General features: G+C 65.5%; 76 protein-coding genes, 5 pseudogenes and 1 riboswitch (1 of these 82 running past the window's edge). Of the genes and pseudogenes, 41 read left to right on the top strand and 40 right to left on the bottom strand.

The window, feature by feature from the left end; translation table 11 throughout:
• Positions 1-2,133 carry the 3' portion of a bifunctional (p)ppGpp synthetase/guanosine-3',5'-bis(diphosphate) 3'-pyrophosphohydrolase gene (locus tag J7360_RS04785; protein ID WP_042676038.1) on the top strand. Its footprint begins 54 nt before the window's first position, so 2,133 of the gene's 2,187 nt are visible here — the last part of the coding sequence; the start codon falls outside the window, past its left edge; the stop codon is at positions 2,131-2,133.
• Between the two features lie 293 nt (positions 2,134-2,426).
• On the top strand, positions 2,427-3,869 hold the full coding sequence (locus J7360_RS04780) for a hypothetical protein (protein WP_057664371.1): 1,443 nt from the start codon (positions 2,427-2,429) through the stop codon (positions 3,867-3,869).
• 356 nt (positions 3,870-4,225) lie between these two features.
• Here J7360_RS04780 and J7360_RS04775 read toward each other — a convergent pair whose 3' ends face one another.
• Positions 4,226-6,310 (bottom strand): glycosyltransferase, encoded by a 2,085-nt coding sequence (locus tag J7360_RS04775; RefSeq protein WP_057660109.1) that lies wholly within the window; start codon positions 6,308-6,310, stop codon positions 4,226-4,228.
• Positions 6,311-6,550: 240 nt separating this feature from the next.
• On the opposite strand from J7360_RS04775, the gene mrcB reads away from it, so the two are divergent.
• From mrcB to J7360_RS04750, 5 genes are all read left to right on the top strand, one after another.
• Positions 6,551-8,995, top strand: a complete 2,445-nt coding sequence (gene mrcB / locus J7360_RS04770) for a penicillin-binding protein 1B (RefSeq protein WP_057660111.1) — start codon at positions 6,551-6,553, stop codon at positions 8,993-8,995.
• A gap of 13 nt (positions 8,996-9,008) precedes the next feature.
• Positions 9,009-9,533, top strand: coding sequence for a hypothetical protein (locus J7360_RS04765; RefSeq protein WP_007973971.1), 525 nt, complete (start codon positions 9,009-9,011; stop codon positions 9,531-9,533).
• A 278-nt stretch (positions 9,534-9,811) separates the two neighbouring features.
• The gene (locus tag J7360_RS04760) at positions 9,812-11,836 is read left to right on the top strand and encodes an ATP-dependent DNA helicase (RefSeq protein WP_057660113.1); all 2,025 of its coding nucleotides are present in this window, start codon (positions 9,812-9,814) and stop codon (positions 11,834-11,836) included.
• Between the two features lie 13 nt (positions 11,837-11,849).
• Positions 11,850-12,575 carry a tRNA (adenosine(37)-N6)-threonylcarbamoyltransferase complex dimerization subunit type 1 TsaB gene (gene tsaB / locus J7360_RS04755; protein WP_057660115.1) on the top strand — a complete coding sequence of 242 codons (726 nt, stop codon included), beginning with the start codon at positions 11,850-11,852 and terminating at the stop codon, positions 12,573-12,575.
• Entirely contained in the window at positions 12,572-13,486 is a 915-nt protein-coding gene (locus tag J7360_RS04750) for an ADP-ribosylglycohydrolase family protein (protein WP_007973966.1), read from the top strand. Before tsaB ends, J7360_RS04750 begins: the two co-directional genes overlap by 4 nt.
• Positions 13,487-13,772: 286 nt before the next feature.
• Here the strand turns inward: J7360_RS04750 and J7360_RS04745 are convergent, their stop codons facing one another.
• Together J7360_RS04745 and gshB are read right to left on the bottom strand one after the other, a co-directional pair.
• A complete protein-coding gene (locus tag J7360_RS04745; protein ID WP_209033365.1) occupies positions 13,773-14,648 on the bottom strand; it encodes an energy transducer TonB in 876 nt (291 codons plus the stop codon).
• Positions 14,645-15,595, bottom strand: a complete 951-nt coding sequence (gene gshB, locus J7360_RS04740) for a glutathione synthase (RefSeq protein ID WP_057660119.1) — start codon at positions 15,593-15,595, stop codon at positions 14,645-14,647. The genes J7360_RS04745 and gshB overlap by 4 nt, the downstream gene beginning before the upstream one ends.
• Positions 15,596-15,831: 236 nt before the next feature.
• Here gshB and pilG point away from each other — a divergent pair, with 236 nt between their 5' ends.
• The 10 genes from pilG (at position 15,832) to J7360_RS04690 (ending at position 31,320) form a co-directional block, all read left to right on the top strand.
• Positions 15,832-16,233: a twitching motility response regulator PilG gene (gene pilG / locus J7360_RS04735; protein WP_057660123.1), complete on the top strand. Its 402-nt coding sequence runs from the start codon at positions 15,832-15,834 to the stop codon at positions 16,231-16,233.
• A gap of 17 nt (positions 16,234-16,250) precedes the next feature.
• Positions 16,251-16,613: a response regulator gene (locus J7360_RS04730; protein WP_005913708.1), complete on the top strand. Its 363-nt coding sequence runs from the start codon at positions 16,251-16,253 to the stop codon at positions 16,611-16,613.
• Positions 16,613-17,143, top strand: coding sequence for a chemotaxis protein CheW (locus J7360_RS04725; protein WP_003482487.1), 531 nt, complete (start codon positions 16,613-16,615; stop codon positions 17,141-17,143). Before J7360_RS04730 ends, J7360_RS04725 begins: the two co-directional genes overlap by 1 nt.
• Positions 17,144-17,182: 39 nt before the next feature.
• Positions 17,183-19,219 carry a methyl-accepting chemotaxis protein gene (locus J7360_RS04720; protein ID WP_007967140.1) on the top strand — a complete coding sequence of 679 codons (2,037 nt, stop codon included), beginning with the start codon at positions 17,183-17,185 and terminating at the stop codon, positions 19,217-19,219.
• Positions 19,220-19,332: 113 nt separating this feature from the next.
• A complete protein-coding gene (locus J7360_RS04715; protein ID WP_209033363.1) occupies positions 19,333-26,559 on the top strand; it encodes an Hpt domain-containing protein in 7,227 nt (2,408 codons plus the stop codon).
• 7 nt (positions 26,560-26,566) lie between these two features.
• Positions 26,567-27,754, top strand: a complete 1,188-nt coding sequence (locus J7360_RS04710) for a chemotaxis protein CheB (protein WP_007967134.1) — start codon at positions 26,567-26,569, stop codon at positions 27,752-27,754.
• A gap of 33 nt (positions 27,755-27,787) precedes the next feature.
• Positions 27,788-28,264, top strand: a complete 477-nt coding sequence (locus J7360_RS04705) for a chemotaxis protein CheW (protein ID WP_003482475.1) — start codon at positions 27,788-27,790, stop codon at positions 28,262-28,264.
• Positions 28,265-28,495: 231 nt separating this feature from the next.
• Entirely contained in the window at positions 28,496-29,119 is a 624-nt protein-coding gene (locus J7360_RS04700) for a GNAT family N-acetyltransferase (RefSeq protein WP_022558751.1), read from the top strand.
• A 408-nt stretch (positions 29,120-29,527) separates the two neighbouring features.
• Positions 29,528-30,592 (top strand): N(4)-(beta-N-acetylglucosaminyl)-L-asparaginase, encoded by a 1,065-nt coding sequence (locus tag J7360_RS04695; RefSeq protein ID WP_209033361.1) that lies wholly within the window; start codon positions 29,528-29,530, stop codon positions 30,590-30,592.
• Complete coding sequence (locus J7360_RS04690) at positions 30,589-31,320, top strand: copper homeostasis protein CutC (RefSeq protein WP_007969838.1); 732 nt, start codon at positions 30,589-30,591, stop codon at positions 31,318-31,320. The genes J7360_RS04695 and J7360_RS04690 overlap by 4 nt, the downstream gene beginning before the upstream one ends.
• 102 nt (positions 31,321-31,422) lie before the next feature.
• On the opposite strand, the pseudogene xopL reads toward J7360_RS04690, so the two are convergent.
• Together xopL and J7360_RS04680 are read right to left on the bottom strand one after the other, a co-directional pair.
• A pseudogene (gene xopL, locus J7360_RS04685) lies at positions 31,423-33,162 on the bottom strand (type III secretion system leucine-rich repeat domain-containing effector XopL).
• A gap of 355 nt (positions 33,163-33,517) precedes the next feature.
• The gene (locus J7360_RS04680) at positions 33,518-34,681 is read right to left on the bottom strand and encodes a sialidase family protein (protein WP_209033359.1); all 1,164 of its coding nucleotides are present in this window, start codon (positions 34,679-34,681) and stop codon (positions 33,518-33,520) included.
• Positions 34,682-35,142: 461 nt separating this feature from the next.
• Between J7360_RS04680 and J7360_RS04675 the strand changes: the two genes are divergently transcribed.
• The gene (locus J7360_RS04675) at positions 35,143-35,472 is read left to right on the top strand and encodes a RebB family R body protein (protein ID WP_007968024.1); all 330 of its coding nucleotides are present in this window, start codon (positions 35,143-35,145) and stop codon (positions 35,470-35,472) included.
• 57 nt (positions 35,473-35,529) lie between these two features.
• Here the strand turns inward: J7360_RS04675 and J7360_RS04670 are convergent, their stop codons facing one another.
• Positions 35,530-35,730, bottom strand: a complete 201-nt coding sequence (locus J7360_RS04670) for a hypothetical protein (RefSeq protein ID WP_003482459.1) — start codon at positions 35,728-35,730, stop codon at positions 35,530-35,532.
• A 495-nt stretch (positions 35,731-36,225) separates the two neighbouring features.
• Here J7360_RS04670 and xopK point away from each other — a divergent pair, with 495 nt between their 5' ends.
• Positions 36,226-38,889 carry a type III secretion system effector XopK gene (xopK, locus tag J7360_RS04665; protein ID WP_280515164.1) on the top strand — a complete coding sequence of 888 codons (2,664 nt, stop codon included), beginning with the start codon at positions 36,226-36,228 and terminating at the stop codon, positions 38,887-38,889.
• Positions 38,890-38,938: 49 nt separating this feature from the next.
• Here xopK and J7360_RS04660 read toward each other — a convergent pair whose 3' ends face one another.
• The 14 genes from J7360_RS04660 to J7360_RS04595 form a co-directional block, all read right to left on the bottom strand.
• On the bottom strand, positions 38,939-40,780 hold the full coding sequence (locus tag J7360_RS04660) for a beta-galactosidase family protein (RefSeq protein WP_057660141.1): 1,842 nt from the start codon (positions 40,778-40,780) through the stop codon (positions 38,939-38,941).
• Between the two features lie 230 nt (positions 40,781-41,010).
• A complete protein-coding gene (locus J7360_RS04655) occupies positions 41,011-43,353 on the bottom strand; it encodes a GH92 family glycosyl hydrolase (protein ID WP_057660142.1) in 2,343 nt (780 codons plus the stop codon).
• Between the two features lie 85 nt (positions 43,354-43,438).
• On the bottom strand, positions 43,439-44,902 hold the full coding sequence (locus tag J7360_RS04650; protein ID WP_209033355.1) for a glycoside hydrolase family 125 protein: 1,464 nt from the start codon (positions 44,900-44,902) through the stop codon (positions 43,439-43,441).
• A 277-nt stretch (positions 44,903-45,179) separates the two neighbouring features.
• Entirely contained in the window at positions 45,180-46,604 is a 1,425-nt protein-coding gene (locus J7360_RS04645) for a 6-phospho-beta-glucosidase (RefSeq protein ID WP_209033353.1), read from the bottom strand.
• Positions 46,601-47,536: a sugar kinase gene (locus tag J7360_RS04640; RefSeq protein ID WP_244667762.1), complete on the bottom strand. Its 936-nt coding sequence runs from the start codon at positions 47,534-47,536 to the stop codon at positions 46,601-46,603. The genes J7360_RS04645 and J7360_RS04640 overlap by 4 nt, the downstream gene beginning before the upstream one ends.
• Positions 47,515-48,882 (bottom strand): APC family permease, encoded by a 1,368-nt coding sequence (locus J7360_RS04635; RefSeq protein WP_209033351.1) that lies wholly within the window; start codon positions 48,880-48,882, stop codon positions 47,515-47,517. The genes J7360_RS04640 and J7360_RS04635 overlap by 22 nt, the downstream gene beginning before the upstream one ends.
• Positions 48,876-50,789, bottom strand: a complete 1,914-nt coding sequence (locus J7360_RS04630; RefSeq protein ID WP_057660156.1) for a beta-galactosidase — start codon at positions 50,787-50,789, stop codon at positions 48,876-48,878. Before J7360_RS04630 ends, J7360_RS04635 begins: the two co-directional genes overlap by 7 nt.
• A gap of 97 nt (positions 50,790-50,886) precedes the next feature.
• Positions 50,887-53,778, bottom strand: a complete 2,892-nt coding sequence (locus J7360_RS04625) for a TonB-dependent receptor (RefSeq protein ID WP_244667764.1) — start codon at positions 53,776-53,778, stop codon at positions 50,887-50,889.
• A 746-nt stretch (positions 53,779-54,524) separates the two neighbouring features.
• Positions 54,525-57,185: a glycoside hydrolase family 3 C-terminal domain-containing protein gene (locus J7360_RS04620; RefSeq protein ID WP_209033347.1), complete on the bottom strand. Its 2,661-nt coding sequence runs from the start codon at positions 57,183-57,185 to the stop codon at positions 54,525-54,527.
• A 438-nt stretch (positions 57,186-57,623) separates the two neighbouring features.
• Entirely contained in the window at positions 57,624-60,314 is a 2,691-nt protein-coding gene (locus J7360_RS04615) for a glycoside hydrolase family 2 protein (RefSeq protein ID WP_209033345.1), read from the bottom strand.
• 21 nt (positions 60,315-60,335) lie between these two features.
• Positions 60,336-62,786 (bottom strand): family 20 glycosylhydrolase, encoded by a 2,451-nt coding sequence (locus J7360_RS04610; RefSeq protein ID WP_057660163.1) that lies wholly within the window; start codon positions 62,784-62,786, stop codon positions 60,336-60,338.
• A 257-nt stretch (positions 62,787-63,043) separates the two neighbouring features.
• Positions 63,044-64,111, bottom strand: coding sequence for a glycosyl hydrolase family 18 protein (locus tag J7360_RS04605; protein WP_209033343.1), 1,068 nt, complete (start codon positions 64,109-64,111; stop codon positions 63,044-63,046).
• 3 nt (positions 64,112-64,114) lie between these two features.
• A complete protein-coding gene (locus tag J7360_RS04600) occupies positions 64,115-65,800 on the bottom strand; it encodes an alpha-L-fucosidase (RefSeq protein ID WP_057660166.1) in 1,686 nt (561 codons plus the stop codon).
• Positions 65,801-66,006: 206 nt separating this feature from the next.
• Positions 66,007-68,679 carry a TonB-dependent receptor gene (locus J7360_RS04595; RefSeq protein ID WP_007967998.1) on the bottom strand — a complete coding sequence of 891 codons (2,673 nt, stop codon included), beginning with the start codon at positions 68,677-68,679 and terminating at the stop codon, positions 66,007-66,009.
• 702 nt (positions 68,680-69,381) lie between these two features.
• Here J7360_RS04595 and J7360_RS04590 point away from each other — a divergent pair.
• Entirely contained in the window at positions 69,382-70,398 is a 1,017-nt protein-coding gene (locus J7360_RS04590; RefSeq protein WP_057660167.1) for a glucokinase family protein, read from the top strand.
• A gap of 296 nt (positions 70,399-70,694) precedes the next feature.
• Here J7360_RS04590 and J7360_RS04585 read toward each other — a convergent pair whose 3' ends face one another.
• Together J7360_RS04585 and bioA are read right to left on the bottom strand one after the other, a co-directional pair.
• Positions 70,695-71,429, bottom strand: a complete 735-nt coding sequence (locus J7360_RS04585; protein WP_003482429.1) for a 16S rRNA (uracil(1498)-N(3))-methyltransferase — start codon at positions 71,427-71,429, stop codon at positions 70,695-70,697.
• A complete protein-coding gene (gene bioA / locus J7360_RS04580; protein ID WP_057660168.1) occupies positions 71,420-72,838 on the bottom strand; it encodes an adenosylmethionine--8-amino-7-oxononanoate transaminase in 1,419 nt (472 codons plus the stop codon). The genes J7360_RS04585 and bioA overlap by 10 nt, the downstream gene beginning before the upstream one ends.
• A 41-nt stretch (positions 72,839-72,879) precedes the next feature.
• Here bioA and nudE point away from each other — a divergent pair, with 41 nt between their 5' ends.
• From nudE to gcvH, 9 genes and pseudogenes are all read left to right on the top strand, one after another.
• Positions 72,880-73,428: an ADP compounds hydrolase NudE gene (gene nudE / locus J7360_RS04575; protein ID WP_003482427.1), complete on the top strand. Its 549-nt coding sequence runs from the start codon at positions 72,880-72,882 to the stop codon at positions 73,426-73,428.
• On the top strand, positions 73,425-74,225 hold the full coding sequence (cysQ, locus tag J7360_RS04570; protein ID WP_209033341.1) for a 3'(2'),5'-bisphosphate nucleotidase CysQ: 801 nt from the start codon (positions 73,425-73,427) through the stop codon (positions 74,223-74,225). The genes nudE and cysQ overlap by 4 nt, the downstream gene beginning before the upstream one ends.
• A 191-nt stretch (positions 74,226-74,416) precedes the next feature.
• Complete coding sequence (gene mazG, locus J7360_RS04565; protein WP_057660171.1) at positions 74,417-75,436, top strand: nucleoside triphosphate pyrophosphohydrolase; 1,020 nt, start codon at positions 74,417-74,419, stop codon at positions 75,434-75,436.
• Entirely contained in the window at positions 75,433-75,768 is a 336-nt protein-coding gene (locus J7360_RS04560; RefSeq protein ID WP_007967986.1) for a YnfA family protein, read from the top strand. The genes mazG and J7360_RS04560 overlap by 4 nt, the downstream gene beginning before the upstream one ends.
• Positions 75,769-75,909: 141 nt before the next feature.
• A pseudogene (locus J7360_RS04555) lies at positions 75,910-76,052 on the top strand (SPFH/Band 7/PHB domain protein); the annotation flags it as partial.
• A gap of 160 nt (positions 76,053-76,212) precedes the next feature.
• A pseudogene (locus J7360_RS04550) lies at positions 76,213-76,328 on the top strand (SPFH/Band 7/PHB domain protein); the annotation flags it as partial.
• 27 nt (positions 76,329-76,355) lie between these two features.
• Positions 76,356-76,788: pseudogene (locus tag J7360_RS04545) on the top strand (NfeD family protein).
• Positions 76,789-76,957: 169 nt separating this feature from the next.
• A complete protein-coding gene (gcvT, locus tag J7360_RS04540) occupies positions 76,958-78,067 on the top strand; it encodes a glycine cleavage system aminomethyltransferase GcvT (protein ID WP_022558774.1) in 1,110 nt (369 codons plus the stop codon).
• Between the two features lie 143 nt (positions 78,068-78,210).
• Positions 78,211-78,606 carry a glycine cleavage system protein GcvH gene (gcvH, locus tag J7360_RS04535; RefSeq protein WP_003482419.1) on the top strand — a complete coding sequence of 132 codons (396 nt, stop codon included), beginning with the start codon at positions 78,211-78,213 and terminating at the stop codon, positions 78,604-78,606.
• 34 nt (positions 78,607-78,640) lie between these two features.
• Here gcvH and J7360_RS04530 read toward each other — a convergent pair whose 3' ends face one another.
• From J7360_RS04530 to J7360_RS04515, 4 genes are all read right to left on the bottom strand, one after another.
• Entirely contained in the window at positions 78,641-78,904 is a 264-nt protein-coding gene (locus J7360_RS04530; protein WP_209033339.1) for a hypothetical protein, read from the bottom strand.
• A 21-nt stretch (positions 78,905-78,925) separates the two neighbouring features.
• Positions 78,926-79,285, bottom strand: coding sequence for a hypothetical protein (locus J7360_RS04525; RefSeq protein WP_209033382.1), 360 nt, complete (start codon positions 79,283-79,285; stop codon positions 78,926-78,928).
• A 322-nt stretch (positions 79,286-79,607) separates the two neighbouring features.
• Positions 79,608-80,027: a hypothetical protein gene (locus J7360_RS21300; protein ID WP_033481673.1), complete on the bottom strand. Its 420-nt coding sequence runs from the start codon at positions 80,025-80,027 to the stop codon at positions 79,608-79,610.
• A 680-nt stretch (positions 80,028-80,707) separates the two neighbouring features.
• Entirely contained in the window at positions 80,708-82,051 is a 1,344-nt protein-coding gene (locus J7360_RS04515; protein WP_172955852.1) for a serine hydrolase domain-containing protein, read from the bottom strand.
• Positions 82,052-82,420: 369 nt separating this feature from the next.
• Between J7360_RS04515 and J7360_RS04510 the strand changes: the two genes are divergently transcribed.
• A complete protein-coding gene (locus tag J7360_RS04510; protein ID WP_022558779.1) occupies positions 82,421-83,782 on the top strand; it encodes an MFS transporter in 1,362 nt (453 codons plus the stop codon).
• A gap of 182 nt (positions 83,783-83,964) precedes the next feature.
• A complete protein-coding gene (locus J7360_RS04505; protein ID WP_007967975.1) occupies positions 83,965-84,318 on the top strand; it encodes a DUF1304 domain-containing protein in 354 nt (117 codons plus the stop codon).
• 313 nt (positions 84,319-84,631) lie between these two features.
• Here J7360_RS04505 and J7360_RS04500 read toward each other — a convergent pair whose 3' ends face one another.
• Both J7360_RS04500 and J7360_RS04495 read right to left on the bottom strand, forming a co-directional pair.
• On the bottom strand, positions 84,632-87,106 hold the full coding sequence (locus tag J7360_RS04500) for an acyl-CoA dehydrogenase (RefSeq protein WP_022558781.1): 2,475 nt from the start codon (positions 87,104-87,106) through the stop codon (positions 84,632-84,634).
• On the bottom strand, positions 87,103-88,026 hold the full coding sequence (locus tag J7360_RS04495) for an alpha/beta hydrolase (RefSeq protein WP_007967971.1): 924 nt from the start codon (positions 88,024-88,026) through the stop codon (positions 87,103-87,105). The genes J7360_RS04500 and J7360_RS04495 overlap by 4 nt, the downstream gene beginning before the upstream one ends.
• A 136-nt stretch (positions 88,027-88,162) precedes the next feature.
• On the opposite strand from J7360_RS04495, the gene J7360_RS04490 reads away from it, so the two are divergent.
• Positions 88,163-88,771, top strand: coding sequence for a TetR/AcrR family transcriptional regulator (locus tag J7360_RS04490; RefSeq protein ID WP_022558782.1), 609 nt, complete (start codon positions 88,163-88,165; stop codon positions 88,769-88,771).
• Positions 88,772-88,887: 116 nt separating this feature from the next.
• On the opposite strand, the gene J7360_RS04485 is transcribed toward J7360_RS04490, so the two are convergent.
• From J7360_RS04485 to J7360_RS04475, 3 genes are all read right to left on the bottom strand, one after another.
• Positions 88,888-91,788 carry a TonB-dependent receptor gene (locus tag J7360_RS04485; RefSeq protein WP_209033378.1) on the bottom strand — a complete coding sequence of 967 codons (2,901 nt, stop codon included), beginning with the start codon at positions 91,786-91,788 and terminating at the stop codon, positions 88,888-88,890.
• A gap of 243 nt (positions 91,789-92,031) precedes the next feature.
• Positions 92,032-92,865: a hypothetical protein gene (locus J7360_RS04480; protein WP_033481266.1), complete on the bottom strand. Its 834-nt coding sequence runs from the start codon at positions 92,863-92,865 to the stop codon at positions 92,032-92,034.
• A 153-nt stretch (positions 92,866-93,018) separates the two neighbouring features.
• Complete coding sequence (locus J7360_RS04475; protein ID WP_007967963.1) at positions 93,019-93,909, bottom strand: Hsp33 family molecular chaperone HslO; 891 nt, start codon at positions 93,907-93,909, stop codon at positions 93,019-93,021.
• A 74-nt stretch (positions 93,910-93,983) separates the two neighbouring features.
• Here J7360_RS04475 and mtgA point away from each other — a divergent pair, with 74 nt between their 5' ends.
• From mtgA to J7360_RS04460, 3 genes are read left to right on the top strand one after another with little or no spacing between them, the layout of a single operon-like run.
• Positions 93,984-94,724, top strand: coding sequence for a monofunctional biosynthetic peptidoglycan transglycosylase (gene mtgA, locus J7360_RS04470; RefSeq protein ID WP_007967961.1), 741 nt, complete (start codon positions 93,984-93,986; stop codon positions 94,722-94,724).
• 2 nt (positions 94,725-94,726) lie between these two features.
• Entirely contained in the window at positions 94,727-95,773 is a 1,047-nt protein-coding gene (locus tag J7360_RS04465) for a glycosyltransferase family 2 protein (RefSeq protein WP_057660179.1), read from the top strand.
• The gene (locus J7360_RS04460; protein WP_057660180.1) at positions 95,733-96,161 is read left to right on the top strand and encodes a CBS domain-containing protein; all 429 of its coding nucleotides are present in this window, start codon (positions 95,733-95,735) and stop codon (positions 96,159-96,161) included. The genes J7360_RS04465 and J7360_RS04460 overlap by 41 nt, the downstream gene beginning before the upstream one ends.
• Positions 96,162-96,173: 12 nt before the next feature.
• Here J7360_RS04460 and J7360_RS04455 read toward each other — a convergent pair whose 3' ends face one another.
• The 4 genes from J7360_RS04455 to J7360_RS04440 all read right to left on the bottom strand — a co-directional run bounded on the left by J7360_RS04455 (position 96,174) and on the right by J7360_RS04440 (position 101,557).
• Positions 96,174-98,129, bottom strand: a complete 1,956-nt coding sequence (locus J7360_RS04455; protein WP_081027560.1) for an AsmA family protein — start codon at positions 98,127-98,129, stop codon at positions 96,174-96,176.
• 58 nt (positions 98,130-98,187) lie between these two features.
• A complete protein-coding gene (locus J7360_RS04450) occupies positions 98,188-98,832 on the bottom strand; it encodes a hemolysin III family protein (protein ID WP_003482378.1) in 645 nt (214 codons plus the stop codon).
• Positions 98,833-98,907: 75 nt separating this feature from the next.
• Positions 98,908-100,512 carry a peptide chain release factor 3 gene (locus J7360_RS04445; protein ID WP_057660182.1) on the bottom strand — a complete coding sequence of 535 codons (1,605 nt, stop codon included), beginning with the start codon at positions 100,510-100,512 and terminating at the stop codon, positions 98,908-98,910.
• 139 nt (positions 100,513-100,651) lie between these two features.
• Positions 100,652-101,557 (bottom strand): M23 family metallopeptidase, encoded by a 906-nt coding sequence (locus tag J7360_RS04440; RefSeq protein WP_057660185.1) that lies wholly within the window; start codon positions 101,555-101,557, stop codon positions 100,652-100,654.
• 127 nt (positions 101,558-101,684) lie between these two features.
• A riboswitch (SAM riboswitch) is annotated at positions 101,685-101,805 on the top strand.
• A gap of 70 nt (positions 101,806-101,875) precedes the next feature.
• On the opposite strand from J7360_RS04440, the gene J7360_RS04435 reads away from it, so the two are divergent.
• From J7360_RS04435 to J7360_RS04425, 3 genes are read left to right on the top strand one after another with little or no spacing between them, the layout of a single operon-like run.
• The gene (locus J7360_RS04435) at positions 101,876-102,907 is read left to right on the top strand and encodes a homoserine O-succinyltransferase (RefSeq protein WP_209033337.1); all 1,032 of its coding nucleotides are present in this window, start codon (positions 101,876-101,878) and stop codon (positions 102,905-102,907) included.
• A complete protein-coding gene (locus J7360_RS04430; RefSeq protein WP_022558790.1) occupies positions 102,904-104,121 on the top strand; it encodes an O-succinylhomoserine (thiol)-lyase in 1,218 nt (405 codons plus the stop codon). Before J7360_RS04435 ends, J7360_RS04430 begins: the two co-directional genes overlap by 4 nt.
• A complete protein-coding gene (locus J7360_RS04425) occupies positions 104,118-105,206 on the top strand; it encodes a homoserine dehydrogenase (protein WP_209033335.1) in 1,089 nt (362 codons plus the stop codon). Before J7360_RS04430 ends, J7360_RS04425 begins: the two co-directional genes overlap by 4 nt.
• A 331-nt stretch (positions 105,207-105,537) precedes the next feature.
• Here the strand turns inward: J7360_RS04425 and J7360_RS04420 are convergent, their stop codons facing one another.
• Positions 105,538-106,545 carry an alpha/beta hydrolase gene (locus J7360_RS04420; protein ID WP_057660190.1) on the bottom strand — a complete coding sequence of 336 codons (1,008 nt, stop codon included), beginning with the start codon at positions 106,543-106,545 and terminating at the stop codon, positions 105,538-105,540.
• A 335-nt stretch (positions 106,546-106,880) separates the two neighbouring features.
• Positions 106,881-108,263 carry an L-serine ammonia-lyase gene (locus tag J7360_RS04415; protein WP_057660192.1) on the bottom strand — a complete coding sequence of 461 codons (1,383 nt, stop codon included), beginning with the start codon at positions 108,261-108,263 and terminating at the stop codon, positions 106,881-106,883.
• Between the two features lie 87 nt (positions 108,264-108,350).
• On the opposite strand from J7360_RS04415, the gene J7360_RS04410 reads away from it, so the two are divergent.
• Positions 108,351-108,590, top strand: coding sequence for a glutaredoxin family protein (locus J7360_RS04410; protein WP_022558793.1), 240 nt, complete (start codon positions 108,351-108,353; stop codon positions 108,588-108,590).
• A 189-nt stretch (positions 108,591-108,779) separates the two neighbouring features.
• On the opposite strand, the gene J7360_RS04405 is transcribed toward J7360_RS04410, so the two are convergent.
• Genes J7360_RS04405 through J7360_RS04395 form a run of 3 tightly spaced genes read right to left on the bottom strand, consistent with a single transcriptional unit; the run spans position 108,780 to position 110,581 of the window.
• Positions 108,780-109,349, bottom strand: coding sequence for a YceI family protein (locus tag J7360_RS04405; RefSeq protein WP_057660198.1), 570 nt, complete (start codon positions 109,347-109,349; stop codon positions 108,780-108,782).
• Positions 109,350-109,358: 9 nt separating this feature from the next.
• The gene (locus J7360_RS04400) at positions 109,359-109,922 is read right to left on the bottom strand and encodes a cytochrome b (protein ID WP_057660200.1); all 564 of its coding nucleotides are present in this window, start codon (positions 109,920-109,922) and stop codon (positions 109,359-109,361) included.
• Positions 109,919-110,581: a YceI family protein gene (locus J7360_RS04395; protein WP_057660203.1), complete on the bottom strand. Its 663-nt coding sequence runs from the start codon at positions 110,579-110,581 to the stop codon at positions 109,919-109,921. The genes J7360_RS04400 and J7360_RS04395 overlap by 4 nt, the downstream gene beginning before the upstream one ends.
• A gap of 96 nt (positions 110,582-110,677) precedes the next feature.
• Between J7360_RS04395 and J7360_RS04390 the strand changes: the two genes are divergently transcribed.
• Positions 110,678-114,253 (top strand): hybrid sensor histidine kinase/response regulator, encoded by a 3,576-nt coding sequence (locus J7360_RS04390; RefSeq protein WP_209033333.1) that lies wholly within the window; start codon positions 110,678-110,680, stop codon positions 114,251-114,253.
• 123 nt (positions 114,254-114,376) lie between these two features.
• A pseudogene (locus J7360_RS04385) lies at positions 114,377-115,298 on the top strand (ATP-binding protein); the annotation flags it as partial.
• Positions 115,299-115,343 lie beyond the last annotated feature (45 nt).

Below are 115,343 nucleotides of genomic sequence, written 5' to 3'. Positions count from 1 at the left end.
CAGGCGTTGCTGCAGCGTCCCGCCGTGGCCTCGATCGCGCCCGCAGTGCGCGATGCGCTGGCGCAGGCCTGGCAGGAGCTGCCGCCCGCGCAGACCGGTGACGTGCCGTGGGCGTTGCTTGGCGACACCCTGGATGCATTGGCACTGCTGGCTGCCGACGAAGCCACCCTGATTGCGGCGTTGCTGTTCGATTTGCCTGCCTTGCGTGGCGTGATCGCGGGCCTGCCGTGGCAACCGGCGGAGCGGCGGGTGGCGGTGGAAGGTCTGCTGGACGGCCTGGACGCAGCCGATCAGGTCTGGGCGCTGCATGCCGGACGCGAGGCCGGGCGCAACAGCGAAGGGTTGCGGCGTCTGCTGCTTTCCATCATCCACGACCTGCGCGTGGTGCCGATCCTGCTGGCACGGCAGCTGGCGCGCATGCGCGTGGCCGATCGCCTGAGCGAGGATGAGCGCCGCGCGCTGGCCCAGCTCACGCGCGACATCCACGCGCCGCTGGCCAACCGGCTGGGCATCTGGCAGGTGAAGTGGGAGCTGGAGGACCTGGCATTCCGGCATCTGGAGCCGGAAACCTATCGTCGCATCGCCCGTGAAGTGGACGAAACCCGCGTGGCGCGCGAGCGCTACCTGGAAGCGGTCAAGCGCACCTTGTCGGCAGCGCTTGCCCAGCAGGGCCTGCGCGCAGAGGTGAGCGGGCGGCCGAAGCACATCTACAGCATCTGGCGGAAGATGCAGAAAAAGCGTCTGTCGTTCGATCAGCTGTACGACATCCGTGCGGTGCGGGTCATGGTCGATGACGTGGCCGCCTGCTACGCCGCGTTGGGTGCGGTGCATTCGCTGTGGGCGCCGGTGCCGAGCGAGTTCGACGATTACATCGCCCGGCCCAAGGCCAACGACTACCGTTCGTTGCATACCGCGGTGGTCGGCCCGGAAGGGCGCACGATCGAAATCCAGATCCGTACCTTCGAAATGCACGCTCAGGCCGAACTCGGGGTGGCCGCGCACTGGAAATACAAGGAAGGCGGCAAGGGCGGCGAAAAGGCCTTCGATCGCAAGATTCTGTGGATGCGCCAGCTGCTGGAGCAGGTGCAGGAGGGCGAGCATGGCGAGCTGGCCGGCGCGCTGGATGCCGAGCTGATCGAAGACCGCGTGTATGCGCTGACCCCCAAGGGCGAGGTGATCGATCTGCCACAAGGTGCTACGCCGCTGGATTTTGCGTATCACGTGCACACCATGGTCGGGCATCGCTGCCGTGGCGCGCGCGTCAACGACCGCATCGTGCCGCTGACCTACCGGCTGCGCAGCGGCGACCGCGTGGAGATCATGACCGCCAAGGAAGCGGACCCGCGCCGCGATTGGCTGCTGGCCTCAAACGGCTTCCTGGCCAGCGGGCGCTCGCGCGACAAGGTGCGCGCCTGGTTCCATAAGCTGGACCGCGCGCGCAACGTGCAGGCGGGCAAGGACTTGCTCGATCGCGAGCTCAAGCGCCTGGGCCTGCAGCATGCGGATCTGAGCGTGGCCGCGCGCAAATTCCACGCCGAAAACATCGACGAGCTGTATATCCAGGTCGCCCTGGGCGATACCGGCCCGAACCAGGTCAGCCGTGCGTTGCTGGAGGCCGAGCGCGCTGCGTCCCAGCCGGCAGTACCGGCGCCCCCGCGGCCGACCGCGCGGCGCGATGGATTGGGGAAATCCAAATTCACCGTCGAGGGAGTGGGCAATTTGCTGGTGCAGTTGGCGCGTTGCTGCCAGCCGGTGGCCGGCGAGCCGATTGCCGGCTACCTCACCCGCGGCCGTGGCATCACCGTGCACCGCACCGACTGCGCGGCACTGGCGCGCCTGGCGGCCGCCCACCCGCAGCGCGTGTTGCCGGTGGAGTGGGGCAAGGCCGGCAGCGGCTATGAGGTGGATGTGCAGGTGCGCGCGGTGGACCGCCGCTGGTTGCTCAAGGACATCACCAACCTGATCGCCCAGGAAGACGCGCACGTGCTGGAAATCAACAGCGACAACGTGCGCGATACCGGCAGGGCACAACTGCGGCTGCGCTTGAAGGTCAGCGATTACGGCCAGCTGTCCGGCCTGCTTGGCAAGCTGGATGCGCTGCCCGGGGTGAGCGAGGTGCGGCGGCTGGGCTAAGCCAGCCGGACATTTCAGCGGCTCCGTGTCTGGGAACAGGCAGCGCACGCAGTTGTGCGCTGTGCTTGCCTGACGAATCCCGAATCCCGAATCCCGATTCCCGAATCCCGATTCCCGATTCCCGATTCCCGAAGAGCCCACGCCGCCTTCGCAACCTCCACGGCTACCATAAAGCAGTGAACGCGTCCCCGTCAGGTCGCGCCAAGGATGGACGCCACCGTATGTCTCCGCTCCCGCGCTGGGCCAGATCGCCCCGCCTCTGGGCGCCACTGCGCAGCCGTGCGCTCTGGCGCGTGGTATTGGCGCTGTGCGTCTGTCTGCTGCTCACCGTGGTCGTGCTGCGCAGGCCGCTGGCCGATTGGCTGTGGCCGGACACGCGCATCCAGCAATTGTTGCAGCGGGGCGATGCGGCCTTGGCGCGCGGCCAGCTCAGCGCCGCCAACGGCAACGGTGCGCGGGAACTGTTCGCCGCCGCACTTGCACTGGACAGCGACCGTGGGGAAGCCCGGACCGGGCTGGCGCGGACCGGCGCTGCTGCGGTAGTGCAGGCACGTGCAGCGGTTGCAGCAGGCGATGCCGCAGCAGCGCAGCGCGCGCTGGCGCTGGCCACCGCCCTGGAGGCGCCGCAGGCGCAGATCGCCCCGGTTGCGGCGCGGCTGCGCGCGCTGCAGGCGCGTCGGGTCGGGCTGGATGCCTTGTTGGCGCAGGCGGCGGTTGCCCAGCAGCAAGGCCGCCTGGACGGCACGCCGGATAGTGCGTTGCCGCTGTACCAACGCATCCTGACCCTGGCGCCTGACCGCACCGACGCACTGGAAGGCCGCGAAGACGCCTTGACCGATCTGTTGGCGCAGGCACGCCAAGCACTGGCGCGCGATGAGCTCGGCGAGGCGTCGGCATTGCTGGTCGCGGCCAAGCGTTACGACGCCGGGCATGTCGACATGCCGCTCACCGAAGGCCAGTACCACCGCGTGCTGGAACAGCGGCGTCAACGTGCGCAGGCCTTGCTGCGACGTGGTCGCCTGGCCCCGGCTGCGCGCGATTTCAACGCGGTGCTGGCTGCCGAACCGGACGATGGGATCGCCCAGCGGGGCCGCGACCAGGTGGCGGACGAGTACGCCGCACAGGCCAGCCGGCAGGCGGCGGATTTCCACTTCGACGACGCGTTGCAATCCTTGCGTCAGGCGCAGCAATTGGTGCCGGGCGCCGCGTCGATCGTGCAGGCCGAGCAAGCGATTGCGCGCGCGCGCGAGGCCCAGCGCGGCCCGGACGCGAGCCTGTCGCGGGGCACGCGCGAGCGCCGTCTGCGGGAATTGCTGCAGCGCGTTGCCGATGCCCAAGCGCAGCAACGCTGGATGACACCGCCCGGCGCCAGCGCCTACGATGCCGTGCGTGCCGCGCAGGCGCTGGCGCCGCGCGATCCGCGTGTGCTACGGGCAGCTGCGCGCGTGGTACCGGCCAGCCAACGTTGTTTCGAGGACGAACTGCGCAACAACCGCCTGCGTGCCGCGCGTGGGTGCCTGGATGCCTGGCAGGCGCTGACACCCAATGCCGATGCATTGGCCGGTGCGCGACGCCGCCTTGCACAGCGCTGGGTGGCGGTCGGGAGCGAACGGCTGGGCCAGGAGGACGCAGCCTTCGCCCGCCGTGCGCAGGACGAGGCGCATCAGCTGGATCCGGGTTTGCCGGAACTGGCCGAATTCACGCGTCGGGTCAAGGCGGTGGCCGAACAGCGGTGAGCGGTTGCTGGTGATGTGGGCAACTTGGAAGGCCGCAGAGCGTGTGCAGTCCCACGGTCTAAGGCCCTTGTTGCATCAGGTACAGGCACAGCCCCACGCTCCAAGCCCCATATTTGCATCAGATGCAATGCGTGCTGCAGACGCAGGTGAACCAAGCTGTGCAGCCTTTCAACCAGCACGCGATACACGCTGCGATGCACACTGCCTTCTCGCACCGGAGAAGGTCCTCCGAAAGGGCGGATGAGGGTAGGTGCGCAGCCTCGCGATGCGGCGCAGGCGGATCAAGCGCCAATCACTGCGTGTACTGCGGCGTTTCGTGATGCAAACGATCCAGGCGCCAATCCCCAGCCACCTGCTCACCCTGTAATAAAGAACTCGCGTACCGTCGCCCGTGCTGCGTCCAGCGAAAAATGCTCGGCCACGTTGCGCAAGCCGTTGTCGGCCAAGCGCTGCCACAACGTCGCATCTTGATACAGCCGCACGATTGCAGCGGCGAACGCTTCGGCATCGTCGGCGACGCACACATCCTCGCCATCGCGCAGGTGCATGCCTTCCACCGCGCAGGTGGTGCCGACCACCGGCTGGCCGTGCGCCATGCTCAGATTGATCTTGCCTTTCACGCCCGCGCCAAAACGCAGAGGCGCCACCGCGATACGTGCGCTGTCCATGAACGGAACCAGATCCGGAACGTGACCATGCAGCCGCACGCCGGGGCATTCGTCGGCCAACAATTTCAGGGCGTCGGGCAGGTCGGCACCGATGCAGTGGAAGACCACCTCGGGCAGCTGCGCACGGACCTGCGGAAAGATCTCACTGATGAACCACTGTACCGCATCCACATTCGGCGGATGACGAAAGCCGCCGACGAAGACCAGGCCGCGGCGCTGCGCGAAGCTGTGGCCGCTACCGGCGACCTCATGCAGGTTGGACAGCAGGGCAGTGCGGATGTGTGGCGCGTCCGCGCGCAACTGCGCCTGTTCTGCGGCAGACACCAACAAGGTGACATCGGTGGCCGCCATGATCTCGAGCTCGCGCACGCGGGTGCGTTCTGCGCTACGCAGCAGATTGGCATCGCCGGCCAGCTCGGCACCGCGTCGTTCGCGCAGGTAATGCAGGTCGACGGTATCGAACAAGGTGCGCGCCTGGCGCGCATATTGCCTGAGCAACGGCAGGCAGGCATGCGCCACGTGGTGGCGCACCAGCAGCACCACCGCAAATCGCGCACCATGGCTGCGCAGCCAGCTGCCGATGCCTTCGAGAAACGGCGCGTACCAGACTTCGACACCGAGCTGCTGCAATGCCTGGGTGTGGCGCCCGGCGTGTTCGCGGCGTGTCGGCACGAAGACGACATGCGCGCCTTCTTCGCGCAGCAGTCGGATCAGGTTGAACTGCCGCAGCGAGCCTGAGTCGCGGTCCGGCTGCGGCACGCATTCGTCCAGGATCAAGACCTGTCGCTGGTGGCGGTGCAGCAGTGCCGGCCCGGGCAGCACTGGTTGCTGGACTTGTTTGCCGAGTTGCAGTGCCCATTTTTTGGCGAATTGCCTTTGATGCTCCGCAACCACTGATCCCGTTTTCGTCTCATTGGTTCGGTCATGCACCACCACGCTGGCCGGCTGCACCAGCACCTGATATCCGGCCGCGCGGACTGCAAACGCCAGATCGGTGTCTTCGTAATACGCCGGCATGTAGCGCCGGTCCAGCCCGCCCAGCGTGTGCAACAGCGTGCGCGGTAGCGCGATTGCCGCGCCCGAGCAGTAGTCCATCGCGCGTACATATGCATAGCGTGGGTCTTCGGACGATCCAAAGCGGCCGTAGCTCCAGGCGCTGCCATCGCCGAAGACCACGCCGCCGGATTGCTGCAGGCGCCCGTCCGGATACACCAGTTGCGCGCCGACCAGGCCGGCGGCCGGATACCGGGCGAAGGTGTCGATCAACCGGTCCAGCCAGCCGGGCTGCGGAATGGTGTCGTTGTTGAGCAGCACCACGAAATCGCCGCCGGCCAGTGCGATACCGTCGTTGCAGGCCGCGATGAACCCGCCGTTGCTCGCACGCGGGTGATACTGCAGACCGGCGATCTGCGGCAACTGTTCAGCGGTGGCGTCGCTGCTGCCGTCGTCCACGACGATGATTTCCACACTCAGCAGCGGCGGATGCGCCGCCAGCGCGCGCAGGCAGGCCAAGGTGTGCGCAATGTGGTTGTAGACCGGAATCACCACCGTCACCCGCGGGGTAGGGCTGTGCGGCAGCGCGAACGCCGCGAACGGGGCGGCCTGCGGCAGCCACAGCGGCGTGCCCAGGACGACCGGAGGCGCCTGCGTGTGCACGCGAATGCGTTGCCAGGTGGCGCGCCAGCCGCGCGTGCGCATGCTGGCCACGCTGCGGTGGATCAGACCGAGGACGCGATTGAACAGATAGCGCGCATCGGCCAAAGACATCGACATTGCGTTGGAACTCCAGCGTGGTGTGGCAGTGAAACGTGGCGAGCAGAGCGCGGGTCGAGGCAATCGTTGCATCTGCCAGCGCAGTGTGCGACCCATGCCTGCTGCTGCCGAGAACACGTCGCGCCTAGCGAAGCGGCATCGGTCGTTTTGTTAGCCGCTCTTAACGGCCGACGGGCCCGGCAGGTCACAGCCATGACAGCGCTGCGCTAGACTCGCCTGACTCTACATTCTCGCATTCCTGTGCCCCGACGCCACGACAACGACGCTCCCGACGATTTCGAGGACGACACCAACGCGCAAGGCTCCCGCTGGCAACGCAGACTCATCGTCTGGGGATTTGCCGCGTTCGCACTGGCGCTCGGTTTCCTGATTCCCTATACGGTGTATCTGAACAAGCAGGTCACCCAGCGCTTTGGCGAACTGCGTTGGCAGATCCCCACCCGCGTGTACGGCCGGCCCTTAGTGCTGGTACCGGGCAACGCACTGGATGCGGCCACCCTGAAGACCGAGCTGGACGCGGCGTCGTACCGCGACGACGGTCAGGCGACGCTGGCCGGCACCTACCAGCAGGACGGCAGCCGCTTCACCATCGCCAGCCGCGGCTACATCGATGTGGATGGACGCGTGCCGGCGCGCCGTATCGACGTCAGCCTGGCCGGTGGGCGCGTGGCCAGCCTGCGCGACGCCGGCGACCGCAAAGCGCTCAAAAACGCACGCCTGGACCCGGCGCGCATTGCCACCCTGTACGGTCAGAAGCAGGAAGAGCGCCGCCTGGTGCGCATGGAGGAAGTGCCCGAGCTGCTGGTCACCGGCCTGCAGGCGGTGGAAGACCGCGACTTCAACAGCCATCACGGCATCGACCTGAGCGGCATGGTGCGCGCGGCCTGGATCATGGCGCGTTCCGGCGGCCATGTCCGCCAGGGCGCCAGCACCCTGACCCAGCAGTTGGCCCGTAGCGGCCTGCTCGGCATCGGCAAGGAACAGACGCTCACGCGCAAGTTCAACGAGATTCTGTACGCGGTGATCATGGAGGCGCGTTACGACAAGCGCACCATCCTGGAGGCCTATCTCAACCAGGTCTATCTGGGCCAGCGCGGTGGGCAGGCGATCCACGGTGTGTCGTCGGGCGCGGAACTGTGGTTCGGTCGCGAACTCAATTCGATGACCACCGAGCAGATCGCATTGTTGATCGGGCTGGTCAAGGGACCGTCGTACTACGACCCGCGGCGCAACCCGGAACGCGCGCTGGACCGGCGCAATTTCGTGCTCGGCAAGCTGCACGAAAACAATCTGATCAACGACGCCGAATACAAGCGCGCGCTGGCTGCGCCATTGGGCGTGCCGACCGAGCCTGGCCTGGTCGCTGCCAACCGTTTCCCGGCGTATGTGGACCTGGTGCGGCGCCAGCTGGCGCACGACTATCCGGAAGGCGTGCTGCAGGGCGCCGGCATGAGCGTGCTTACCGGCATGTCGCCGTCGGCGCAGGCGTATGCCGAGGGCGCAGTGACCGGCACCATCAAGCGGCTGGACAACAAGAAGCGACCGCCGCTGCAGGCGGGGTTGGTGCTCACCGACGTGCATAACGGCGATGTGTTGGCGGTGGTCGGCAGCCGCGATGTGGCCAAGCCGGGCTTCAATCGTGCGGTGGAGGCGCAGCGTCCGGTGGGCTCGCTGCTCAAGCCCTTCGTCTACATGCTGGCGCTGGCTTCGCCGGACCGCTGGGCACTGTCCAGCTGGGTCGACGATTCGCCGGTCACGGTGCAGCTCAGCCGCGGCAAGACCTGGTCGCCGGGCAATTCGGACAGCCGCAGCCATGGCACGGTGCGGCTGGTGGATGCGCTGGCGCATTCCTACAACCAGGCCACGGTGCGGGTGGGCATGCAGGTCGGCGCCGATCGTATCGCCCAGTTGATCCAGGTGCTTGCCGGCATCAAGGCCGACTCGAATCCGTCGCTGATCCTGGGCGCGACCGACCAGAGCCCGTACGGCATGGCGCAGCTCTACCAGTTCCTGGCGGCCGGCGGCGAGATCCAGCCGCTGCATGCGGTGCGCGGCGTGCTCGATCCGCAGGGCAAGCTGCTCAAGCGTTACGACAAGACCCCGGCACCGGCGCAGGAGGGCGATTCGGTGGCCGCCAACCTCATCAGCATCGGTCTGCAGCAGGTAGTCAGCAACGGCACCGCGCGACAGCTGCTGGGCGATGGCCTGGGGCGCCTGTCGCCGGCCGGCAAGACCGGTACCTCCAACGACGGTCGCGACAGCTGGTATGCCGGCTACACCGGCGACCATCTGGCGGTGATCTGGATGGGCAACGACCAGAACGCCGAAACCGGCCTGTATGGCGCCACCGGCGCGATGCGGGTGTGGTCGAGCATCTTCGCCCGCTTGCCGAGTGCGCCATTGAAGGTCAGCGGCAAAGGCCTGGATTGGCAGTGGGTGGACGCCAGCGGCACCGGCGTGACCGACCCGGGGTGCCCGGGCGCGCGCCAGTTCCCGTTCGTGGTCGGCTTCACGCCGGCCTACGCACCGTGCGCGGGCAACGCGCCGTCGATCGAGGGCGCGCCCGGCGAAGCGGCCGCACCTGCCGAACAATCCAGCGGCGGTGGCTGGCGCCGCTTCTTCGGTCTGGAAAAGAAGCCCGAAGACCCTGCCGCTGCACCTGCCGCGGCCCCACCCACGCGTTGATTGGAACGACCCCATGAACCGAATGCACCGTTTGCTCGCCCCGATCGGCGTCCTGGCCGCACTCACCGCCTGCGTCAGCGCACCACCCGCGCCGCCGCCGACCCCGGTGGACCCGACCACCCCGACCCAGCGGCTGTTGCTGATCGAACGCGAAGCCGGCGCGGACGACACCGAACTGTCGGTGCAGCCGCTGCGCGACCCGCAGGTGGATGATTTGCGCGAGACCGCCAAGAGCAAACGCCAGGCCGGCGATCTGGCCGGCGCCGCTGCGGCACTGGATCAGGCGCTGGGCCTGGTGTCGGGCGACCCGGCGATCCTGCAGGAACGCGCGGAAGTGTCCGTGCTGCAGGCCGACTGGCCGGCGGCCGAACGCTTCGCCAAGCAGGCGATCGACCTGGGGTCCAAGACCGGGCCGTTGTGCCGTCGGCATTGGGCGACCATCGAGCAGTCGCGTCTGGCGCGTGGCGAAAAGGAAAACGCCGCCTCTGCCAAGGCGCAGATTGCCGGTTGCACCGTGCCAGGCGTGAAGCGGTACTAAGGCCGGCGATCGTAGCGACTGCGGACACCGCAAGGTGGGCGCGGTGGATGCCTGGGATGGCCGTGTCCTTCGTGTGCTTGGAATGCCTGCAGCACTTCGAGGCCAAGGTGAGGAGGGGGCTCCTGGCTGCCCGGTGCGGTTTCAGCAAGCACAGCCGGAGCACCTGACGGTTGCTGGCGCAGCAGCGGGATGTGCGCAATCCATCAAGCGCAACCCGGGCAGCGTCACCGCGCACGCGCTAGGCTGTCGTGCTTCCTGTCCGTTTTTCGTTCGGTCCCATGTCCCAACTTGCCACTGCCAGCATCGAAGCGCTCAGCGAGGGCGGGGCGCTTGCGCGCCAGCTCGACGCGTTCGCGCCGCGTGCTGCGCAGTTGCGCCTGACCGGGGCGATTGCCGAGGCGTTCGAGCAGCGCGATGTATTACTGGCAGAGGCCGGCACCGGCACCGGCAAGACCTACGCCTATCTGGTGCCGGCGTTGCTGTCCGGGCTCAAGACCATCGTCTCCACCGGCACGCGCGCGCTGCAGGATCAGCTGTTCCATCGCGATCTGCCGCGTGTGCGCGCCGCGCTGGGCGTGGGGCTGCGCAGTGCGTTGTTGAAGGGCCGCGCCAACTACCTGTGCAAGTACCGCACCCAGCAGGCACGTGGCGAACCGCGCTTTGCCACGCCCGAACAGGTCTCGCAGTTCCAGCGCATCGTGGCCTGGAGCGGGCGCACCCAGTTCGGCGACATGGCCGAGCTGGAAGCCTTGCCGGACGACTCGCCGCTGCTGCCGATGGTGACCTCCACCGTCGACAACTGCCTGGGCACCGACTGCCCGTTCTACAGCGAATGCTTCGTGGTGCAGGCGCGCCAGCGTGCGCAGGCGGCCGATCTGGTGGTGGTCAATCACCACCTGCTGCTGGCCGATCTGGCGCTCAAACAGGAGGGTTTCGGCGAAATCCTGCCCGGTGCGCAGGCCTTCGTCATCGACGAGGCGCATCAGTTGCCGGAACTGGCGGCCAATTTCTTCGGCGAAAGTTTCGGCATGCGGCCATGGCAGGAGCTGGCGCGCGATTGCATGGTCGAAGCGCGCCTGGTTGCCGGCGCGCAGGCCAGCCTGCAGGCACCGATCCTGGCGCTGGACGAGGCCTTGCGCAGCCTGCGCGCCGGAATGGAAGGGCTGCCGCCACGTGGCACGCAATGGCGTGCGCTGGCCAAGCCGCAGGTGCGCGAGGGGTTCGATGCCGTGCTGTCGTCGCTGGCGCGGTTGGGCGAGTCCCTGCTGCCATTGCGTGAGGCTTCACCGGGTTTCGACGGCTGCACGGCACGTGCGCAAGAAGCGTTGAACCGCCTGTCGCGCTGGCTGGGCGAAGATCTGCCGGTGGCCGATTTCGCGCAGGATCCGCCGGAAGAGACGGTCGACAACGATGTGCTCTGGTACGAACTCAGCCCGCGCGGCTTCCGCTGTCAGCGCACGCCCCTGGATGTATCCGGCCCACTGCGCGACCACCGCGAAAAGTCGCAGGCCGCCTGGGTATTCACCTCGGCCACGCTGGCGGTGGGCGGCGAATTCGACCACATCGCGCAGCGGCTGGGCCTGAGCGATCCGGTGACCTTGCTGCAACCCAGCCCGTTCGATTGGGCGCGTCAGGCCTTGTGCTACCTGCCGCCGAACCTGCCCGATCCGGCCGCACGCGGGTTCGGCACTGCCTTGATCGGCGCGCTGACGCCGGTGCTGGAAGCCTCCAACGGCCGTGCGTTCTTGCTGTTCGCCTCGCACCGCGCGCTGCGCGAAGCGGCCGAAGCCTTACGCGGCGCGCCATGGCCCTTGTTCGTGCAGGGCGAGGCGCCGCGCGCGACCTTGCTGCAGCGCTTCCGCGATTCCGGCAATGGCGTGCTGCTGGGCTCGGCCAGTTTCCGCGAGGGCGTGGACGTGGTGGGCGACGCCTTGAGCGTGGTGGTGATCGACAAGCTGCCATTCGCCGCACCCGACGACCCGGTGTTCGAAGCGCGCCTGGATGCGATCCGTCGCGAGGGCGGCAACCCGTTCCGCGATGAGCAGTTGCCGCAGGCGGTGATCGCGCTCAAGCAGGGCGTGGGCCGGCTGATCCGCAGCGAAACCGACCGTGGCGTGCTGGTGCTGTGCGACCCGCGGCTGGTGAACAAGAGCTACGGCCGCACCTTCATGAAGTCGCTGCCGCCGTTTGCGCGCACGCATGCCATTGCCGATGTGCAGGCGTTTTTTGGCGTTGAACCGGCGGTGGGCGAGAATGGCGCGCTCGCGTTGCCGGTCGGCGGCGACCGATCTTCTTCTTCCTGATTGCGGCCCCGCCATGAACGTCCTCGCCTTCGAGACATCCACCGAAGCCTGTTCCGTCGCCTTGCATGTCGACGGTCGCGTGATCGAGCGCTTCGAACTGGCGCCGCGCCGCCACGCCGAACTGGCGCTGCCGTGGGCCGAACAACTGCTGGCCGATGCAGGCATCGCCCGTCGCCAGCTCGACGCGATTGCGGTTGGCCGCGGCCCCGGCGCGTTCACTGGCGTGCGTCTGGCGATCGGCCTGGCGCAAGGGATCGCGCTGGCGCTGGATCTGCCGGTGCTGGCCGTTTCCACGCTGCAGGTACTGGCCCTGCGTGCGCCTGCCGAAGCGAGCCAGGTGCTGGCCTGCATCGATGCACGCATGGGCGAGGTGTATGCCGGTGTCTTTGCGCGCAATGGCGACACGTTGCTCGACCTGGCACCGGAAGTGGTGTGCGCGCCGGACGCGCTCGTGCTGCCCGACACGGGCGCTGCAGTGGGTATTGCCGGCGTCGGCACCGGCCTGGCGGCTGCCGATGCGCTGCTGCAACAGCGCTTTGCCGCGCGCTTGACCAGCGTCGATGCAGCCGCCCTCCCGCGGGCGGCCGATCTGCTCACGCTCGCGGTGCCGGCCCTGCGGCGCGGCGAAGGCGTGGCGCCGGAACGGGTGGAGCCGGCTTATCTGCGTGACAACGTCGCGCTCACCCTGGTCGAGCAACAGGCTGCCCGCGCCGCAAAGGCGGCTGGCGCAACGCCATGACCGACGCTGCCCGACGCGCCCGGTTTCGCGGTTGCCTGCTCGGTCTGGCGGTGGGCGATGCGCTGGGCACCACGCTCGAATTCTGCGCGCCGGGCAGCTTCACGCCGATCGACGACATGCGCGGCGGCGGTCCGTTCGCGTTGCGCGCCGGGCAGTGGACCGACGACACCTCAATGGCCTTGTGCCTGGCGCATAGCCTGCTGCATCGGCAGGGGTTCGATCCCGCAGATCAGATGAACCGCTATTGCAACTGGTACCAGCACGGTTATCTCAGCAGCACTGGTGCCTGCTTCGATATCGGCGCGACCGTGCGCCAGGCGCTGGAGCGCTATCTGGATGGCGGCCCCGCCTTCGGCGGCAGCACCGATCCGCGCTCGGCCGGCAATGGCTCGTTGATGCGGCTGGCGCCGGTGGCGATGTATTACGCGCATTGTCCTGACCAACTGGCCGATCGTGCGGCCGATAGTTCGCGCACCACGCACGCCGCTGCCGAAGCGCTGGATGCCTGCAGGCTGTTCGCGGTCCAGCTGTGCGCCGCGCTGCTTGGAGGCACGCGCGATCAGGTGCTGCATGCGCAGCCGGAAACATCGCTGACGCCTGCGGTACACGCATTGGCGATCCGCGACCATGCGGCGGTACCCGCAGCGCAGATCCGCGGTACGGGGTATGTGATCGATTCGCTGTCGGCGGCCCTGTGGTGTTTCGCCACCACCGACACGTTTGCCGACGCAGTGCTGCGTGCGGCCAATCTCGGCGACGATGCCGACACCACTGCGGCGATCTGCGGGCAGCTGGCGGGTGCGTTTTACGGCATCGACGGCATCCCCGCTGCGTGGCGCGAGCGCGCGCAGGACGCGGCAGAGATCGTGGCGCTGGCGGACCGTCTGTACGCCGCGGCATCGGTGGCCTGAGGCCGCAACCACGATTCAAAGGACCGGCACGTGTGCAGCACGCTGTAGGTGAAGCGCCGGCGTCTTGCTTGCGGCCCTTGATGGGTGACCCGATCACGCGTGATTGCGGTGGCGGACTGGCGCGCGCGTGACGTTGTGCGTGCTGTCTCTGCCTCGCTCTCGCAGCGGACGCTGCGAGGGTCGTGCGCGTCGGCGGAGCGGCCTTGCCGCTGCATTGCCAGTGTTTATCGGGTCAGCGCCGCCAGGGTGTGGCGCGATGCGCGTCGCACGCAACGCGCCCGCTACCTCAGCGATCGTCGTGCAGCTCGCCGCCGGGCAGGAACAGCCAGGTACGCGTGACCTGCAGGATGTCCACATCGTCCTTGGTCCTGGGCAGTGGCGGAAACGGCTGCGCCAGTTGCACCACGCGCAACGCGGCATCGTCCAGCAACGGTACCCCGCTGGAGACCAGCACGCGGCTGCTTTCCACGCTGCCGTCGCGGCGCACGCCCACGCTGATGACCACCTTGCCGCCCAGCCGGCGGCGGCGGGCGTCGTCCGGATAATTCAGATTGCCCACGCGCTCGGCGCGGTCCACCCAGGCACGCAGGTAGTTCGCGTACGCGTATTCGCGGGTACTGGCGGAGACGAATTTGCGGTTCGGGCGTTTGGCGTATTGCTCCGAGCGCAGATGCACTTCGGCGGCGAGCCGGGCCATTTCGGCATCGCGCTGGATGCGCTGCGCCTCGGCCGGGGTGAGCGGATCGGTCTGCGTATTCGGCTGCGGCGTCGGCACCGCCTGTTCGCCACGACGGCTGGTCACCACGCGGGTCTGGGTGGGCTCGGGCGCGTTCACGCTGGTGGCGCGTTGCGCCTGTGGCGCCAGCCCGGTGCGGTCCTGCGGCACCACGCCCGGCTGGCTGTCCCGGGGGCGTTGCGCGGTGTCGTGATCGCCGCCGCCCTGCTGGTTCGCCTGGGCCAGGAAGTCGGCCTGCTTGGGCGTCAGCGGCGTGCTGGTCTGGCTGAAGATCACATCCAGCGTCGGCACCAACGGTGCGTCCTCGCTGACCGCAAACCCCACCCCCAGGATCAGCACGCCGTGCAGCAGCAGCGAGATCACCAGCGTCATCATCAGCCGGCGACCGTCGTCCATCGGTGCCGGCAGGGCCGCGGCCGTGCTCATCGCGCGGCGCCGGCCTCGATCGCATCGAACAGCAGCCCGGCGATGTTCAGGCCGAACTGCGCATCCAGTTCGCGCACGCAGGTGGGGCTGGTGACGTTGACCTCGGTCAGGTAATCGCCAATCACGTCCAGGCCGACGAAGCGCATGCCGCGACGGCGCATTTCCGGACCCACCTGCGCGGCGATCCAGCGATTGCGTTCGGACAATGGCCGGCCTTCGCCGCGCCCGCCGGCGGCCAGGTTGCCGCGGAATTCGTCGCCCTGCGGAATCCGCGCCAGGCAGTAATCCACCGGCACGCCGTCCACCAGCAGGATGCGCTTGTCGCCGGCAGTGATGTCGGGGATGAAGCGCTGCGCCAGGGTCAGTTTGCGGTTGCCGTCGGTCAGCGTTTCCAGGATCACGTTGAGGTTGGGGTCGCCGCTGCCGCTACGGAAGATCGAGCGTCCGCCCATGCCGTCGAGCGGCTTGAGCACCGCCTGGCCGTGGTCCAGCACGAAGGCCTTGAGCGCGGCGGCATCGCGGCTGACCAGGGTCGGCGGGCAGCATTGCGGAAACAGCAGTGCGGCCAGCTTCTCGTTGTAGTCGCGCAGGCCCTGCGGGTCGTTGACGATCTGCGCGCCGGCGCGCTGCGCCACGCTCAGCACCTGGGTGTCGTAGACGAATTCCGCATCCACCGGCGGGTCCTTGCGCATCAGCACCACCTGGCCGGGCCCGAACGCCAGTTCGGCGAACTCGCCCAGCGTGAACCAGCTGATTTTGTCCTCGCGCACGCTCAGCGGCGCCACCTGCGCCACTGCGTGCCCTTCGCGCAGGCTGAGCCCGCCGGGACGCACGTAGTGCAGACGGTGGCCACGGCGCTGTGCTTCGAGCAACATGGCAAACGTAGTGTCTTTGGCGATCTTGATGGAGGCGATGGGATCCATCACCACAACGACGTCGAGCGACATGGGGCTAAACCTTTCGAACAGGCTGCCGATGGTAACTTCAAGCGATGGGCGATGGCGCGCCCGGCGGGTCGTAGTGCGCGACTTGCCGGCCGGGACGCACCCAGACGTGGTCGGAACGTCCGCCTGGCGGGGCCCCGGCAATGCGCCCTTGACAGTCGATGCGGGTCTTGGGATATACATGCAGTTTCGTAGCGACGTCGGAAGGGATGAAGCGTCGCGCGCCCGGGGATATTTGCATGAGTGAAAACATTGCTGCGGGTGGGGAACTCGCAGGACTGAAGGTGATGGTCATTGATGATTCGGAAACCATTCGCCGCACCGCCGAAACGCTGCTGAAGCGGGAAGGTTGTGAAGTAGTGACAGCAACGGATGGTTTCGAGGCACTGGCCAAAATTGCGGACCAGCAACCTCAGATCATTTTCGTCGACATCATGATGCCGCGCCTGGATGGGTACCAGACGTGCGCGTTGATCAAGGGCAACCAGCTCTTCAAATCGACGCCGGTGATCATGTTGTCGTCCAAGGACGGCCTGTTCGACAAGGCACGCGGCCGCATCGTCGGTTCCGAGCAATATCTGACCAAGCCGTTCACCCGTGAAGAACTACTGAGCGCGATCCGCACGTACGTCCACGCCTGACCAGGGGGAAAGGCAACATGGCTCGAATTATATTGATCGAGGACTCGCCCACCGACAGGGCAGTCTTCAGTCAATGGCTGGAAAAAGCAGGCCATACGGTCGTCGCCACCGATAACGCAGAAGAGGGGCTTGAGCTGGTCCGCAGCCAGGCGCCCGATCTTGTGTTGATGGATGTGGTGTTGCCCGGCATGAGCGGCTTCCAGGCAACCCGTGCTCTCGCACGCGACCAGGCAACCAAGGACATTCCCGTGCTGCTGGTCAGCACCAAGGGCATGGAAACCGACAGGGCCTGGGGTTTGCGACAAGGTGCCAGCGACTACATCGTCAAGCCGCCGCGCGAAGACGATCTGATCGCGCGCATCAGACAATTGGTGCGTTGATGCGCTCTCCATTCGACATTCTCGAAGACTACGAGCGTCGTAGTCTGGCGCACGCCACGCCGCTGCCGGAACGCCAGTTCTCGGCCGATATCTGGCGCGGCGTGGGGTATCGCGTCGGTACCCGGCGATTGGTCTCGGACTTCCGCGAAGTTGCGGAAATCGTGCCGATGCCGCCGGTCACTCCGGTGCCGGGCGCACAGCCCTGGCTGCTGGGCGTGGGCAACCTGCGCGGCAATCTGTTCCCGGTGATCGATCTGAAGCAGTTCCTGGAGGGCCGTCGCACGGTGCTGCAGGAAGGCCAGCGTGTGCTGATCATGCGTCAGAGCGGCGGCGACGTCGCGCTGACCATCGATGAGCTGTACGGCCAGCGCAGCTTCGAGCAGGTCCAGGCGGTGGAACCCGGCGAGTTGGCGCAAGGCCGCTACGCCCATTTCATCGACCGTGCCTTCCGCAACGAGACGCAGGACTGGGGTGTGTTTTCCCTGGCGTTGCTGTCGCGCACTCCTGAATTCCGGCAGGCCGCGGCCTAAGCCGCGACCCCGCCACGTCATACAGATCGAGGTCGAACCATGAGTACCGCCCCGGACGCCCGCAAGACCAACAAGCTCGGCAGCGTCAGCACCAGCTTCTGGCTCGGCTTGCTGGTGTTGTCGATGATCGTGTTTGGCGCCAACACCGGCGTCGCGACTTGGCAGGGCAGTCGCCTTGCCGGTGCCGGCACCGGTGCGGCCGACTTGCAGGTGCTCTCGCAGCAGCTGGCCAACCAGGGCCGCGAAGCGGTGTCCGGCGACGCCAAGGCCTTTGCCGCATTCAAGGAAACCAAGGGCCGCATCGACGGCACGGTCAGCGAGCTGGATGGCCGTTACGGCCAGGAAAGCTCGATCGCCAGCTCGATGGCGCAACTCAAGGCGACCTGGGTGCCGCTGAGCAAAAACGCCGATCAGGTCATCGCCAGCGAACCGGCGGTGCTCGGTCTGGCCGGCAACGCCGAACGCTTCTCCGGCAGCGTGCCGCAGTTGCAGGCGCAGTTGAACGAGGTGGTGCGCGCGATGACGGTCAGCGGCGCGCCTGCCTCGCAGATCTACAACACGCTGCAGCAGGTGGTGGTCGCCGGCACCATGGCACGCCGGGTCACTGAAATGCGCGCCGGTGGCGCCAATGCAGCCGCCTCGGGCGACGCACTGGCACGCGACTCGGTGGTGTTCACGCAGATGCTCGAAGGCCTGCGCACAGGCAACGAAGAACTCGGCATCGCCGCGGTGCGCAACCCGGCCGCGTTGTCGGCGCTGGAGCAGTCGCAGGCGCAGTGGACGACGATGAAGAAAGACGTCGACGCCATCCTCGCCAGCTCGCGCAACCTGTTCGCCGCACAGTCCTCGGCCGCCGCACTGACGGCAGGCTCCGGCAAGATGCTCGAAGACAGCAAGAAGCTGTTCGATGCATTCTCGGCGTTCGGTTCGGTGCGTGATACGCGCGTGTTCCCGAACTTCTGGCTGGGCGTGGTGTCCGGCTTGGTCGCGCTGCTGGCGATCATCGGCTTCGTGTGGAGCTCGGTGCGCGTGCGGACCCGCGAGCAGGACGTGCGCTACCAGTCGCAGGTGGAATTCAACAGCCGCAACCAGCAGGCGATTATGCGGTTGCTGGACGAAATCAGCTCGCTCGGTGAGGGCGACCTGACCGTGAAAGCCTCGGTCACCGAGGACATGACCGGCGCCATCGCGGACGCGATCAATTACGCCGTGGACGAACTGCGCCACCTGGTGACCACCATCAACGACACCTCCGCCAAGGTGGCCGTGTCGACCCAGGAAACCCAGGCCACGGCCATGCAACTGGCCGAAGCGGCCGGCCAGCAGGCCAACCAGATCACGACCGCCTCCGAGCGCATCAGCGAAATCGCTGCCAGCATCGAACAGGTGTCGCGCAACTCCACCGAGTCGGCCGAAGTGGCGCAGCGCTCGGTGGTCATCGCCGCCGAAGGTGCCGGCGTGGTGCGCGAGACGATTCAGGGCATGGACCAGATCCGTGACCAGATCCAGGAAACCTCCAAGCGCATCAAGCGGCTGGGCGAATCCTCGCAGGAGATCGGCTCGATCGTGGAGCTGATCAACGACATTTCCGAGCAGACCAACATCCTGGCGCTCAACGCCGCGGTGCAGGCAGCGTCGGCCGGCGAAGCCGGTCGCGGTTTCGCGGTGGTGGCCGACGAAGTGCAGCGCCTGGCAGAACGCACTTCCAGTGCGACCCGACGCATCGAAGGTCTGGTGCAGACCATTCAGGCCGATACCAACGAAGCGGTCAGTTCGATGGAACAGACCACGTCCGAAGTGGTGTCCGGTGCGCGCCTGGCCGAAGACGCCGGCACCGCGCTGACCGAAATCGAGCGCGTGTCCAACGCCTTGAACAACCTGATTAAGAACATTTCCATCGCTGCGCACCAGCAGTCGGCCGCAGCGACGGATATCACACAGACCATGGGCGTGATCCGACAGATCACCAGCCAGACATCGCAGGGTGCGGAGCAGACGGCCGAATCGATCGGTAACCTGGCTCAGCTCGCTGCCGATCTGCGCCGTTCGGTCGCCGACTTCAAGCTGCCGGCGTGACCACGACGCGGAACGGGAAAGGATCAGCAGATGGCGCGTAGTAGCGTTACGTCGATGCAGGAAGTGACCGGTTGCCGCGCTGGCGGCGAGTCGGTCGTGGTCAGGGGGCTGCAATGAGTGCGCTTCGCGATGCGATGAGTCACGCCGCACTGGGCTGGGTCAAGCCAGAGCTGGACGAGACGTTGCGCCAGGCGCGCAACGAGATCGAATACTTTGCCGAAGAACCCTCCGACACCAGTCGGATGCGGTTCTGCGCCGGCTACCTGCACCAGGTGCAGGGCACGCTGCGCATGGTCGAGTTGTATGCGCCGGCGATGGTGGCCGAAGAGCTCGAGCTGCTGGCCCAGGCCGTGCAGGCGGGCGAGGTCGCCGACCGCGATGAAGCCTGCGCGATGCTGATGCGCGGCACCGTGCTGCTGCCCGATTACCTGGAGCGCTTGCAGAACGGGCACCGCGACATTCCGATCGTGTTGCTGCCGCTGCTCAATGAGATCCGCGCCACCCGTGGCCAGCCAGGTCTGAGCGAAAGCGTGCTGTTCGCGTTCGACCCGCAGGCCGGTGTTGCCACCGAGGCCGAGCTGGATCATGCGCGTGGCAGTCTGAGCGGGCGCAATCGCGAACTGCTCGACACCGTCGGCAATGCGGTCAAGGAAGAATTGTTGCGCGTCAAGGACGCGCTGGACCTGCATCTGCGCACCGGCGGCGAGATCGCCGAGCTGCAGACCCAGGTCAACGACCTGGGCAGCGTTGCCGACACCCTCGGCATGATGGGCCTGGGCGTGGCGCGCAGCGTCGTCGTGCAGCAGCGCGATGCGTTGGCGCGCGTAGTCGATGGCCAGACCCAGATGGACGAAAGCGTGCTGCTGGATATTGCCGGCGCGCTGCTGTACGTGGATGCATCGCTGGACGATCAGGTGGCCAGCCTCGGCGCCGACCCGGGCGACGGCACCGAAGTCAGCAACAGTGCCAACTCCTCGGAAGTGCGCCGCACGGTCGATGTGCTGGCGCAAGAGGCGATCGCCAACTTCGGCGCGGCGCGCGAACATTTCGTCGCCTTCATCGAAACCAACTGGGACCATGCGCGTCTGGCTGAGGTACCGCACCTGCTCGGCGAAGTCGGCGGTGCGTTGCGCATCCTCGAGCTGCCGCAGGCCGCCGATTATCTGGAAGGCGTGCGTCGCTACGTCGATCTGGAATTGATCGGCAAGCAGCGCGTGCCCAGCGGGCGCCAGCTGGACACCCTGGCCGATGCGATGGCCAGCCTGGAGTACTACCTGGAAGCCTTGCGCGAACGCCGTCCCGGTCGCGAAGAGATTCTGGACATCACCCGTAACAGCCTGGAGACGCTGCGTTACTGGCCGCTGCCGTCGGGCCAGCCGTCCGATTTGCCGGTCGGCGCGGACCAGCCAGGCAGCGCCGCCGAGCCGCAGCCGGCGGCCGCCCCGCCGTTGCAGCACGCAGACGCGCCGCAGGCCGCCAACGATGCGGCGTCTTTGCCGTCGCTGGAATGGGCGAACGAAACCGTGGTCGAGACGCCGTTCGCTGCCAGCGTGGTGCACGACACCGGCGCTGCCGCGACCGATACGGTGTTCTCGTTCGACCCGGTAGCCGCCGAAGAAACCGTGTCCGGCCAGTCGCACGTGCCGTTCACCGTGGCGCCGCTGGATCTTTCGGACGACGGCGCGCAGGCGCCCGGTGACTGGCACCTGGAAACCACCGAGCAGGCCGCGCCGATCGCCACCTCTGCGTTCGACCCGGTATCGGCCGAGCAGGATGGCAACGAAACCGCGCAGGTCAGTTACACGGTGGATCTGAGCGCTCTGGAGCAGGAGCACGCCGCCGAGCCGGTGGTTGCCGAGGACGCGCCGCTGCAGATCCAGCAGATCGACCTGCCGGGCGACGACGATCAGACCGACGCACCGTTGGATTTCATCGCCGAGAACGCAACGCGTCGTGCGCAGACCAGCATCGAAGACGCTTTCTCGCCGCCCCCGAGTCCGCCGCAGGAATTGGACGACCCGTTCGTCGAGCCGGCACAGGAGCCGCAGGACGTCCCGTCCGAAGCAGCATCCGAGCCGGTCGCTCCACGCGTGCAACAGGCGGTGGTCAGCGAATTCGAGCTGGACGACGCGTCCGCTGCGTTCCTGGCCCAGCTCGATGCAGCGGCCGCGCAGTTCGACGTGGAGCGCCCGCAGGCACCGACCTTGGCAGCCGATGCGCAACCTGCGCAGGCAAGCTCTGAACCGGTATCCAGCGAACGTGCCCAGGAGGCTGCCGACACCGGCATTTTCGGCGGTTTTGGCGACAGCGATATCGACGACGATATCCGCGACGTGTTCCTGGAAGAATTCGACGAAGAATTGGTCAACCTGGGGCAGCTGTTGCCGGTGTGGCGCGCCGCGCCCACTAACCCGGAAACCCTGCGCCCGATCCGCCGTGTCTTCCATACCCTGAAGGGCAGTGGGCGCCTGGTCGGTGCCAGCGTACTCGGCGAGTTCAGCTGGAAGATCGAGAGCATGCTCAACCGCGTGCTCGATAATTCGCGGCCCGCCAGCCCGGCGGTCGTGTCAATGGTCGAACTGGCCTATGCGGTGTTGCCGCAATTCAACGCCGCGCTGCGCGACCAGGGCCGCATCAGCGCCGATCTGCATGAAATTCAGGGCATCGCCGAGCGCGTTGCTGCTGGCGAAGAGGTCTACTACGTGCCCGCAGCTGCGGCACCGGTGGCCGACGCCGTTGCGATTCCGGTCGCAACCGCAGGCGTGTTTGCCGCCAGCGGCGGAACCCCGGCTTCGGTGGACAGCGTGCTGCGCGAGATCCTGGAAGCCGAGGTCGCCACGCATCTGGACACGGTCAACGGGTGGCTGCAGGCCAGCCAGGCCGAGCCGCAGTTGGCGACCGAAGAATTGCTGCGCGCCGTGCACACGATGAGTGGCGCGTTCGCCATGACCGACGTGCCGGAAATCACCTTGGTGACGACGCCGGCCGAAAGCTACGTCAAGCGATTGCTGGCCGCCTCGGTCACGCCGTCGGCGGACGGGCTCGAAGCGCTCACCGCCACCGCTGCTGCGATTGCCGCCACGGTGACAGCGCTACGCGCCGATGCGCCGTTGATTCCGTCGTTCGCACCGTTGACCGAACGCTTGCGCGCGCTGGTGGACACCTTGCCGGAAGCGCAGTGGCCGCCGCAGGCGTTCCTGGACGAGTTGGACGATGTCGACGCCCCGGGCGCCACGGCGGACGGCAGCGATGCCTCGGTCGAACTGACCGGTGCGCAGGATCTGTCGCAGTACCTGGATGCCGGCGCGCTGCCGTCCGACGCGCCCGCATCGACGCAGGATGCCGAAGACGGGCAGCCGCAGCCGGACGACGCGCCGATTGCGGTGGACGAGCTGGCCGAGGCCGAGGCCGAGCATGATTCGGCACTCGCACTGGACGCGCCTGCACCGCATGCAGTGGACAACGCCGGCCATGCCGCCGTGCATGAAGATGTCCACGCCTCTGCCGAGTCTGTGCCCGCATCGAGCGACGACGCGCTGGTACCGGTTGCCGCAACCGGGCAGCTTGCCGAGTCGCTGCACGGCGATACCGCGCCAGACGAAGAGGCAGAACGAACCCCATCGCAGGGCATCGACGCACACGACGTGCCGGCCGACGAGCCGCTGGTCGAAGCCGAGGCCTGGGACGCCACCGAACTGCAGCATGCGCAGACCGCACCGCACGCTCACGTTCCGGGCGAGCACGTGGCAGAGCACGGTGAGGCATCTGCTGAGGTTGTCTCCAGCGAGCACGACGCCGACGCGACCACCACGCATGCCGACGGCATTGCGGTAGACGAGTTGGCCGATGCAGAAGCTGCGTTGGGCGATGCGCAGACGCTGGCAGCAGCCGATGCCGAGCAGGCAGTGGACGCGCAGGCACAGCATGTGCCCGCGCACGACGATCAGGTTGCAGCTGGCGCTGACGAAGCGGTCGAGAGCATCGAAGCGCTGGAGGCGGTGCACGCCGACGCTGCGTTGGCTGATGAGGCCAATGCAACGACTGCGGAAGACTGGACCCCGGAAACCGCAGCGCTCGATAGCGCGCCGTCCGATCAGCCTGGCCACGAACACGCCGACACGCAGGAACACGCGGGCGAGCAGCCGGCAGACGAGTTGGCGCAGCACGGCGATGCGGCACGGTTGCATGGCGGCGAGCCGTATGCGGGCCAAGACCGACCTCTGGAAGAAGCGGCGCAGCTGGGCGACCACGCAGAGGCGGAAGCGCAGACGTCTTCGAATCGGCAGATGGATTCGGGCGATGGCGCGTCTGCCGATGCGCAGCAGCACGTCCACGAGCAGGTGCCGTCTGACCAGTACGTCGAGGCCGGCGAGCAGCTGCAAACGCACGCGCATTTCGATGAACATGCGGGCGACGCCGAGCACGCGACCGATCACGAGCGCATCGAGACCGCGCATTCCGAAGCGCAGCACGCCGAAGCCGAGCATGTGGCTGCCGAGCAGGCCGAAGCAGAGCATTCTGAAGCAGAGCACGCAGACGCCGACCGTGTTGACGCCGCGCAGGCCGATGCCGACGTCCTGCCCGATCACACCGTCGAATCGGTGCAGGCATTCGAAATGGCGCATGCGGCCGATCAGGTGGAAGAGGCGGGCGATCCGCAATCGGACACTGCGCCGGAGCTGCACGACACGCAGACTGCCACCTCCGACGACGCGGCGCAGGCCGACGCGCAGGCCGCACTCGATGCGTTTGACGTGGTCGATCACGCCGATCACGCCGAGCGCGCAGAACAGTTCGAAAGCGCAGAACACGCAGCGCACGCCGAACAAGCGGAAGCCAGCGACCAAGCCGGTGCCGATCAGCATGCCGAAGACTCCGCAGATCAGCACGCAACCGACCGCAGCGCCGACGAGCTGGAAGACACCGCTGCCGCTGCGTTCAGCGCCCCGGTCGAAGATGCGGCGCGTGCCGGTACGGCCAGCAACGATATCGGCGCGGCATTCGATGCCGGCCCGCTGAACTTCGATCAACTCGACGGCGAGCTGGTCGACATCTTCGTCGAAGAAGGTCGCGACCTGCTGGACCATTGCGACGGCCTGATCGCCCGCATGCGCGAAGTGCCGGGAGACCGCGATGTCCTCAACGGACTGCAACGCGATCTGCACACGCTCAAGGGCGGTGCGCGCATGGCCGGCATCAACGCCATCGGCGATCTCGGTCACGCGATCGAATCGCTGCTCGAAGCCGTGGCGGCCAACCGCACCGACATCGATCGCGACGACGTGCGTCTGTTCGAGCGGGGCTTCGACCGCCTGCATCAGTTGCTGACCCGCACCGGCATGCACCGTGCGGTGACGATGCCGACCGATCTGGTGGAAGCCTTCGAAACCCGTACCCGTGGCCGCAATGCCGCAGCGCCCAGCGACGCCGATGTCCGCGCGATCGCCAAGGCGTCGGTGGAGCCGGCGCCGCTGTCCGCTCCGGTTCCGGTGGAGGGCCAGGCCGAAGAAGACTTCCTGCCGCGCGCGCAGCAGGAGCAGGTGCGCGTGCGCGCGGACCTGCTCGACCGCCTGGTCAACCACGCCGGCGAAGTGGCGATCTACCGCTCGCGCCTGGAACAGCAGCTGGGCGCGTTCCGTGGCGCCATGGGCGAACTGGATCGCACCAACGCCCGTCTGCGCGATCAGTTGCGACGTCTGGATCTGGAAACCGAAGCGCAGATCGTCGCGCGTTATCAGCGCGAACAGGACCAGGGCGATCACACCTTCGATCCGCTGGAACTGGACCGCTTCTCCACCCGGCAGCAGCTCAGCCGTGCGTTGAACGAATCGGCGGCCGACTTGGGCGGCTTGCAGGGCGTGCTGGAAGATCTGTCGCGTCAGTACGACGGCTTGCTGCAACAGCAGTCGCGCGTCAGCTCCGAACTGCAGGACGGCCTGATGCGCGCGCGCATGGTGCCGTTCGACGGTCTGGTGCCGCGTTTGCGTCGTGTGGTGCGTCAGGCGGCCAGCGACACCGGCAAGCAGGTGCATCTGGTGCTGGAAGGCACCCAGGGCGAACTGGATCGCAACGTGCTCGATCGCATGGTCGCGCCGCTGGAACACATGCTGCGCAACTCGGTGGCGCACGGGCTGGAAACGCCCGAGCAACGCCGCGACGCAGGCAAGCCGGAAGAAGGCAGCATTGCGATCCGTCTGCGCCGCGAAGGTTCGGAAATCGTGCTGGAAGTGGCCGACGACGGCGCCGGCCTGGACCGCGAGGCGATCCGTCGCCGCGGCGAAGAGCGCGGCCTGATCGAACCGGGCCAGGAGCTGAGCGAGGCCGAACTCGATAACCTGATTTTCGCCTCCGGCTTCAGCACCTCCGAGCAGGTCAGCCAGTTGGCCGGCCGTGGCGTGGGCATGGACGTGGTGCGCAACGAAGTGCGTCAGCTCGGCGGCTCGGTGGATATCCACTCGGTACGCGGACAGGGCGCCACCTTCACCTTGCGTCTGCCGCAAACGCTTGCGGTCACCCAGGCGGTGTTTGTCCGCATCGGCGAAACGACGTTCGCGGTGCCGGTGGGTTCGGTCAGCGGTATCGGCCGCATCTCGCGCACCCGTTACGAGTCGGGCGAGGGCGGGTATCACTACGCCGGCGAAGAGTACGTGCTGCACGACCTCGGCTCGTTGGTCGGCCAGCCCGCCGCGCGTGCCGATGGCCAGGCGCAGGTGCCGTTGCTGTTGGTGCGTGCGGGCGACCTGCGTGCCGCGGCGGCCATCGATCAGGTGCTGGGCAACCGCGAAGTCGTGGTGAAGCCGGTGGGCCTGCAGATCGCCTCGGTGCCGGGCATCTACGGCGCCACCATCACCGGCGATGGCCGCGTGGTGGTGATCCTGGACGTCGCCCCGCTGGTCCGTCGTTTCCTGGCCCAGCCGGCGCGTCCGTCGCTGGAAACCCAGGCCGAAGCGCAGCGCCAGGTGCCGTTGGTGATGGTGGTCGACGATTCGCTGACCATGCGCAAGGTCACCAGCCGCGTGCTGGAACGCCACAACCTGGACGTGTCCACCGCGCGCGACGGTGTCGAGGCGCTGGAACTGCTCGAAGAGCGCGTGCCCGACCTGATGCTGCTGGATATCGAAATGCCGCGCATGGACGGCTACGAGTTGGCGACCGCGATGCGTGCCGACCCGCGCTTCAAGGCGGTGCCGATCGTGATGATCACCTCGCGCAGTGGCGAGAAGCATCGCCAGCGCGCCTTCGAGATCGGCGTGCAGCGTTACCTGGGCAAGCCCTACCAAGAGTTGGATCTGATGCGAAACGTGTATGACCTGCTGGGGATCGCCCGTGTCCGAGACTAATGGCGCAATGGGAACTCCGGTTGCTTTGCTGGGCCGTCCCGGTCAGGCGCGCGAGCGTCTGCGCGAAGCGCTTGGCCTGGCCGGTGCGCAGGTGGTGCTGGAAGACGAGCCAGCGGCGGTCGACGTGCAGATGCTGCGCGACGCCGAGCCGGTGGCGGTGCTGGTCGCACTCGAACCGTCCATCGAAGACGCGCTCGAAGCGCTGGAGCCGGCCTTCAACATGCCTGGCGTCACCGTGATCTTCGACGAGGCCGAACTGACGGTACGTCGCGAAGGCTGGGAAGCGCAGCGCTGGGTGCGCCATCTGGCCGCCAAACTGCACGGCCATGCCGACGTGCTACCGCCTGGCACCGAGAGCGAGCCGTCGCTGCAGCCCGAGCCGGGTCTGGCGCTGGTCGCGCACCAGCACTCGGACCTGCAGCTGGACCAACACCTGGAAGCGGCCGCGCATGCGTTCGACAGCGTGCCTGGCGATGCCTTGTTCGCGCACGCCTCCATGCAGGAGGCGGCACCGGTCGCTGTGGAAAAGCCGGGTCCGACGCTGGGCGATTCCAGTACCTGGGGCCTGGTGGACGAGGTGGCCGTGGTGGTGCGCCCGCGCGCCGAACCCGATGTGGCGGCCCTGTCCACCGGCGGCTTGTCGCTGGTGGATCTGGAGCACAGCGGCAGCGTCACCGGCGCAGTGCTGGTCGTCGCTGGCATCGGTGGGCCGGATGCGATCCGTCGCCTGCTGGCCGCATTGCCGTCGGAATTCCCGCGCGCGGTGCTGGTGCGCATGACCCTGGACGGCGGCCAGTACGGCAACCTGGTGCGGCAGATGGGGCGCGTGTCTGCGTTGCCGGTCGAACTGGGTGAACCGGGACAGGTGGTCGCACCGGGCAAGGTCTATGTGCTCTCCGACGAGGTCGGCGTGCAACAGCATGCCGGCGCGCTGGCGTTCGTGGCACCGGCCGATCCGGCCGGGCTGATCCCGGCGCTGCCGCCGGCCGACAGCGCGGTGCTGATGCTCAGCGGTGCCAACGAGGCGCTGGTGGAGGCATCGCTGGCATTGGCCGAGCAAGGCGGCTGGTTGGCCGGGCAATCCACCGATGGCTGTTACGACCCCGCCGCCGCGGCGCGTCTGGCGCGGCAAGGCATTCTGACCGGCGACCCCGCGCAGTTGGCGCAGGCGCTGGCACAGCGTTGGCCGGCATAAGCCGGGCGCTCCCTTTCGAATCGGAATCATGCGATGAGCTACGCCAATAACGACGAAATCCGCGGCGTCCTGATCCAGGCCGGTAGCGAGCGCGTGCTGCTGCCGAACGCGACGGTGGCCGAGGTGATGTCGCGTGTGGCGGTCGAGCCGCTACCCGACATGCCGCGCTGGGTGGTCGGACGCATCGACTGGTACGGCTGGAAGGTGCCGCTGCTGTCGTTCGCGCGCCTCAGCGGCATGGGCGAAGAGCCCACCGCGGTCAACAACAAGGTCATCGTGTTGAAGGCATTGGGCGGCAACCCGGCGTTGCCGTATTTCGCGCTGCTGACTGCCTCGTTCCCGCAGCTGATTTCGGTGCCGCGCGATGGCCTGCTGGCCGATGCCTCGGAAGATGCGCTGCCCGACGGTGTGCACATGCGCGTGTTGCTGGGCGAGCAAAGCGCGCTGTTGCCGAACCTGGACGCCATCGAAGCGCAGGTCGGCCAGGCGCTTGCGGTCGCTGCGGCCTGAGAGCGGGCGGCACACCTGCTGTGCTCGCTATCAGGCGGGTGCAGTCGCATCGCGCAGTGGATGGCGCCATGTTCCGGGCGATACGCAGTGAGGGTGTTGCTGACAGTCGGGCGCTCCATCTCGTGCATCGGACGACGCACGGCTATGGAGACGGCTTGCGGAGCATGATCGTATGCATCAGCCGGATGCACCTCGCAGCAAGATGACATGCAGGGTTGAGGCGCGGCCGTCATGAGTCTTCCGCGATTTGCGCCGATCCGCCGCGCCGATGGCGTGGTGCTTTGCGATCTGGCCGTTGTCGATGCGGCCGCAATGGCCGACTACCACTCGCGTAACCGCGTCCATCTGGCCGATGCGATGCCGCTGCGGCCGCCCGCGTTCTACACCGTCGAGGGTTGGCGCCGCCTGTGCATGGCATACCGCAGCGCGATGCCTGGCGAGCGTGAGGTGCAACTGGTCTTGTTGCAGGGCGAGCAGGTGATCGGCACCACTGGGTTTACCCAGATCCAGCGTGGCGCGTTCCAGGCGTGCCACATGGGCTATGGCCTGGACGCGGCGCAGCAGGGACGCGGCTTGATCCAGTGGGCAGCCACGCAAGGAATTGCCTTTGCCTTTGGCCCACTCGGCCTGCATCGGGTGATGGCGCAATACGTGCCGGAGAATCTGCGCAGTGCGCGTGTGCTGCAGCGGCTGGGTTTTCAGATCGAAGGTTATGCGCGGCGCTATCTGCAGTTGAATGGCCACTGGCGCGATCATGTGCTCACCAGCAGGTTGCGCGACGACGGCACCCTTGGCGAAGGCACGGTGGACGGTCAGCCGCTTTCAGGTCACAGCGCCCGAGAGCTCGATCCGTAGTGCATCGGTGGCCAGATTGCTGTCCTGCGCAAGCGCGATCTGCGTTGGCCAGCCAGGTTATGTGAGCTGATGGCGCCACTGTCTCGCCCAGGTCTGCACGGCCGCTGCAGTCGGCGTGGCCGCCATGATGCGGAGCGTGATCGGTGTCTGCGTGCTCCCGGAAACAGCGTGGTCCGTCAGCCAACCGCTTGGCGATGTGGAACGTTTCAGCAACGGCGGTGCATTGCGGGGCAAGCGCGCCGTGATCCATGCCTGTCGCGAGCGCGCCGCTCCCAGCCAGGCAAGGGTTGTGCACGGATCCGCATACGACAACGCCGCAATAAGGTTTATCCGCACGCCACGCTGTCGCATGATGGAAAGCTGGTACCGCACTGTGCGGCCGCTCGTTTCCGTCATGGAGTCATCCGCATGCTTCAACGCCGTCACTTCCTCAAGAGCGCCACGCTAGGCGCGATTGCGTCCGGGTTGGCCGGCTGGGGCGCCCGCGCGCAAGCCGCGGCAGGCGCCACGCCAGGCATGCGGCCGACGGCGCTGCCGCGTGGTGCGGCGCGGGTGATCTCCACCTGGGACTTCGGCGTCGCCGCCAATCAGGAAGCCTGGAAAATTCTCAGCAGCGGAGGTATCGCGCTGGATGCGGTGGAGGCCGGCGTGCGTGTGCCGGAAGCGGACCCGAACAATCCCACCGTCGGCCTGGGCGGTTATCCGGACCGCGATGGCCGGGTAACGCTGGACGCCTGCATCATGGATCACCTGGGCAATTGCGGCGCGGTGGCATCGCTGGAAGACGTGGTGCACGCCATTTCGGTGGCGCGTGCGGTGATGGAGAAAACGCCGCACGTGATGTTGGTGGGCGATGGTGCGCGTCAGTTCGCCTTCGAACAGGGCTTTCCGAAGACCACGCTGTTGACCCCAAGCTCGGAAGCGGCCTGGAAAGAGTGGTTGAAGACCTCGAAGTATTCGCCCGAAGCCAATGTCGAAAACCGCGCCTGGCGCGATGCCCAGTTGCCCGGCGGCAAGGACAATCACGACACCATCGGCATGCTGGCGCTGGATACGCACGGCAATCTATCCGGTGCATGCACCACCAGCGGCATGGCGTGGAAGATGCACGGCCGCGTGGGCGACAGCCCGATCATCGGCGCGGGCCTGTACGTGGACAACGAAGTGGGCGGGGCGACCTCGACGGGTGTGGGCGAGGAGGTGATCCGGAATGTCGGCAGTTTCGCGGTGGTGGAAATGACGCGGCAGGGCAAATCGCCCGCCGATGCCTGTCGCGAGGTGGTGATGCGGCTGATCCGCCGCAAGCCGGAATTGACGCGCACATTGCAGGTCGGCTTTCTGGCCATGAACAAGCGCGGCGAAGTGGGTGCGTTCGCGATCCAGAAGGGCTTCAGTTACGCGGTGTGCGATGCGCAGCGGCAGGATCTGCTGGTGCCTGGCGAAAGCCACTACACCAGCGAGCCGGCGGCATGAGCGCGTTGGGGTTGGAAGTGGCTGCCGATTCGGTGGCCTCGGCATTGGCCGCGCAAGCAGGCGGTGCGATGCGCGTGGAGCTGTGCGGTGGGCTGGATGGCGGCGGGCTGACGCCGTCGTTCGGCACGTTGGCAGTGGTGCGCGAGCGTTTGCGGATTCCGCTGTATGTGCTGATTCGTCCGCGCGTGGGCGACTTCGTGTTCGACGCCGCCGAAGTCGAGGTGATGCGCCGCGATGTGGAGCAGTGCGTGCGGCTTGGATGCGATGGCGTGGTCCTTGGCGCACTGGACCGGCATGGGCAGGTCGATCTGGCGACGATGCGCGTGTTGCTGCAGGCGGCGGGGTCGTTGGGGGTGACGTTTCATCGTGCGATCGATGTCAGTGCCGACCCGTCGCGTGTGCTGGAGGATGCGATTACGCTGGGGTGCGAGCGGGTGCTGACCTCGGGCGCGCGTGCGAGTGCGCTAGAGGGCATCGACACCATCGCCGCGTTGGTGCGCCAGGCAGCCGGGCGCATCGGCATCATGCCCGGTGCCGGGCTTTCTGAGCACAACATCCGCACCCTACGGCAGCACACCGGCGCCCACGAATTCCATGCGTCGGCGCGTGGCGTGATCGCCGCCCAGGTGCCGTCGCCGCACCCGTATGTCCACGATCTGGGCGGAGACTACCAGCGGACCGATACCGCGCGGGTACAACGGATGGTGGACGCGTTGCAGCAAGCGTGAAACACGCGCAACGCCCCGTTCGACCAGGAAGGCGCCGCCTGACTTGCGCAGGCACGACAACGGCGATGCTCGCTTGGCCGCTGCGCCCGTCGCCTTTGCCATCTACTGATGGCCTGAAGGTTCCGGGCTTGTTGGCTGTTCGTCGTCAGAGTCGTCGCTGACCTGTTCTGGAATGTGCACAGCGAACTCGGGAAAGCGCGCGCGATCCTGCGGGTGTGCGTTGACGATCAGCTCGCGGGTCTTCCACATCTGCACTGCCTTGGCCAGCGTCGCTGCGTCGAGCGGGCTTCCTTCGTGGTAAACGAACTGCCCGAGATGATCGACGACGCCCAGGTGCGCGCGCTTCTGCGCCTTCCAGTTGCTGACTTCCGTGTAGTGGCGGCTGAGGCCTTCCTCGCTCCGGTCTTCGATTCTGGGGGAGGGGCCTGCCATGTCGTTCACCCGTTGCAGGAAGTGGCTATCCCTGCTTTCTTGCAGCATTTTCTGCAATACCGGAATCTCGCCGAAGGTGGTGGGGATGTCGGGCGGGCGCTTTTCTGGAAGATAGGATGGAGCACCTTCCAGAAAGGGATTTCTTTCCTCATCAATGACCGTGCTCAGCATGGCCTGTGCGGTGTCTTCGATGCGTTCGAGCGCAACCTTGTTCAGTTCGAGCGCAACCGCACGGAGCAGTTCGGTGGTGCTGGTCGCCGAAGAGGATGCCCTGGCGCGATTGCGGGCACCAGGGGCCGAGAGAACTGGGCCGGTCGGGCCAGTCCGCTCTGGTTCGGCGGTTCGCGCAACCGGACGATGCTGGTCGAGTTGCGCTTGTAGATGCGGCGGCACGAGGATGATGCAGTTGGCAGGTAATCCGGCGATCAACGAGGGCAGTCTGGAGAGATTGACGCAGCCTCGCAGATCGAGTTATTCCAGCTGCGTCAGGCGGTGAATGTCCAGCGGCAGCGTGCGCAGGTTGCTGCAGTCCTTCAGACTCAGTCGCTTCAATGGCGCACTGCCGCCGAAAATCGGCGGATAGTTGCGCAGCGCCGTGCAGCCCTGCAGATCAAGTTCCTCCAGCTTTGGCAGATGATGGCCGGCCGGGGCAAGGGCGGACAGCGGCGAATTGCGTACCTGTATCCTTTTCAGGTTTTGCAGGCTGGTGATGGAAGCCGGAAGCGATGTGATCCCGGTTTCTACCAACTGCAGGCTCTGCAGGTTGACCAAGCCCTCGTGCTCGCCGGATGCATTGGTGCTCGCCAGGTGCTCGGGAAGTTCCGTCAGTTCCGGGCAGGCGCGGATGAAGAGCTCGCGTAATCGGCTGAGGCTTGCGATGGACGCAGGTAGCGAGCGAAGCGGATTGCGCGCAAGCGTCAGTGTTTCCAGGCCAGCAAATTGCTGCATGGTGTCCGGGAGCTCCATCAACCCCGCCGCGTCGATCGTCATGTGCTGCAGATGAGAAAGACGGAATGCCTGGTCGGGAAATTGCGGAAGGGGAACTGAGCGCAGTTCCAGCGCGACCCGCCCCGGTGCGGTTGCGTCCTCCAGCATGTCGGCGGTTGCCTTCAGCGCCCGGTCTGTTCGTGTCTCGACCTGCGGGTTGTTGCTGTTGGCCTGGCGCCACGCGCTGTGCCAGCGGTTGCGATCTGCGCTGTAGTGTCGTTGCCATTGCGACAGGACGTCGCGGTACGGGCGAAGCGCTGTGGAGCGCCGTAATGATGAAGCGCCCACGGTCGGCGGCATACGGGGGCGCACCGGCTGCAAGCGTTGCGAATCGGTGGTGACGGAGTGGAAGCGAGAGCGCTCCATGGCGCTGAGCTGTGGCAATTGCGGCGTCTGCGCAGGATGTCCAGCCGCCTCGTTCATCCGCGCGGCGCTGCCGGATCCGCGGTCGGGAAGAGTGCGAGCGGATGGGGTTGGCCGGCGAGAGGTCTCGGCAGCGGCAGGCGATGCTGGCGGACGCCCGGACCGCTCACCAGGCACATATCGGGTCAGGCCGCCGAGCATGCCGGTAGGGCGCTCGGGCGCGGGGTGTGCGGGTGGGACAGCCCGCACGGGCGCATCTGCATCGGATGCATTCTGCTCCCGCAGTCCTACCGGCATGCCCGGCGGGCGGGGTTGATCGACGCGTCGCATCGCATTCCTCGTCTTGGCTGTCGCTCGATGACGATGATCGGCATGCAACGCGATGGGCGAATTCCGAGGGGCGAAGCCGTCGTCATCATGACGAAGGATCGGCGGCGTGGCCGCATGCCGTTGTGCAGCGCTCAGGCAGCGTTGCGGGGGCGAGCGCCTGGCAGGAGGGGCTGCACGCGTCGAACCGCGCGGGATCGAGCACCACATGCCTGATCCGTCGGCGCTTCCAGGTGTAGCTGACATGCACCAACCCATCGCGGGTCTGGATCACCGCCGGATAGGAAAATTCATCACGGGCGCTGTCTTCCAGGGTCAGCACGCGTTGCCAGTGCACGCCATCGTTGGAGACGGCAACGGCCAGGGTGCCGCGGCCGTCCCACCAGTCCTTGCCGGCGATGGCCGGGTTGTAGACCAGTAACGCACGACCGTCGCGCAGCACCACCGCGTCGGTGCCGGAGTTCGGGTTTTCCACCTCCAGCAAGTGCATGGGCTGCCAATGCAGGCCGCCATCGAGTGAGAACGTGCTGAAAAGCTTGTTTTGCTGGCTGCGGCCCAATGCCTGCAGTCGGCCATCCGGATACAGCAGCAGGCTGGGCTGGATCGCGCCGATCGCCTTCGCATCGTTGAGCGGCATGCCGCGTTGCCAGTGCACGCCGTCGTCGTCGCTCCATTCCAGATGCGCGCGCCAGCCGTGGTCTTCGCTGCTGCTGGGCGCCAGGATGCGACCGTTCGGTAATTGCACCGGCTTGTTCTTGATCGGCCCCAGAATGCCGTCGGCCAACCGCTGCGGTGGCGACCAGTGCACGCCATCGTCAGTGGAGAGCAGACGCAGCCCCCACCATTGGCGCGGATTGGGTCCGAGCTTGTAGTACAGCTGCACCGGCCCGGTGGCCGATTGGAACAACACCGGATTCCATGCCGGCACTGCAGTGCCATCGACGCCGGCGTGTGCGCCATCGGCGATACGGCGTGGGGTCTGCCATTGCTGCGGGCCGCGCCGAGCGAGCCAGATGCCGACATCGGCCGCACCTTCGTGCTCACCGCCGAACCAGGCGGCCAGCAGATGACCATCGCGCGTTTCCAGCAAGGTGGAGGCGTGAGCCTGCGGCGTGGGAGCCGGGTCGGCGATGAACTCGCTGAGCACGATCGGCGAAGGCGACGACGCAGGCGATTGCGCCTGTGCGACAACCGCACCCAGGCTTGCGGCAAGGCTCGCAACGAGACGGCTCAGCAGGCGTGGCGGATGCATCGTGGTCCAGTCCTGTGCCAGGTTTAAAGAGACCTCTTTATTATCTCTTAAATACCACGTGTGCCGTCCGTCGAGGCGGCTTGGTCGACGTGCATCGCCAGACACACAGCGATGTGGCCGCGCTGCTCCGGCTGCTATCAGCTGGTGGCACCTGGCCTGACCCTGGCGCGACTGTGTACGCGGCCATCGTGCAGCATTGCCGCGGTAAAGCCTTCATTGCAGCGATTACTCGGCAGCATTGCACCCGCGCGTACGATCACACCGATGTTGCGACGCGCGCTGAAGCGTGGCGATGCGAGGGTCGAGTTGTGCGCGCGCCGGCCGCTATCGGGATGGCACAGCGCGCGTGGTGTGGCGGGTTGCCGGCAGCGATGCGGGGAACATAACCGCGATGCGTTCTCAGCGCCGATGGGCCTACACAACACAGACCGCCGTGCATCCATTCACTCAGGAGTGCATTGATGGCTTTTCCAACCACCCTCGATCCGCAGATTACCGATGCCGTCACCCAGACCAACGTCAAGGTCGTTGGCGAAGCGCCAGCGGTTGCAATGAGTTCGATTTACCAGAGCATGGCCCATTCGAGCGACATCCTGTTTCAGAATGCGGTCGCTGCACAACAGCAGCAAAACACCTTGGCGCAGGCGGCCACCAATCAGGGCGTGATCCAGACCTACGGTGTCGATACGGGCGCTTGCGCGGCAGATGTCGAGAAAGTTGCGCAAGGCGGTGCCGCAGACAATCCGAACAGTCTGCTGACCGTGCTCAGGTCGTTCGACACTGCAAAGTAACCGCCTCTGGCGACAGCGTCATGGCTGTCGCCACGCGTGCTCGCGCAAACGCGTCGCTCAGGCGGCGTTGTCGTCGCGCATTTGCGGCGGCAGCAGCGTCTGCGGCTTCTTGGCCGATTCGGTCTGGCACAGGAACGTCATCAGGTGTGCGGCTTCGGCACTGCCCATGGGCTTGCTGTGGATCTGCTCGGCGAAGGCGTTTTGGGTGTGCTCGGCAACGGCGGAAACGGACTCTTGTGCAACGGTAGACGACGACATGCAACGCTCCTGGAACCTGCAATCAAGCCGTCTACGTCGCAAGCAAGCGCATCCGTAACGGAGTCAGCCGGTGATATTGCCTGGAATCTGTGCCGTCCGATACCTCGACGGTATGCGGCGGCGCAGCGGCACCGGACGTTCTAATAACGGCGGCTGCGGCCAGGTCTAAAGCGCCATCGGCTGAAATCTGCTCTGGCGGTTATGTTTGATTGCGCAATAGGGCTGAATGCGATGGGCGTCTTGGAAGAACGCGGCGGCTCAACAGGTGGATTGCTGTGCCGGCGCGTCCTGGCGCATCGCCAGCTCCGCGAGGCCATCCATGTGGCGTTGCCAATCTGGCATGGAGGGACTCAATGGCGGGCTTTCTCCGGGATAAATCGCGCGACGCGTGGTTAGGCCGGAGAGTTCGTTTACGGAATCGCGTGTTCGTCGCAGCAAGACTGGATGGAAAGGACAGGCGCACCATCGCCGCTTTGCACCGGTTGGAGTTTGCTCATGCGTGTCCAGCGATCCATTGCACAGCATCTTGTCACACGCGATTCTGTGGCCGTTGAAACACCCCCCGCAGCGGAATCGCCCCAAGATCGACAGGGTTGGCCACTGGGGTTGAAAGTGCTGCAGGCGCGGCCACTGCCCAAACGCACACATCGCGATGAGAGCGAGCGACGACCGCACCACGGGGATGCCAACGCCCGAGTTGCCGAAGCGGAGACGGCCTATGACGTATTCGTTGTCGCCAAGTACGTGGCCGACCCCTTGCACGGAACCGCGGACAAAACGGCCGAATTGATCAACGACATTCCCCGCCGCGGCGAACCCGAGCATTCCGCCGAAGCCGGGGAGTCAGCGCATCCACCCGCGCACCCACCGGCCGACCATACAGCGGCACCGGATGGCCACCCGCCACACCCACCGCAGACCGCACATCCCGCAGACCCGCACGCTGCCCATGCCCCGCATGCGCCGACGCCGGGGGGACACCACGCGCCGCATGCCGACGCCGGGCATCCGGCGGATCCGCAAGCGGTTGGGCATGCAGCGAAGGAAGGCGTCCTGCACGCCCTCGCCGAGGAAGGCGCGCCGGCAGGCGCATTCGATCTGGCGATGAGCCTGGGCATCAGCGGTGCGATGCTGCCGCTGTCGAGTCTTGCGATCTATGCCGCGTACAAGGAAACCCGCGAGGTTGCCGAGCAGCGCACGCACTTGCGGCAGCGCGAACGCCGCCTGCGCTCGGAGCAGGCGGCACTGCAATCTGCCTTGGACACGGCAGCGCCTGCAGACGCTGCAAATGCGCACGCGCATGCACTGAGCGAGGCGATCGATACCAACGCCTACCTGCAGCGGCGAAATGCGCGGGACGGTGCCATCGCCGCGACCTCCATGGCCTCGGCCGGAGTGATCTTCACCAAGGCAGCGAGCGAACTCGGCATCCAGGGCGGGTTGGCAATCGCCAGCAATAGCGCAAATGCGGCAGGCCTGGTGGGCCACAGCGCCGCCGCCGCAGGTGCGGCCTCTGCGGCGGGCATCGCCGGCTCCTTCGTGCTCGCGCCGTTGGCGAGCGTGGCGGCGACCGCACTGGGGGGCACCTTCCTGCACCAGTCGCGTCGGGAAAGGGCACGTGTTGCCGTGGATGTCGGCAGGGTCGAGCGCTTCCTGCAAGACCTCGAACCCAGCGAACTCAGTCCTGGCGCACAGCGCTACCAGTACTTTGTGAGCACCAAGTTGGGCAAGTACGACCGCTTTGCGCATCGGTTCAACCAGTGGAACAAGGGCTTTGTCGTGAGTGGAATCACCTACACCGCCAGTACGTTGACCAAGGTCGGCGTCAGCGCGGCCGTCGTTGCCGGCGCCACGGTGGCCGCACCGGTGGGCACGGGCCTGATCATCGGCGCAGGCCTGCTCGGTGCGGCCACGATGGGGGTCGGCAGCCATCAGTTCCTGCTGGCGCACGGCAAGCAGAAGCGCTATCGCAGGTACCAGACCGAGGACATGCCCGGCGTCGATCGTGCGCTACTGGCGGTGGCGGATCTATTGCCTGCACGCGAGGCGGAGAGTGGCGCAGCCCGGGAAGCGCCCAACGTCGCCGACCAGTTGCAGCCAACTGCGCTGGACGTTGCACTGACGCCAGTGGCGGAGGAAGCGGCGGGAAGCGATGAAGACGATCTCATTGCAGAAGCCGATCCCGGCCTGGAGCCGAAGCATCGCCAAGGCGCCTCTGCCGCACATGATGCTCAACCGGCAATGCCGGAACCCGCCGCTTCGACTGCCGACAGGTCGGGCGCAAGAGCGGCAGATGACGTGGTGCCGCACCATGGTTTCGAGTTGCGGAGCGCGCTTTACGCCTGCATCGATGGGCAGGAAAAGGCGTTGGACGCGTTTCTGCAGGCCGGCGCCGACGACCTGCAGAAACTGCATCCGGCCAAGCCGCGCTCGACAGATCAGAGCACAGGCTCGGGTCGAGCGGCACCTGCGGCGCCGCTGGGTCGGCGCGTCAATGCAGCCCTGCGTGCGGCAGCGAACTACGGACGCGCGGTATTGACCGGCAAGCCGCAGGAGGCGCGAGGCAAGGCGATGCGCAGCCATGCCAAGCACAGCGCGGTGCTGACCGAAACCGCGCTTGCGCAGTGGCTGCAAACGCCCGGCTCGGTGAGGTCGCAGATCGCCTATATGCAATGCTGCCTCGAACTGCAGAACAAGTATCTCGACGTCAAGCTCAGCGCGCAGGCGGACCTTCCGCAGCCCGACGTGCACGACGATCCGCATTCTCATGTCGAAACGCCGGTTGCGACGGTCGATCGGGCGCCGGAACGTCTGCTGGCGCAATTGCATCAAGCGCGCACGCGCGACGACACCCAGCGGCGAGCCGTCAGCCTGATGCTGCAGGAACTGGAGATGGCCGAGCAGGAGCTGGCAGGCCCCGATGCGCGAAGCCAGGCGCGCGCCGCCGCCAGGATGGCCGGTTTGCAGCAGCGCCTGATCCGGGTGCTGACCTCGAACGCGATCGTGCCGCAAGAAGGCGTGGCAGGGTTTGCCAGGTTCTGTCTGAAACAGGCCCGTCAGCACGCCACCCATGTGCGCGGCACGCTGTTGGCGACCGAAGTCCAGGCAGCACGCATCCGCGAACAGGCCGCGGCCGCGGCCCCTGAGTCCACGACCTGATGGCCGCTGTGCGAGCGCGCACGCGTCGGCAGCAGCCGCCTCGTGAGACTCACTCCTTCGGCTTGAGCCACACCTGCTGCTTCAGGCCGCGCACGCTGGGGGTGGCGACATCGTCCAGATCGAAGACCACCACCGTGTTGTCACCCTTGCGCTGGAACGGCGCGGGGAAATACAGCGCGGTCTGCGGGCCGATGTTCCAGTGGCGGCCCAGGTTGACGCCGTTGGCCCAGGCGAAGCCCTTGCCGAACGCGCGCATGTCCAGATAGGTGTCGGTGGGCGTGCCGATGCGCAGGGTGCCGCGGTGGAACGCCGGGCCTTGCACGGCCTTGCGGGTCCAGCCGCGGATGCTGTCGGGCGTGCGCATCGGCAGCGGGAAGGCCTGCCAGCCGGTGAGTTGCTGGTTGTCCAGCACGACCGGGTCGACCAGGCCGGCGCGGCCGTCGGCCATGCGCGGGCCGTAATTGATGCGGCCGCTGTTCTCGACCAGGACATCCAGGGTGTGCTGGCCTGCAGGAATCTCCACATCCAGGGACACCTGCTGCAACCGTCGTTCGACGCTACCGACCGGTCGTTGATCCACGTACACGCGCGCCACATCGCGCACATCGCCCAGATACAGCGGGCCCTTGCGCGGGCCGGTGACGGTGGTGCGGTAGAGGATGTAGCCGTAATCCTGGCCGAACTGCTCCATCGGCCGCGGGGTGTCGATGGCGATCGGCGCGGGCAGGTTGTCCCAGAGCGAGGCCGATTCGCGCAGCGGCGTGTCTGGCAGTGTGGTGGTCGCGATCGGCGCCGGTAATGCGGGCGGCTGTACGCCGGTCACGCGGGCGATGGCATCGCGCGTCAACGCGAACTTGGGCGTGGGGTGGCCGGCTTCGTCGAGGATGGCGTCGTAGTCGTAGCTGGTGGTCTGCGGCGCGTAATGATCGCTGGGATTGTTCTGGAAATTGGCGCCATTCATGAAGCCGAAACTGGTGCCGCCGATGAACATGTAGAGATTGGCCGAGTGACCCTGGCGCAGGATCCACTCGAATTCTTCGGCCTGTTGCCTGGCATCGGTGGCGGCGTGCGGCTTGCCCCAATGGTCGAACCACCCGGCCCAGTATTCGCCGACCATGCGCGGTTGATCGGGGCGGAACTTGATCAGTTTGTCGAATGCGCTCTTGGCCTCGCCGGGTGCGAAGTTCACCACCGCCAGGGTGTCGGGCAAGGTGCCGTTGGCGAGCATGTCGGCGCCATCGGAGGTGAACAGCAAGGCCTTGTCGAAGCCGGCCTTGACGTACATGGCGCGGTTGTCGGCCATGTACGCGTGGTCGTCGGCGTAAGAGCCGTATTCGTTCTCCACCTGCACGGCGATGATCGGCCCACCGTTGTGGTTGAGCAGCGGCTGCACCTGGTTGGCCAGTGCGTCCAGATATGCCTGGCTGGCGGCGAGAAAGCGCGGGTCGCGGCTGCGGACGCGGATGTTGCCCTTGCCGAACAACCAGGCCGGGTAGCCGCCGGCCTCCCACTCTGCGCAGGCATAAGGGCCGGGCCGCAGGATGATGTTCAACCCCTGCGCGGCGGCTTCGCGCACGAACGCGGCCACATCGTTGTTGCCGGAAAAATCGAACTGGCCTTGCTGCGGTTCCACCAGATTCCAGAACACGTAGGTTTCCACCGTGTTCAAGCCCAGTGCACGCGCTTTTTGCAGGCGGTCTTTCCAGTAGGCGCGCGGAATGCGCTGGAAATGGATGGCGCCGGAAAGCAGTTGGTAGGGCTTGCCGTCGCGCACGAACTGCGTGCCCTGCGTGCCGAAGTTCGGCCAGCGTTCGGTATCTGCGGCTGCGCCGGTGATGGGAAGCGCGAACGCGAGGGCCAGGACGAGCGGTGCAAGGGTGGTGCGCAGCATGAGCGATTCTCGGCGGTAACCAATGACGGGTGATGGCGGTGGATGAGGTTTTGGGTGGATCGGTGTTGAGGGTGGCCCTCATCCGCCCTCCGGGCACCTTCTCCCGCTTGCGGGAGAAGGAAAGGCAGCGCGCGCCCGCTTGCGGGAGAAGGAAGGCAGCGCGCCTCTGCTTGCGGAAAAAGGGGACTAGCGGGAGCTGTCATGGTCGAGCTGCCGCGGCTGTGCGTCCGCTAGGCAAACGAGGGCGGGAGATCCTTCTTGTTGGCACCGAAGCTCAGATTGGGCGTGGACCCCATCTCGAACTCCAGGGTGCCGCCTGCGGCAAGATCGGCATGGCGCAGCCAGGCACGGTTGGTCGGTGCGCCGTTCCACTTCAGCGATTGCACGTAGACGTTCGTTTCGCTGCTGTTGTTGGCAACGATGCGCAGCGTGCGGCCGTTGCCCACATCCAGCGTGGCCCGCTTGAACAAGGGGCTGCCCACGATGTAGTTGCCGCTGACCGGATCCACCGCATACAGACCCAGTGCGCTGAGCACGAACCATGCGCTCATCTGCCCGCAGTCTTCGTTGCCGGACAGGCCGTTGCGCGCATCGTGATATTGCTCGCGCAGCAAGCGGCGCACCATCGCCTGGGTCTTGTACGGCTGGCCGGCATAGGCGAACAGATACGCCACGTGATGGCTGGGCTCGTTGCCATGCGCGTACTGGCCGACCATGCCGTCGATATCCGGCGGTGCATCGGCGGGCAGTTCGGAGCTGGTGGAAAACAGCTCGTCCAGCTTGGCGACGAAACCGTCGCGACCACCGTACAGGTCCATGTAGCCGTACAGATCGTGCTGATTGAGGAAGGTGGCCTGCCAGGCGTTGGATTCGGTGAAATCGCGCCACTTGGCGATGTGGCCCATGCCGCGCGGGTCGAACGGCGTGGCCCAGCTGCCGTCGGCAAGCCGCGCCTGCACGAAGCCGCTATCGCGATTGAATACGTTGCGGTAGTTGCGTGAGCGTTCGCGCAGTGCGCGCGCATCGTCGCTGGCGCCGGCGGCGCGCGCCAGATGCGCACAGGCCCAGTCGTCGTAAGCGTATTCGAGCGTGCGGCTGACTGCTTCGTCTACCTTGTCGGCGGGGATGTAACCGAGCTTGCGGTACTCGCCCAGGCCGTGAGTGGTGTCGTCCATCGCGCGCTTGCGGTACGCCGGCCACGCGGCCTTGTAGTCGATACCGGTAAAGCCCTTGGCATGCGCCTCGGCCAGCACCACGGCGGAGTGATAGCCGATCATGCAGCCGGTCTCCACGCCCTGCAGCGGCCAGATGCCCACGCCGTCCGGGCATTCGTTGGCGCCGCGCACCAGGCATTGCACCAGGTCGGGCACGCGCTCGGGTTGCACCAAGGTCAGCAAGGGGTGCAATGCGCGATAGGTGTCCCACAACGAGTAGGTGCTGTAGTTGTGATAGCCGGTGGGCGCGGTGTGGACCTGCAGGTCCATGCCGCGGTAGCGGTTGTCCACGTCGGAGAACAGCGTGGGCGCCAGCAGGCTGTGATACAGGCCGGTGTAGAAGATGCGCCGTTGCGCGTCGTCATCGCTGTCGATGCGCACGCGGGCCAGTTCCTTTTCCCAGGCGGCGACCGCTTGCGCATGCACGCGCGCGAAGTCGAAGTCCGGCAATTCGGCATCCAGGTTGGCCAGTGCGTTGTCGGCGCTGACGGCCGAGATGCCGACCTTGATCAGCAGCGGGGCGTCGGCAGCATCGGGGTAATGCAGCGCGGCCTTGAGGTGCGTGCCGTCGGCGCTGCGCGTGCCGGCGGCCAGCGGTTGGTCTTGGTCGTACAACTGCACCTGTTTGAAGGGGCGCGACAGGCGCATGGCGAAATAGATGTAGCGGCCCTTGGCCCATTGGTACACGCGGCGTCCGCCGGTGAGCGTGCGCTCGTCGACCACGCGTAGCTGCGCATCGCTGACGCGGGTGGGAATCCCGGGTTTGTCCTGCATGCCGTGGCACAGGTCGAGCAACACATGCGCCGGCTTGCCCTTGGGGAAGTGATAGCGGTGCAGGCCTGCCCGCGCGGTGGCGGTGAGTTCGGCATGCACGCCGCTGTCCTTGAGGCGCACGCGGTAGTAGCCCGGCGATGCGGCCTCATCGGCATGGTCGTAGCGCGAGCGGTAGCCGGCATCCGGGTTGTCGAGCGGGCCGGGCACCAGTTTGACCTCGCCGGTTGCGGGCACCAGCAGGAAGTCCAGCATGTCGCCGATACCGGTGCCGGACAGGTGTGTGTGCGAGAAGCCCATGATCGAGCCATCGGATTCGTGATACCCCGAGCACGAATCCCACACTGCGTTATAGGTGTCCGGGCTGAGCTGCACCATGCCGAACGGCAAGGTGGCGCCAGGGAAGGTATGGCCGTGGCCGCCGGTGCCGATGAAGACATCCACATGCCGGGTGAGGTCGGCGCGGGTGCGCGCATCGGCCGGGAGCGCGTAATTGTCGGCGCGCGCACGCGCCAGGCCGGGCAGGCCGACGCTGCCGAACAGGGCTGCGGCGATGGCGCCTTGGAGAAAACCGCGTCGTGTTGCCATGTGTGTGGTCTCGGAATGTTGCGGGCCGATGCCGGGGCACCCTCATCCGCCCTGCGGGCACCTTCTCCCAAAGGAGAAGGAAAGGTCAGAGGCTACGCAGCAGCTGCGGCTTGCGTTGATGCAGGTCGATGATCAGTTCGCCGAACAAGGTGTTGGCCCAGGCGAACCAGTCGCGGGTGAAGGTGTTCGGAGTGTCCTTGTCGAAGGCTTCGTGCATGAAGCCGGTGCCGGCGTGGGTGGTTTTCAACCACTGCAGGCATTGGCGCAGTTGCGCGTCGTCGTCGCTGACCAGCGCGTATTGAATGATCGACATCGGCCAGATCGTGCCCATGCCGCTGTGCGGGCTGCCGACGCCTTCGGCCGCCTTGCCGCGCGAGAAATACGGGTTGCGCTCGCTCCACGCCAACTGGCGCGTGCGCAGGAACACCGGGTCGGCGCGATCGCAGCAACCTAGGTAGGCCAGGCTGAGCAGGCCCGGTGCATTGGCGTCGTCGATGAACAACTGGTTGCCGAAGCCGTCCACTTCGAACGCCCAGTACGCCTGCCCGTCGACATCGCGTTGCTGGCCGAACTGGCGGGTGGCGGTCTCCACTTCGTCGGCCAATGCGGTGCACTCGGCGGCAAAGGTAGTGTCGCGATGCAAGGCGGTGCTCATCGTGGCCAGCTGTCGCAGCGAGGTCACTGCGAACAGGTTGGCCGGTACGAACAACGGGAACACGCAGGCGTCGTCGGAGGGGCGGAACATCGAGTGGATCATGCCGTTGGGCTTGGTCGGCTGGCCGTAGCCTTCCAGCACCAGGGTTTCGGTGGCCAGTGGCGAGGGCCGCTGGAACACGTACGGGCCGCGGTTGTCCTTGCGCTGCTGCTCGCGGAAGGTCTTGACCACCACGTGCATCGCCGCGCGCCAGTCGTCGTCGAACGGTGCGGCGTCGCCGGTGGCGCGCCAGTATTCGTGCGCGATGCGAATGGGGTAGCACAGCGAATCGACTTCCCACTTGCGCTCGCCCACGCCAGGCTTCATTTCGGTGATGTCGTTGAGCGACCACTTCAGGCGTTGGGTCTGGCCATCGGGCAGGAAGGCGTTTGCATACGGATCGAGCGTGATGCACGCGGCCTGGCGCTGGATCAGACCATGGAACATGCGCCGCAGCGCCGGGTCGCGCCTGGCCAGCGGCACGTACGGGTGCACCTGCGCGGAGGAATCGCGCAGCCACATCGCGTGGATGTCGCCGGTGATGACGAAGGTGTCCGGCTTGCCGTTGCGGGTGCCGGTTTCCACCGTGGTGTCGAGCGTGTTGGGGTAGCAGTTCTCGAACAGCCAGGCCAGTTCGGGGGCGGCGATGCGCGCCTTGATCTGCGCGAGTTGCTGTTCGACCGCCTGGCTGACGAAGCGGCGCTGCGCCTTGGGCGGGCGCCTGCTGACGAAGGCGCTGCCTGCGCTGGACGCGCCGGTGGCGGGCGCGGCCGCAAGGGCAGGCAGGGCAGCGGCGAGCAGGCCGGCACCGGCACTGGCGCCCAGCAGCTGAAGGATGTCGCGGCGGGTGTGCATGACCTGGAACTCCTTGGATTTCGACTGCAGGCCTGCGCACCAGTGCCGCTCCAGCGCCGCGCTACCCGCCGGCTAGGGATGAGACCTATGCATGACCAATTCCCGATGACCATACAACGTGTGCGCCAAATGTGCATAGTGCGGCCGCACAATTCTCTGCCGTCTGCGTAGCGGATTGCGCTGGGTCTTCGCTGCCGGCGGCGTTGAAACGCGCCGACCACCGGCACGCCAGTGTCACGACCGCACCGGCAGCGACGGCGCGGCATCAAGCTCGTTCTCAGCCCACCGCATGTCCACGCCACTGCGCCGGCCCCGCGCAGTGGCCGTCGTCGTGTGCGTGGCCGAACAACGCGTCCAGCAACCGCCGCGCCGGGCTCCATTCGCCAATCGCCGGGTGGATCAGCATGGCCTTGCAGGCGTCCAGATGGCTGCCGCTGAGCGCCGCCTCGATGGCGGCGTGCTCGTACGCCTTGAACGTGTGCACCAACCCCTGCACGGCGCTGGGCAGCGGCGCGGCCGGGACCGGCACGATGCGGTCGCGATCGATGTCTGCGGCGATTTCCACGATGTCGTCGTCGGCCAGCTCGGCCATCGCGCCCTGGTTGCGCACATTGACGACATGCCGCGCGGGCCGGGCGCCGGTCAGCGCGCTCATCACGTCCACCGCGATGCGGTGATAGCCGGTGCTGGCGCGGAACGGGTCCGGCTGCGGCGCCAGGTCCGGCGCGAAGGCCGAGCCGGCCTCGGCCTCCAGCTTCATGTACGAGCCGGAGCGCTGTGCCAGATAGGCCGCATAGGTCTGCACCGCGCCGGTGGTGTCGCCGGCGTCCAGCCGGCTGCGCAGGTTGCCGATGAGGGTGCGGTTGAGCCGCTCGATCTCGCCGCCACGGCTCGCGCCGCTGGCGCGCTGGTTCTCCAGGGCGCGGCGGCGTTCGTAGAAGAAATACAGGTATTCGGTGGGGATCAGCCGCAGCGCGCGCAGCATGTCGAAGTCGAACAAGGGCGCCAGGTAGAGCTGGCGCAGGATGGCGTCGTCGGCGAGCACGCGGTCGAGGATGTCTTCGCCGCGCAGGCGCACCGCGCGGATCCAGCCCAGATGATTGAGTCCGACGTAGTCGCATTCCACATCGGAAGCCGGCTCGCCAAGCGCGCGTGCGATGTTGTGGAACAACTCCACCGGCGTATCGCAGATACCGACCACGCGCGCGCGGGTATGCGCGCTGATGGCCTGGGTGATCAGCCCGGCGGGGTTGGTGAAGCTCACCAGCCAGGCGTCCGGGCTCAGGCGCTCGATCATGCGCGCCTGTTCGATCGCCACCGGCACGGTGCGCAGCGCCTTGGCCACGCCGCCGGGGCCGGTGGTCTCCTGGCCGGAATAGCCATGGCCGATGATGGTCTGCTCATCGGAGGCGCGCTGGGCGATGCCGCCAACGCGGATGCTGTTGAGCACGAAATGCGCGCCTTCGATCGCCGCTTCCAGCGAGGGCGCCGCATGCACCTGCAACGCGCCGCCGGCTTCGGCCACGATGGCACGGCCCATCGCCACCATCAGCGCCAGCCGCTCCTGGTCGGGGTCGTACAGCACGATCTCGCCCGCGCCCAGCGCCTCGGCGGCCTCGTTGACGCCATACACCACCAGTGGGGTGCGGACGCCGCCGCCGCCGATCAGGGTGAGCTTGCGATTGTCGACAGAACTGCTCATGGAACGTCCTCGTGTGTGGGGGGAGATAGGAGAAACAGGCCGTCGAGCGCACCGAGCGCGCTGCAGCAGGCCGCGCCCGCGTGGCAGCCGTGCTGTGCGCTTTCGTCCGGCGACAGGCCGCGCAGCTGGGCGGCGAGAAAGCCGGCATCGAAGGCATCGCCGGCGCCGGTGGTGTCGCGCACCGGCACGATGGGCGCGGCGACCCGGCGTGCGCCGGCGTCATCGATCACCATCGCGCCGGCAGCGCCGCGCTTGATCACCGCCTGGCGCAGGCCGAGTGCGTGTGCCCATGCCAGACACGCAGCGGCGCCATCGCCGCAGCCCATCAGCGCGGCTTCTTTCTGGTTGGGCAGAAACCAGGTCACCGCGCGGCAGGTGGCGTGGTTGGCAGGATCGGTCAGCCAGGCCGGGTTGAAGCCGACATCCAGCGAGGTGCTGCAGCCGGCACGCGCCAGCAGCGGCAGGAGGAGCTGCGCCACCGCAGCAGGCAGCGGCAGGGCGAAGTGCACGTGGGTGGCCGCAGACATCGCGGCGATGGAGGTTTCATCCAGCAGGAGCGCACTCAGGTCGGCATTGGCGCCGTGGTAGGTGAAGAACGAGCGGTCGTCCTGTAGCGACACGCTGGTGGTCACGCCGGTGCCGGCCGGTGAGTCGACCAAGCCATCAGCTGATACCCCGAACTCGTCCAGGCGCTGCGTGAACACCGGGCGGTCCTGCGCACCGATCGCACCGAGCACGCGCACGCTGCAGCCCAGCCGCGCCAGCGCGCAGGCGGTGATCAGCGTGCCGCCGCCCAACTCGCGCGTGTAGCGACGCGCAAGCGCTTCTTCGCCGGGTGCCGGCCAGCGTTCGAAACCGCTGAAGATGTGGTCGAGATACACCTCGCCGACCACCATGAGTTGCGCCGCGCTCATTGCAGCTGGAACGGCCATGCGCGCTCCCTCCGTGCCTGGATCAGATACAACGCACTGCCCACGCACAGCGCCAGCACTGCCGCCAATACGCGATGGCCGGGGCTGGTGGCCAGCAGATACAGCCAACCGGCCACGCTGATCAGCAGCGGCCACGGATACAGCGGCATCGAAAATGCACGGCGGCGCCGCTTGCGTCGCAACAGCACCACGGCCAGGCATTGCGCGAGAAACTGGAACAGGATCTGGATGATCATCAAGGTGGCGATCAGATCGTCCAGCGACAGCAGGCAGGCCAGCACGGACGTTGCGCCGACGAACAGCAGCGACACGGTGGGAAAGCCGCCACGCGGATGCAGCCGCGCAAACACGCCGAAGAATTGCCCGGCCGCGGCGGCGGCATATGGCACCCGCGAATATACCAGCAACACCACCAGTGCCGAGCCCCAGCTGGCCAGCACGATCAACGCCACTGCCACGGTGCTGCCCGCCGGCCCGTAGATGGCCTGCATGAAGTCGGCCATCACCGCCTTGGATTGCGCCGCCTTCTGCCAAGGCAGCACGCCGAGCAAGGTGACGTTGAGGCCTAGATACAGCAGCGCCACGATCGGGATCGAGACCAGCACCGCCCGCGGAATGGTGCGGCGTGGCTTGCGGACTTCGCCACCGAGCATGCACACGTTGTTGTAGCCGCCGTAGTCGTACACCGCGATCAATGCCACTGCGCCCAAGCCCAGCCAGAAGCCGTGCGGCGAAGCCGGGCGCGCATGCAGGAAATCCGCGGCGATGCCCACATCGAAATGCAGCACGCCGCTGAAAATGATCCACACGCAGGCACCGATCACCACGGCGCTCACCAGCAACGACAGCACTTGCACCGAACGCACCTTGCGATACAGCAGCAGTGTGTTGAACGCGCATAGCGCCATCGCCATGGCGGTGAGCCGGGCATGGCCCAGGCCGGGCAGCAGGAACGCCAGATATTGCACGCAGCCCACCGCCGCCGAGCCCACCGACAGCGGTGCGGTCAGCAGCGTTTGCCACAGATACAAAAACCCGAACAGGCGCCCCCAGCGTTCGCGCCCGTATGCTTCGCGCAGATAGTGGTACGGTCCGCCCGAGCGCGGAATCGCAGCGCCGAGTTCGGCCCACACCAGCCCGTCGCACAGGCACAGGAACGCGCCGGCCACCCAGCCGATCAACACCGAAGGGCCAGCCAACGCCGACAACGCCAGCGGGATGGTGATGAACGGGCCGATGCCGATCATGTTGAGCAGGTTGGCCGACAGCGCGCTCCAGAAACCCAGCGTGCGCGGCGGGGCGCCTGCCGGTGTGGACGATGGCGATACCACCGAGGGGCTCAGCATGCGCTGTACGCCGCATGCGTGCTGCGTGCTGTGGTGGCCGCGTCATGTGCAGCGCGCAGGCTGTCGGCGCAGTGGATTGCGGTGGCTTGCAGTTGATGCAGATCCAGCACCAGCACCGCATTGTTGCCTTTGCGCAGCCAGGCGCCGGGGCAGAACAGGCACTGTTGCGGGCCGATGTTCCAGTAACGCCCCAACAGGCGTCCGTTGAGCCACAGATAGCCTTTGCGCCACTGGCGCATGTCCAGGTACACGTCGCCGACCGTCTGCAGTGCGATATCGGCGGCGAAGAACAGGCCGGGGCGCGTGGCTGGGGATTGCAGTGGGCGCAACGTGGGCGCGGTGTCGCTATCCAGCGCTACGCCGTGCACCTGCCAGCCGCGCAGCTCGCTGCCATCCAGTCGCACCGGGCCGAGCAGGCCTTTGGCATCGCCCAGTGCCGGGCCGAAATTGATATGGCCGAAACTGTCGACCAGCACGTCGAGCTGGCGTTCCTTCGCGGCGGCGTTCGGCAGGGCGAGTTGCGCGGCACTGTTGAGGTGCGCATGCCGCATGCGCGAGACATGGCCGATCTCCCGGCCATCCAGGTGGACTGCTGCGTAGTCGTGCACCTGGCCCAGGTCCAGTTGCGTGCCGGCGGCAATGCGGCGCCGATAGACCACCAGGCCCAGGTTCTGCCTGAGCAGGGTCTGGTTGTCGGCAGGCTGGTCGGTAGGCACCGGCCGATCGCCCAGGTTGTCCCACAGCGATGCGACCGGGTGTGCAATGACCGCGTCGAAGCGGGCGCGCGCTGGCGCCGCCGGAATCGCCGGCAACGGGCCGCTGCTGTGTTGGGCGATGATGCTGCGCAGTGCCGTGTAGGCCGGCGTGGCGCGGCCGCGTTCGTCGATAGGTGCGCTGTAGTCGTAGCTGGTGAGCACCGGCTGGAAGTGCGAACCGTCGTCTTCGGCATTGGCGCCAGCGCTCAGCCCGAAGTTGCTGCCGCCGTGCACCACATACAGATTGAACGAATAGCCGGCCGCCATCAGGCGCTGCAGCATCGGCGCGTAGTCGCGGCGCGCCACATCGGCATCGCCCCAATGCGTCAACCAGCCCGGGTAGCCTTCGGCGACCCATACCGGTGCGTCACCTGCGATGGTTCTGGCCTGCTGTAGCTCCTGCAGATCCGCACCATCCAGACCCAGCGCCGCGCCGGGCAGGTAGGCCTTGCGCCGGCGCAGGTCCTTCATGCCTTCGGCCAGGGAAAACGGGCCATCGATGCCGTGCTGGCGCCAAAGCGCAGCCAGCGCCTGCAGATAGCCCACGTCGCTGCCGTGCATGCTGTATTCGTTCTCGATCTGCAGCATCAGCACCGGCCCGCCGGCACCGGCCATCAGCGGTGCGAGGCGTGGCGCCACCGCGGCGATATAGCGCTGCACCGCTGCCATGTAACGTGCGTCATTGGCGTCGCGTAACCGCATGCCCGGTTCGCGCAGCAGGTAGGGCGGCAGCCCGCCGAGCGTCCATTCGGCGCACACGTAAGGGCCGGGTCGCAGATACACCCACATGCCTTCCTGCTGGCAAAGCTTGATGAAGGCGACGAAATCCCGCTCGTCGGTCGCGAAATCGAACTGCCCCGGCTCGCGCTCGTAGGCATTCCACATCAGGTACAGCGCAATCGTGTTCAAGCCCATCGCCTTGGCCATGCGGATGCGCTGCAGCCAATCCGCACGGGCGATGCGCAACGGATGCATCTCGCCACTGCGCAACTGCCACGGCTGCTGGTCCAGCACGAACTGTCCGCGGTCGAAGCCGAATACATGCGGACGACCATCCGGCACTGGCGCACGCAGCGACGACAGCAGCGCCGGTGCGGCCGCCAGGCCGAGCGGCGCGAGCAGCCCAAACGTGCATAGGCTCCTGCGTTTCATCGTCTCTCCAGCCAGGAAAGGAACTGCTGCGTTATATCGATCGCATTGCGGTGCGCCATGCCGCGTCGCCAGGTCTGCGGCGCGGCGCGACCCACTGCTAGAACGCGTACTTGACAGTGAACAGCGCCGTGCTTCCGGCATCGACGATGTCGGAGATCGCCAGATTGCGGCGACCTACATGCGCCCAATAGCTGCATTCCTTGGTCAGGTTGGAGATCGACAGATCCATGCTCACACCATTGTCGAAGCGGTAGCCGGTGTGCAGATCCACACGTCGGGTGGGGCGTGCCCACAGGTCGTTCCACGGCGCGCCTTCGTGCAGGAAGTCGTAGCCCAGCAGGTACGAACTGCTGAAGTGGTAGCTCAGGTTCAGCGAGAACCCGTTGTGTTCGTAGAACACTTCCAGGTTGGGCATTGCCGCCGGCGCCGACTGCATGTGCTCGTTCTCGAAACCGTCCAGGCCCAGGTCCGCACGCGCGTGCTGGCGGGTGGCGTTGGCGCTCACGCCCAGGCCATCGAACGGGGCGGGCAGGTCCTGGAACTTTTGCCGGGCGCTGATTTCAACACCGTAGATCTTGCCGTCGCCGCCATTGGTGGGCATGTGGTACAGCACCGTGCCGCTACCGGTGGTGCTGCCATTGGCCTGCGCCGAGCCGGCATCGTAGATGTAGTTGCGCAGTTGCTTGTAGAAGCCGGCCAGCGAAAAAAAGCCGCCGTGCTGCGTGGACCATTCGCCGGACAGGTCCAGGTTGGTCGATTCGATCGGCTTCAGGTCCGGGTTGCCCTGAGTGATGGTGGTGACGCCGTTGGAGATGTCGATCTGGCTGCCGCCGCCCAGCTGCACGAAGGCCGGTCGGGTGTAGCTGGTCCACAGCGAGGCGCGATACGCCGTGCGCAGATCCGGTCGCCAGGTCAGGAACACACTGGGCAGCGGCTCGTTGTAGGAGGTGTGGTTATGGTCGAAGTAGCCGGCAATTTCGTTGCCGTCGGCGTCCGTCGGGCTCACCCAGAAGGTGTTGTTGATCGCGGTGTGTTCGAAGCGCACGCCGGGCACGATGTCCAGGTTGCCCATGGTGAAGGTGGCGCTGGCGTAGGCGGCACCGACCGCCTCGGTGCCGCGCATGGTGTTGCAGTTGAAGTTGTTGACGTAGAACGCGTTGCCGCAGGTGTCCAGATCGTCGTCGGTGAGATGTTGCGCAATCACACCGGCCACTGCGGCTTCGCTCACGCGCGGGGTGTTCCAGTCGTATTTACCCGGAAAGATCGATGCATAGGTGCCGGTGAAGATGCCCAGCTCGCCCAGCGTGGTGGTGCCATCCACGCCGCCGGTATACCAGTCGCGATTGGTGTAGCGGCGACGGCTCTTGCTGTACTTCACGCCAAACTGCACCGAGCGCAGTGCGCCATCCTCTTCGAAGTCGTAGCGGGTATCGACGCGTGCGCCGCCTTTCTTCTGGCCGGAGTAGATCTTGGTCAGCTCGCCATAGCTGCCGGCATACAACGAGGGGATGTTGTTGACCTGCGCCTGCAGCGCCGGAGTGAGCTGCGGGTATGGAAATGCACCGCCGCCATAGGCCACCAGGGTATTACCGGAATAGGCGTAGTTGTCCTGGGTGAACTTGTCTTCGCGTCCATCGATCTCGACGTGGTCGGGGCGGTCGTTGTCGCCGAAGCTATAGAACACGTTGGGCATGAAGGTCCAGCCGCCCACGGTCTTTTTCGCGCCGATCTGAAAGGTGGCCAGATCGGCGATTTCCGGGTTGGTTTCGTACCAGAAACGCGAGGCGATGCGGCCGATGTTGGGCGTATATACGCCAGACGTGCCGGTCGGCACGTAGCGCACATCCTGCGGCAGCAGCTGCACGAAGGTGGTGCCCTGATCGGTTTTGGCATAGGCGTAGGTCATGCGCGCGTAGAGCGACAGGGTGTCGTCCACGTGCCAATCAAACGAGGCATTGCCGCCGTAGCGGCGCTCCCAGCCTGCGGCAATCCCGACATTCATGCCGGTGCTGGTGAGGTTGTGTTGCGGATCCAAGCCGGCGGCGTTGCCGCCGTTGGCGTCGGTAATCAAATATTCCCACGAGCCATCGTTGAGCGCGCTGGTGGCCGCGGCCACTTCGCTGTTGGTGGTGGTGCGGTAGTCGTAGTACGCGCTGGCATACACGCCAAACTGCTGCGCATCGCCGAATTTATGCTGAAACTCGCCACCGAAGCCGCCACCCAGGCCATCGCCGCCGTAATCGCGCGCGCGGCTCTCCACCCGGCCGCTGCCGGTGACGCTGCCGCTGGTGGTGTCCTTGAAGTCGTAGGCGGTGGGGGTGCGGAAATCCAACGTGCCGCCGATCGCATCGCCGTCCATGTCGGCAGTGGAGGTCTTGTTGGCGACGATGGTCTGCAGTCCGGTCGGCGGTAGCAGGCTGAGCTGCACGCTGCGGCTATACGGCATGCCCTGCGCCACGGTGACGCCGTCGATCATGTTGACGTTGTATTCGGAAGGTAGCCCGCGCACCGAGGCAAACATGCCTTCGCCGCGTGCTGCACCGTCGATGCCGCCGAAATAGCCCGAGCCGGTGCTGGTGATGTTGATGCCGGCAATCAGGCCCAGCGCTTCGGCCACGTTGTGCACGGCGGTGCGCTGCAGGTCGTTGGCCGACAGCACATCGACCGTGTTGGCCGCGTTGATCTTCAGGTCGCTGGCGTCGTAGCGGTTGCTCACCACGCTGATCGCCTTCATTTGCTTGACCTCTTCCAGCGCGATCGCCACCGACGCAGTACCGGTCTCGCCGACCTGGATGCTGGTTTCGGCCGCGCTGAAGCCGGGATACTCCAGATTCAGCGCGTACTGCCCTGCAGGCACGTCACGGATGACGAAATGCCCGCGCGCATCGGCGACTGCGCTATAGGCGGTACCTGCGATACGCACCTTCGCATTCGCTGCCGGTTTGCCGCTGCTGGCTTCCTTCAGGTCGCCTTCCACCGTGCCGGCCATTGCCGTCGCCGCCGATGCCATGCCGGTGACGGTCAGGATTGCCACGGCCCATTGCTTGCCATTCGAACGCTCACGCTTTTCCACGTGCCACCTCGCCAGATGCTGGGCAACGTTGCCGATGGCAATGCCCTCCAATGCCTTTGCTCTCGGGCAGACGGTGCGCACGATGAAGCACACACACGGCATCGCGCAGCACGCCGTCAAAGCGTGTGCGTATTACCGCAGGGGATGCACGTCGAAGCGTCTGCCAGCTGGGACAGCTGTTGCAGGCGTCAGTGGCGCGGCGGGGAATAGCCGGCGATGCACTTGGAGCGCGATCGCATGGCGCTCAATTTGTAGTGCTTGGTCATGCCGGCTGCACCGGTGCAACGAGCGCGCGCATGTGGGCAGGGCGAGGCAACGCGAGGGTGGCAACACGGAGGCGCTGGTCGATACGACGATGCTGCATACAACCATCTCCCGGTGCGCGTGCTGCGTGGAAACGCTGTTGCTGTCGATCAGCCCACGGTCATCGCAATGACGAGTGTTGCCGACTGAGGTGAGTGATAGACCGCGCTGTTGCGACTGTCAAGCGGGTGTGAAGTGTGTGCTCAGATCGTCGTGCCGGCTGCGCAATGAAGACGAATACAGCGTCGCGGCACGCGGATGGCGATGATTTCCGATGCGGCGCAGCATTGCCGTGCGTCAACGCAACAGGCGCCGGCTGAAACAGCCGGCGCCTGTTGTGCGTCATGTGATCACAGGCATTACTTGGGCAACGGCGAGCGTCCCTGGATCGAAAACGACGCAGCATTGCCAGCGGCGCCGGTGCCCGGCTGCCCGCCGCCGACGAACAACGTGTAGTCGCCGGCTTCCACTGCGCGCTGCCCGCTGCGATCCACGTCGCTCAAGGCGCGTGCATCCAGATGGAAGGTCAGCGTGCGTTGCTCGCCCGCTGCAAGATGCACGCGCTGAAAACCGACCAGGCTGCGCAACGGCGACTGCGGGCGGTCCGGATATTGCAGATACACCTGCGCCACTTCGTCGCCGGCACGTGCACCGGTGTTGCGCAAGGTGGTGGTCACCTGCAGCGGATTGCCGGCTTGCAGCGTGGTCGTGGACAGCTGCGGCGCATCGTAGGCAAAGCGGGTGTAGCTCAGGCCATAGCCGAACGGAAACAGCGGCTCGCCCTTGAAGTAGCGGTAGGTGCGGCCCTTCATGTCGTAACTGACGTAGGCCGGCAGGTCCTTGGTGGAGCGATAGAACGTCACCGGCAGGCGACCGCCGGGATTGTCGTCGCCGGCCAGCATGCGCGCGATCGCGGTGCCGCCGGACTGGCCCGGGTACCACGCGGCCACGATCGCATCGGCATGCGTCTTGGCCCAGTTCAAGGCCACTGCGCTGCCGCTCATCAGCACCACCACCAGCGGTTTGCCCGACGCCTTTGCCCGTTCGAGCAGCGCTTGCTGCGGGGCGGGCAGGGCGATGTCGTTGCGATCGCCGCCGTCGAAGCCGGGGACATCGATCCGCAACTCTTCGCCTTCCACATCCGGCGACAGGCCAACGAAAGCGACCACCGCGTCTGCCTGCGCCACGGCCTGCGCGGCTTCGGCCAGTTGCGCGGCGGCAGGAGCCAGCCATTCCAGGCGCACGCCCTGGTCCTGGCCACGATGCTCCATTTCCAGGCGGATCTTGCGCGGGCGGGTGTCGTCGAAATGCAGCACGGTTTCCACGCTGCGGCCGTCGGCGTTGTGCATGCCGGCCGGCACGTGCTTGTCTTCGGCGTTGCCGGCAACCACCAGCTTGTCGTCGATATACAGGCGTACCGGGTCGTGCCCGCTGCAATCGAAGCAACGCGCCACGCGCACCGCCAGGGTGTAATCGCCAGCGCTGGGCGGCAGCAGTTCGCCGCTCCAGCGCACTGCGTAACGGTCGGCCGGTACGCCCTTTGCCGGGCCGACCTGATCCCAGTTGAAGCTCACCGCGCGGTCCTGCCGCACCACGCGCGCAGCACCGCTCATGTCGACGTTGTCGAAATACTCGCCACGCAATCCCGGCTTGCCGTCGCTGCGCAATGCCGTCTCGGGGATCATGCCCGGCACGCCGGCGGCCAACGGTGCGCCTTGCGCGTAGCTCACCTGCTGTGCACCGAAGCGCTGACGCAGGCCCAGCAATGGCGTCACGGGCGCGGACGAGGTGCCTTGGTAATTGGCCTCCAATGCCGCCAGTGCGTCCGCATTCGGGCCGATCACCGCCAGCCGCGTGCCGGCTTTCAGCGGCAACGTGTTGGCATCGTTCTTCAGCAGCACGATCGACTCGGCAGCCGCCTGCAAGGCCAACGCACGATGCGCCGCGTTGTCCACGTCCTTCGCACCGAGCCGTGCGTACGGATCCTTGCGCGGGGCCTCCAGCTCGCCCAGGCGATAGCGCGCGGCAAACAGGCGCACCAGCGATTGGTCGAGCAAGGCTTCGTCCACGTCGCCGCGTTCGATCGCCGTGCCGAGGTCGCGATAGGCATGCCCGCAATTGAGATCGTGCCCGGCCTTCAGCGCGGCGGCGGACGAGCCGGCGTTGTCGGGGCGGAAGTAATGGAACTGGGTCATGTCATCCACCGCATCGCAGTCGGACACCACAAAGCCCTTGAAGCCCCAGTCGCCACGCACGCGCCCGTTGAGCAGCCAATCGGCGGCGCATGCCGGTGTGCCGTGCAGCGAGTTGTACGCGCACATCACCGAGCCGGCCTGGCCTTCGACCAAGGCGTAGCGGAACGCCGGCGTATAGGTCGCTTCCACATCGTGCGGCGACACATCCACATCGAAACCATGCCGTCCCGGCTCGGGCCCGCTGTGCACTGCGATGTGCTTGGGCGTGGCGATCGTGCGTGGATGGTCGAGATCCTCGCCCTGCAGGCCGCGGATGAAGCCCACCGCCATCTGCCCGGTGAGAAACGGATCCTCGCCGTAGGTTTCCATGCCACGGCCCCAGCGCGGGTCGCGGAAGATGTTGATGTTGGGCGACCAGATGGTCAGACCGGCGTAGCGCTGATGGTCCTTGCCCGGACCGCCGGCCTGGTTGAACTTGGCGCGCGCTTCGGTGGACACCACCGTGCCCACTTGCTGCATCAGGCTGGTATTCCAGCTCGCCGCCAGGCCAATCGACTGCGGAAACACCGTGGCGTAGCCGTTGCGCGCGATGCCGTGCAGGCCTTCGCTCCACCACTCGTAGGCGGGGATGCCCAGGCGCGGAATCGCCGGGGCATCGTTCATGGCCTGAGCCACTTTTTCTTCGCGGCTCATTTGCGCGACCAGCGCGGCGGCGCGCTGTTCGGGCGATCCGGCCGGTTCGGCGGGGGCGGCAAGGGCGAGGCAGGGCAGCGTCAGGCCAAGGCCCACTGCCATGGCAAGGCGCGATACAAACACGGACGACATGGATTCACTCCTGGGCAGCGGCCAAGGCCGCTGGGCATTGTTCTGGTGGTGCCGCAGTGGCTGCGGTGAGGTGAAGGGTGGGGCGCGGCGGTGGCATGCGTGCCGTGGGTGACGGCTGGTGCTGGTCTTGCGGTGGGCCCTCATCCGCCCCTGCGGGGCACCTTCTCCCGCCAGCGGGAGAAGGGCACTCATGAACGAAGGAAGACGTGCATCGCAAGAAATTCAGTCCCTCATCGCAAGGAATCGAGTCCTTCATTGCGAGAAATCCAGTCGCTCATTGCGAGAAATCCAGTCGCTCATTGCGAGACATCCAGTCTCTCGTTGCAAGAAATCCAGTCCTTCATTGCAAGAAATCAGTCGCTCATTGCAAGAAATCCAACCCTTCTCCCGCGTTGCGGGAGAAGGTGCCCGAAGGGCGGATGAGGGCCGCTCTGCTTCTTATTTCGCAGCCGCTTCCTCCTGCGGCTCGGCCGGTGCGCCAGCCAGGGTCGAGCCCAGATCGCGCACCTGCAGCGCCGCCTGCACCTGCGCGAGCGGAAGCGTGCTGGAGACATGCACGGTCAGTGGCTCGCCCGGCAGCAGGTCGAAGGCGTTGTCCGAGAGCGTGGCATCCACATCGCCGAACGACAGCCACACCTCGCGCGCCAGCGTGTTGCTGGTCAGGGTGAGTGCGTAGCCACCGCCATCGGCGCGCCACTGGCCGTCGATCTTCGCGGCCGGCAAGGCGAGCTGCTTGGCCGGCGCGAAGAACACCACCTCACGCGACAGCAACGTGTCGCCGTCGAACAGCTCGAACACCGCGTAGGTGCGCTTGGGATCGGCGCTGCCCAGCAATTGCTTGTCGCTGAAGTTGCCGACCTGCAGGCTGCTCAGCGCTTTGACGCTGGCTTTTTCCTCGCGCTTGCTCAACACCTTGCCATCCATACCCATCACCCGCATGCGCCAGCGTGCCGCCAGCGGGGTGGTGCGGTCGGACACCAGCGACACCTCGGTCTGGCCCTTGTCGTTACGCAGCGCGGCGATCATTTCCGGCGCGTAGAAGCGGCGTGCATGGTAATGCAGCGCCTTCCAGCGGCCGTCGTAATCCACGCTGGACCACGACGCACCCGGCCACACATCGTTGAGCTGCCAGTACAGCGAACCCATCGACTGCGGGCGCGAGGCGCGCAGATGCGAGGCCGCGATGTGAATGCCTTCGGCCTGCATCAGCTGGCTCAGGTAGACGAAGCTTTCGAAATCCTTGGGCTCGCCGAATTCGCGGCGGATGTACAGCATCAGCCGCTTGTTGCCGTTGCCCTTGTCGAACTTCTGATGCACGCGCATCACCGGCGATTCCGGATCCATGTCGCCGGGCTCGGCAAATGCACGCACGGTGCGCATATCGGGGAACGACTGCAGGCCGTATTCGGACATGAAGCGCGGGGTGACGTTGAGGTATTCGGTGACCGGCAGGGCAGGGCCGCCCCACACCTTCCAGTAATGCATGTCGCCATCGTTGGTCTGGTCGGCCGCGCCATCGAAATCGGTGCCCGGCGAGGTGGCCCAGTACGGCACATCGCTGTCGTAAGTGGCCACCACTTCGCGGAACACGGTGCCGAACAAGGTGGTCATGCCGCGTTCGATGCGGGCGCGTTCTTCCGGGTCCACCGACTGCTTGAACTTGACCCGGTCGCCCCAGTTTTCCCAGCCGGTCTGCACTTCGTTGTTGCCGCACCACAACACGATACTGGGGTGATCGCGCAGCCGCTTGACCTGCTCGATCGCCTCCTGCCGGGTGTTCTCGCGGAACTCCACGTCGTATGGCGGTACCGCGCCGCCGAACATGAAGTCCTGCCAGATCATGATGCCGAGCTCGTCGGCCACGTCGTAGAAATAGTCGTCCTGGTAATGCCCGCCGCCCCACATGCGCAGCATGTTCATGTTGGCATCGCGCGCGTCCTGCAAGGTGCTGCGCATGCGCTCGTGCGTGACACGTGCGGGGAAAGCATCCAGGGGAATCAGGTTTGCCCCCTTGGCGAAGATCGGGATGCCGTTGATCACGATCTCCATGCTCTTGCCGAACTGGTCTTTTTCGCGGCGCAGCTCCACCGAACGCAGGCCGGTGACGCGCTTGATCTGCTGGCTGTCGCCATCGGCATCGCGCACGCTCGCGACGAAGGTGTAGCGGTCCTGCGCGCCATAACCGGCCGGAAACCAGCGCTTGGGCTTGGCGATGCGCACCGCCAGGTCGATGCGGTTCTGGCCCGGGTCGACCACCGCGTCCTGGGTGAACTGGCCGACGTTTTGCCCATCCGGACCCCGTACATCCAGCGTCACCTGCACCGGGCCGCTGCGGCCGGCCTGCAGTTCCAGTTGAGCCTGCAATTGCGCACTGTGCGCATCCACCCGTTGCTGGGCGATATGCAGCCCGTCCACCCGCACGGCATCCCACGCTTCCACGCGCACATCCTTCCAGATGCCGGCGTTGACCATGCGCGGACCCCAGTCCCAGCCAAAGTTGTACGGCGCCTTGCGCACATAGGTCGAGCTGTGCCGTGCCTCCGGCTCGTCCCCGAACGCCGAATCGTAGGCACCCGGCAGCGCATACGGCTGCTTGGCCAGCCACGGCTGGATCTTCTTGATCGGCGAATACAGCTTGACCTCCAGCACGTTGTCGCCGCGCTTGAGCAGGGACTTCGCGTCCACGCGCCATTGCCGGAACATGTTGTCGGCGCTGAGCAGCTGCTTGCCATTGAGGGTGACCTCGGCAAACGTGTCCAGGCCGTCGAACACCAACTCGACATGTTCGCGCTTGAGCGTGGCCGCATCCACGTTGAAGCGGGTCTGGTACTGCCAGTCGCTCAGGCCGGCCCACTGGATCTTGCCTTCGTTGTCGCGATAGAACGGGTCGGGCACGATCTTGGCGGCGATCAGGTCGGTCTGCACCGCACCGGGCACCTGCGCCGGCAGCCACGCCGCGGCTTTCGGATACGTCTTGCCCTGCTCCTGACCCGGCACCAGTCGCACCTGCCAGCCGCCATCCAGCGTCACCGCCGTGGGCGGCGCTGCCCAGGCCTGCGAGATGGCCAAGGCCAGGGCAAGCCCGAGACGGGCGGGGGCGGGAACAAAACGATGACGGGACAGTGGCATGCGTGACTCTCCTAAGGTGGCTCAGCGCGTGGCGGCGGGGGGCGCCTGCGCAGTGGTTTCAATCAATTGAACGGCGCCGATGGCGTACAGAGGGCCGCGAATCGGCGCGGTGAAGCGCAGGCACAGATCGTGGACGCCGGTGCGTGCAGGCAGTGCGGTTTCCAGGGTGAATTGCTCGCCCAGGGTGTCGCTGCGCGGCAGCTGCACGCTGGCGATCAACTCGCCGTCGCAGCCCTGACGCACTTCCAGCTCACCGCCGCGGGTCTTGGCCGGGTACTGCACGACCTTGGATTGCTCGTGCGCCAGTCCGAAGTTGTTGGGCAAGCGTGCGGCTTCGATGCGGATCGCACCGATACCGTCCAGCCGTGCCTGCGGATAAAGGCGGCAGGCTCGGAACAGGTCGACGTTGTACACCGGCGTGTCGGCGCCGGTCATCTCCGGCAACAGCGGCAGGCGCAAGCCGAGCGCGCCGGTTTCAACGCAGTGCTGCAATCCCTGCGTATCCACCCGCAACAAACTCGCGCGATCGAAGGTGCGGCGACGCGTGGCCGCCAGCGGCGTTCCGTTGGCATCGAACGCAGTCGCCTTGACCGTAGTCGGCAATCGAATCGTAAACGGCGCGTTGTAGCGCGGCGATGCCGGCGTCGGGTCGCCGCCGTCGGTAGTGTAGTGAAGCGTGCCCGCGCCGGCTTGCGTGCTCAGCGTCACCTTGGCCGGCCCGCCGGCGAGCACCGGATTGGGTCCGTTTTCCAGGGCGATATCGGCAGCGAATGCGCCATCGCTGTAGTCGATGCCCAGTGCCTTGTAGCGCTGCAGCTGCGCCGGCATGCGCGCCAGGAAGCTGTTCCAGTTACGCGCTGCCGGCGGCGACCAGGTCACTTCCGCCACCGCAGCCAGGCGCGGAAACAGCGCGTGATCCACATGCCAGCGCGAGGGGATGTATTCGGACCACAACGCGCCTTGTGCGCCCAGTACATGCCTGGCCTGTTCGGCGCTGAGCTTGGCCGGCACCGGGTCGAATGCGTAGACCTTGGACAGCGGCAACACGGTCAGGCGACCATTCGGTTCGTCGCTGCGGGTGGTCTGCAGGTTGTCCAGATACAGCCAGTCGCCCGGCGCGAGTACCACATCGTGGCCTTGCTGTGCTGCGGTCACTGCGCCTTCGATGCCGCGCCACGACATCACCGACGCACTCGCCGGCACGCCGCCTTCGAGAATTTCATCCCAGCCGATCATGCGCCGGCCGTGCTGGGTAAGGTAGGCCGCCAGTTGTTCGTTGAACCAGCCCTGCATCGCGTGCGCGTCCTTGACCCCGAGCTTGCGCATCTGCGCGCGCACCGCCGGCGAGGCTTCCCACTGATCCTTCACCGCCTCATCGCCACCGATGTGGATGTAGGTCGACGGGAACAACGTCAGCACCTCGTCCAGTACATTGGTGATGAAGGTCAGGCTGCGTTCGCTGGTGTTGAACAGATACGGGTTGACGCCCCAGTCCACGCCCACCTGCGTGCGTGCGCCGGGTACGCCCACTTCTTCGGGGTAGGCAGCAACGGCTGCCTGTGCATGGCCGGGCATGTCCAGTTCGGGCAGCACGGTGATATGCAGGCGCGCTGCATAGGCGACGATCTCGCTGATCTGTTCCTGGGTGTAGAAGCCGCCATACCGCTGCGGCGTGCCGTGCTGGCCGGCGCCGGGCGGCATGCGCCATGCGCCCACCTCGGTGAGCTTGGGATAGCGCTTGATCTCGATACGCCAGCCCTGATCATCGGTGAGATGCCAATGCAGCACGTTGAGCTTGTGCAGGGCCATCGTATCGAGCACATGCTTGACCGTGTCCACATCATGGAAATGCCGGGCCACATCCAGGTGCTGGCCGCGCCAGCTGAAACGCGGCCAGTCGCGTATCGCCACCGCCGGGACCTGGACCTCGCCCTTGCGCGCATCCGGTGTCATCAATTGCCAGGCGCTGATTGCGCCATACAACAAGCCGGCACCATCGCGCGCGGTGATACGCACGCCCTTGGCATCGGCCTCCAGGCTGTACCCTTCCTTGTGCGCTACCGGGGCCTGCACGCTGCGCTCCAGGCGGATGCTGTCCGGCGAGGCGCTGGTTTCGGCGCGCACTTCCAACCGCAGCCCGCGTGTGCGTTGCAGCAGATCGGCCAGATGTTCGGCACTGCGGCGTGCATCGGCATCGCCGGGCGCGATCGAGATCACCGTGCCGGTGCCCACCGTGAAGCTGCCGCTACCGCGTTTGACCTCCACTGCTGCAGGAATCAGCGGCAACGGCGTACCCGCAGTGTTTGCGGCTGCAGCAGCAGGTGCGCCCGCGGTTGCGGCGGCCGGCGAGGTGCCTGGCGCTCGTTGACCGCAACCGGCCAGCGACGCTGCTACGAATGCAAGCGCAAGCAGGCGCGAGGATAACGGTGCGACGGCTGTCAGGCGTGCGGTGGGTGCGGAGTTCGACATCATGCAATCAGATCCCGATATGGCGGCGGTACACGGCAGCCACGCACAGTAGCAAAGCCGTGTCGGAAGACGCAGTGACTGGCGCACGCTTCGTTCCGCTGCGCAGCGCGGGCACTGCGTGGTCATGCGATCACGTCAGTGGCGCCGGTCGCTGCAAAACCGGCGGGGGCAACGCTGGAATCGGAATGCAGCCCGGCAGTCCGACTCCTTGTACCAACCGCGCCCGCCCGCTCACGGTGCCGTCGTTGCGTCAGCTGCGCTCAGCGCTGCGCAGTCGGTAGCTCGTCCCACACCTTCGGATCTTCGGCGCCCAGCACCCAGCAGCTGAATCCTTCCAGGCCGTATTGTTTGGTCAGCTCGTAACGTGCCTTGAAGCTGCGTGCATCAGGGCGGAACACCCACTCGCGCATGTCGTCGCGATAGAAGTAGAACCACGACTCCTGCTCGACCGGATCCCACTGCACGGTGGCGTTCTGTTCCTGCGCCAGCGGGAACGACTCGTCTGCATCGATATACGTTGCGGAAATATTCGATGCCTCGGTGCCGTCTTCCTTCACCGGGTTGCCGGTGTACCAGCGGTAACCGTAGGTGGCGATGCCCAGCGACAGCTTGTCCTTCGGCACCTGGGTGATGGCGTAATCCAGGTGCTTCTTCATCCACACCATGCCATCGACCGGGCCCGGCGTGGTCCAGCGCGTGTGCTGGTCGTAGGTCATCAGGCTGACCAGATCCACCGCCCGGCCCAGCGCCTTGAGGTCGTACGCACCGCGCCAGTATTCCCACATCCACTTGGAGAACTGACCGCCTTCGGCATAACCCGGTGCGTTCGGCACCACGGCGACCGACATCTTGAAACCGGCCTTGTGCAGCGCGTCTGCGGTCTGCTTGACCATCAGCGTGTAGGCGTCGCGGTCGGTCCAGGCGATGTTTTCGAAATCGAACTGGAAGCCGTAGTACTTGTGCTGCTTGCCGTGGATGAGCAGCGACTCGATCATGCGCTTCTTGGCGGCTTCGTCGTGCATCAGCTTGTGGAAGCCTTCGCGACCGGTGGTCATCGACAGGATCGGCATGACCCGCAGCTTGTGCTGCTTGGCGATGTCGTACAGATACATGTTGGGGGTGCCGTTGACCAGGCCGTTCTGGTCCACGCCATACCAGGTAGGCACCACCACATCGATCTTGTCGACGTTGGCGATGAAGGAGTTGGTCGATTTCTGCGTGTTCATCAGATAGAACAACGCCGTGGGGTTTTTGGCCAAGGCCGGAGCGCAGGTCAGTGCCAGCGCGAGCAACATCCAGGTCAATCGCTTACTCATGAAAGACAACATCCGTCAGGGAGTGGGGGAGGAAAGGTCGATGCGGAAGACGTAGGCACTCTCGCCAACCGGCTTGACCGGCAGGCGCAGATGCAGGCCGTCGGCGCGTTGTTCGAACGGGATCTTCTTGCCGTTTGCCAGCAAGGTCACGGCGCGTACGCCGTCGGCGGCCTTGAGCGAGCCGATCACCGCTTCGCCATTGCTGGGCCAGCCGAGCTCGATCGCATACAGCGCGCCATCGCGCGTGGTGAAGCGGAAATCCTCGGCCGTGTACGGCTTGGTCTTGATGTCCTGGAAGGTGCCGCCCACCACTTCCGTGGGGCCTTCGCCATACACGCGCCACGGCTTGCTGTCGTAGATCGCGCCGCCGTTGGTCTTGAGCCACTTGCCGATCGCCAGCAGGATGCCGCGCTCGGTGTCCGGGATCGAACCATCGGCGCGCGGCCCGATGTTGAGCATCAGGTTGCCGTTCTTGGCCACCACGTCGGCCAGCATGTGGATGATGAAGGTGGGCGACTTGTAGGTGTCGTTTTCGATGTAGCCCCACGAGGCGTTGCTCACCGAGGTGTCGGTCTGCCAATGCGTGGGGTGGATGCCGGTGAGCTGGCCGCGCTCGATATCCAGCGTGCCTGCGCCTTCGGGGAAGGCGCCGAGCTTGTAGTTCACCACCACGCCGCGGTCGGCTTCGGTACGCGCCGCGCCCTTATTGTAGTAATACGCCAGCATCGTCGGCAGGCTGCGGCGGAAGGTGGGGTGGGCAATCCACCAATCGAAATAGATCAGGTCCGGTTGATAGGTATCGATCAACTCGGTGGTGCGCGCCAGCCAATCGTCCAGCCAGGCCTGCGAGACCGGCGTCCAGTCGTTGGCCACATCGGCATCGTCCTTGCCCGGCAGGCGCACCTGCGCCGGACCATACAGCGCCGCGTAACGCGGGTCGTTGACGTCCGAATCGAACTTTCGCCCGCCATCGAAGAACCAGTTGTGTTCGGCGCGGTGCGATGACAGCCCGAAATGCAGCCCCTGTGCGCGGATGGCCCTGGACAGTTCGCCCAGCAGGTCGCGCTTGGGCGCCATCTTCATCGCGGTCCAGTCGGACAACTTGGAATCGTACAGCGCAAAACCGTCGTGGTGTTCGGCCACCGGCACCACATAGCGCGCGCCGGATTGCCGGAACAGCTTGGCCCAGCCAGTCGGGTCGAACTTGGGGGCGGTGAACTTGGGAATCAGATCCTTGTAGCCGGAACGCGCCTGCGGCCCGTAGGTCGCCACATGATGGGCGAATTCCTTGGAGCCTTGCAGATACATGTTGCGCGAATACCACTCGCTGCCGAACGCCGGCACCGAGAACACACCCCAGTGGATGAAGATGCCGAACTTGGCGTTGTCGTACCACGCCGGCGATTGATAGGCCTTCAGTGCCGCCCAATCGGGACGGAACGGACCCTTGCGCGCGCCGGCTTCTGCTTCGCGCACCAGGCGCTCGCGCTCGGGCGCATAAGCGGCGGTGGCATCGAGCCACTGCTGGTCGATCGCGTCGGGGCTGAGCGTGGCGGCGGTGGCGGCGGTCGGCGATTGCGCCGCATTGACGTGCAGCGCGGGCAGCGCGAGCAAGAGAGCGAACGCGAGCATTCGGCTCCTGGGTGCAGCTCCGGCGTGGCGGCGGGATGGAGCCGCGAACTGGCGGCTATCGGTCGTCATGGGAACTGCACTCCTGTAAGCGAAACGCGTCGGTCATGCTGCGGCCGCGCGTGGATGGCGAAAGCGGGCCTGGCCACGCCCCCTCGGCTGCGAAGGGGCGCGGCCAGTACCACTCCTTGGTGCGACATCGACCTGCCGCTGCGGACAGCGACAGGTCCAAAAAAAAGCGCGCCACCGTGGAGGGTCGGTGGCGCGCCGGGACTACGTCAGAACTTGAAGTTCAGCTGGGCCTGGTAGCCGCGGCCGTTCTTGTAGAACGCCGTCGGGGTGTCCCTGGTTCCGCTGTACAAGCGGTAGGTGGAATCCAGCAGATTGGTGGCGCCGAAGGTGAGACCCATGTAGTCGGTGATCTGATACGAGGCGGTCAAATCCAGCTGCTTGTAGCTGTCTGCGAAGTCTTCCGAGCCCAGGCGTCCGATCTGGGTGAAGTACTTCGAGCGGTAGCTGTAGTTGACACGCACCGTCCAGTCGCCGTGTTCCCAATACGGGATCACGTTGTAGGTATCGCGCGACAGGTAGGGCAGGTTCAGGCCGGTGCTCGCATCGGATTTGGCAAACGTGTAGTTCGCCTGGAAACCGAAGCCGAGGCCGAAGGTCTGCTGGTAGTTGATCGATGCGCCCTTGACCTTGGCGTCGGAGACGTTGATCGGCGAGGTAACCGTGTAAATACCAGAGTTGCCGCTGATCGGATCGGTCAACTGCTGCTGGCTGGTGGTATTGACGATGTAGGAGCTGATGTCGCGATAGAACACTTCACCGGACAACATGCTGGACGGCGCGAAATACCATTCGGCAGCCAGATCGTAGTTGGTGGATTCGTACGGCTTCAGATCCGGGTTGCCGCCGCCGGCGGTGAGATTGCCGTTGGCGCTGTTGATGCTGAAGGTACCGGCCAGATCGCCATAGCGTGGGCGTGCGATGACCTTGGCAGCCGAGAAGCGCAGCACGGCATCGTCGGTGACGTCATAGGCGATGTTTAAGCTCGGCAGCGCCTTGCGGTAGTCGTTGTTTTCGGCCACGCGCGAGTAGTTCGTGCCGCCATCGGCAGTCTGCCAGTACAGCGACTTGTCGCTGGTGTCGACCAGACGCACGCCCACGTTACCGCGCCACTTGCCGGTCTCGTAGTTCAACTGGGTATAGACGTTGTGCGTGATCTCCTTCACCTCGAACGAGGAGCCGTAGTCGGGACGATACGGGCCTTGCGGCTGCGACAGCAGATAGTTGCGGATCGAGCTCAGGTTCGCGGTCGGCCAGGTGGTCAGATCGCCACTTGCACCCAAACCGTCGTACAGACCGCTCGGGGTGGTGCCCGGGTTGAACTGGGTCAGCGAGATCGGGTCGGTGGTGTTGATGCGGTTGCCGCGTGCGTCCACACCATTGTTATGGTTGATGTACTTGTAGCCGAACAGCAGTTTGGTGAACGGGCCAACCGCCAGGTCGCGTGCTGCGTCCCACTGGAAATACTTCTCTTCATCCTTGCTCTTCTGATAGAAGATGCCGCCCGCCTGCATGGCGCTGGCATCCTGCGAACCCGGAGCAAGGCCTGCCGGCGAGCCGGGCAGCGTCCAGTTCGATGCACCGCCGTTGGCGTAATTCACCGCGGTGTGCGAACCATCGAAGGCGTAGTTATAGCCGCCATCGGTCATCAGGAACTTCATCAGGTATTCGGGGTTCTTGCCGCCGGTTGCCTGGGTGTCGCCAACCTGGGTGGTGAACACCCACTTCTCACCCGACCAGTCGTGACGCAGATTCAGGCTCTTGGTGGTGACGGTGCTCTCGCGATAGTTCGCATCCAGCTGCGCGTATGGCTGATCGTTGACGCCACCGCGGGTGTTGTCCGATACCGTGGCCGAGGAGACCACGCCGTTCTCGACGTTGGCGCTGGTGATCTTCTGGATGTCGTTGTTACAGGCCGGGCAGACGTAACGCGATTCGCTGAAGTTGTTGTACTTGCCCTTGATGTAGATGCCGGTCAGATTGAATTCGTTCTGGTCGTCGGGCTTCCACTGCAGCGCACCCTGAAGACCGTTGCGCTCGCGTGTCTGCTGGAAGAAGGCGCTATTGATACCGGCCGGCACGCGCGCGGTGGCCACATCGCTGCCGTCGCCGGTGATGGTGGCGGTCGGCGGAATGTTGGCACCGGTGGTGTAGCCGAAGTATTCGATACCGGCGCGCGCCAGGTCCTGCTTGTCGTGCGTGGCCGAAATCAACGCGCCGAAGGTTTCGTCGTCGTTCTTCCAGCTCCACAGCGCCGAGCCACGCGGATTGCCTTCTTCGGAGCGGTCGTTGTAGTTGTAGCCGACCGAGCCGCGGATGGTGTTCTTGGGCAGATCCAGCGGCTTGCGGGTGTGCACGATCACGGTGCCGCCGATCGAGCCTTCGTCGATGCGCGCTTCGGGGGTCTTGTAGACCTCCATCAGGCCGATGATTTCCGGCGACAGCAGCGTGTAGTTGAAGGTACGGCCGCTGGTGTCGGTCGGGTTGCCGCCCCAGTCGCCCGAAGCGATGGTCTGGCCATTGAGCAGCACGCGGTTCAACGCCGGGTCGGTGCCGTTGATGCTGACTTTTTCGCCTTCGCCGAACTGGCGGTCGACGCTGATACCCGGAAGATGCGACAGCGATTCGGCCGCATTGACGTCCGGGAACTTGCCGATGTCTTCGGCGCTGATCGCATCGACGATGGAGTTGGCCGAGCGCTTGACCGCCTGGCTCTTCTCCAGCGACGCGCGGTAGCCGGTGACGGTGATGGTATCCAGCTCGGTGGTGGCCGACGGCGTGCTGGCCGGAGCTTGTTGTTCTTGTCCGGCAGCCATTGCAGAGCCGGAGCAGTACAGAGCGGCGGTGATACAGAGTGCTAACGTCGTGGTGCGGCTGTGCATGGCTAAACCTCATTGGTTAGTGCTGTGAGCGCGCTGCCCTGCGATAGGACGCAACGCGCTCGGCGTGGCCGGCAAAACAACACGCCCTGACCGATCGCGGTGATTGCGCTGGCAGGCTTCTTTCGAAGCACAGTGCAGGCGATTCGCGTGGTGAAGGAGGTGTCCCCCGTGTGGTGAAGCGGTGGAGCTAAACGCACATCAGCGAGCGGGAACGTCTGGCGACGCACGACTCGCGAATCTGGAATGCCAGGCGAGGGAATGCCCGTTCTTCAGTACCGAACAGTCCATGGCCCCTCCTGCCAGAACCACGATTTGAATCGAGTCTCGCGTAGCCCTGACAGCGTTGTCAACACGTCGTCACAGATCTCTGATGTGGCCGCGACTGCGCTGCAATGCAGCATTTCCGGGCAAAGGCAGACGCTGCGCCGCAGCATTTTGCGCAATAAGCTTCGCGAGCGCGACTGCTACCATCGGCGCGTACTATCGTAAAGACCACAACGCCACCGCTTCGCCCTGAAGTTGTGCTGGAATCGCCGGCGCGCCTGCGGATTTTTGGCGAATGATGCGCGCCGTTACAATCGGGCCATGTCGCGGTTGCGACGGTTGCGTTACAAGACGATTGCTGACAACGTTGTCTACCCGTTTGCCGTTCGTCGGATAAACGGACGACGAGCCAGCCGCCGGCACTGATCAGGAGAATGCGTGAGCGCAAGCAGTCCAATGGAAGCGGTGGCCTTTCCGCGCCCCGAAACCTTCGTGGCCGCCGATGTGGGCGGGACGCACGTGCGCCTGGCGCTGGTATGCGAGAGCAATGACGCGGGCAAGCCGATCACGGTGCTGGACTACCGCAAGTACCGCTGCGCCGACTATCCGGGCCTCGCCGACATCATGGCCGCGTTCTTCGCGGAACTGGGTTGTGCACCAGTACGCCGGGGCGTGATCGCCAGCGCCGGCTACGCGCTGGAAGACGGTAGCGTGATCACCACCAATCTGCCCTGGGTGCTGGCGCCGGAGCAGATTCGCCGCCAGCTCGGCATGCAGGCCCTGCATCTGGTCAACGATTTCGAAGCGGTCGCCTATGCGGCCAATTACATGAGCGGCAACCAGGTCATGCAGTTGTCTGGCCCGGTGCAGGGTGCCGCAGGCCCGGCGTTGGTGCTTGGTCCGGGCACGGGCCTGGGCGCGGCGCTGTGGATCCCCAACGGTGGTCACCCGGTGGTGCTGCCCACCGAAGCCGGCCACGCTGCACTGGCGCCGGCAAGCGATCTGGAAATGGCGTTGCTGCAGGAACTGCGGCGCACGCGCACCCACGTGGGGACCGAAACGCTGTTGTCAGGTCCGGGCCTGTTGAATCTGTACACCGCGCTGGCGGCCTTGCGTGGCGAGACCGTGGTGCACGCCAGCCCGGCCGATATCACCGCTGCCGCAATGGCCGGCAACGATGGATTGGCGCACGATGCCCTGCAGGCGTTTTGCGGATTTATGGGCAGCGTGGTCGGCGACCTGATGCTGCTGTATGGCGTGCGCAGTGGCGTTTATCTGGCTGGCGGTTTCCTGCCGCAAATCGCCACCTTTATCGCCGATAGCGACTTCGTCGCGCGCCTGCTCGACAAGGGCGCCTTGCGTCCCGCGCTGGAGCAGGTGCCGGTGAGCATCGTCGAGCACGGCCAGCTTGGCGTCATCGGTGCTGCCAGTTGGTTCCTGCAGCGCGGTCGCTGAGAGCTCCACATGGCAGGTGCAGCAGGCCGGCTGCACCAGATCGATCAACTCCGCATTCCGTAGGAGCGCACCCGGGCGCGACGCGGCGTTGCCGATAAGGCCCTGTCGCGCCCAGGTGCGCTCCTACGGGCCAGCGCGGGTATCAGGCCGGGACACGCGACGGAGCCGTCCACATGCAACGGACGGCGCAATGCCGAGCAAATTCCCGCATTCCGGTAGGAGCGCACCCGGGCGGGACGAGGCGTTACCGATAAACGCCTGGTCGCGCCCGGGTGCGCCCCTACGATGTCATGGCGCTATAGGTCCCCGAACCGCGACTGCAGCGCCGCAATCGCCGCCAGCCCCGCCGTTTCGGTGCGCAGAATGCGCGGCCCCAGCTGCAGGCCGCTGAAACCCGCCTCGGCAAGCAGTGCGCGATCGCGTGGCGACCAGCCGCCTTCCGGCCCGATCGCCACGACGATGTGTTGCTGGATGCTTGATGCCAACGTGCCCAGGCGATGCTCGCCCTGCGGGTCCAGCGTCAGCCGTAGCGCATGCGCGTCGCTGGCCTGCGCCGCGTCCTGCAGACCCTGCGGCGCGGCCACGCTGGGAAGACGTGCGCGCCCGGATTGCTCGCAGGCCGACACCACCACGCTGCGCCAGTGCGCCACGCGTTTTTCGGTGCGCGCCGCATCGAGCTTGACCTCGGTGCGCTCGGCGATCACCGGCACGATCGCCGCAACGCCCAATTCGGTGGCCTTCTGCAGGATCAGATCCATCTTCTCGCCGCGCGCGATGCCTTGCATCAAGGTGATACGCAGCGGCGATTCGTTGGAGAGCGGCTCGGCACGTTCCACCCGCGCACGTGCATCGCGCTTGCCCGCCACGGTGATGCGTGCGTGGTAATCGCTGCCGTCGCCGTTGAACAGGATGCAGGCATCGCCCTCGCGCAGCCGCAGTACCCGCAGCAGGTGATTGGCCGACTCTTCCGGCAATGTCACTTCCTGGTCGCAGTGCAGTGGCAGCGCGACATGCGAACGGGTCAGGCGCATGCGACCGCCTCCGTGATGGCATGGCGGGTGGTGTCGGCCAACAACGCAAGCTGCGACTCGTCCACGCAATACGGTGGCATCCAGTACAGCACGTCGCCAAGCGGGCGCAGCACCACGCCTTTTTCGAGCGCCGCGCGATACGCCTTCAGGCCGACGCGTGCGGCAGAGGCAAACGGCGTGCGCTTGTTACCGCCCTGGGTCAGCTCGAAGGCCACGATCATGCCGGCCTGGCGCACGTCTGCCACGACCGGGTGTTCGCCGATCTGCGCAGCGAGTGCGCGCATGCGCGCGGCGATGGGTTGGTTACGCGCAATCACGTCGTCGTCTGCGAAGATCTTCAAGGTCGCCAGCGCCGCGGCACATGCCAGCGGGTTGCCGGTGTAGCTGTGCGAATGCAGAAACGCACGCTCGCGCGAATCGTCCAGAAATTCGTCGTACAACTGCTGCGTGGCCAGCACCGCCGACAGCGGCAGGAAGCCGCCGGTCAGTCCCTTCGACAGGCACAACAGGTCGGGCATCACGCCGGCCTGTTCGCAGGCAAACAGGGTGCCGGTACGGCCGAAGCCGGTGGCGATCTCGTCGGCGATCAAGAATGCACCATGGGCATCGCATAATTCGCGCGCGCGGCGCAGATACGCCGGGTGGTACATGCGCATCCCGCCCGCGCATTGCACGCGCGGCTCCAGGATCAGCGCACAGATTTCGCCGGGCGAGCGTTCGAACAGTGCCTGCAACGCATCGGCTGCCTGCAGCGCATAGTCTTCGGCGCTTTGCCCCGGTTCGGCCAGGTAGGCATCGGGCGAGGGCGTGAACATCGCCTCCAGCAACAGCGGCGCATACACGCGCCGGTACAGCGGAATATCGCCAACCGATAGCGCGCCGATGGTTTCGCCGTGGTAACCATTCTCCAGTGCGATGAACCGCGTCCGCCGGTGGTCGCCGCGATTGTGGAAGTAATGAAACGCCATCTTCAGTGCCACCTCCACGCCGGCCGATCCGTTGTCGGCGTAGAACACCTTGGACAGCGGCGCGCGCCCGGCCTGGCGTGGCGCGATCGCCAGCAACTGCTCGGCCAGTTGCACGGCCGGCGTATGCGTGAAGCCGGCCAGCATCACCTGCTCCAGTTCGCCGGCCTGGCGCGCGATGGCCGCGCCGATGCGCGGTTCGGTATGACCGAACAGGTTGGTCCACCAACTGCTCACCGCGTCCAGATAGCGGCGGCCGTCATGGCCGACCAGCCATGCGCCTTCGCCACGCGCGATCGGCACCAGCGGCAGCGTGTGCGGGTGCTCACGCATCTGCGTGCAGGGGTGCCACACCACGGCAAGATCGCGTTGCCGCCAATGTTCGGCAGTTTGTGCGGCTGCAGGGTCTGCTAGGATTTCGGGTTCATGGACATGTCGATGCATCCGCCTATTCTATCGGCCCGCTTTGCGGCTGCGTGCGACGCATGAGCTCGCGCCTGCCGATCATCCACAAGATCACCGATCTGGGCGACGGGCCGTTCCGTCGGCAGCAGCTGGATCTGGAGTTCTCCAACGGGCAGCGTCGCATCTACGAACGCCAACTCAGCCAGGGCCATGGCGCCGTGGTGGTGGTACCGATGCTCGATGCGCAAACCGTGCTGCTGGTGCGCGAATACGCCGCCGGCGTGCATCGCTACGAACTCGGTCTGGTCAAGGGCCGCATCGACGCCGGCGAAACACCCGAGCAGGCCGCCGACCGCGAGCTCAAGGAAGAAGCCGGCTACGGCGCACGCCAGGTCCAGGTGCTGCGCGCGATGACGCTCGCTCCTACTTATATGAGTCACCAATCCTGGTTGGTGCTGGCACGCGACCTCTATCCCGAGCGCCTGGTCGGCGACGAGCCGGAAGAGATGGACGTGGTGCCGTGGCCAATCGCACGTCTGGACGAATTGATGCTGCGCGAAGATTTTTCCGAAGGCCGCTCGCTGGCCGCCTTGTTCATTGCGCGCGAGTGGCTGGAGCGCAATCCATGATCCGCATCCCGATGGAGCTGCGCGAAACCGTGATCGCCATCGCGCGCGATGCCGGTGCCGCAATCATGGAGGTCTACGCGCAGGACTTTTCGGTGGAGATCAAGGACGACGCCAGCCCGCTGACCCAGGCCGACCTGGCGGCCAACCGCGTCATCGTCGACGGCCTGCGCCGTGTCACCCCGGATGTGCCGGTGCTGTCGGAAGAGTCTGCGCACGTGGCCTGGGAACAACGCCAGTACTGGACCAATTACTGGCTGGTCGATCCGCTCGATGGCACCCGCGAATTCGTCAAGCGCAATGGCGAGTTCAGCGTCAACATCGCGCTCATCCATATGGGCGCACCGATGCTCGGGGTGGTGCAGGCGCCGGTCGACGGGCGGGTCTGGTATGCCGCGCGTGGCGAGAACGCCTTCCGCCGCGATGGCGACCGCGATGAGATGCTGCACACGCGCACCCCGGCCGCCACGCCGTTGCGGGTGGCAGCCAGCCGTTCGCATCGCGACGCGCGGACTGCCGCCGCGCTGGAGCGGATGGGCGAGATCGACGTGGTCGCGCAAGGGTCGTCGTTGAAGTTCTGCCGCATCGCCGAGGGCGATCTGGACGTGTATCCACGTTTCGGCCCCACCTCCGAGTGGGACACCGCCGCTGGTCAGTGCGTGCTGCATGCGGCCGGTGGCGTGTTGCTGGCCGGCGCTAGCGGCAAGCCGTTCCGCTACAACCGCCGCGACACCTTGCTCAACGGCGACTTCATCGCACTGGGCGATCCCAATCTGCCCTGGCGCGATTGGCTGGCCTGAGCGGCATGCGCGCCGTCGTCGCGACGGCATGGCTGTGCAAGGTCCTGACGCACTGAAAGGTACACTCCGGTCTCCCGGCACGCACTTGCGTGCCGCGCGTTGTTGCGGTGTGCAACGGCCGCGTGCGTCGCTTGGCGTCGCGTGGGACATGCGCCGGTGGCGCACCCACTCACAGGTTCCAGGAATACACGATGTCTCAGACCCCATCCACCGGCGATGTCCAGCAGCTGTTGCACGTGATGGCGCGCCTGCGCGATCGCGAACACGGCTGTCCCTGGGATGTGCAGCAGACCTTCGCCAGCATCGCGCCGTACACCATCGAAGAAGCCTACGGGGTGGCCGATGCGATCGATCGCAACGACCTGGCTGGCCTGCGCGAGGAGTTGGGCGACCTGTTGCTGCAGGTGGTCTTCCATTCGCAGATGGCGGCCGAGCAGGGGGCGTTTACATTCGCCGACGTGGTCGCCACGCTCAGCGACAAGCTCGTAAGGCGCCACCCGCATGTGTTCGCTGCGCAATCGGCGCCCGATGCGCAGGCGGTGAGCGCCAACTGGGAGCAGATCAAGCGCGAAGAACGCCGTGCTGCCGGCAACCAAGACGACTCCGCACTTGCCGGCATCGCGCGCGGGCTGCCCGAATGGCAGCGATCCACCAAACTGCAGTCGCGTGCGGCGCGAGTGGGTTTCGATTGGCCCGGCCCGGTGCCGGTGCTGGAAAAACTGCAGGAAGAAGTCGAAGAGTTGCGCGTGGAATTCGCACGCGGCCCGGTCGCCGACAATCAGGCCCGGCTGGAAGACGAACTGGGCGATGTGTTGTTCGTCTGCGCCAACCTGGCGCGCCATGCCAAGGTGGATGTCGGCGCCGCGTTGCGGCACGCCAACCTGAAATTCGAACGTCGCTTTCGTGCGATGGAAGCGCAGGCGCGTACTGCCGGCACCTCGTTGAACGCGTTGTCGCTGGGCGAGCAGGAAGCGTTGTGGCAACAGGCCAAGCGTGAGGAGCGCAGCGGCGATGTGCCGGCAGTCGACAGTCCGGCCGTCGACGCTTCCGCGGGCGACGCATCGGCCTTGCACGCCCCGGTGTCCCACGCGCCGCCGGTGCACGGCCCTGTCAGCAGTCACCCGTCCGTTGGCGGTGAGGTTTCCCGCGGCGCAATGGGCGATCAAACCGACGTCAATGGCACCGACTTCGAAACGCCGCGCCCCGCATGACGATCGCGCCGACCACGCTGCTGCTGTTTGCCGCGACGGCGCTCGCCGAGTTGGTGGGTTGCTACCTTCCTTATTTCTGGCTGCGCAAGGGTGGCAGCGTGTGGTTGCTGCTGCCCACTACGCTGAGTCTTGCCGTCTTCGTCTGGCTGTTGAGCTTGCATCCGGAAGCGAGCGGTCGCGTGTACGCGGCCTATGGCGGCGTCTACATCGCCAGCGCGCTGTTGTGGCTGTGGTGGGTGGACGGCGTGACGCCAACGCGCTGGGATCTGCTAGGCGCTGCCTGTTGCCTGTTTGGCATGGCGGTCATCATGTTCTCGCCACGTAGCGCCTGACCGCGCTCGTTGGCTGTCTTACCACGGCCGCAGGGTGCAGCGGCTGCGCCCGGGCCCGCTCCGCACGTGCCGGCGTAAGCCGCCGGGAGCGCCGAAGCATACTCACGCACGGATAGATCCACGACCTGCAAGGGGCTGCACCTGTTTCCGACTTCATTTCTCGCCACCGTCGTTCTGGTTGCCGGTGTCGTTGTCCTGTTCAAAACCCGTGCGCATGGTGCCGCCACACCATGAGCCCGGGGCTGCGTTTCCTGATGCCGGTGGTCTACGGCGGGGGCGCGCAACGGAGTATCGGCGCGCCACTGGACACTTCCCGGATGGGGGCGTCGGCGCCACGCAGCGTGCGCCGCGCGGCTTGCCTGGGCGCCAGCCGAGCCGGCGCCACGCAGCACCCGCTCCGCACCGCTGACGGCCGACGCATCTCATCTCAACGCCCGCAACACGCTCTATATCCGCGACATCCAGCCGCCGCGCGACCTGATCGATTCGATGGCGCGGCAGATGAAGGCCGAGCGCGAAAGCGTGCGCAGATCCTCGAAGCCGAAGGCTCGCGTCAATCGATGCCGCCGCGCGCGGCAGGCTGAGCCATGCGCTGGGACATGGCGGTCTGGGCAGTGCTGGCGCTGCTGCTGATTGCGGCCGAGACCCTGGTGCCGGGTGCCTTCCTGCTGTGGATGGGGATCGCTGCCGCAGCGATGTGCTTATTGGTGCTGGTGTTGCCGGACATCGCATTGCTGTGGCAAATCGTGGCATCCGTGCTGCTCAGCTTCCTCTCGGTGCAGGTCTATCGCACCTGGTTCGCGGCAAGGGCCCCAGAGCGATCGCCCGCTGCTCAATCGGCGTGCCGAGCAGTTGATCGGCCGTTGCGTGCCGCCCGATCAGGCCATCCACGATGGTTGCGGCCGCGCCAAGGTCGATGATGCGTTCTGGGTGGTGGCCCGCCCGGACCTGCCGGCCGGCACGCCGCTGCGCATCGTCGGCGTCGATGGCATGACCTCGCTGGTGCAGCTGGCCGGTTGATGTACGCCGGCAGGGCATGCACTGCGGTGCCTACCTCGGCACTGTTGCAGCGCGGCGTAGCGTCGCGCTGCGTTCGCGCCCCGCAGGCAGCGCAACCACACAGCGGTATGTCGTTCCCCCAAGCGTGAAAGGATGGCGATAATGGCCGTCTTTCCTTGGAACGGCGCACATGACCCAGAAGACCATCCTCAACGACACCCATCGTGCGCTTGGCGCCAAGATGGTCGACTTCGGCGGCTGGGACATGCCGATCCACTACGGCTCGCAACTGGACGAGCACCACCAGGTGCGTCGCGACGCCGGCATGTTCGACGTCAGCCACATGACGGTGGTCGACCTGCACGGCGCGCGCGTGCGCGAGTTCCTGCGCTACCTGCTCGCCAACTCGGTGGACAAGCTCAAGGTCGCCGGCAAGGCGCTGTACACCTGCATGCTCAATCCGCAGGGTGGGGTGATCGACGACCTCATCGTCTATTACATGGCAGAAGACTTCTTCCGTCTGGTGGTCAACGCCGCCACCCGCGAGAAGGACCTGCAGTGGATCGGCGAGCAGGCCGCGCGCTTCGACGTGCGCGTCGAAGAGCGCAGCGACTTCGCCATGATTGCCGTGCAAGGTCCCAGCGCGCGTACCAAGGTCATCGACCTGCTCGACCCTGCCGACACCGCAGCGGCGAGCAAGCTCGGCCGGTTCGCCGCGCTGCAGACGCGTTCGCGCGATGGCATCGAGTTGTTTCTTGCGCGCACCGGCTACACCGGCGAAGACGGTTTCGAAATCGTGTTGCCGCAGCAGGCCGCCGTCGCATTCTGGAATGCGTTGCTCGCGCAGGGCGTCAAGCCGGCCGGCCTGGGCGCACGCGACACCCTGCGACTGGAAGCGGGCATGAATCTTTACGGGCAGGACATGGACGATGGCGTCACCCCATACGAGGCAGGGCTGGCCTGGACGATCGCCCTGGACGAAGGACGCGACTTCATCGGTCGCAGCGTGCTCGAATATCAAAAGGCGCAGGGCGCACCGCGTCAGCTGATCGGTGTGGTGATGGACGAGAAGGGCGTGTTGCGGCATGGCCAGACCGTGCTCACCGCCAGCGGCGAAGGCGAGATCCTGTCCGGCACGTTCTCGCCGACGCTGGGCAAGGCGATCGCCTTCGCGCGCGTGCCGGCCGGCAGCATCGAGCCGCTGCGGGTGGACATCCGCGGCAAGCAGGTGCCGTTGAGAGCAGTGAAGTTTCCGTTCGTGCGCGATGGCCAGGCACAGCCCGGCGTGCTCGGCGACTGAATCGTGTAGCGCCATGTATGCCGTGCGCGGCGCTGCGCACGCGTCCGGATCGCCATCGCCACACCGCCGTGCGTGCACCTGTCTTGTCGCGCGGTCTAAACTAGCCACCTGTCCCCAACCATCATCTTTCCCGGAGCACACCCATGAGCGAGATCCCTGGCGACCTCAAGTTCCTCAAATCCCACGAGTGGGCCCGCGTCGAAAGCAACGGTCGCGTGACCGTCGGCATTTCCGACCACGCGCAGGGCTTGCTGGGTGACCTGGTTTACGTCGAACTGCCGGGCGTCGGCGACACCGTGCAGGTCGGCAACGGCGCTGCGGTAGTGGAATCGGTCAAGGCTGCCTCCGACGTCTACAGCCCGGTCAGCGGCACCGTCGTCGAGGTCAACAGCGCGTTGAGCGACAAGCCGGAAACCATCAACGAAGACGCCTACGGCGAAGGCTGGATCTTCGTCGTCGAGATCGACGACAAGGAACAGCTCAACGACCTGCTGGACCCGGACGATTATGCCGAGCTGCTCGAAGACGACGATCACTGATCAGGTGTCGTTGACGCCGGCATCCGATGGCCGCTCATAGAGCGGCCATTTTTTTTTGAGCACGCCTTCTGTCGGTGATGCGTATCTTGGTGCAGCGATGCCGCGCAAGCCGCCAGCGAAATCGGAGAAAGGGGAACGTCGGTCGGGGATCGCGATGGTGCTGGCGCATGTCGATGCGGTACGTCGACAGCAACGGTCCGACGCGCGTCCACTGCTCGCCCACCTGCACTGCGCCGGATTTCTGACGTGAGTCGTTCGTGAGGGTTTGGCGTGCGCCCGGTGAAAAAATTTTGTGCATGTCGCCTTGCCCGATCATCCGCTAGCGCACGCGATGGATGCCGCAGTCGGTGCGCGTGGCTGCATGCACGACGCTCCAGGCGCTCAATAAGTTTGCGCATTTCTGCTCATGCGACGTCGGAAGTGCAGCCGTTGGATAAAAAATTTTCAGCTGGCGGACAGGCGGCAAGCCATGCCGTCGCATCGGCTTCGCTGCCGTGCGGTCGAAGTGTTCGGGCAGGCGTGCAAGCGCACGAATTAAAAAAAACAGCGGAAAAGAAGTGCTTTTTTGAAAACGCTGTTGGGCGAGCGCGCTTCTCGGTTGGACCGGTACGCCCGCGCGCGGGGTGATTCGCTGGCGCGGACATGGCACGCAGCGACGGTGGGTAGAAAAAAATTGCAAAAGAGTGTTGACAGTAAAAAAAAGCGTGATTAGGTTTCGCCCAGCAGACATTGCTGCGGAAGAGAGTGAGCAGAATCGACATCACGCCGACAAGCTTGTTCCGGATGTCCACCGAAGCGCTAACCACGGTGGAGTCGGGTCCGCTTCTCTCCAAGAAAGCAGTTGTCGTTCCGACTACGCACCCGTGTCGCTGTTCGATGCGGGTGTTTCTGTATCCGTTCCGTCGCGCATCATCTGCGGACGGTTCCCGACGACGGCATGCCGTCGCGGGGTTTGGTTCAACTGGGCGTTTCACCTCCATAGTTCACTGACGAGGAGCCAATTACATGGCCACTGCAAAAGCTGCGAAAAAGAAACCCACTGCCAAAAAGGCAGTGAAGAAGACTGCCGCCAAGAAGGCAGTCAAGAAGGTCGCCAAAAAGGCAACCGCCAAGAAGGCAGTAAAGAAGACTGCTGCCAAGAAGGCCGTCAAGAAGACTGCAAAGAAGGCGACCGCCAAGAAGGCAGTAAAGAAGACTGCGAAGAAGGCAACCAAGAAGACGGCCGCCAAGAAGGCAGTGAAGAAGACTGCAAAGAAGGCGACCAAGAAGGCTGCCGCCAAGAAGACCGCCAAGAAAGCCGTCAAGAAGACCGCCAAAAAGGCAGTAGCGAAGAAGGCGACCAAGAAGTCCGCCACCAAGAAGACCGCTACCAAGAAGCCTGCCGTGAAGAAGGTCGCCAAGAAGAAGCCGGCCGTTCGCAAGAAGAAGGCCGCTCCGGTCGCGCTGCCCGCAACCCCGGCACCGCTGATCTGATCTTGTAATACCCGATCGCCGTAAACATCGAGCTCTCTCCCCGACGCCCAGCGGGGCGGGAGCTTTTTTATGTGCCTGGCGCTGGCGCGCTCGGTGCGAGGCTGCGCGTTGCCAGTCCGCAAACGGCGTAGGTGTTGCCGGCCGAACAACGTCGCTCATTCAAGTTTGCGGCATTGTGCCGCCAGGCGCGCGTACCGGTCGGCAGTGCAGATGCCGCCGCGGGATCATTCTGACTTTGCCGGCCAACTTGGACAGTTGTCGATGCCTTCGCACGATGGCTCGAGGACAGCACGCCACCGCTGCCTGACCTGATGGCGTGCCGGCAATGCAGCAGGTCGGAAGGCAGAGACCTTTGGGAGAACCAAGCCGCGAGACTCCAGAGCCGACTGCCGGTGCTTCCACTTCGGTACGCCGAACAGATCGGCTCAGCCGCAACGTTGGTGGCAAGGGGTGTTTACGGCAGCCAGACAATGCCGGCGTAGTGCGCATCCACGGCCTTGCTCTTTGCGCGCCAGGCAGGCATGCCTTCGCTAGCCGAGCAACGCGCGTCGGAGACACAGAAACAACGAAGGCGGCCGAAGCCGCCTTTGCCGACGTCACCGACACGAGGTCAGTGCACGAGGTCCACTCAGCGCGGCGAGGCCACCGACTTGCCGGAAGACGCACCCTTGCCAGCCGGGTCGGGTTTTTCTGCCAGCATGTTCTCGCTGCCGAAGTCGCCGTCCACGTCGATGTCCAGCCAGCGCTTGGCCGGCAGGCCGAGCGCGCGATCCAGGATGGTCGGCAGCATGCCCGAGGGCAGGCCGCTTTCGCCGTTCCACAGGATCGCAACACCCAGGTCGCGCTCCGGCAGCAGTGCGACCAAACCGCGATAACCTTGCACCGCGCCGGCATGGAACACCACTTGATGGCCGGCGTAATCGAACACGCGCCAGCCCAGCGCATAGCTGGCCGCGTCCACGCGCTCGTGGCGCCAGCCCGAACGCATTTCGCCCGGCGTGGAAATCAACGGCGCGTGCAGCGTCGCCAACAGCGGCGCAGGCAGCACATCGGTGCGATGGCCGGTGTGCGCGAGCAGCCACTGCGCCATGTCACTGGCGCTGGCGTTGACGCCCGCAGCGGGCGCCAGACGGTAGTAGGTGGGCTTGGGCGTCAGCGAGACCCAGCCATTGCGGCTGCGCACATGCGGACGTGCCCAGTGCGGGCTCGCCTGGATACCGGCCAGCCCCATGCTGGCGTCGTTCATGCCCAGCGGCTTGAAGATGCGACGCTCTACCGATTGCTCGTAGAAGCTGCCCGATGCGGCGAACACCACATCGCCAACCAGGCTGAAGGCGACGTTTTGATACGCGTAGCAATCGCCCGGTGCGCAACGCAGCGGCGCAGCAGCCAGCTTATGGCTGAGCGAGTAGTAATCGACGTTGGATTCGATATCGCGGTCGTAGGCGTTGCGGGTCAGGCCGACGCGATGGCTGAGCACTTCGGCCACGGTGAGTTGACGGGTGGCGGCGTTGTCGCTGAGCTGGAAGCCGGGCACATAGTCGACCACCTTGCTGTCCCAGCGCAGCACGCCATCGTTGACCAGCAGGCCGGCCATGGTGCCGGCGAAGGCTTTGGACAGCGAGGCCAGGCGAAACACCGTATGGCCATCGACCGCCTGCGGATGATTGACATCGGTGACGCCATAGCCGCGCGCGCTGAGCACCTTGCCGCCCTGCACGATGGCCATTGCCATCCCGGGCACCCGGTTGCCGTAGGTCAGCTGGTCGGCCATCGATTCGAATGCCGCCACATCGAAACCGGCAGCAGGTGCCAGCACCTGGTTGGCCGGCAGCGAAGTGCGATAGGGCAGCGGTGCGGTGGGCGACTGCGCCACAGTGGCCGCCTGCAACGCAGTGGCGGTGGGCGCGGGTGTCTGCGCGGTGGATGAGAGGGCCAGGGGCAATAACGCCCCGAACAGCCCGATAGCCAACGGTCGGAACCGTCGGCGCGTGCGCATTTCTGTCATGGTTGTCCCGCCTGTTCCGCTGCCTCCGGCGATTCTAGCGCCGCGCTTTGCAATAGCACAAACTGCCGGAAGATGAATGGGCATCGCATTGATCCTATTGATGATTTTAGATTCAGCATTCGAGGATTCCGGTGCCGCCGAAGCGGTGCCACGGCTTGGTGCAAGACGAGTTGCAAGCAGCGTGCCGGCGCGGAGGGCACCCGGGCCGCAGTGTCCAGCAACTGGTCGCTGGTGGCGCTGCCTCGCATCGGCTAACTTGCGCGCTTCCTTCACAAGTGCTGCCGTTGCCATGTTTTTTCTGTCGGGCCCGCTTGTGCGAGCGGCCGTTACCTCATGACCAGCCCCTCTGCGCCGCGATCTGCGGCTGGCCGTTTGCGCGCGGCACTGCGTAGCTCGCCACCACTGGCGTGGTCGTTTCTTTACTTCTTTTGTCTGCTCAGCGGTTACTACGTGTTGCGTCCGGTGCGCGAAGCGATGGGCGCCTCGGCCGATGTAGAGGCACTCTTTCCCGCTGGCATGATCGCGTTCTTCGCCGCGCACGGTGTGCCGCTGAAGGACTTCACGCTGCAGGTGCTGTTTACCTGCACCTTCCTGATCATGGTGTTGCTGCAACCGGTCTACGGCGCCCTGGTCAGCCGCTATCCGCGGCGGGTGTTCCTGCCGGGGGTGTACGGCTTCTTCATCGCGACCCTGCTGCTGTTCTACGTGCTGTTCGACAGCGGCGTGCCGGGCCGTGGCATGGCGTTCTTCTTGTGGGTGACCGTCTTCAACCTGTTTGCGGTGGCGGTGTTCTGGAGTTTCATGGCTGATGTCTTCAGCAATGCCCAGGCACGTAGCTACTACGGCTATATCGGCGCGGCAGGCACGCTGGGCGCGTTTCTGGGTCCGGTCCTGACGCGCGTACTGGTCGAACGTATTGGCATCGCGCATCTGATGTTGGTGTCGGCCGGGTTTCTGGCGGTATGCGTGGTCTGCGTGCTGCGCCTGCGGCTGTGGGCCGTTGCGCGCGAACAGGAGGGCCAGCTCAGTTCTGGCGAAGTGCCAATGGGCGGCGATGTACTCGGCGGCCTCAAGCTGATCGTGCGTGAACCGCTGTTGCGCTGGCTGGCCTTCATGGTGTTGTTCGGCGTGGGCGTGGGGACCTTGCTCTACAACGAGCAGGCGGCGCTGGTGCGGCGGCTTTACACCGATGCAGCGGCGGCCACCGCCTATTACTCCAGCATCGACCTGGCGATCAATGCGCTGGCGCTGGTGCTGCAACTGCTGGTGACGCGGGCGTTGCTGTCGCGCTTTGGCATCGCGCCGGCGTTGTTGATCCCGGGCGTGGCAATCATGCTGGGTTACGCGGCTTTGGCGGCGTCGCCGTTGCCGATGATGATTGCGATCGTGCAGGTGATTACCCGCTCCAGCGAATTCGCACTGGCCAAGCCTGCGCGCGAAACGCTGTACACGCGGGTAAATCGCGAGTGGCGCTACAAGGCTGGCGCCGCAATCGACACGGTGGTCTATCGCGGTGGCGATCTCACCTTCGTTTGGGTGCACAAGCTGGTCTCTGCGTTCGGCTCCAGCGCGGTGTTCGGCGTCGGCCTGGTCGTGGCGACCGGCATGACGGTCGGCGCGTTCGGCTTGTTGCGCCAAGCGCGCAAGCTGCCCGTCGAGCGCGACGTGGAGACGGACAAGCGCGTTTCCGAGTAAGCACCGCCACAGCACACGTGGCAGATGCAGCTTGGCGCTTGGCATCGACCACGCAGACGGACTGCTTCTCTCACTCTGGCAGCGCCAGAAGCGCACTCACCAGCTCGGTAGTGCAGGTGTGCCGAACAGAGCGACCGCAATCGCGGCTATGCTGGCGGCACCATTTGTCGAGGCGGTCTGCCATGTCCCTGCTTGCCATCATTGCCGGCCTGTGCATCGCACTGTTGCACGTCTACATCCTGGTATTGGAAATGGTGCTGTGGACGCATCCGCTGGGCTTGAAGACCTTCCGCAATAGCCTTGAGAAGGCGCAGGCCACCCGCGTGCTGGCGGCCAACCAGGGGCTCTACAACGGCTTCCTTGCCGCGGGCCTGCTCTGGGGCGCACTGGCCGCCCGCCCCGACGTGCTGAGCTTCTTCCTGGTCTGCGTGGTGGTGGCAGGTTGCTACGGCGCCTACAGCGTCAACCGCCGGATCTTCTTCGTGCAGGCGCTGCCGGCGTTGATCGCCTTGGCGCTGGTGTGGCTGCCGTTCTGATCCAGCTGCGGCAGTTGTTCGCTGCAGGTTCGCTACACGCAGGAGTGGGGCATGGCTGCGATGAGCTCTTGTTCTGTAGCCTCAGCGCCTGGCTGCTGCCGGCGTGTGACGTGCGCGACTCTCGCACGCGTTCGCCCCTAGCACGTGCTCATTCGATAGCCGGCCGACAGGTCGCGCCGCCGGTGCGCGCGTTCTGCCGCGAAGACCGCAGCCGATGAAGCTGCAGGCAGCATGCTGCTGACAAGACCCATCTCCACAAACAACAACGGCGGGCCGAAGCCCGCCGTGTCTATTCTCGCCCCAGCTTTATGCCTTACGCGGCTTCGCGTGGCTGTTGCATCTGCGGCTTGTCGTAGAAGCTGGCCGCACGCAATTCATGCGGATCGAAGTCGTCCACGGTGATGGTGTCCATCATGATCTCCCGCAGCTCCTCCAGCAGCTTGCGCTCTTCCATGCTGATCACGCCTTCGGCCACGGCTTCGTCCAGCTGCGCCGGGAAATCCAGCGCTTCGATGCCCTTGGTCTTGAGCGCCTTCAGGAACTTGCGCTCCACCGGTTCGGCCATCACCGCCTTGGTCAGGTAGCTGGCGATACGGCCGCCCGGATTGTTGGCGCACGGCGTCAGGAACACGCCCTTGGCCAGACGGTCGCGCGCCTCGTTGGGCGTCATCAACAGCGAAGCCACGCGATGGCCCAGGCGATCGCCAGGCGCTTCGGCGCGACGGCCCAACGGGAAGATCAGCACCCACATCAACCAGCCCACCGGGCGGATCGGGAAGTTGCGTAGCGCCGCCGACAGCGCGGTTTCGATCTTGTGCACGCTGTCGTGGAAGGCCCAGGCCAGCAGCGGCTGGTCGCTCGCCGGTGCGCCCTCGTCGTGATAGCGCTTGAGGATCGCGCTGGTCATGTAGATATGGCTCAGCACATCGCCCAAGCGACCGGACAGCGACTCCTTGAACTTCAACTTGCCGCCCAGCATCAGCATCGACACGTCGGCCATCAAGGCCAGGTTGGCCGAATAGCGATCCAGCTTGCGGAAGAAGCGACGGGTATACGCATCGCCCGGCGCCGCACCGAGACGCGCACCGGTCAGGCCGAACCAGAACGAGCGCACCGCGTTGGAAATGCCGAAGCGGATATGACCGAACAGGCTCTGGTCGAACTGCTCCAGACCACGACGGGTGTCGGGATCCTGCGCGGCCTGCATCTCCTTCAACACCCAGGGATGGCACAGGATGGCGCCCTGGCCGAAGATCAGCAGGCTGCGGGTCATGATGTTGGCGCCTTCCACGGTCACGCCGATCGGCGCGGCCTGCCAGGCGCGGCCGGCGAAGTTGCGGGGCCCCAGGATGATGCCCTTGCCGCCGATCACGTCCATCATGTCGCTGACCACTTCGCGGCCCATGGTGGTGCAGTGGTACTTGGCAATCGCCGACGGCACCGACGGCACATCGCCGCGATCCACCGCCGCGGCCGTGGCCTGCGACAGCGCACTGATCGCATAGGCCTTGCCGCCGATACGGGCCAGCGCTTCTTCCACGCCCTCGAAACGGCCCACCGACAGGCCGAATTGCTTGCGGATACGCGCATACGCACCGGTGACCACCGCTGCGGCCTTGCTGCCGCCGCTGGCGGTGGAGGGCAGGGTGATCGAACGGCCAACAGCCAGACACTCGTTGAGCATGTTCCAGCCCTTGCCGACCATCTCCACGCCACCGATCAGCTGGCTCAGCGGGATGAACACCTCTTCACCGTGGATCGGGCCATTCTGGAACGGCGAATTCAACGGGAAATGGCGGCGGCCGATTTCCACGCCCGGAGTTTCGCGCGGCAGCAGCGCCAGGGTGATGCCGATGTCCTTTTTGTCGCCAATCAGACCATCCGGATCGTAGGCGCGGAACGCCAGGCCGATCAGCGAGGCGACCGGTGCCAGGGTGATGTAGCGCTTGTCGAAGGTCAGCTTGACGCCCAGCACATTGGCGCCATTCCATTCGCCCTTGCAAACGATGCCGTAATCGGGAATCGAGGTGGCATCGGAGCCGGCGAACGGACCAGTCAGGCCGAAGCACGGCACTTCCGCACCGACCGCCAGCCGCGGCAGGTAGTAGTCCTTCTGTTCGGGGGTGCCGTAATGCAGCAACAGCTCACCGGGGCCGAGCGAGTTGGGCACGCCAACGGTGGAGCTGACCACGCTGGAGATCGAGGACAGCTTCTGGATCACCTTGTGGTGCGCCAGCGCGCTGAAACCCAGGCCGCCGTACTGCTTGGGAATGATCATGCCGAAGAACTTGTTCTTCTTGATGAAGTCCCACAGCTCTGGCGGCAGGTCGGCGTGGACGTGGGTGATTTCCCAGTCGTTGATCATCTTGCACAGCTCTTCCACCGGGCCATCCAGGAAGGCCTGCTCTTCGGCGGTGAGTTGCGGCTTGGGATAGTTCAGCAGCTTCTGCCAATCCGGATCGCCGGTGAACAGCTCGCCTTCGAAGCCGACCGAACCGGTTTCCAGTGCGATGCGCTCGGTCTGCGACAGCGGCGGCAGCACCTTGCGGAAGAAGCCCATCAGCGGCGTGGTCAGCAGCGGCTTGCGCAGGAACGGCAGCAACACTGGTGCGGAGATCAGTACCACCAGCGCGGCGGCCACGATGGTGGCGGTGAGATTGGCGCCCAGCAGCCAGCACGCCACCAGCACACAGGCGCTGATCGCAACCCACGTGGCAAGGCGCATCCGGTGGTAGGCAGCGATACCCGCCGCCAGGACGACGAGGAGGAACGGTGCAATGATGCTCATGGTCTTGCTCCAGTGACATGCTCGGTAGTGTTGGACGCTGCGATGGTGCAAGCCGCCGGCAGTGCGTCCAGATAATGCAACACGGTGGCGGTAAACGTGGTGTTGTCGTCGCCTGCCAGCATGTGCGTGGCATCGGGCAGATGCACATGCTGCGCATGCGGCGCGATGGAGAGGAATTCGGCGATGTTGGCTGGTGTCACTAGATCGCTGCGTCCGCCGCTGATGAGCAGCATCGGGCAACGCACCTGTGCTGCCGCTTCCAGCAATGCATGCTGCTGGAGCTGGGCATCCTGGCCGGCCAGTTCGTCGACCAGGCGTGGATCCCAATGCCAGCGCCAACGCCCATCGGTACGCTGCCGCAGCAATGCCTGCAGTTGGCCCGGCGTTTTGCGCGGCCGATGCGGCAGGTAGGCGGCAATCGCATCGGCGGCCGCATCCAGCGATGCAAAGCCGTCCGGATGCGCGGTCATGAAGCGCAGGATGCGCTCCACACCCGTGGTATCCCAGCGTGGTGTGATGTCGACCAGCACGATGGCACGAAACAGGCCCGGCCACCGCGCTTCGGCCAGTAGCCCGAACAAGCCCCCCATCGACGCAGCAACCAACACCGGTGGCTGGGGCTGCTCGCCGGCCAGCACGATCAGATCGTCGGTGAACTGCGTTGCCGAGTAGGGCTGGTCCGCCGCATTGGCGCTGGAATCGCCATGCCCGCGTGCGTCGTACGACAGGGTGCGGTAGCCCTTTTCAGCCAGCGTCGTGGCAGTGGCTTCCCAGGCATGTCGGGTCTGTCCAAACCCATGCGCGAACACTACCGACGGCGCATGTTCGCCCCCCCGCATCGACACCGCGAGCACTGCATCGCCAGCGTTGACGCTGGACAAGGACGCAGCTGAGGCGAGGCTAGAGGGTGAGATGACCATACTTAATGGTATGGATGCGCGATGGCGGCTGTCAATACTCAATCGTATGGACGGTTAGGCCACGGAATCATGGCGCTGATATGTCAATTTCGTGATGCATACTGCAACTGACACAAGCGTATGGTTAAATCGCGGTATGAACGACACCATCGACTCTAGCCCCACCACGCCCCGCGCCAGCTCCGGTCGCGGCAATCGCCTCAGCGCGGACGATTGGGCACAGGCCGCGCTCGACCTGATCGCCGAACAAGGGGTGGGCGCGGTTGCAGTCGAGCCCCTGGCGCGCCGGCTCGGCGTCACCAAAGGCAGCTTCTACTGGCACTTCCCCTCGCGCGACGCCCTGCTGCAGGCCGCCCTTGAGCGCTGGGAAATCTTCGAGCAAAAGGAAGTGTTCGGCAGCCTGGAAGACGTGCCCGACCCCAGCGCCCGCTTGCGCGCCTTGTTCCAGCTGGTTGCCCACGAAGTCAAACCGCACGTTATCTATAGCGAACTGCTCAAAGCACTCGATCACCCGGCCGTACGCCCGGTCATCGATCGCGTGTCCCAACGTCGCCTCGATTACCTCATCGCCTCGTTCCGCCAGGCCGGCCTTACCCGTACCGATGCCCAGCATCGTGCCCGCTTGGCCTACGCCGCCTACGTCGGCTTCCTGCAACTCTCACTGCAATTGCAGCAGCCCAAGCCAGCCCGGGAAGATTTCGAAGCCTACGTCGAGCATGTGATCCAGACGTTGATTCCGGGGTGAGCTGACTATGTTGGTGTAAGGCAAACGGATTTTTCTGTTCGAATCTTGGCGCTCGCCAACAAAAAAACGGCCCCTTGGGGCCGTTTTTTCATAACTTACTTTGTTCCAGTTTTAAATCAGAAACGCTGCTGATACTTCATGTACATGAAGCGACCAATGTCGTAGCCACCGTAATAGGAGTAGCCGGAGTTGGGCTGGCCATAAGCGGGTGCCGAATAGTGTTCGAAGATGTTGTTCGCACCGACGGCGACCGTTGCGTTCCACGGAAGGGCATAAGCCACTTGCAGATCGTGGAAAGTATTGGAGCCGAGCTCGTTCATGCCAACAGTTGCGCCCTGGAACTCGGGAGCAGTGAAGTCAGGCAGGCTGCAGCGATCGGCGGCGAAGCAACGCTCCTTGGTACGCGAGTAGTAACGCGCGCTCCAGGTCACAGACCAATCGTCCCACTGCCAGTTCACCGAAAGGTTGGAGCGGACGCGGAAGTTGCCGCCGAATCCGTTCTGCTGGCTTGGCGGATTGCTGGTGTTGTCGGCCTTCAGTTCGTTCTTGGACACGTAGGTGTTCAACAGCGATGTGGTGAAGTTGCCCCACTGCGTCTCGAAGCGATAATTCAGATCGAAGTCGAAGCCTTCGGTCTCAACATAGCCGGCATTGCGCAGGCCGAACGACAAGCTGGTGATGTTGCCCGCTGCGTTACGGGTAAAGCCCACGCAACGCGACTCGATACCGCGCAGGTAGCAATCGTCCAGCAGGTCGGTCGGCGTGTCGCCAACGATGGTGTTTTCGATGCGGATATTCCACCAATCCAGCGAGGCGTTGAGGCCGGTGATGAAACCGGGGCTCCACACCAGGCCAAGCGTCTTGGAGGTCGAGGTTTCCGGGGTCAGCGTGGGAGTCGAGCCGGACACGAACGGCACATTCGTCTGTTCGCCAGGGCCCGGTGCGGGAGCGACACCCGACGCATTGAGCTGACGGAAACCTGCCGGCACATCAGCCAGGCAGCGTGCATTGCCGGCAGCCGGGCCGAACGAGGTATCGCACGGATCGGTGTAGTTCTCGAAGCTCTGCGACAGGCCGCCGAACAAGTCTGCAACGGTCGGCGCGCGGAAACCTTCCGACCATGTACCACGCACCAGCACAGACTCGAACGGCTTCCACTTGAATCCGAACTTGCTGTTGGTCGTATTGCCGAAGGTGTCATAATCCGAATAACGCGTTGCCAGCGTGACGCTCAATTCCTTGGCGCCGGGAAGGTCCGCCAGCAACGGAACCTGCAACTCGGCATAGACTTCGTTGAGGTTGTAGCCACCGCGGGTCGGGCCGGCGGCCAGATCCGTCGAGATACCCGTCTGTGCGAGTGCATCTGGCGAGAACGAGCCGGTTTCTTCGCGACGTTCCACGCCAACCGCCACGCCCAGGTCGCCGGCCGGCAGCGAGGCCAGGATGCCGGAAACGCTTGCGAAGTAGTTCTTGGTGGTGGTTTCGGACAGCGCCTGGCCGGGCTGATACAGGTAAGCCTGGACGTTGGGGTCGTTCAAGCCGTTCGGCGCGTTGTAGCCGAACGGAACCAGCGGATTCCAGGGCGTGCATGCCCCGGGGCCGGAGCCGAGGGTAATCGGGTTCGCGGCGGTGCCGCACTGTGCCACACCCTCGGAATTGATGAAGGACGGACCGGTGGCCTGGCCGACGGCATAGGTATTGAGATTACCCGTGCTGATCTGCGTGCCTTTATTCTGGTTGTAAAGGAAGCCCGCTTCCCAATCCCAGTATTTCTCGCCGAAATTGAAATTGCCGCTAAACTTGCCCGTGAATCGCGAGGTGGTCAGATTGTTCTGAACTTCGCGCGGAACTTCCCAGCCACGCCGCACATATTGAACAGCCTGCGGGGCGACGCCTGCAGGCAGCGTGCCGGTCGCCTGATTGCCCAGCGGATTGAAGACGCTGTCGATGGACAGGCCGCCGTTGCTCAGGTTGAAATTGGCGCTCTGCATCGGATAGCCGGCATTCTGTGCGAACGACTCGCGGTCGGTGTACAGAACGCTGGTGTCGAACGCGACATTGTCGGTGAAATCGAAGTGCCCATTGAGGAACGCCGATTTGCGCTTGATGCCGCTGTAGACCGTGGATGCCAGCGAGGGATTGGAGGTGTCGGTGCCGTTTAGCGCGCGATAGCTGGAAAAGTCAGCCGGATCCAGCCCAGCAACGTCGCGGCGCAGCGTGCGCGTCGAGGTGCCGCCTGCAGCATTGGTATAAGCAAAACGACCAAATTCAGTGGTTCCCGAAAGACCGCCCGGACGCGGATCGGTCTTTTCCCCAGTCGGGAATCGGGCGCGGCTGAACCAGCGGTTACGTGCCCAGACCGGGTCTTCGTTGGTGTATTCGACGCCGGCGGTCAGCGAGCCGCGATCACCACGGAAGCCCATCGTGAAGTCGTACACGTCGCGCTGACCGTCGCCCTGGCCCCACTGGCCAATGTAGACGTTCGCTTCGGCGCCTTCGAAATCCTTGCGGGTGATGATGTTGATCACGCCTGCAATCGCGTCGGAACCGTAGATCGTGGATGCGCCGTCCTTCAGGACTTCGATGCGCTCAACCATGACGGCCGGGATCGAGGCAACGTCCTGCAGGCCGCCGTTGGTGATGCCGAGGCGGTGACCGTCAACCAGGACCAAGGTACGGTTGGCACCCAGGTTGCGCAGGTCGATGTAGTAACCACCGACGTTTTCGCCGGAGCTCAGCGGCGAGGTACGGCTGATGGCCGGCGAGCCCGCGGTCGGAATGTTCTGCAGGATGTCCGCAACCGACTTGAAGCCCTGCTTTTCGATCTGATCCCTGCTGATCAGCAGCACCGGCTGGGCTGTCTCGCTATCGACCTGGCGGATGCGCGAACCCGTCACCTCGATCTTGTCGAGATTGGTAGTGCCGGCTTCCTGGGCGATGGCGGTACCGGTACCGCCCACACCCACGACAAGCGCGAGGACAACTGCATCGCGCAGCTTGTTGGACTTGCAATTCATTAGCTCTCTCTCCAAGTGATCTTGGGTACTGCCAAGGGTTGTTTTGCCTGTCGGGGGTTCCGAAAAAAGCGGATCCAAAACGTCAGGGTGAACCGATGGTATATGCGTTGCGAGAGAAATTAAAGTCCCGTTAACGAAAAAGAAGAAGGTTGTGAAGGTGCCGGCTGGAGGGGTGATCCGTAACGGAAAACGCCACCGGCTGCAGGCCGATGGCGTCTTGTGAAACACTCTGAAATCAATAGGTTACAAGTCTTGCTCGTATCTGACGTACGGAACCGTACCGTCGCTGTTGCTCTCGTTGCTTGGTGCGAACGGGTTCTTGCCACGGGAAATGACGTTCTCCGCGCCAACGGTGAGCTGGCCGCTCCAGGGAGTGCGCCAGGTCAGGCCCAGGCCCAGGCCTTCCCATTTTTCGGGCTGGCCGGGGACGTCGACAACGCGGCCTATGACATTTGCGCTGAAAGCGCCATAGCCGCCGCCAACGCTCAAGGTCTTGCTGTCCCATTGATCGGCAATGGCCGGGGACACGTCGGCCAGCGGCACCAGGCGCGCGCGAGCATACGTGCCGCCGATCGAAACAAAGCCTTCGCGACCGATGTTCTTCTGCCCAAAGACGGTGAGGTCGTTTTGCTCGACACGCGTCAACGGGGCCTTGCCGGCACCGATCAGCCAGGCTGGCAGGGTGTCGCGGCCAGTGCCCGCGGTGACGCCAACCCGGCCACTGCCGCGATTGAAGCCCAGCGTGCCGGACACGCGACGCGAGGCAGCCGCGCTGTCTTCTTCGTCATCGCCGATGCCTGCAAGCAGGCAATGGCTGGCAAGACCGCTGATATTGGTGCCGCGGCTACTGTTGCAGAGCAGGCCAAGCGAGTCGCCGGAGCTCAGGCCGAACGCGGCATCGAGCGAGTTGCGACCGAAATGCCAGCGCGCACCGGCTTTCTGCTCGCCGGTCGGCTCCAGGTACAGAAAGGCTTCCACCTTGCCGCTGCCCTTGTTCCACACCGGCAGGATCGTACTTTCGCGCAACTGCTGCGCCGACTGCGCGTGCACGCCTGTGGCCGCCGCAAGGGCAACCATCAAAGCTAGCGGGAGGCGCAGTAGGTATCGCATACCAGAGGTCAGACCCAGGGGCAGTTGTTAAGTTCCCGAGAGCGGGCAAGTAGGATGCTAGGGTGTTTATGATTATTTAACAAGTGGTCGCGTCCCCCCAGAACACCACCGTCATCCTATCTATTGCAACCTTTCTGGCGCTTCCTGCGAGGGCTGCGCCGCGTTGAAAAGTACGTCCAGCGCGGTCAACGGAAAGTGATACTCACGGCCGCAGAATTCGCAACGCACCTCGACTTCGCCCGTTGCCTCGGCGGCCGCGCGCGCCTCCTCCTCGCCTAGCGATTGCAGCATCGAGGCGACCCGCTCGCGCGAACAGGAGCAGCCGAAGCTGAGCGGCTTGCTGCCGAGCAACTGCGGCTCTTCCTCGTGGAACAGACGGTGCAGCAGGTCCTGGCCGGCAACCGAGAGCAGCTCCGGTGCGCCCAGGGTGTCGAACAGGGCGCCAATCCGGGTCCAGCCATCGGTGTCGCCCTCGTCGCCGGGGAGCTTCTGCAACAGCAGGCCGGCGGCCTGATCCGGGCCAGCGGCCAGCAGCAAGCGCGTCGGCAACTGTTCGGACTGCTGAAAATAGGTTTCGAAGGCTTCGGCCAGGTCCGGTGCCTGCATGCCGACCAGACTCTGGTAGCGCTGCGGCTCGCGCGGGTCCAGGCCGGGGTTCTCGATGGTGATCGCCAGCAGCGCGGCCTCGCCCAGTTCGCGCAGGTCGGTCGGCGCATCCGCGCCCTCGGCCAACTGCACGATGCCGCGCAAGGTGCCGGCGGCGGTGCATTCGGCAAACAGGGTGCGCAAGATGTCGTTGCCGCGCAGTTGCACCGACAGGCGCCCGTCGACCTTGGTGTGGCCGGTGAACAGTGCAGCGGCCACCGCAGCTTCGCCGAGCAGTTGGCGCGCGGCGGGCGGATACTCGGCGGCCCCCTGGATGTCGTGCCAGGCCTTGGTCAGGCGCACATGGACGCCGCGCACGCCAGCGGCGGGCAGCAGGAAACGGGAAAGCTGATCGTGATCGGTCATGGAAACATCGGGCGTAAGGGACGCTGGTTGCCGGATAATGCGGCAGGCATCGGGATTGAAGGTCGTAGCGAACAATGGGGACGGATGCATGGGATGGCAAGCAGGCGGCGCCACCGCGGCGCGCGCGGCGGTGGTTGCGCTGGCTGATGGCAGCACCGCTACTGTTTGCAGCGGCGAGCGTGCTGCAGGTGCTGGTCTTGCGGGTGGTCGATCCGCCGATCAGCAGCATGATGGTGGGGCGTTACCTGGAAGCCTGGGGCGAGGGCGACTGGAGTTTTTCGCTGCATCAGCAGTGGCGTGATTACGACAAGATCGCCATAAGCCTGCCGATTTCGGTAGTGGCCGCGGAGGATCAGCAGTTCCCGATGCACCACGGTTTCGATCTGCAGGCGATCGAAAAGGCGCGCGATCACAATGCCCGCGGTGGACGCGTGCGCGGCGCCAGCACCATCAGCCAGCAGGTTGCCAAGAATGTGTTCCTTTGGCAGGGGCGCAGTTGGGTGCGCAAGGGCCTGGAAGCCTGGTACACGGTGTTGATCGAGCTGTTCTGGCCGAAGCAACGCATTCTGGAGATGTATCTCAACGTGGCCGAATTCGGCGACGGGGTGTATGGCGCGCAAGCGGCTGCGCAGCAGTTCTGGAGCAAGGATGCGGCAGGCCTGTCGCCAAGCGAATCGGCACGCCTGGCAGCGGTGTTGCCATCGCCACGGCGCTATGACGCGCGTCGTCCGGGCGCATTCGTGCAGCGACGTGCGGGGTGGATCCAGCGGCAGGCGCGCCAGCTGGGCGGCCCTGCCTATCTGCAGGCGCCCTGACGGTGAGCGCCATCGACGCTGCCCAGTCGCCGGTTGCGCCCGAACGCCTGACGGTGCTCATCGCGGCCTTCAATGAAGAAACCAGCATCCCCCTGCTGCATCCGCGCCTGTGCGCGGTGTTGGCGCAGCTGCCTGCACTGCAGACGCACGTGCTGTATGTCGACGACGGCAGCACCGATGGCACCTGGGAGGTGGTGCATGCGCTGACCGAGGCGGATGCGCAGGTGAGTGCGGTGCGGCTGTCGCGTAATTTCGGCAAGGAAGTGGCGATTTCTGCCGGACTGGACCACGTGCTGCCGGGGGCTGTGGTGTTGCTCGATGCCGATGGCCAGGATCCACCGGAACTGATCCCGGAATTCGTTGCGCTGTGGCGTGGCGGCTACGACAACATCTTCGGTACGCGGGTCATTCGCGAGGGCGAGAGTTGGCTCAAGCGTAGCGCTGCGCATGCGTTTTATCGTGTGATAAGGCGCTTGTCGCGCACCCCGATCCCTGCCGATACCGGTGATTTCCGCTTGCTGTCGCCACGTGTCGTGCAAGCCTTGCAGCAGCTGCGCGAACGCCACCGTTTCATGAAGGGGCTCTTCGGTTGGGTCGGGTTTCGCCAGGTGGCGCTGCCGTATCGGCGTGAGCCGCGTCTGTCCGGACACAGCAAGTTCACGGTCTGGCGGCTGTGGAATTTCGCACTCGATGGCATCACCAGCTTTTCCACGGTGCCGCTGCGGGCGGCCACGTATCTGGGCCTACTTACCGCGCTGCTGGCATTCCTGTTCGGTGCCTGGGTCGTCATCAAGGCTGCGCTGGTGGGCGACCCAGTGGCCGGTTGGCCAACGCTGATGTCGGTGATCCTGTTCCTGGGGGGCGTTCAGCTGATTGCTCTGGGCCTGATTGGCGAATACCTGGGCCGTTTGTACGACGAGGCCAAGCAGCGCCCGTTGTATCTGGTCGATACCCACCGCGGCGCGGTAGGAGTAGGCTGCGATCACCAGAGCAAGCGCGGAGCGGGCCATGCAGACCGTACGACAGCTGTTGGGGACCAAGCAGGTTGAGGTATTTGCCGTTGCCGCCGATGCCGCGGTGATCGAGGCGATTCGCCTGATGGCCGAGAAGGCCGTCGGCGCGGTCTTGGTGATGGACGGGCCGCGCTTGGTCGGCATCGTCTCCGAGCGCGATTACGCGCGCAAGATAGTGCTGCGCGATCGCTCGTCTTCCACGACCAGCGTCGCCGAGATCATGAGCGCCGAGGTGGTGACAGTATCGCCATCGGATACGGTGGAGCGCTGCATGCAACTGATGACCGACGGACGCTTTCGCCATTTGCCGGTGGTCGAAAACGGCCGCGTGCAAGGCGTGATTTCGATCGGCGACCTGGTCAAGGCGGTGATCGAAGCGCAGCGACAGGATATCGACCAGCTGCAGCGTTACATCGCCAGCTGACGCTGCGCTGCATTACTGCGCGTACTTGCCGCCGCAATCGCTGTCTTTGCCCGGGCCCGGTTCGAAGGTCGCCAGCAGGGCAGCCGGTGGTGCGATGCTGCCGAGTGCGACCGCGATCGCGCCGCGCACGCCTAGCGCCTTGAAGTCGGGGCGGAAGCTCGGGTCCTTGAAAGTGCCGCCGATCCGCAACGGCGAGCGCAGGCTGAGGATGCTGCGATCTTTCGGGCGCGGGCGCAGCAGCAGATCGAGTGTTTCGTTCTTGAGGCTGATGTTGCCTTCGCCGACGATGATGGTGTCGGTGCTGTCGAAAGCCAGTGCCCGCGACTGCATCAGCCCGTCCTGCACGCCGAAGTCGCCGAAGATGCAGCGCACGGGGATCTGGCGATCCTTGGTGAGCAGGTATTTCAGCGATTCGGCGATGTCCAGGCCGGCCAGCTCCATGATCAGGTTGCCGACATGGCCGCGGCCCATGCCGACGCCGATGCTGCCATCGGCGCTGCCGAGCATCGCGGCGATGGAGTTACCGCGGCCACGCAGATCCAGCTCGCCGCCGATCGCCCCCGAGGCCTGCTTGGCGAGCGTGGCATCGGGAAACAGCCGATCCAGACGAATGCCGCGAATGCTGGCCTTCAGTTGGGTGGTGATTATTGCTTTGCGTGCATCCATGCCGATGGTGGAACGAATGTCGCCGCCGGCGACGCCGAAGTTCAATGGATCCAGCTGCAGCAGGCCGTCTTTCAGGGTCAACGAAGCGTCCATGTCGTCCAGAGGCCAGGACGGTGCGTTGATGCGCTGTGCGCGCCAACGCACCTGCGCGTCCATTGCGCGCAATTTGGACAGGTCGTACGGGGTTGTCGGCAGAACGCGCGCGCTGGCGGCAAGCTGCGCGGCCTGCTTTTTCTGCTCGGCGTTTGCCGACTCGTTGGTTCCGGTCTTGGGCGGCGCGCCAACGAAACCGGCCAGGTCGTCGAAATCCAGTCGTTTGGAAGCCAGGTCAGCGCGCAGGAACGGGCGCTTGTTGCGCAGGTCGATTTCTGCAGTGCCGGAAAGATCGCTGTCGCCGGCAGTGCCGGTGAACTTTTCATAGCGCCAGACATCGCCGTCGCGGCGCAAGCGGCCGTCCAGCTTGTAAGGGGGCGTGGATGGCATCGCGACGCCGATCAGCGGATAGAGGTCTTCCATATCCTGGCCGCTGAGCGCCATCTGCAGGTCGAACACCCGGAACTGGAATGGATTGGTCAACGTGCCGCGCACATGCGTCCGCGTGGCGCCGGCGCTGCCGCGCAGATCGATGCGGAAAGGATGTTCGCTTTGGCTCAATTCCAGCGGTGAGGCAGTATTGCCCTTGAGCGAGAATGGATAGCCTTTCCAGCGGCCCTTACCGTCGATGCCGATCGGTGCGGCGCGCTGGTCGCTGCTGGGCGGTGCCAGGCTGTTGATGGCCACATCCACATCCGAGCGGCTGGCATCGTCGATATATTGCAGCCGCCCGTTGGTAACCAACAGGCGGCCCAGGCGCGGCATGCTGCCGTCGCCATCGCTCTGGTCGAAGACCCAGTTACCCGGATGGCTATCGTTGCCGGCTTCCAGCAACAGCGTGGGGTGCTCCAGCCGGATCTCCGGCAGCCGCAGCTTGCCGCGCAGCAGTGGCCAGAATTCGACATCGATCTCTGCCGCGTGCAGTTCTGCCATTGCGCCGCGCTTGGACCACGATGCATTGCCCAGGCTCAATCGCTCGCCACGCACCGTGGTGATGCGGCCCAGATCGACATCCAGATGACCCAGATGAAATTCGCGCCCGGTCTTCGCACTGACTGCGCGTTCGACCGGCCCGCGTAACCAGTTCCAGTCGAACAGCAGCACGAAGATCGCCACGAGCGCAGCAACGATGCCGAGCCCGATCCACCAGCGGCGATGGCGCGATACGCGGGCGGGCGAAGGAGCGGGGGAGGAGGGCACGTTGTTCACGTGCGCAATGGTTGGCGATGGCTCGTGCACGGCGCGCGAACGCGCTGTTGGTCACAGATCACATCACCTGCGCAATCACCGCAACGAAGTGGCAAGCGCTACCGGCGAGCACGAACAGATGCCAGATGGCGTGGAAGTAACGCTGGGTGTCGCGTTGGTAGAAATACGTGCCCAAGGTGTAGAAGAGCCCGCCAGCCAGCAGCCAGCACAGCGACCAGGTGTCGACAGAGCGCAGCAGCGGCTCGATGGCCACGATGATCAGCCAGCCCATCGCCAGATACAGCACCGTCGAGAGCAATCGAAAGCGACCGGTAAAAAACAGTTTGAAGATCACGCCGGCGGCGGCGATCGTCCAGATGGCGGCGAACAATCCCCAGCCCCACGGACCGCGCAGATTGATCAACGTAAACGGTGTGTAGGTGCCGGCGATCAGCAGATAGATCGCGCAATGATCGAGCACCTGCAGGCGCGCCTTGGCGCCCGGATGCGGAATGGCATGGAACAGCGTGGAGGCGACGTAGAGCAGTACCAGGGTGGCACTGAACACGATGGCGGTGGCCAGTTGCCAGCCATCGCCATAGATGGCAGCCAGCGTGATCAGCACCGAACCACCGGCCAGTGCGGCAATCGCCCCCAGGCCGTGCGTGACGGCGCTGGCGATTTCGTCGCGCAGGTCGGTCGAGGGGGAGGCATCTGCATTCATGCCAAAAAGGTACCGCAATTGCGAGCAATTCGCATCGCCAGCGGTGCCGCACGCTTGCTGCAGGTCACGCGCAGGTCAATCGACCGCCTTGACATGCGCATGTTCGCGGGTGGCCGAGAAGCGCACATCCGGCGCGCGTTCCTGTGCCAGCTGCAGATTCACGCGGGTCGGTGCCAGGTACACCAGCTCGCCAGCCGCGTCGATGCCCAGGTTGCCGGCATTTTTCTCGCGGAATTCTTCCAGCTTCTTGGGGTTGTCGCAGTGCACCCAGCGTGCGGTGGTGACGCTCACCGGCTCGAAGATCGCATCCACGCCGTATTCGTCCTTGAGCCGGTACGCGACCACGTCGAACTGCAGTACACCGACCGCGCCCAGGATCAGGTCGTTGCTCATCAACGGGCGGAAGAATTGCGTGGCGCCTTCTTCGGACAGCTGCGCAAGACCCTTCTGCAATTGCTTGAGCTTGAGCGGATCGCGCAGGCGCGCGCGGCGGAACAGTTCCGGCGCGAAGTTGGGAATGCCGGTGAACGACAGCGATTCGCCTTCGGTGAAGGTGTCGCCGATGGAAATGGTGCCGTGGTTGTGGATGCCGATGACATCGCCCGGCCACGCTTCTGCGGCGATCTCGCGATCGGACGCCATGAAGGTCAGTGCGTTGGCCAATTTGACGTCCTTGCCGCTGCGCACATGCAGCGTCTTCATGCCGGCAGTGAACCTGCCAGAGCACACGCGCATGAAGGCCACGCGGTCGCGATGCTGCGGATCCATGTTGGCCTGGATCTTGAAAACGAAGCCGCTCAGTTTGGCTTCGGTCGGCTCCACGCGGCGGCCGGTGGTCTCACGCGTCTGCGGCGGCGGTGCATGTTCGACGAAGAAATCCAGCAACGGTTGCACGCCGAAATTGTTGACACCCGAACCGAAGAACACCGGGGTCTGTTGGCCCGCGCGGTACGCGTCAAGATCGAACGGGTTGCTGGCACCTTGCACCAGTTCCAGCTCCTCGCGCAGCTCGGCCAGCATCTGCTCGCCGATCTTTTCGACCAGGCCGGGCGCATCCAGCGAGGGGAAGATGGTGGAATCCTGACGGGTGAAATTGCGCCCCTGTTCGTACAGATGCACTTCGCCGGAGATCAGGTGCACCACGCCCTTGAGGCGCTGGCCCATGCCGATCGGCCAGGTGACCGGCGCGCACTGGATGCCGAGCACGGTTTCCACTTCGTCCAGCAGATCGATCGGGTTCTTGCCTTCGCGATCGAGCTTGTTGATGAAGGTCATGATGGGGGTGTCGCGCAGCCGGCAGACTTCCATCAGTTTGATGGTGCGTTCTTCCACGCCCTTGGCCACGTCGATGACCATCAGCGCCGAGTCCACTGCGGTGAGCACGCGATAGGTGTCCTCGCCGAAGTCGGCGTGGCCGGGCGTGTCGAGCAGGTTGACGATCTTGCCCTCGTACGGGAACTGCATGACCGAGGAGGTCACCGAGATGCCGCGCTCTTTTTCCAGCGCCATCCAGTCCGAGGCGGCATGGCGTGCGGCCTTGCGGCCCTTCACCGAGCCGGCCATCTGGATCGCGCCGCCGAACAGCAACAGTTTTTCGGTCAGCGTGGTCTTGCCGGCATCGGGGTGGGAAATGATGGCGAAGGTGCGGCGGCGCGCGGCTTCGTTGGAGACTTCGGACATGGGCGGGGCGCGCCCGGTCGGACGCCTGCGGAAACTGAGGAAGCCGACGATTATAGCGGCTTCGCTGGGGCACGCTTTTGCGAAAGGCGCGGGCGCCGTGCGATTCCGGCGGTGGGAGGTCGACCGGGCTGGGTGGCGGTCAAGGCGCCGGCGAGGGAAACTGCAGCTCGCCCTGCGGGCCGAGCATGCGGAACGGCAGCGAGAGCAACTGCATGTCGGCATTGCGCTGGATCGCGAAATGCAGGTGCGGCGCGGTGCTGAAGCCGGTATTGCCTGAGGCGCCAAGCCGCTCGCCGGCGTGCACCGCCTGGCCCGGTCGCACCGCCACGCCATCGGGCGCCAAGTGGGCGTACAGGGCCATGCTGCCGTCGGCATGCAGGACGCGCACCAGATTGCCGCCGCCAGCGGCAGGGTCGTTCGGGGTGCTGTCGACCACATCGCGCCGCACTTCCATGACCACGCCCTCGCGCGCTGCCAGCACCGGCGTGCCCTGCGGCATGGCGAAGTCCACCGCATACCAGTTGGGCGGATCGGTATGGCTGAACTGCCCGCCAAAGCCCTGCGCCACCTGTACCGGCACGTTGTGGAACGGCAATTGATAACGCACCGGCTGCGGGACGGCCCCCGGATTGCCCGGCACCACCTCGAGCGTGAGCCCGAAACCGCCCAGGGTGCGCTGGTTGCTGGCCGGATACAGCCGGGTCACAAGGCGGCGCTCATGGGCGGCCAACTCAAGCGTCAGCGGTAATTGCGGCACGGCGCGGTAATCCTCGCTGGGCGGCGCGCTCAGGCGCAGTTGCGCAGGCCCGGCCAGCGGATTGGTGACCCAGGCCCGGTACACCGGTGCCTGCCACTCCAGTTGCAGCGACGCGCCACTGCCTGAGGCTGCGATCGCGGACGGTGCGCCAGGTGTCTGGGACGAGGGCTTTGCGGCGCCAGGCCAATGCCAACGCTGCTGCGCGTGTACCGCAGGTACCCAGGCCGGCAGCAAAACGCATGCCGCGATCAGGGCGGGCAGGGCGGTGCGGGACACTTGGTAGGGCACGCCATCGACTCGAGCAAGGGAGCGCAAGTATGCGGCCCCGCATCGGCCGCAGTGGTATCGGATGAAAATGTATCTTTCCATCCGCATGAAGAGATTGACATCGCAAAAATCCGGTGGCATCTTAGCCTCACCATCGAGACCGGCGGAGGGACAGGCCCTTTGATGCCGGGGCAGCCAGCGGAGCGCGCAAGCGTCCGCGTTTGGTGCCAAATCCTGCGGGGACCTCCGCGTCCGCCGAAAGATGGTTCGAATCGTGCTTTGCGCACGTCGAACGCGAGCTCCGCGAAGCTCGATGGCCGATCCACCCTGGATACCGCCATGAGCCTCGTGAATACAGCATCGCCGTCTACCAACGATTTCGTTGACACCCCTGCCAGCAGCGACGACGGCATCACTGCCGTGCGTGGCGAACTCGTCATTGCGCTGCCGATGCGCCATGCCGGCATGCGCGAGCTGCGGCTGCGCTATGAACTGATCGGTGCCGCCAATGCGCCGGTGGTGTTCGTGGCCGGCGGGATTTCCGCACACCGCCATCTGGCCGCCAGCGACCTGTTCCCCGAGAAGGGCTGGGTGGATGGGCTGGTGGGCAGTGGCCGCGCGCTGGATCCGGCATCGCGCCGCCTGCTGGCATTCGATTTTCTCGGTGCCGACGGCATCCTGGACGCGCCGATCGATACCGCCGATCAGGCCGATGCGATTGCCGCCTTGCTGGACGCGCTGGGCATCGGGCGCTTGCATGGCTTTGTCGGCTATTCCTACGGTGCATTGGTGGGCTTGCAATTCGCAATTCGCCACGCGGCCCGTGTCGGCACCCTGGTCGCGGTGAGCGGCGCACACCGCGCCCACCCGTACGCCGCGGCCTGGCGTGCCCTGCAGCGTCGCGCGGTGGCGCTGGGCCAGCTGCAGTGCGCGGAGCAGCATGGCCTGGCGCTGGCGCGTCAGTTAGCCATGCTCAGCTACCGCACGCCGGAAGAATTCAGCGAGCGCTTCGATGCGCCCCCGGAAGTGATCAATGGCCGGGTGCGTGTGGCCGCTGAAGACTATCTGGACGCCGCTGGTGCGCAGTACGTGGCGCGCACGCCGGTGAACGCGTATCTGCGCCTGTCCGAATCCATCGACCTGCATCGCATCGACCCCGCGCAGGTGCGCGTGCCTACCGTCGTGGTGGCGGTGGAGGGCGACCGCCTGGTGCCGCTGGCCGACATGGTCAGCCTGGTCGAAGGCCTTGGCCCGCGCGGCAGCCTGCGCGTGTTGCGCTCGCCGTACGGGCACGACGCCTTCCTTAAAGAAATCGATCGCATCGACGCGATCCTCACTACCGCCCTTCGCAGCACCGGAGAAACCCCATGAGCTTTCGTGACCCCACCGACGCCCCCTGTACTGCTGCCACTGCCGCCGTGCGTGCCGGTATCGATCGCGACACCGCCTACGGAGCAGTGACCCCGCCGATCGTGCTGTCGTCGAATTTCTCGTTCGATGGTTTCGGCAACAAGCGCCAGTACGACTACACCCGCAGCGGTAATCCGACCCGCGACCTGTTAGGCGAAGCGCTGGCCGAACTGGAAGGCGGCGCGGGCGGCGTGATCACCTCCACCGGCATGGGTGCGATCAATCTGGTGCTCAATGCGGTACTGCAGCCCGGCGATACGCTGGTGGTGCCGCACGATGCGTACGGCGGCAGCTGGCGCCTGTTCAATGCGTTGGCCAAGAAGGGCCACTTCGCGCTGATCACCGCTGACTTGACCGATCCGCGCTCGCTGGCAGATGCATTGGCGCAGTCGCCCAAACTGGTGCTGATCGAAACCCCGTCCAACCCGCTGCTGCGCATCACCGATCTGCGCTTCGTCATCGAAGCTGCAAAGAAGGTCGGCGCACTGACGGTGGTGGACAACACCTTCCTGTCGCCGGCGTTGCAGAAGCCGCTGGATTTCGGTGCCGATCTGGTCCTGCATTCCACGACCAAGTACATCAACGGCCATAGCGATGTGGTGGGCGGTGCGGTGGTGGCACGCGATGCCCAACTGCATCAGCAACTGGTGTGGTGGGCCAATGCGTTGGGCCTGACCGGCTCGCCGTTCGATGCCTTTCTCACCTTGCGCGGTCTGCGCACGCTGGATGCCCGGCTGCGCGTGCATCAGGAAAACGCCGATGCGATCGCCGCGCTGCTGGATGGGCATGCGGCGGTGAATCAGGTGTATTTCCCGGGTCTGGCCTCGCATCCGGGCCACGCACTGGCCGCGCGTCAGCAGAAGGGCTTCGGGGCGATGATGAGTTTCGAACTGGAAGGCGGCGAAGCGGCCGTGCGTGCGTTCGTCGATGGCTTGCGTTACTTCACCCTGGCCGAATCGTTGGGCGGCGTGGAAAGCCTGATCGCGCATCCGGCCTCGATGACGCACGCGGCAATGACCGCCGAAGCGCGTGCGGCAGCCGGCATTTCCGATGGCTTGCTGCGCTTGTCGATCGGGATCGAGTCGGCCGAAGATCTGCTGGCCGATCTGCGCGCCGGTCTGGCCCGGGCCGAAGCGACCCTGACTAACGCCAGCCGCAAACAGGTCGACGCGTGAGCAATGTCCTGCCCGTTTCGCGCCGCTCTCCGGTCGCTGCAGTGACGCCTACGCCGCGGCTGGCCTTGCTGGGGACCGGCACCGTGGGGCGCGCGTTCGTGACGCGCTACACCGCGCTGCAGCAGCGCCAACTGCGCTTGCCGCGCTTCGATTGGCTGGCCAATTCGCGTGTTGCGCAGGATTGTGGCGTCAGCGCCGAGCAGGCCCTGCAGCACGCCAATGCGGCGCCGCGCGGGAAGACGGTCTTGCAGCCGTGGGCAGAAACCACCGCGCTGCGTGCCGGGGATGTGCTGGTGGATGCGACTGCCAGCGATGTCGTGGCCGATTGGCATGTCGAATGGTTGCAGCGCGGCGTGCATGTGGTTACCGCCAACAAACTGGGCCAGGGCACCGCGTTGGCGCGTGCACAGGCGCTGCACGCGGCCCGCCATGCCAGTGGCGCGTATTACGGCGATAGCGCCACTGTGGGCGCGGGACTGCCGGTGCTGAGCAGCGTGCGCGCCTTGGTCGCCGGTGGGGACCGCATTCATTCGATCGAAGGCGTGTTGTCCGGATCGTTGGCGTGGCTGTTTCACCGTTACGACGGCAGTGGCGCGTTTTCCACCTGCGTGCGCGAAGCGATGGTGGCTGGTTATACCGAGCCGGATCCACGCATCGATCTCTCTGGCGAGGATGTGCGGCGCAAGCTGCTGATCCTGGCGCGTGCCGCGGGATGGCAGCTGGAGGCCGAGCAGGTGCATGTGGAATCGCTGGTGCCTGACACTATTACCAAGCTGCCGCTTGCTGAGCTGGATGCGCAGTTGGGCGCGCTGGATACGGTGGTGGGGGCGCGTTGGCAACAGGCGCGTGCGGCAGGACGTTGCCTGCGCTTTGTCGGCCGCGTGGACGCGCATGGAGCGAGCGTGGGCGTGCGCGAATTGGCACAGGATCACCCGTTGGCAGGCGGTGCCGGGACCGATAATCGGGTGGCGATCAGCAGCGACCGCTATCGTGCGCAGCCGCTGCTGATCCAGGGGCCGGGCGCCGGGGCCGAGGTGACTGCAGCGGCGCTGCTGGATGATGTGCTGCGGATAGTGGCCGGCTGATGACGCGACCGAGCTGACTCCGGTGCGTTGCCGCGCGCCTAGCGGCGGTGCGGATGCGTGTGCGCGATCGACGCTGCGCGTGCCGACGCGTTGGAGCCTCGGATGTGCGGGCTGCAGGCGCCCGATCGCTCGATCCAGGCGTGGTTGCAAGATGACCGGATGTCGGATGGGTGCATGATGGATGAAAGTTGGCGCGCGGGTTTCCAGCTGCCGGCACGTTGACTGCCGGGCAGGCGCCATCTACCCATCGTTGCTGGCTGCAGCCGGCTTCGACCCGCCGCGGTGAAGATGAGAGGGCGACCAACCGTTGCCCGCTCATCCACCCACAGCATTACTGCGCAATGGCCTTCAACAGCGCGGCATTGAAACGCGCCGGGTCCTGCACCTGCGGCGAATGGCCCAGGTCGGCAAACTCGATCAGTTTGGCATTCGGAATCGCGGCCGCCGCGCGCTTGCCCAGCCTGGTGTAATCGCCCACGCGTGCCTTGACCTCGGGCGGTGCGGCGTCCTTGCCGATGGCGGTGCGGTCCTTGAGGCCGATGAACAGCGTGGTCGGCACCGCAAGTTTGGGCAGCTCGTAGACCACCGGCTGGTTGAAGACCATGTCGTAGGTCAGCGCCTGATTCCACGCCACGGCCTGCTTGCCCTTGCCCAGCGACATGCCGGCCTGCATGCGCGCCCAGCGTTCGAATTCCGGCTTCCATTGACCGGCGTAGTACACGTCCATCTGGTACGTCTTGATCCGTTCGAAGCTGGTCTTCAATTCGTTCTCGTACCACGCATCCACGCTGCGCCAGGGGATGCCTTCGGCCTTCCAGTCTTCCAGCCCGATGGGGTCCACCAGCGCCAGATGCTCGGTGGCTTGCGGGTACATCAGCGCATAGCGAATGGCCAGCATGCCGCCCATCGAATGGCCGACCACCACTGCACGTTGGATGCCAAGGGTCTTCAACAACGCATGCGTATTGTCTGCCAGTTGCGCGAACGAAAATTGATAGGCGGCCGGCTTGCTGGATTTGCAGAAACCGATCTGGTCTGGAGCGATGACGCGGTAGCCGGCCTTGCTTAGCGCTGCGATGCTGTCTTCCCAGGTGGCGGCGCAGAAGTTCTTGCCATGCAAGAGCACCGCAGTGTGGCCATTGGGCGTGCCGGTTGGCGCAACATCCAGGTAGGCCATTTCCAGCGGCTGCTGTTGCGAGGTGAATGCATAAGTCTTGACTGGATGTGGGTAGTCGAAGCCTTCCAGGCGCGGGCCATAACTGGCGTCCTGCGCCAGTAGCGGACTACTGGCCAGGGCGAGCATGAGGGTGCAAACGCGCTTTCGCATCGTGATCTCCATCCAAATCCAGGCTCTGACGGTACAGCGGCGGATGTGGTGGGAACGTACAGCCGGGTGACGGTTGGCGGGCGCTGCGGGCGCGTTGCTGATGATGGCTGGCGACCAGGCTCCAATGCGTGCGCCGACGTCTGGTTGCCCTCATCCGCGCTTGGCGCACCTTCTCCCGCGTGCGGGAGAAGGGCAGAGCGTTTCCCGCGGCTGGTGCGTTCCCTCATCGGCATTCGCCCATCTTCTCCCGTGTGCACGAGAACGGCAGTGCAAGGGCATGCATCTGTGCAGCGGGTTTTTTCGTCGCTGCGCGCGCTGGGTTGATCAGCACCCCGCCTACGATTGGCTCAGCATTCGATGACGTTCACCGCCAGGCCGCCGCGGCTGGTTTCCTTGTACTTGTCCTGCATGTCGCGACCGGTGTCGCGCATGGTCTTGATGACCTTGTCCAGCGAGACCTTGTGCTTGCCGTCGCCGCGCATGGCCATGCGGCTGGCGTTGATGGCTTTCACCGCGCCCATGGCGTTGCGTTCGATGCACGGAATCTGTACCAGCCCGCCGATCGGGTCGCAGGTCAGGCCGAGGTTGTGCTCCATGCCGATTTCCGCGGCGTTTTCGATCTGCCCAGGGTTACCGCCGAGTGCGGCAACCAGGCCGCCGGCGGCCATCGAACAGGCCACGCCCACTTCGCCCTGGCAGCCGACTTCGGCGCCGGAAATCGAGGCGTTTTCCTTGTAGAGAATGCCGATGGCGGCAGCGGTGAGCAGGAAGTCGAAGATGCGTTGCTCGGAGGCGCCCGCGCAGAAACGGTCGAAATAATGCAGCACCGCCGGAATGATGCCGGCCGCGCCATTGGTCGGCGCGGTGACCACCCGGCCGCCGGCGGCGTTTTCTTCGTTGACTGCCAGGGCGTACAGGTTGACCCAATCCAGCGTGGTCAACGGGTCGCGCATGGCCGCTTCCGGTTTGGAGGAGAGTTCGCGATACAGCGCAGGTGCGCGGCGGGAGACATTCAGGCCGCCCGGTAGCGTGCCTTCTTCGCGGATGCCGCGCGTCACGCAGGACTGCATCGCATTCCATAGTTCGCGCAGGCCAGCACGGATCTCGTCTTCGCTGCGCCAGCTCTTCTCGTTTTCGAACATGAGTGCGGCAATGCTCAGGCCGCTGCGCGCGCACTGCGCCAGCAGTTCGTCGCCGCTGAGGAACGGGTAGGGCAGCGGCGTTTCGTCGGCCACGATGCGATCGTCGGCAGCGTCGTCCTGATTGACGACAAAGCCGCCACCGACCGAATAGTAATCGCGTGTGGCGATGACCGCGTCATCGGCGTCATAGGCCGTAAAGCGCATGCCGTTGGTGTGGTATGGCAGCTTCTGCCGCTTGTTCATCGGCAGGTCGCGCTTTTCGTCGAAGACGATGGCGTGCTGGCCCATCAAGGCGATGCGCTTGCTGGCGCGAATGCGCTCCAGCGTGGCAGGGATGATGTCCGGGTCGATCAGGTTGGGGCGATGGCCCTCCAGCCCCAGCAGCACGGCTTTGTCGGTGCCATGACCGCGGCCGGTCAGGGCGAGCGAACCGAACACTTCGGCGCGGATGCGCACCACATCCTGTAGGCGCCCGGCATCGAGCAGCCAGCGGTGCACGAAGCGCTCGGCGGCGCGCATCGGCCCCACGGTGTGGGAGGAACTCGGGCCGATACCGATCTTGAACAGGTCGAACGTGCTGACAGCCATGCGTGCCGAAGAGGTGAGCGTAAAGGCGGCTATTCTAGTCGTTCGGCGGTTGCGGCACGGCTGCAGCGCAGCATGAGATCCCGGCGGATGCCCCTGACCCTGTACCAGCGCGACGATTGCCACCTGTGCGACCAGGCCGTGGAAGTGCTGGCGCAGGCGCGTGCGGGCGATTTCGACAGCGTGTTTATCGACGACGACGCGGCGCTTGAGGCCGTTTACGGCGCGCGCGTGCCGGTGCTGCGCGATGCGCGTGGGCGCGAGCTGGAGTGGCCATTCGATCGCGTGCGCTTACGCGCGTGGCTGGACGAGGACGTCGCCGAGCGGTAGGGGCGGCACGACAGCGCGCCGACGCCGCGATCTGTAGCGCAGCCGATCAAGGGACGGGGGGCGCACACCGGCCACGTCCTGAAGGTGAGCATCAACGCTCGCTATCCCACGCCATGTGGGCATAAAAAAGCGGCGGACCCGACGAGTAGTCCGCCGCTCAGTGGCTGCGTCCGGTTGCAGCCTGTGGCGTTACTTCGCCTTCAACACGACCTTGGTGCTGATCGCGGTTTCGTTGGGAATGGTCTTGGTGTCGGCCCAGTCGCCGCCGCCCACGCCAAAGTCCAGCCGCTTGACGACGGCCTTGCCGACCAGCACCGGCTGCGCGCCGGGCGTCCAGGTAAAGGTCAGCGTCACCGGCTTGCTGACACCGCGCAGTTCCAAGGTGCCATCGGCGGCGTATTGGTTGCCGCCCAGGGCGCGGAACTTGTCGGCGCGGTAGCGCGCAGTGGCGAACTTGGCGACGTTGAAGAAATCCGGACCCTGCAGGGTGGAATCGCGGTCGTTGTTGCCGCTGACCGCGCTGGCCAGCGGGATGCGCACGTCGAGCTTGGCCCCGGCAAGGTTGGCCGGATCGAAACTCAGCATGGTGTCGAAGCCGGGGAACTTGCCGGTGAACACTTCGCCGTCGTACTTGCTGGCAAATACCAGGCTAGAGCCCGGCGCCTGCACGTAATCGGCGGCCAGCACCGGTGCGGCGGCGAACGTGGCAACCAGCGAGGCCGCGACCAGCAGCGGAGAGACAAACAACTTGGACGACATGGGAAATCCTTATGGTTTGGGAGCCAGCCAGCCACGCGGCAACATCCGCGCCAGCGTGGCGTCGCGCTGGAACAGGTGGTGGTAAAACGCAGCGCCGGCATGCGCCAGCACCACGGCAATCAGCAACCAGAAACCCCATTCGTGGATGAAGTGCGCAATGGCGCGCAGTTGTTCGTCCGGGGGGCTGAGCTTGGGCACATTGAACAGGCCGAACCAGCGGAACGGCCGCAGACCGCTGGTGGAGTCGTACAACCAGCCCGACAGCGGCATGGCGAAGATCATGGCGTACAGCAGCCAGTGGGTGAACCCGGCGATGCGCTCCTGCCAGCGCGGTGTACCGGCCACCGGAGGCGGTGCGCCGGCATAGATGCGCCAGCCAAGCCGCACGATCACCAAGGCCAGGACGGTCAGTCCCACCGACTTGTGCGCGGTGTACACCCAGAAGTACTTCGGCGTCTTGGGCAGTTCGCCCATGGTCAGGCCGACGATACCCAATACCAGGATCAGCAGTGCGATCAACCAGTGCAGGGTCTGGCTCACACCGCCCCAGCGTTCGACGTTCTTCATGCTCATGTGCCCGATTCCTGGTTGGCGGCGGAGCCCGGCGGCGTGGGTGCGGCTTGCGGCTCGGGCGTCTGGTCGTCGGCGCGGCCTTCGCGCACGGCTTCGGCTTCGATGCGCAACTCCACGCTGTCGCCGATCATCGATTTCCATGCGTCGATCCCGAACTCCGCGCGGCTCAGCGTGGCGGTGGCGGAGAAACCGGCGGTGCGGCGGAACGGCGGCAGCGGGTGACGTTTGAGCGCGTTGAGGGTGACCTCCAGGGTGACCGGGCGGGTGACCCCGTGCAGGGTGAGGTTACCGGTGACCTTGGCGTGGTTTTCGCCGCTGGCCTCGACGTGCGTGGAGACGAAATGCGCGTCGGGAAAGCGCTCGGCGTCGAGTAGGTTGCGTGCCAGGGTGGCCTGATTCCACTTGGCATCGCCCAGGTCTGCGCGGTGCAGCGGCACGGTGACATCCAGCCGGGCGGCGGCCCAGTCGTCCGGGTCGAAGACCAGGGTGCCGCTACTTCCGGAAACGGTGCCCAATGCCTTGGAAAAGCCGGCATGTTCCACCGCAAACAGTACCCGGGTATGCACCGGATCCAGCGCGTACCGCGCTGGCGCAGCGGTGGCGGCGAGGCTGGTTGCTACCAGGGCAGAGGACACCAGCAGGCGGGCGAGGATTGTCATGGGCGGATTCTAGACATATCCCGGCAATGCGCGCTTGGCTTGCGCTCGCAACGATCCGTTGCGAGCATGCCGGCTGGACGAGGAAAGGATTCCCCCATGCGTGTACTCATCGTGGTGCTGGCCGTGCTGTTGGCGATCTGGCCGTGCGCGGCAACGATTCCGGAAGTGCCACGCTTTCGGATCGTGGGACCCAGCGAAGGTTTGCCTTCGACGATGGTGGTTGCCATCAGCCAGGATCGCGCCGGCTATTTATGGCTTGGAACGCTCGACGGTCTGGTGCGTTACGACGGCGCGGGATTCAGGACCTGGCGCCACGATCCGGCCGACCCTGGATCGTTGCCCTGCAACGCGGTGCAGGCACTGCACATCGATGCGCTGGACCGGGTCTGGGTCGGCTGCGGCAAGACGTTGAGCGTCCTGGATGCCGCCCGCGGGCGCTTTCGTCACTATCGCGCTGCAGACTATCCATTGTTGAAGGATGGCGAGATCTTCAGCATCGCCGCATTCGATGGCGGCATCTGGGCCGGTACCACCACCGGTGCGCTGGTGCGCATCGATGCCAGCGGAGGGATGTCGTCGGTGGATCTGGGCGGGATCGAAGGCGCGCTGGATCAAGCCATGGTCATGAACCTGGCGGTGGACAACCGGCACCGTCTGTGGATCGGTACCAGCAATGGCCTGGCCTATTACGACGGCAAGCAACTGCATCGCCAATACATCGCGGACGAGCCAAACCGGCAATCGTCCATTTTCGGTCTGCAGTGGACCGGGGACCGTCTATGGCTGGGAAGCGAATCGGGATTGCACGTGCTGCGCGCCGACGGTCACTGGCAGCCGCTTGCCTGGTCGACGATGTTCGGCAACGGCAATGAATTCTGGGGCGCGGTCGCGACGCCGGATGGCGAATTCTGGCTGGGCAGCGGACGTGGCCTGTGGCGCACGCGCGGAGAGCGTCCACCGGTGCCCGCCCTGAGCGGCGAGGGGCCGTTGTCGCGTCGTAACGTGGTCGGCTTGATGGGGGCGGCCGATGGCGGGCTGTGGGTGCCCATGCATGGCACCGGGCTGGGGTATCTGCCAGCCGACTGGAAACGCAGTGCCGTACTCAAGCCCGCGGTGCCGATGGGCGATGCGATTTATTGCAACCTGGCGCCTGCCAGGCGCTCAGGGGGCTTATGGCAGGTCGATGCGCAGGGGCGTCTGTTGCGCGTGGATCCGAGCACCGGCGATTCGTTCCAGACAGGCCTGCAGTCGCCGCAGCTCAAAGGGATGGAGTTGGTGTCGGCGTTGGAGGATCGCCTGCAACGGGTGTGGCTGGGGAATCTGACCTTTGGCCTTTCGCGGATGGATCTGCGTACCGGGGACTTCGTGCACTGGCCGTCCGACGGGCCCGAGCCGTCGTCGGCGTTGTCGGCGCCGGAATGGATCATGGAGCATGGCGACACCGTCTGGATGGCCTTCATCGACATGGTGCAGCAGCGCGACCTGCGCACCGGCAAGGTCCTGCAGCGGATGACCCAACAAGACCTGCATGGCCTACGCGCGATCGATATCCAACAGCTGGACCAGGGCCCCGACGGACGCGTCTGGGTGGCCGGCGAGGGCGGCATGTTCGCATGGGACGACGCGACAGGCCGCTTCGTGCCGGTGGCAGGGCTTGAAGGAACGCCGATCCAGGCATTTGCCAACCAGTCTGCGGACACACTTTGGGTGTATCGCGCCTCCGGCGCAGAGCAGTGGCAAAAGCGTGCAGCCGGCTGGAAGCGCATCCGTCAGGTCGGCGAAGCGGATGGACTGAACGGGTTCGATGCCTCTGCCATGCAGATCGACCCGCGTGGCCGTGTCTGGATTTCCAGTCTGCGTGGGCTTTGGCGGATCGACCCCTCGGTGCATCCGGCGCGGGTCCGCAATATCGGCACGCGCGATGGCCTCACCAGTCAGGAGTTCATCCAGCATTGCCTGTTGATGTCGGGCGGCACCTTGATCGGAGCGACCAGCGACGGCTCTACCGTGCTGCTGGATACCGCAATGCCGGACGTTGCACCGTTCGTGCCGGCACTGCAGTTGGAACATGTCAGCGTGCTGCGCAATGGCGCACGCATCGCCTTGCCCATGGACCGCCCGTTCCAGCTGGCTCCTGAGGACCGCCAGCTGCAGATCGTCAGCCGCTTGCTGTCGTACAGCGACCCGCTTTCCAATCGGTATCGCAGCTTCCTGAAAGGCTTCGATACGGACTGGCAGACCATCGGCAACACCGGCATCCGCGAATTCGCCAGCCTGCCTGCCGGCAACTATGAGCTCGCGCTGCAGGGCATCGACCCGCTGGGCAATCGCTCGCAGGTGCGTTCGCTGCAATTTTCGGTCAGGCCGCCCTGGTGGCGTAGCGAGATCGGGATGGCATTGATCTGTTTTTCCGGATTGCTGTTGAGCGCCTTGCTGGCCGCCGCCTATCGCCGACGTATCCGCATGCGCGCGCAGTGGCAGCTGGCGCAGCACAAGCGCGAGTTGGCCGAGCAGGCGTCGCTGGCCAAGACGCGCTTTCTGGCAACGTTGGGTCATGAGGTGCGCACGCCGATGACCGGTGTGCTGGGCATGAGCGAGTTGCTGCTGCAGACCCCACTGGATGGCCGTCAGCAAGGCTATGCAAGCGCGATCCAGCTGGCCGGCAAGCATCTGCTGCGTCTGGTCAACGATGCACTGGATCTGGCCCGGATCGAAGCGGGAAAATTGCCGCTGGATTATCGCGATTTCGACCTGCGCCAGTTGGTCGGGCAGGTGGTGGAACTGGTGCGCCCGAGTGCCGAGCAGAAGCAGCTGGCCTTCCATTGCGAGATCGACGATGCATTGCCGCCGGCATTGCATGGCGATGCCAGCCGCGTGCAGCAGATCCTGCTGAATCTGCTGTTCAATGCTGTGAAGTTCACCGAGCGCGGTAGCGTGCACCTGCGCGTCACCACGTTGCCGCAGCACACCCGGCAGGGTCTGCGTGTGGAGGTACGCGATACCGGGCCGGGCATGAGCGCCGAGCAGCGCGGACGACTATTCCAGCGGTTTGAACAGGCCGAAGGCGCGCTCACGCTGGCACGGCACGGCGGCAGTGGGCTGGGGCTGGCGATCTGCCGCGAACTTGCGGCGGCGATGGGCGGCGCGGTGACGGTCGCCAGTGAGTTGGGGCAGGGCGCCTGTTTTGTGGTCGAGCTGCCGTTGCACTGGGTGTCCACGTTGCCTGCGGTCACGCCGCCTGCAGTGCGCGCTCCGCCGATGCGTGAGCAAGCGCCGTTGCAATTGCTGCTGGTCGAGGACGATGAGACCGTGGCGCAGGTGATCGTGGGCCTGTTGCAGACGCGTGGGCATCACGTCACGCATGCGTTGCATGGTCTTGCCGCGCTGGCAGAGGTAAGCACGCGCAGTTTCGATGCGGGATTGTGCGATCTGGATCTGCCCGGCCTCGACGGCGCGGCGCTGGTGGCGCAGTTGCGCGCGCGCGGCGTGCACTTCCCGATCGTGGCAGTGACCGCACGTGCCGACACTGACGCCGAACCGCAGGCGATGGCCGCCGGCTGCAATGGCTTTCTGCGCAAACCGGTCACAGGCGAACTGCTGGCACAGGCATTGGCGCGGGTACTTGCCGATGTCGATGATGGCCAGCGCGATGACGAGGCCGGCGACGCCTAGGTGAGGTGCAAGCCAGACCAGTACGCGACAGAACCTGGGTATCTGGGCCTGGCGAAAGCGCCTGCGGCGTCAGCAGGAGTGGGGCTGGCACGGCAACGGCAACAGCTTACCGAGCAGGCAGCCTTCGATCCCGCACAGCTCCCCCGGGAGCTGGCTGATTTCATGCACCCCCGTCGCTGACGCGCGCGGCCTGCGCTTCGAGTACCGCAATCAGCTCCCCACGCATGTGGTGGTCGTGGGCGATGCGACGCGGGTGCGTCAGATCCTGATCAACCTGCTGGGCAATGCGATCAAGTTTGCCGACCGCGGCGAGGTGTCGCTCACCGTCAGCCAGCATGGAGATGCCCTGCGCTTCACGGTGCGCGAGGGGGCCTGGCATCGGGCCGGAACAGCAGAAGCGATTGTTCCAGCGCTTCGAACAAGGCGAGGCTGCGCGCACCAGTTCGCGCGACGGCGGCAGCGGGCTTGGGCTGGCGATCTGCCAGGAACTCACCGTGGCGATGAAAGGCCGAATCCGCGTGGGCAGCCGGCTTGGCGTCGGCACCCGGTTCACCGTGGATCTGCCCTGCCGATCGACCGCTCCGGCACGCACATCGCTGCCGGTCAGGTCCAGCTGCTTGCAGGCGAGCCGCTGCGCATCCTGCTGGTGGAAGACGACCCTGCCGTGGCCGAGGTGATCAGCGGCTTGTCGACCAACCGAGGTCACCGTGTGGTGCATGCCGTGCATGGGCTGGCTGCATTGTCGGAAACGGTGGATGGCCGGTTCGACATCGCGCTGCTGGATCTTGATCTCCCCGGGCGGGACGGCTTCGCCCTGGCATTGCAGCTGCGTCAGCTTGGCCATCGCTTCGCGCTGCCGGCGGTCACGGCACAGGCTGACAGCCCTGCGCAGACCCAGACGAAGGCCGCAGGCTTCGACGGATTCCCGCGCAAACCGGTCACTGCCGATCTGCTGGTGGAAGCGATTACGGCTGCGTGCGACGTTGTGAGTTCATGCGCGGCGGTCGCAGATGGCACCGCATCGGCCGACTTAAGGAAGGTCTGAACAACGAGACCTGACAGGGCGGAAGGTGGCGTCGTTCCGAAGAGT

Source organism: Xanthomonas sp. D-99 (assembly GCF_017746145.1).
Classification (GTDB): Bacteria; Pseudomonadota; Gammaproteobacteria; order Xanthomonadales; family Xanthomonadaceae; genus Xanthomonas; species Xanthomonas cissicola.
The sequence above is the reverse complement of the archived record's forward strand: the minus strand, read 5'-3'. Positions and strand labels throughout refer to the sequence as shown.

Coding starts and splice junctions, on each gene's coding strand:
- J7360_RS04775 (WP_057660109.1), bottom strand. CDS start 6,310: ATGTCGATGTCTTTGGCCGATGCGCGCTATCTGTTCAATCGCGTCCTC.
- J7360_RS04765 (WP_007973971.1), top strand. CDS start 9,009: ATGAACCGAATGCACCGTTTGCTCGCCCCGATCGGCGTCCTGGCCGCA.
- J7360_RS04760 (WP_057660113.1), top strand. CDS start 9,812: ATGTCCCAACTTGCCACTGCCAGCATCGAAGCGCTCAGCGAGGGCGGG.
- tsaB (WP_057660115.1), top strand. CDS start 11,850: ATGAACGTCCTCGCCTTCGAGACATCCACCGAAGCCTGTTCCGTCGCC.
- J7360_RS04750 (WP_007973966.1), top strand. CDS start 12,572: ATGACCGACGCTGCCCGACGCGCCCGGTTTCGCGGTTGCCTGCTCGGT.
- J7360_RS04745 (WP_209033365.1), bottom strand. CDS start 14,648: ATGAGCACGGCCGCGGCCCTGCCGGCACCGATGGACGACGGTCGCCGG.
- gshB (WP_057660119.1), bottom strand. CDS start 15,595: ATGTCGCTCGACGTCGTTGTGGTGATGGATCCCATCGCCTCCATCAAG.
- pilG (WP_057660123.1), top strand. CDS start 15,832: ATGAGTGAAAACATTGCTGCGGGTGGGGAACTCGCAGGACTGAAGGTG.
- J7360_RS04730 (WP_005913708.1), top strand. CDS start 16,251: ATGGCTCGAATTATATTGATCGAGGACTCGCCCACCGACAGGGCAGTC.
- J7360_RS04725 (WP_003482487.1), top strand. CDS start 16,613: ATGCGCTCTCCATTCGACATTCTCGAAGACTACGAGCGTCGTAGTCTG.
- J7360_RS04720 (WP_007967140.1), top strand. CDS start 17,183: ATGAGTACCGCCCCGGACGCCCGCAAGACCAACAAGCTCGGCAGCGTC.
- J7360_RS04715 (WP_209033363.1), top strand. CDS start 19,333: ATGAGTGCGCTTCGCGATGCGATGAGTCACGCCGCACTGGGCTGGGTC.
- J7360_RS04710 (WP_007967134.1), top strand. CDS start 26,567: ATGGGAACTCCGGTTGCTTTGCTGGGCCGTCCCGGTCAGGCGCGCGAG.
- J7360_RS04705 (WP_003482475.1), top strand. CDS start 27,788: ATGAGCTACGCCAATAACGACGAAATCCGCGGCGTCCTGATCCAGGCC.
- J7360_RS04700 (WP_022558751.1), top strand. CDS start 28,496: ATGAGTCTTCCGCGATTTGCGCCGATCCGCCGCGCCGATGGCGTGGTG.
- J7360_RS04695 (WP_209033361.1), top strand. CDS start 29,528: ATGCTTCAACGCCGTCACTTCCTCAAGAGCGCCACGCTAGGCGCGATT.
- J7360_RS04690 (WP_007969838.1), top strand. CDS start 30,589: ATGAGCGCGTTGGGGTTGGAAGTGGCTGCCGATTCGGTGGCCTCGGCA.
- J7360_RS04680 (WP_209033359.1), bottom strand. CDS start 34,681: ATGCATCCGCCACGCCTGCTGAGCCGTCTCGTTGCGAGCCTTGCCGCA.
- J7360_RS04675 (WP_007968024.1), top strand. CDS start 35,143: ATGGCTTTTCCAACCACCCTCGATCCGCAGATTACCGATGCCGTCACC.
- J7360_RS04670 (WP_003482459.1), bottom strand. CDS start 35,730: ATGTCGTCGTCTACCGTTGCACAAGAGTCCGTTTCCGCCGTTGCCGAG.
- xopK (WP_280515164.1), top strand. CDS start 36,226: ATGCGTGTCCAGCGATCCATTGCACAGCATCTTGTCACACGCGATTCT.
- J7360_RS04660 (WP_057660141.1), bottom strand. CDS start 40,780: ATGCTGCGCACCACCCTTGCACCGCTCGTCCTGGCCCTCGCGTTCGCG.
- J7360_RS04655 (WP_057660142.1), bottom strand. CDS start 43,353: ATGGCAACACGACGCGGTTTTCTCCAAGGCGCCATCGCCGCAGCCCTG.
- J7360_RS04650 (WP_209033355.1), bottom strand. CDS start 44,902: ATGCACACCCGCCGCGACATCCTTCAGCTGCTGGGCGCCAGTGCCGGT.
- J7360_RS04645 (WP_209033353.1), bottom strand. CDS start 46,604: ATGAGCAGTTCTGTCGACAATCGCAAGCTCACCCTGATCGGCGGCGGC.
- J7360_RS04640 (WP_244667762.1), bottom strand. CDS start 47,536: ATGGCCGTTCCAGCTGCAATGAGCGCGGCGCAACTCATGGTGGTCGGC.
- J7360_RS04635 (WP_209033351.1), bottom strand. CDS start 48,882: ATGCTGAGCCCCTCGGTGGTATCGCCATCGTCCACACCGGCAGGCGCC.
- J7360_RS04630 (WP_057660156.1), bottom strand. CDS start 50,789: ATGAAACGCAGGAGCCTATGCACGTTTGGGCTGCTCGCGCCGCTCGGC.
- J7360_RS04625 (WP_244667764.1), bottom strand. CDS start 53,778: ATGGCCGGCACGGTGGAAGGCGACCTGAAGGAAGCCAGCAGCGGCAAA.
- J7360_RS04620 (WP_209033347.1), bottom strand. CDS start 57,185: ATGTCGTCCGTGTTTGTATCGCGCCTTGCCATGGCAGTGGGCCTTGGC.
- J7360_RS04615 (WP_209033345.1), bottom strand. CDS start 60,314: ATGCCACTGTCCCGTCATCGTTTTGTTCCCGCCCCCGCCCGTCTCGGG.
- J7360_RS04610 (WP_057660163.1), bottom strand. CDS start 62,786: ATGATGTCGAACTCCGCACCCACCGCACGCCTGACAGCCGTCGCACCG.
- J7360_RS04605 (WP_209033343.1), bottom strand. CDS start 64,111: ATGTTGTCTTTCATGAGTAAGCGATTGACCTGGATGTTGCTCGCGCTG.
- J7360_RS04600 (WP_057660166.1), bottom strand. CDS start 65,800: ATGACGACCGATAGCCGCCAGTTCGCGGCTCCATCCCGCCGCCACGCC.
- J7360_RS04595 (WP_007967998.1), bottom strand. CDS start 68,679: ATGCACAGCCGCACCACGACGTTAGCACTCTGTATCACCGCCGCTCTG.
- J7360_RS04585 (WP_003482429.1), bottom strand. CDS start 71,429: ATGCGCCTGACCCGTTCGCATGTCGCGCTGCCACTGCACTGCGACCAG.
- bioA (WP_057660168.1), bottom strand. CDS start 72,838: ATGCATCGACATGTCCATGAACCCGAAATCCTAGCAGACCCTGCAGCC.
- nudE (WP_003482427.1), top strand. CDS start 72,880: ATGAGCTCGCGCCTGCCGATCATCCACAAGATCACCGATCTGGGCGAC.
- cysQ (WP_209033341.1), top strand. CDS start 73,425: ATGATCCGCATCCCGATGGAGCTGCGCGAAACCGTGATCGCCATCGCG.
- mazG (WP_057660171.1), top strand. CDS start 74,417: ATGTCTCAGACCCCATCCACCGGCGATGTCCAGCAGCTGTTGCACGTG.
- J7360_RS04560 (WP_007967986.1), top strand. CDS start 75,433: ATGACGATCGCGCCGACCACGCTGCTGCTGTTTGCCGCGACGGCGCTC.
- gcvT (WP_022558774.1), top strand. CDS start 76,958: ATGACCCAGAAGACCATCCTCAACGACACCCATCGTGCGCTTGGCGCC.
- gcvH (WP_003482419.1), top strand. CDS start 78,211: ATGAGCGAGATCCCTGGCGACCTCAAGTTCCTCAAATCCCACGAGTGG.
- J7360_RS04530 (WP_209033339.1), bottom strand. CDS start 78,904: ATGCACAAAATTTTTTCACCGGGCGCACGCCAAACCCTCACGAACGAC.
- J7360_RS04510 (WP_022558779.1), top strand. CDS start 82,421: ATGACCAGCCCCTCTGCGCCGCGATCTGCGGCTGGCCGTTTGCGCGCG.
- J7360_RS04505 (WP_007967975.1), top strand. CDS start 83,965: ATGTCCCTGCTTGCCATCATTGCCGGCCTGTGCATCGCACTGTTGCAC.
- J7360_RS04500 (WP_022558781.1), bottom strand. CDS start 87,106: ATGAGCATCATTGCACCGTTCCTCCTCGTCGTCCTGGCGGCGGGTATC.
- J7360_RS04495 (WP_007967971.1), bottom strand. CDS start 88,026: ATGGTCATCTCACCCTCTAGCCTCGCCTCAGCTGCGTCCTTGTCCAGC.
- J7360_RS04490 (WP_022558782.1), top strand. CDS start 88,163: ATGAACGACACCATCGACTCTAGCCCCACCACGCCCCGCGCCAGCTCC.
- J7360_RS04485 (WP_209033378.1), bottom strand. CDS start 91,788: ATGAATTGCAAGTCCAACAAGCTGCGCGATGCAGTTGTCCTCGCGCTT.
- J7360_RS04480 (WP_033481266.1), bottom strand. CDS start 92,865: ATGGTTGCCCTTGCGGCGGCCACAGGCGTGCACGCGCAGTCGGCGCAG.
- J7360_RS04475 (WP_007967963.1), bottom strand. CDS start 93,909: ATGACCGATCACGATCAGCTTTCCCGTTTCCTGCTGCCCGCCGCTGGC.
- mtgA (WP_007967961.1), top strand. CDS start 93,984: ATGGGGACGGATGCATGGGATGGCAAGCAGGCGGCGCCACCGCGGCGC.
- J7360_RS04460 (WP_057660180.1), top strand. CDS start 95,733: ATGCAGACCGTACGACAGCTGTTGGGGACCAAGCAGGTTGAGGTATTT.
- J7360_RS04450 (WP_003482378.1), bottom strand. CDS start 98,832: ATGAATGCAGATGCCTCCCCCTCGACCGACCTGCGCGACGAAATCGCC.
- J7360_RS04445 (WP_057660182.1), bottom strand. CDS start 100,512: ATGTCCGAAGTCTCCAACGAAGCCGCGCGCCGCCGCACCTTCGCCATC.
- J7360_RS04435 (WP_209033337.1), top strand. CDS start 101,876: ATGAGCCTCGTGAATACAGCATCGCCGTCTACCAACGATTTCGTTGAC.
- J7360_RS04430 (WP_022558790.1), top strand. CDS start 102,904: ATGAGCTTTCGTGACCCCACCGACGCCCCCTGTACTGCTGCCACTGCC.
- J7360_RS04420 (WP_057660190.1), bottom strand. CDS start 106,545: ATGGAGATCACGATGCGAAAGCGCGTTTGCACCCTCATGCTCGCCCTG.
- J7360_RS04415 (WP_057660192.1), bottom strand. CDS start 108,263: ATGGCTGTCAGCACGTTCGACCTGTTCAAGATCGGTATCGGCCCGAGT.
- J7360_RS04410 (WP_022558793.1), top strand. CDS start 108,351: ATGCCCCTGACCCTGTACCAGCGCGACGATTGCCACCTGTGCGACCAG.
- J7360_RS04405 (WP_057660198.1), bottom strand. CDS start 109,349: ATGTCGTCCAAGTTGTTTGTCTCTCCGCTGCTGGTCGCGGCCTCGCTG.
- J7360_RS04400 (WP_057660200.1), bottom strand. CDS start 109,922: ATGAGCATGAAGAACGTCGAACGCTGGGGCGGTGTGAGCCAGACCCTG.
- J7360_RS04395 (WP_057660203.1), bottom strand. CDS start 110,581: ATGACAATCCTCGCCCGCCTGCTGGTGTCCTCTGCCCTGGTAGCAACC.
- J7360_RS04390 (WP_209033333.1), top strand. CDS start 110,678: ATGCGTGTACTCATCGTGGTGCTGGCCGTGCTGTTGGCGATCTGGCCG.